This is a genomic window from Streptomyces sp. CLCI03 (assembly GCF_053615355.1).
The window spans coordinates 1,762,260-1,875,582 of sequence record NZ_CM132132.1; the positions used below are offsets into that span (position 1 = coordinate 1,762,260).

Below are 113,323 nucleotides of genomic sequence, written 5' to 3' on the forward strand. Positions count from 1 at the left end.
CGAACTGAAGACGCTGCTCGGCAACTTCCTCGGCTCCCGGCTGGACAAGGAGCAGGAGATGATCGAGTGGGGCAGGCGGCGTTCGGCCTCCGAGCAGGTGGACCGGATCAACGCCAACGGCGCCGCGATCATGCTCGGCAACGCCTGGGGCGACACCATCTTCCCGCCCGACCAGTACGCGAAGTTCTACGAGCGGCTGACCGGACCCAAGCGTCTGGAGTTCCGGCCCGGGGACCACGCCACCGCCGAGGGAACCGGCCTGCTCGGGCTGCCCAACGACACCTGGACCAACGCGCACCGCTGGTTCGACCGCTACCTCAAGGGCGAGCGCAACGGCGTCGACACCGAGGCCCCGGTACAGATCAAGTCCCGCAGCGACGGTGGCTACGAGGGCTACGCCGACTGGAAGTCGGTCGGCGCCGGCGGCACCGAGAAGCTCGCCCTCTCCGACAGCGAGCACCTCTTCGCCAATGTCGACTCCGGCGCCAACGGCGGCATCCTGCTCCTGTCCAGCGCCCTCGACCAGTTCGTCAAGGCGCCGCCGATCGCCTCCGTCCCGCTCCTGCCCCGGGCCTTCGCGGCCGTCTGGCAGTCGGAGCGCCACGACCGGACGCGCCGGATCCGCGGCACCGCGAAGCTGCACACCACGGTCACCCCCACCAAGGGTGACGGCACCTTCGTCGCGTACCTCTACGACGTCGGCCCGCTCGGCATCGGCAAGCTCGTCAGCAACGCCCCGTACACCTTCCACGGCAAGACCCCAGGCCAGGCCTTCGGGGTGGACCTGGAGCTGTTCTCCACCGCCTACGACGTCCCCGCGGGCCACCGGCTCGCCCTCGTCGTCGACACCGTCGACCCGCTGTACATCGAGCACAACCCGCTCGGCGCGCAGCTGACCTTCTCCTCGCCGCGCACCGACCCCAGCTATGTGTCGGTGCCGCTGCGCGAGCAGTGATCCACGGCCGGCGGTGCTCGGTGCCCGTGCCCGGTGCCGTCAGTGCTTGAGGATCTTGGAGAGGAAGTCCTTGGCCCGGTCGCTCTCCGGGGCGGTGAAGAACTGCTCCGGGGTGCGGTCCTCGATGATCTGTCCGTCGGCCATGAAGACCACGCGGTTCGCGGCGGAGCGGGCGAAGCCCATCTCGTGGGTGACCACGATCATGGTCATGCCCTCGCGGGCGAGCTGCCGCATGACCTCCAGCACCTCGTTGATCATCTCCGGGTCGAGTGCCGAGGTGGGCTCGTCGAAGAGCAGGGCCTTGGGGTTCATGGCGAGGGCGCGGGCGATCGCCACGCGCTGCTGCTGACCGCCGGAGAGCTGGGCCGGGAACTTCTCGGCCTGGTCGGCGAGGCCCACCCGCTCCAGGAGCTCCCGGGAGCGCCGGTCCGCCTCGCCCCGCTTGCGGCCGCGGACCTTGACCTGCGCGAGCGAGACATTGGCGAGCACGGTCTTGTGCGCGAACAGGTTGAAGGACTGGAAGACCATCCCCACCTCGGCGCGCAGCCGGGCCAGCTCCTTGCCCTCCGCGGGCAGCGCCTCCCCGTCGATCAGGATCGTGCCCGACTCGACGCTCTCCAGTCGGTTGATCGCCCGGCACAGGGTGGACTTCCCGGAACCGGAGGGGCCGATGACCACCACCACCTCCCCGCGGCCGACGGTGAGGTCGATGTCCCGCAGTACGTGCAGCGCACCGAAGTGCTTGTTGACGTCCCGCAGCTCGATCAACGGTTCGACGGCCATGTGCTGCCCTGCCCACTTGTCGGAGTCGTTCTCGAAGTCGTTCCCGGTCCCGGTCGCGATGCGTCGGGGCCGGCGCAAACTATCCAGGTACGGAAGGGCACTTCGCACGCGAGAGGGACCACGACACGCCGGAACGTCAGCCTTCGGAGGCTTCCGCGTAGGCCTGGCTGAGCTCGGGGGACCCCGTCATCGCCCAGGACACGCCCGACTCGATCACGTTCAGCTCCCGGCCCGAGGCCAGCCGGATCACCGGCCGGCCGTCGGGCCACACCAGCCAGGCGGTCCCCGGAACGGTCCGGATGATCACCGTCCCGAGATAGAAGCCGGCGTCGTTGCCGAGCCAGGGCACCGCCTCGGGATCCCGCCGCCAGCGCGGCATCAGCTGGTCCAGTGCCTCCAACGAGGCCTGACTCTCATCGAGTTCGAGCCCGGCCGCCCGTGCCTGGACGCGCAGCATCTCGCACTCCGAGAACAACTCGGCGACACCCTCGGGGTCGTCCGCGAGGGCGGCGGCGAGTCCCGCACCCTGTTCCGTTTCGCTTCGGTTCAGCCAGTTGCCCAGGAAAGGGATGTTCATACCGCCCAGCGTCGCACCAGGATCCGCCGCTGACCACAGGGCGCGCCTGGATCCGCCGGTCCGGACATCCTCAGACGCCGAGGTCCAGGTCCACGACGACGGGCGCGTGGTCGGACGCGCCCTTGCCCTTGCGCTCCTCGCGGTCGACGTAGGAGTCGGTGACGGCCTTCGTGAAGGCCTCGTTGCCGTAGACCAGGTCGATGCGCATGCCCTTGTTCTTGGGGAAGGCGAGCATCCGGTAGTCCCAGAAGGTGTAGGGACGGTCGTACTTCAGCGCGCGCGGGAACACGTCCGAGAGGCCGGCGGCGCGCAGCGCCTCCAGGGCGGCCCGCTCGGCGGGGGTGACATGGGTGAGGCCCGCGAAGACGGCCGGGTCGTAGACGTCCTCGTCGGTCGGGGCCACATTGAAGTCGCCGAGCACCGCGAAGGGGCGCGGACCGGCCGCGTCCTCGGCGACGGCCGTGGCCAGGGAGCGGAACCACTCCAGCTTGTAGCCGTAGTGGTCGTGCTCGACCTCGCGCCCGTTCGGCACGTACACCGACCAGACCCGGACCCCGCCGCAGGTGGCGGAGATCGCGCGGGGCTCCTGGACGCCCTCGTAGTCGGGCCCGCCGGGCAGTCCGAGGACCACGTCCTCCAGGCCGACCTTGGAGAGCAGGGCGACGCCGTTCCAGCGGCCGGTGGCGTTGACCGCCGATTCGTAGCCCAGCTCGCGCAGCTCGGCGTAGGGGAACTGCGCCTCCGAGCACTTGGTCTCCTGGATGCACAGGACATCCGTGCCGGAGCTCTCCAGCCAGGCCAGCAGGCGCGGCAGCCGGGCGGTGATGGAGTTGACGTTGAAGGTGGCGATACGCATACGCGCCAACCTACCGCCCGGCACCGACAGTCACAGTTCGGCGGAGTCCCCCGCGGTGAGTCGCCCGTGGTCGGTGCCCCCGAGGGCGCCCAGGACGTTGTCGTAGATCGGCCGGGCGATGTCGGCGAGGTAGGCGTCGTGGATGTCCAGGGCCCGGCGCGGCTTGACCTCGCGGAGGTAGTCGATGACCTCGGAGACCTTGTTCCAGGGGGCGTGCACCGGGACCATCAGGGTCTCGACGGGTACTCCGGGCACGGTCAGCGCGTCCCCGGGGTGGAAGAGGGAACCCTCCACGAGGTAGCCGACGTTCGTGACGCGCGGGATGTCCGGGTGGATCACCGCGTGCAGCTCCCCGTGCACCTGGACCTCGAACCCGGCCGCGGTGAAGGCGTCGCCGTGGCCGACGGTGTGCACCCGGCCCGGATAGGCGGGGGCGAGCTTCTCCGCGACGCTGCGCAGGGTCCACAGTTCGACCGCCGGATCGGCGTCGAGGGCGGCCCGCAGCCGGCCCTCCTCGAAGTGGTCGGGGTGTTCGTGCGTGACCAGCAGGGCGTCCGCCCCCAGGCCCGCGTCCGGTTCGCTGAAGGCGCCCGGGTCGATGACGAGCGTGCGCCCGTCCTTCTCCAACTGAACGCAGGAATGCAGCCGCTTGGTGAGCTTCATGATCCCAAGGCTAAGGGCTCGGGGGGCTCAGGGGGTGGTGGAGGAGACCACGTAGACCTTGGAGACCTTGGGGTCGGTGAGGTCGACGGTGATGTCGCGGGTGGGCCGCGGGTCGTCCTGTTCCAGGGTGGTGCCCCGCCACGGGGTCTTCGGCTTCCAGTCCCAGCCGGCGACCGAGGTGTCGTGGGCGGAGATCGAGACGCCGGGGGTCAGGTCCTCGCGGTCGATGCCGAGGGAGGACAGGAAGCCGTCCAGTTCCTGCGGGGTGACCGCGAACTGGACGTACAGCCGGCTGGTGCGCCAGTTGTTGGTCTCCAGGAACCCGACGCGCCAGGCCTTGTCCGGGACCGGGACCTCGTAGATGCTGCGCTGCACCTTGGAGGGCCAGCCGGGGCGCACCTGGGACGCGCCGACCTTGGCGGCCTTGTCGCGGCCGCTCTCGCGGCTCTGCTGGGTGGAGATCGCCAGGTAGCCCGCGGGTACGCCGACCAGCAGCAGGATGATGATCGCGGTGATCCAGCGGCGCTTGACGACGTGCCTGCGGTCCTCGGCGGTGGGCGTCGGGGCGCCTTCGGCGTCGGGGGCGGAGGCCTGGTGGGGCAGGGTGGGCGGGTTCACTGTGCGTCCTGGTCGTCGGGGCCGGGGGCGGCGGCGGGGTCGCGGCGACCCAGCTGCTGCGCGTAGCGCTCGTACCGCTCGTAGCGCTCGACCCGGCGGCGGGTGGCGCGGCGGAAGCGGCGGGCGACGAGCCGGGCGAGGTCGGCGGCGCCGACCATGCCCGCCTCGGGCCCGAGCTGGGCCTTGGCGATACGGGCCTCGGGGCGGTAGCCGCGACCGGTGAGGTGGCGGCGGAAGGCGTCCCGGGCCGGGCCGATCAGCAGGTCGTCGGCGGCGCTGACGCCGCCGCCGATGACGAAGCAGGAGGGGTCGAGGGCGGCGGCGAGGTTGGCGATGCCGACGCCCAGCCACTGGCCGATGTCCTGGAGCAGCTCGACGCACATGGCGTCGCCCTCCCGGGCCAGCTCGGTGATCAGCGGTCCGGTGATCTCGTGGACGTTGCCGCCGACCTTGGCGATGATGTTGTACGCGACCGGGGAGTCCGCGGCGGCCAGCTCGCGGGCCTCGCGGACCAGGGCGTTGCCGGAGCTGTACTGCTCCCAGCAGCCGCGGTTGCCGCAGGGGCAGCGGTGGCCACCGGGGACGACCTGCATGTGGCCGAATTCGCCCGCGACCCCGTACCGGCCGCGCTTGACCTGGCCGCCTTCGAGGATGGCCCCGCCGATGCCGGTGCCGAGCGTGATCATGACGAGGTGGTCCTCGCCGCGGCCGGCGCCGAAGCGCCATTCCGCCCAGGCGGCGGTATTGGCATCGTTGTCGACCATGACCGGGACCGCGAGCCGGGACTGGAGCGCGTCCCGCAGGGGCTCGTCGCGCCAGGCCAGGTGGGGTGCGAACAGCACGCGGGAGCGGTCGGCGTCGACCCAGCCGGCGGCGCCGATGCCGACCGCGTGGACGTCGTGCCGGTCGGAGAGGTCCAGCACCAGTTCGACGATGGTGTCCTCGACGACCTTGGGGCTCTTGGACTTGTCCGGGGTCTCCGTGCGGATCTTCTCCAGGATGATCCCGTCGGCGTCGACGACGCCGGCCATCACCTTGGTGCCGCCGATGTCGATGCCGACCGTGGGGACGCGCGGGGCCGTCAGGTGCGACCGGCGCTCCCGGGTCCCGATGGTCCGCAGGACGGTGCCTCGCGCCGACCCCCGGTGGGTGAGCGCGAAATCCCGGTACGTGCTCATCGAGTCGTGTCGTCCCTCTTGGGTGCGGTGGTTCGGGGGGTCCGGTCGGCGTCGTCGGCCGGGCCGCTCCGACCGGCTGCGCGGTCCGTCGCGGCCGTGGCGTGTGGGGCGCCTGCCCCCGATTCTGCCACTCGCTCCAGTTCGTGGCTCAGCTCGTCCAGCTCGGATCCGCCCGCCATCTGCCGGGTGAGCTCGTCGAGCGTGATCGAGTCGCGGGTGTGGCTGCCCGCCATGGTGCCCCGCTTGAGGAGCACGAAACGGTCCCCCACCAGGTACGCGTGGTGCGGGTTGTGGGTGATCAGGACCACGCCGAGGCCCGCGTCCCGGGCGGCCGCGACGTACTTGAGGACCACTCCGGACTGTTTCACGCCGAGGGCCGCGGTGGGCTCGTCGAGGACGAGGACCTTCGCCCCGAAGTACACGGCGCGGGCGATGGCCACGCACTGGCGTTCACCGCCGGACAGGGTGCCGATGGGCTGGTCCACGTCGCGCAGGTCGATGCCCATGCGCAGCAGCTCCGTGCGGGTGGTGCGGCGCATGAGGTCCACGTCGAGGCGGCGCAGGGGGCCGCGGCCCTTGGTGGGCTCGGAGCCGAGGAAGAAGTTCCGCCAGACGGGCATGAGCGGGACGACGGCGAGGTCCTGGTAGACGGTGGCGATGCCGTGGTCGAGGGCCGCGCGGGGGTTGGCGAGGACGGTCTCCTCCCCCTCGATCTCGAAGGTGCCGGCGTCGTGCCGGTGCAGCCCCGCGATGATCTTGATGAGGGTGGACTTGCCGGCGCCGTTGTCGCCGAGGACACAGGTGATCTCGCCCGCCGAGACCTCCAGGGAGACTCCTTGGAGGGCGCGGATGTTCCCGTAGAACTTGCTGACGTCGGTCAGCTTCACCAGGGCGGGGTCCGCCCCGGGCGCGGTCGTGGTGGTGCCCTTGTCGGTCGCGATCACTTGCTCGCCTCCGCCCGCTTGCGGACCCATGCGTTGAGCAGCGTGGCCAGCAGGAGCATCGCGCCGAGGAAGAACTTGAACCAGTCCGGGTTCCACTGGGCGTACACGATGCCGTTGCTGGTCATGCCGAAGATGAAGGCGCCGACCGCCGAGCCGATGGCTGAGCCGTAGCCGCCGGTCATCAGACAGCCGCCGATGACGGCCGCGATGATGTAGAGGAACTCGTTGCCGACGCCCTCGCCCGACTGGACCACGTCGAACGAGAAGAGGATGTGCTGTCCGGAGATCCAGGCGCACAGGGCGACGCCCATGTAGAGCCCGATCCGGGTCTTCACGACGGGCACGCCGGTGGCGCGGGCGGCGTCCGCCCCGCCGCCGACGGCGAAGATCCAGTTACCGGCGCGGGTGCGCAGCAGGATCCAGGTGGCGACGGCGACGATGGCGAACCACCACAGGATGGTGACCTTGAGGGTGACCGAGCCGATGTTCCACTGCGAGGCGAAGAGGGCGCGGGCGGAGGCGAAGCCCTCCATGTCGGCGATGGTCTTGGTGGAGACCGTGCCGGTGATCAGCTTGGTGAAGCCGAGGTTCAGGCCCGTCAGCATCAGGAAGGTGCCGAGCGTGATGATGAAGCTGGGCAGCTTCGTGCGGGTCAGCATGAACCCGTTGAAGAAGCCGATGGCCAGGGTGACCAGCAGGGACACGCCGACGCCGACCCAGACGTTCGCGGTCATCTGGTAGCTGAACATCGAGCTCACCAGCGCCGAGGTGGTGACCATGACACCCGCGGAGAGGTCGAACTCGCCGCCGATCATCAGCAGGGCCACGGGGGCGGCCATGATCCCGATGGTGGAGGCCGAGTACAGGACCGTGCTGAGGCTGGAGGCCTGGAGGAAGCTGGGGGCGGCGATGGAGAAGAAGACGAAGACGGCGACGGCGCCGACCACCGAGCCCAGCTCGGGGCGGGCGAGCAGCTTGCGCAGGGCCGAGGTGGGGGCGAGCCGTTCGTCGAGCCCGTCGGCCGGTGCGGTGGTGCTCATCGGCTGCCCCGCTTGATGTACTCCTCCAGCTTGGCGGCCTCGTCCGCGGTGACGATCTGCGGGCCGGTGAGGACCGGGCGGCCGCCGCCGAGCACGTTCGCGTTGTAGCGGTAGAGCCAGAGCAGGTCGATGGCCTCGTAGCCCTGGAGGTAGGGCTGCTGGTCGACGGCGAAGCCGAGGGCGCCGGACTTCAGGTCGCGGGCGACCGAGGCGTTGAGGTCGAAGGTGTCGACCTCGGCCTTGCTGCCGGCCGCGTCCTTGGCCTTGATCGCGGTGGGCGCGAAGGGGGCGCCCAGGGTGACGATCGCGTCGATGGACGGGTCGGCCTGGAGCTGTGCCTGGATCGCGGCCTGGACGGAGGGCATGTTGGTGCCCTCGACGTAGAGGTTCTCCATGGTGCCGGAGAAGGTCTTCTTCGCCCCGGCGCAGCGCTGCTCGTGGCCCACGTTGCCCTGCTCGTGCAGGACGCAGACGGCCCGCTTCCTGCCGCGCTCGTTCAGCTCGGTGCCGACGGCCTCGCCGGCGATCACCTCGTCCTGGCCGATGTGGGTCAGCGCCCCGTACTCGGCGGACTGGGCGGATCCGGAGTTGACCGTGATCACCGGGATGCCGGCCTTGGCGGCCTTGGCGAGGACGTCCTTGAGGGCCTCGGGCTTGGCCAGGCTGACGACGATCCCGTCGACCTTCTGGTCGATCGCGTTCTGCACGAACTGCGCCTGCTGCTGGGCCTGGTCGTCGTGGGCGTAGACGAAGTTGATGTTGTCCTTCGCCGCGGCCTCCTTGGCACCCTTCTGCACGATGTCCCAGAAGGTGTCGCCGTCGCCCGCGTGCGTGACCATCGCGAAGGTCCAGCGCGGCGTGGAGACGGCGGGTCGGCCCGCCTCGGCGGCCCGCGCGCGCTCCTCGGCGCGCTTGCCGCCCGTACTGCTGCAGCCCGCGAGCGAGGCCCCCAGTACCGCCGCGAGCACGGCGCCCACGACGCGTACCCCTGTCCGAACCCTAGCCACGTCGCCGCGCCCTTCCCTCGTCACCAATGCGGTCCGTCGTCGAGCCGGCCACCAATCCGGTCATTCCGGCTCCATTCCGGTCCAGCCGTTCAGTATCCGCCACAGTCGACCATGAAGGGTCATCGGGGCACGCCCGGCCAGGTTGACATGCGCGGGCGGATTGACAGGTTCCGCCGACAGGGTCAGGTTGAGTGCATGCGCATCGGCTTGATCGGAACGGGCCGGATCGGGTCCTTCCACGCGGCGGTACTCGCCCGCCACCCGGAGGCTGGCTCGCTCCTGCTCGCGGACGCCGACCCCGCGCGGGCGGCGCGCCTCGCCGACCGGCTCGGGGCCACCGCCGCGCCCTCCGTGGAGCAGGTCTTCACCTGGGGCGTCGACGCGGTGGTGGTGGCGTCGGCGACCGAGGCGCACGCGGATCTCGTCGTACGGGCGATCCGTGGTGGGCTGCCGGTGTTCTGCGAGAAGCCGCTGGCTCCCGACCTGAACCGGACCCTCGCGGCCCTGCGGGAGGTCACGGCCTCGGGCGGACTGCTCCAGGTGGGCTTCATGCGGCGCTTCGACGCGGGCTACGGCACGGCCCGGGAGCGGGTCCGTTCGGGCGCCCTGGGACGGCTGCACACCGTCCGGACGACGACGGGCGATCCGGCGCCGCCCGCGGCCGGGTACCTGGCGACCTCCGGCGGGCTGTACCGGGACTGCCTGGTGCACGACTTCGACATGATCCGCTGGGTGACCGGACGCGAGGTGGTCGAGGTGTACGCGGCCGGTTCGGACGCGGGTCCGGCCCTGTTCCGCGAGACGGGCGACATCGACACGGCGGCGGCCGTACTGACGCTGGACGACGGCACCCTGGTGACGGCCACCGGCACGCGGTGCAACGGCGCCGGGTACGACGTGCGGATGGAGCTGGCCGGGGAGCTCGACCAGGTCTCCGTCGGGCTGGACGACCGGACGCCGATCTCCTCCACCGAACCGCACGGCCCGCCCGCGGCGAGCAAGCCGTGGACGGGCTTCCTGGAACGGTTCGCCCCGGCCTACGAGGCCGAACTGGCGGCCTTCGTCCAGCTGGTGCGGGGCGAGGGGCCCAATCCGTGCGACGGCCGGGAGGCGCTGGCGGCGTTCCGGATCGCCGAGGCCTGCGAACTCTCGCGCCGCGAGCGGCGCCGGGTGCGGCTGGAGGAACTCCCGGACCTGCCGGCTCTGTAAGGGGGGCACCGGGCCACAGTACGGCGGGTGATCAGCGTCGGCTGCGGCGCTTTCCGGACACGCTCAGGGGGTCCCTGCGGCGGGGACCACGGCGCGGCGGCCCCAGGCGGTGCCGACGAGGACGAGGAGGGCCCCGGCCAGGCCCAGGGGGCCGAGGTGGTCGCCGCCGAGGGCGATGCCGGCGACGGCGGCCCACAGGGGTTCGGTGCCCAGCAGCAGGCTGACCCGGGAGGGCGAGGTGCGGCGTACGGCCCACATCTGCACGAAGAAGGCGAAGAGGGTGCAGAAGACGGAGAGGAAGACGAGCCCGGCCCATTCGGCGGGCCCGAAGCCGGCGGCGGCGGCCCAGGGGCTGTCGCCGGTGCCGGGCACGGCGGCCAGCAGGGCGAAGACGAGGACGGCGGCGCCGAGCTGCACGGTGGTCAGGGACAGCGAGTCGGCGTCCTGGACGGCCTCGACGCGGGCCATGAGCAGGACGTGCAGGGTCCGGGCGAGGGCGGCGCCGAGGATGAGCAGGTCGCCGGCGCTGGGCGCGGTGAAGCCGGCGCCCTGGGTGAGGAGCACCACCCCGGCGACGGAGACGGCGGCGGCGCCGAGGAAACCGGCGGACGGCGCCCGCTTCCTGACGGCCGCTTCGGCGAGCGGGGTGAAGATCATCGTCAGGCTGATGATCAGCCCGGCGTTGGTGGCGGAGGTGTGGACGACCCCGTAGGTCTCCAGGAGGAAGATCCCGCCGAGTACGAGGCCCAGCAGCCCGGCGCCGCGCAGTTGGGCGGGGCGCAGCGCGCGCAGCCGCGTCCAGCCGGCGACGACGAGTACGGGCAGGACCAGCGCGAACCGCAGCACGAGCACGGCGACGACGGTGTGGGTGGTGGTGATGCCCTTGGCCGCGAGGTAGCTGCCGCCCCAGACCACGGCGACGGCCAGCACGGGCAGATCGGCGAGCCAGGCGCGGGGGGAGCGGCGGGGGGCGGCTTCGAGGGCGGGCGAGATCACGGTCAACGAAGGTCTCCACGGCTCATCGGGGGTGGAGACGTCGGCGGCTCGCACGGGTGCGGGCACACCGTACCGGAGCCGATCATGCCGGGCGACCCCTTTCCGGGCCCGCGACCCCGGCCCCGTAGCATCGGCGACATGGCTGATCTCTACGCCCTGGACCTGGCGTTCGACCTGCTCGACACCACGCCCGACCACGTGCTCGCGGAGGTGCGGCGGCAGCTGACATCGCCGGACGGCCTCCTGGCGTCCCGGGGCCCGGCGTGGCGGGTCGGCGGCATGCTCGTCGGGGAGTTCGGGCCGGGCGTGCGCGGCGGCTGGGCCCTGACCTCCCGCCAGGAGATCCACGCGGAGCTGCTCCCCGACCTGGAGGACCTCCTGATGCTCCTGGCCCCCCACATCCGCCCGCCGGGCCCGGTCGGCCGGATCCGCTTCTACGAGCACGAGGCCCCGGACCTCCTGGTCCTGCGCGAGGGCCGCGTGGTCCAGCTGGCACTGGACCGGCGCTAGCCGAGCAGCGGCAGGGCCGGGAAGGTGTGGTCCTGCCAGATCAGCCGGGAGGCCTCCTCCGGGTAGGTGGTGAGGGCCGGCCGGGTGTCGAAGAGCTGCACGAGGCGCCGACCGCTGTCGTACGCGGGCCAGCCGGGGTCGCCGTGGGCGGCGAACGTCGTCCAGGCACGCCGCATGCGTGCGGACACCTCCTCCGCCTCCGGGAACGGCCGCTCGCCGATGAGCGCCGCGGGCAGACCGCGCTCCAGGTTGCCGAAGACCAGCGGCACGTCGAGGCCGTGGCAGGCGCCGAGGGCGCCGCCCATGCCCGGGGCGGGCCAGGTCAGCTCGTAGACGTGGGCACGGCCACCGGCGGCGGTCCGGGCCTCGGCGAGGTGCAGGGACGGCATGCGGAACAGCCAGTCGGAGCCGACCAGCTCGTACAGTTCGTCGGGTCCCGCGGTCGGGAAGGCCGCGCGGTAGCGGTCCGCGGCGTCCCGTCCCGGGCCGTAGGCGTGCAGGGCGGACTCCGCCTGTTCCTCGGTGATCCGGCCCAGCAGTCCGTCGAGCGCGGTGAGCAGCCGTGTCTCGTCGCGGGTGTGGCCGACGAGGAGGTCGACGTCCCGGCCGGCACCGTCCGCCAGGGCCTGCCACGGTGTGGTGGGCAGGATCTCGCCGTCGACGACGGGCGAGAAGGGGATCGCCCGGTGCGCGACCGGGCCCCAGCGGTCGGCCCACCGGTCCATCGCGGAGCCGACCCCGTCGGCAGCGGCGCACAGCCGGGCGGGATCGACCCCGGACAGGTCGGCCGACGTGGGCCGCAGGCCCAGCTCGGCGGCGCAGGCGGCGGCGATGTCGGCGGCGAGTTCGGGCGAGAAGTAGGTCGCCGGCACGCTCTGCGCGACGGCCCGGGCGAACAGCCCGGCCGCCCGCGGCATCGCGAGCAGCGCGGCGATCGACCCGGCCCCCGCCGACTGGCCGAAGACGGTGACGCGGTCCGGGTCGCCGCCGAAGGCCCGGATGTTGTCGCGCACCCATTCCAGGGCGGCGACCTGGTCCAGCAGGCCCCGGTTGGCGGGCGCGCCCTCGATCTGCCCGAACCCCTCCAGGCCGACCCGGTAGTTGAAGGTCACCACGACGACACCGCCGTCGCGCGCCAGGCGGCCGCCGTCGTACTCGGGAAGGCCCGACATGCCGATCGAGTAGGCGCCGCCCTGGATCCACACCATGACCGGCAGCTCGGCGTCCGGTCCCGGCTCGGGCGACCAGACGTTGACGGTGAGCCAGTCGTCGCCGGCCGCTTCCCGGGCCAGTACGTCCATGCCGAAGTGGCCGCCCTGCGGGGGCGGCGGACCGTACGACACCGCGGGCCGCACCCCGTCCCACGGCCGTGCGCGCCGCGGTGCGGCGAACCGCAGGGGGCCCACCGGTGGCTCGGCGAAGGGGATGCCGCGGAAGACCGCCACGCCGTCCTCGCGGGTGCCGCGCAGCGCCCCGCCGGCCGCACGGACGTGCGGGTGGGGCCCGGAGGCCTCGGATGCGACGTCGGTCATCACAGCTCCCTCGCTGGGCGGTCCGGACGTTGCGCATCATCCCGCCGCCGCCGGGCGCGCGCCGGCGATTTAGGCGGTCGGTCCGCCGCGGGATCGTCCGCGGGCCGCGAATCCGGCCCACGGCGCCAGGTGGCCCCTATGCGCCGACCGTGCCGAAGGCGGCCCGGCCCGTCGCCCGGTAGGTGTGGATGGCGGTGCCGGCCGGCGTCGTGCGGGAACCCGTCAGCTCGTAGGCGGTCGGCAGCCCGCCGGTGGGGAACAGCCTCCGCCCGGCGCCGAGGACCACGGGAAAGACCAGCAGGTTCACCTCGTCCACGAGGTCCCGGGCCAGCAGCCACTGGGCGAGCTGCCCGCTGCCGTGCACCTGGAACTCCCCGTCCAGCGTGTCCTTGACGCGTACGATCTCGCCCTGGAGGTGCTCCCCGTCGAGCACGGTGACCGGCCCCCAGGCCGGCTCGTCGAGGGTGGTCGAGGCCACGTACTTGGGCAGCCGGTTCAGGTTGGCGGGTACGGGGTCGGCGGGGTCGTCGTGCTCGGGCCAGTACGCGGCGAAGATCTCGTACGTCTTGCGCCCGAGCAGGAACGCCCCGGCCCGGGCGAACACCTCGGTGATGAACTCCCCCATCCCCTCGTCGACGAACGGCGCGACCCAGCCGCCGTAGTCGAACCCGCCGCTGGGGTCCTCCTCGGGCCCACCGGGTGCCTGCATCACGCCGTCCAGCGTCACGAAGGTGGTCAGGGTCAGCTTCCCCATGGCTCTGTGCTCCTCGCTCGGTGGTCCTTACGCGGATCCAGACTCCCGGAGCCGCCGGAACTCATCGCCGCGCCACGCGAGCCCCCCACCCGTTTCGTCAAGGCGACGGAGACCGGCTCTCCTCGCCGCCGGGGTCCCCCGGCGGAGGTGGGGAACGCCAGGTCGGATTCCGGCCGGCCAGGCTCCCTCCTGCGAAGTTTGATTGAAATCGCAACCAATCGAGCGGAGGACAGCATGGACAGCGACAGCACCGTGGCCCTGGTGACCGGTGGGAGCCGGGGGATCGGGGCGGCCGTGGCACTGCGGCTCGCCGAGGACGGGGCCGACGTCGCGATCACCTACGTGAGCGACGCGCGGGCCGCGGCGGAGGTCGTCGGGAAGGTGGAGGCGCTCGGGCGACGGGCCTTGGCCGTGCGGGCGGATGTCGGGAACCCGGTGGCCGCGGGTTCCGTGGTGGAGCGGGTCGTGGCGGAGTTCGGGCGGCTCGACGTCCTGGTGAACAACGCCGGCGTGGGGCTGCTCGGGCCACTGGCGGAGCTGGCACCGGCCGATGTGGAGCGGGTGCTCGCGGTCAACGTGCGCGGGGTGTTCCACACGACGCAGGCCGGGGCCGCGCACCTCGGGTCCGGCGGGCGGATCATCACGATCGGCAGCTGCATGACCCAGCGGGTGCCGGGTCCGGGCGGGACGCTCTACGCCATGAGCAAGTCGGCGCTGATCGGGCTGACCAAGGCCCTCGCCCGAGAGCTGGGCGGGCGCGGGATCACGGCGAACATCGTGCACCCGGGGCCGGTGGACACGGACATGAACCCGGCGGACGGACCCTACGCGGGGCCGCAGGCGGCGCTGACGGCCCTCGGGCGGTTCGGTGCGCCGCGGGAGGTGGCGGCGCTGGTGTCGTTCCTCGCGGGCGAGGAGGCGGCGTACGTGACGGGCGCGGAGTTCGCCGTCGACGGCGGGCACGCCGCGTAGCCCTCGGGCCGGGCGTGCGGGGCCCTCCGGCCGGGCGTGCGGGCGGATTCGGGGCGGCGCCCCCGACAGCGGGCCGGTGCGGGTCCGCTGCACGGGGCTCCGCCCGGACCCCGCGCCTCAAACGCCGGCGGGGCTGATTTCAGGCCCGGACGCCCGGCGGGGCTGATTTCGCGCCCGCGCCCCGGATGCCGGGAGCGGCGGAGCCCGCCCCGGGGGTGTCGGCCCTCGGGGCGGGCTCCGCGTGCTGCGCGACTAGCCGCCCAGTTCCTGGTGGCGGGCCGTCAGGGCCGCCGCGCCGGACTCCGTCAGGGAGCCGTACAGGCGCAGGCGGGAGAAGCCGCCGTCCGGGAAGATGTCGATCCGGACGTGCGTGCCGACCGCCGGGGCGTCCAGGACGAAGCGGTGGTTGGTGTCGGGCTGCAGGCGGGTGCGCGGCAGGAACTCCGTCCACTCGCCCTCCTCGCCGGTCTTGACCGACAGCGAGGCCCAGCCGGCCGAGTTGCCCTTGAGGTACGCGGTGTCGATCTCGACGGCGCGGATCTCGGACTCGGCGACGAGCTGGTAGCGGATCCAGTCGTTGCCGTTGTCGCGGCGGCGCGCGGTCTCCCAGCCGTCGTCCATCTTGCGGGAGCGGCCCGGGTTGATGGTGTTGGTCGGCGGGGAGTAGAAGCGGTTGGAGGCGTCCTGGACGGAGCCGCCGTTCTCCAGGGCCACCACGTCGAAGGAGCCGAGCGCGTCGAGCCACTTCGGGTCGGGCAGGACCTCGCCGTAGACGCGCAGGCGGGCGATGCCGCCGTCGGGGTGCTGGTTGACGCGCAGGTGGGTGAAGCGCTGCTCGGCGTCGACCTCGAAGCCGTTGGCCGCGTGGCCGCCGACCGGGGTGCGGGCGACGAGGGTCGTCCACTTCACGTCGTCGCCCTGGAGCTCCTCCGGGGTCGGCGCGAGGGCGCCCGCCCAGTTGGTGGCCTCCACGGAGACGGCCTGCGGCATGTTGCCGCGGAAGTGGGCGGTGTCGACCACGATGCCGCGGATGATGCCGGGGGCGCCCAGGCGTACGAGCGCCCAGTCGTGGTCCTCGGGGGTCGGCCAGGGCTGGGTGGCGGAGACGCCACGGCGGCGGCGGGTCTCCCAGCCGTCCATGACCTTGCCCTTGTGGCCGAAGTCCTCGGGGTCGAAGTGCGCGGCCTCGGAGATCAGCAGGTTCTCGCGCTGGGCGAAGAACTCGTCGTTGGCGGCGATGACACCGGCGCCCAGCTCACGGGCGGCGAGGTTCGCGTACTGGGTGAAGGGGAACTCCGCGGTGCGGTAGTCCGCGTACGGGTCGCCGCCTCCGTACGGGTTCGCGTTACCGGTGAAGGATTCGATCGCCACTTGTCAGTTCTGCCTTTCGAGGAGGAGGCCCGTGGGCTCGGTCGGGGTGCCGTGGTCGGCGATCCGCGCGCCACGCAGCCAGGTGGACTTCACGACGCCGTGCAGGGTCTTACCCGCGTACGCCGTGACCTGGTTGCGGTGGTGGAGTTCGGCCGGGTCCACAGTGAACGTTTCTTCAGGGGCCAGGACGGCGAAGTCGGCGTCGCGGCCGACCTCGATCGCGCCCTTCTGCGCCAGCCCGGCGAGGGCTGCCGGGGCGGCGGACATCCAGCGGACGACGTCCTCCAGGGTCCGGCCGCGGCGGCGCGCCTCGGTCCAGATGGCGGGAAGGCCCAGCTGGAGGGAGGAGATGCCGCCCCACGCGGTGGAGAAGTCGCTCGTCTTCAGGTCCGCGGTGGAGGGCGAGTGGTCGGAGACGATGCAGTCGATGGTGCCGTCGGCGAGCGCGTCCCACAGGAGGTCCTGGTTGGCGGCCTCGCGGATGGGCGGGCAGCACTTGAACTCGCTGGCGCCGTCCGGTACTTCCTCGGCGGTGAGGGTGAGGTAGTGCGGGCAGGACTCGACGGTGATCTGCACGCCCTCGGCCTTGGCGGCGGCGATCAGGGGCAGCGCGTCCGAGGAGGACAGGTGCAGGACGTGGACGCGGGCGTTCAGCCGCTTGGCCTGGGCGATGAGGTTGCCGATGGCGGTGTTCTCGGCGTCGCGCGGCCGGGAGGCGAGGAAGTCGGCGTACTTGGGGCCGGGGACGACGGGGGCGGCGTCGAGGTGGTGCGGGTCCTCGGCGTGCACGATGAGCAGGCCGCCGAAGCCGGTGATCTCGGCGAGGGAGGTGGCCAGCTGTTCCTGGTCGAGCTCGGGGAACTCGTCCACGCCCGAGGGCGACAGGAAGCACTTGAAGCCGTAGACGCCGGCGTCGTGCAGCGGGGCCAGGTCCTTGACGTTGTCCGGCAGGGCGCCGCCCCAGAAGCCGACGTCCACGTGCGCCTTGGCGCGGGCGACCTCCTGCTTGACGCGCAGGTTGTCGACCGTGGTGGTCGGCGGCAGGGAGTTGAGCGGCATGTCGAGGATCGTGGTGATGCCGCCGGCCGCCGCGGCGCGGGTGGCCGTCCAGAAGCCCTCCCACTCGGTGCGACCCGGGTCGTTGACGTGGACGTGGGTGTCGACCAGGCCGGGGAGCAGGACGTCGTCGCCGAAGTCCTCCAGCCGGGCTCCGGCCGGTACCTCGGCCTCGTAGGCCAGCACGGCCGCGATCTTCCCGCCGGCGACGGCCACCGATGCGGCGCGCGTCCCCTCGGGGGTGATGACGCGCGTCGAGCGCAGTACCAGTTCCACAGCCGCGTCGGCCATCGAACCTCCCCATCTACTTCCACAGAGCGAAATTCAACGTTCTGTTGACGGAGTCTTCCCGGCGATCGGTACCCAGTCAAGAGCGTCCGGACGGACCACCGACCCACCGGGACCGCAATTGGATGTTTCCACAGGATGGAATTAAGATTTCGCTATACAGAATGTAGCTATCACCACCGGCAACCGGGCGGATAACTTCCGGAGGACGTCCGCCACCAGGACAAACCCTCTCTGACCGGCGACGACGACCTCGACCCCAGCACTGGGACGGACGCCGACCGCCGGGTAGGCTGCTCCCTTGCCTGCCAGCACCGAAAGGACCGCGCCGTGCCGACGTCCAGCGCCAGCACCACCGACGCTTCCTCGAAGACCCCCGCCGCCGGCGGTGGCGTCCAGTCCCTCGAGCGCGCCTTCGACCTGCTCGAACGCATGGCCGATGCCGGGGGTGAGGTCGGCCTCAGCGAGCTCTCCGCCGCCAGCGGTCTGCCCCTGCCCACGATCCACCGCCTGATGCGCACGCTGGTGGCGTGCGGCTACGTACGCCAGCAGCCCAATCGACGGTACTCCCTCGGCCCCCGCCTGATCCGCCTCGGCGAGTCCGCGTCGCGCCTGCTCGGTACCTGGGCCCGCCCCTACCTCGCCCGCCTGGTGGAGGAGACCGGGGAGACGGCGAACATGGCCCTCCTCGACGGCGACGAGATCGTCTACGTCGCCCAGGTGCCCTCCAAGCACTCCATGCGCATGTTCACCGAGGTCGGCCGCCGGGTGCTGCCGCACTCCACCGGCGTGGGCAAGGCGCTCCTCGCCTACACCCCGGCCGACGAGGTACGGGCCCTGCTGGCCCGCACCGGTATGCCGGCGGCGACCGAGAAGACCATCACCACGCCCGAGGGCTTCCTCGACGCGTTGGAGCAGGTCCGCAAGGTGGGCTACGCGGTCGACGACAACGAGCAGGAGATAGGGGTCCGCTGCCTCGCCGTGTCGGTGCCGAACTCGCCGACCGCCGCCGCGATCTCCATCTCGGGTCCGGCGGGCCGGGTCACCGAGGCGGTGGCCGAGTCCTTCGTGCCGATCCTGCAGGGCGTGGCCGCCGAGCTCTCGGTGGCGCTGGCCAACCAGAGCCCCGCGTAGGTTCACGCGGTCCTACGGAAAGGCCCCGGCCGCCCCTCGCTCCGAGGGGCGGCCGGGGCCTTCGCGTATCCCTGTGTCCGGGTCCGCGTCCGTGTCCGGGTCCGTGTCCGCGCCGCTCAACGCGCCGGGGCGGCGGCGAGCGTCAGACCGCCGTCCGTCATCGTCGCCGTGCGGTCCATCCGCTCCAGATGGGTGTGGTCGTGCGTGACCAGCACCGTGGCCGTGGAGCGTTCCCGGGTCAGGGTGACCAGCAGGTCGAGCACGGCCGCGCCGCGCTCGTGGTCGAGCGCGCTCGTCGGCTCGTCGACCAGCAGCACCGCGGGCTCGTTCATCAGGGCGCGGGCTATGTTGATCCGCTGCCGCTGGCCGCCGGAGAGCTGGTGGGGGCGCTTGTCGGCCTTGTCGGCCAGCCCCACCGCGTCCAGCAGCTCCAGCGCCCGCCGGCGCACCGCGCGCGCGGGGCGGCCGGACAGGTGCGCCATGACCTGGAGCTGTTCGGCGGCGGTCAGCGAGGCCAGCAGGTTCGGCTGCTGGAAGACGATGCCGATCTTCTCCCGGCGCAGGGCCGACTTCTCGGCGGGGCCGAGCTCCGTGGTGTCCTGACCGGCGACGACGACCCGGCCGGAATCCGGGGTGACGAGGGTCGCGGCCACCGCGAGCAGGCTGGACTTGCCGGAGCCCGAGGGCCCGATGACCGCCGTCAGCGTACCGGCGGGCACCTCCAGGCCGACCGCGTCCAGGGCGGTGAGCCGGCTCTCGCCGTCGGGGTAGGTCAGCGTGACGTCGTGGACGAGGAGGGTCATCGGGCGCTCCCGAGGGCGGTCAGCGGGTCGACGGCGGTGATCCGCCGGATGGACAGGGCAGCGCCCAGCGCGCCGAGCAGGATCATGATCGCGGCGGGGACGAGCACCGTGGCGGCGTCGAGGACGAAGGGCACGGGGCCGCCGCTGATCAGCGCGCCGAAACCGGCGGCGAGCGCGGTGCCCAGCCCGGTACCGATGGCGAGCATCACGACGGCCTGGCCGAGGGCGTCCCTCAGCAGGTACGGGGTGGAGGCGCCCAGTGCCTTCAGGACGGCGATGTCCCCGCTGCGCTGGATCGTCCACACCGTGAAGAAGGCGCCTATGACCAGGGCGGAGATGGCGAAGAGGAAGCCGCGCATCAGCTGCAGCGAGCCGTTCTCGGCCTGGTACGAGCCTATGGCGCCCAGGGCCTCGTCCACGGTCTGCGCCTCGGTCCCGGCGGCCCGGTCCGCGGCGGCGAGATCCGCACCGGCGCCGGCGGAGACGGCGACGACGGTGGCGAGGGTGTCGATGGAGGTGCCGGGGTTGCCGACGCGCTGCCAGTCGTTGAGGTCCATCCAGACGACCGGGGTGTGGCTGTAGGCGGCGGTCCCGGACACGCCCGCCACGGTCAGTTCCAGCGGGCCGATCTTGAGCTTGGCCCCGGCGGTCAGGCCGCCCAGCTCCTTCGCGGCCTTCTCGGTGAGGACCACCTGGCCCTGGGTGAGGCCGGCGTCCCGTGGTGCGAGCCCCCCGGCGGGGTCCACCCCGAAGACCGAGACCGCGGCGGTGCGCTCACCCGAGACGGCGTTGGTGGTGCGGATGCCGAGCGGCTCGGCGGCCTTCACCCCGGGCCGAGCCCGCCAGGCCAGCCAGGCGGGCTCGGCCACCTGGGAGTTGGTGAAGGACACCTTCTGGTCCCCGGTGGGCGCGGCGAAGGCCAGGTGCGTGGCGGGCAGACCGGTGATGGCCGAGATGTTCTCCCGGGCCAGGCCGGAGGTGAGTCCGGACAGCAGTCCCACCAGCAGTGTGATGAGCAGCACGACCGACCCCATGAGGGCGAATCGGCCCTTGGCGAACCGTAGATCTCTCCATGCGACGAACATGTCCCCCACCTTGGTCTTCCGCGTGGACACAAGGCATCGCGCCACCGTAGTGATCCTCGTATCGAAGGGTGCGTCCGGACATCGAACTTTCGGTTGACCGGGGCCGGTCCGCCCCCACTTACGCTGGTTCGGACATGACTGCTCCCCTTTCCTCCGTCTCCCCCGCCACGCGTGCCCTGACGCCCGTGTCCAAGGTGCTGCGGCTGTGCCTGCACGCGCTGCTCCTCGGCCTGCTCGCGCTCGCCGCCGGGCGGGCCGTCACCGATCCCGCGGCCCGGGCCGGCTGGGTGATCGCCGCCTGCGCGGTGCTCGCCCTCGTCTACGCGGGCGGTGTTCGGGCCCCCGCCGTGCACAGCTCGCCGCGCGCCGGGGCGCTGTGGCTGGCCGGGCTCGGCGCGACCTGGGCGGCCCTGCTCGTGGTCTCCCCCGACGGGCTCTGGATCGCCTTCCCGCTGTACTTCCTGGAGCTGCACCTGCTGCGGCTGCGCTGGGGGGTCACGGCCGTCGCGGTGACCGCCTGCGCGGCCATCGGCGGGTTCGTCGCGCACAGCGGCGCGGCGACCCCCGGGGCCTTCCTCGGGCCGCTGCTGGGCGGGGCGGTGGCGGTGGCGACCGTGCTGGGCTACCAGGCGCTGTACCGCGAGAGCGAGCGCCGCCGGGAGCTGATCGAGGAGCTGATCACCACCCGGGCCGAGCTGGCCGCGGCCGAGCGGGGCGCCGGGATCCTGGCCGAGCGGGAGCGCCTCGCCCGGGAGATCCACGACACCCTCGCCCAGGGCCTGTCCTCCATCCAGTTGCTGCTGCGCGCGGCCGAGCGGGCGCTGCCGGCGCAGGCCCCGGCGCTGGAGCACATCGCCCGGGCGCGCGAGGCGGCCCAGGAGAACCTCGCCGAGGCCCGTCGTTTCGTTCGGGCCCTCACCCCGCCGGACCTGGAGCACGGGTCGTTGGCGGCCGCGCTGGAGCGGCTGTGCGCGGGGGTGCCGGGGCCGCACGTGCGGTTCTCGCTGAGCGGCACCCCACGGGTGCTGCCCACCCCGTACGAGGTGGCCCTGCTGCGGGTCGCCCAGTCGGCGCTGGCCAATGTGGTGCGGCACGCGCGGGCCGGGCGCGCCGAGATCACCCTGACCTTCATGGACGCCTCGGTGACCCTGGACATCGTCGACGACGGGCACGGCTTCGACCCGGCGTCGGTGTCTCCGGGCTCGGCGGGCTCCGGGGACGGCGGTTTCGGGCTGCCCGCGATGCGCTCGCGCGCCGAGACCCTGGGCGGGCTGTTCACCGTGGAGTCCGACCCCGGGCAGGGCACCGCCGTGGCCGTCACCCTGCCGCTGCCCCTCGAAAACCTCGAACACGCGGAACTTCCGGACGCCGTGGAGGCCCTGTGACCGTCCGTCTCCTGCTCGCCGACGACCACCCGGTGGTCCGGGCCGGGCTGCGCGCGGTGCTGGACACCGAACCGGACTTCGCGGTGGTGGCCGAGGCCGCGACCGCCGAGCGGGCGGTGGAGCTGGCCGCGCGTGAGCCGGTGGACGTGGTGCTGATGGACCTGCAGTTCGGTCCCGGTCCCGGTATGCACGGCTCCGAGGCGACGGCGCTGATCACCGCCCGCCCGGGCGCGCCCCGGGTGCTGGTGCTGACCACGTACGACACGGACGCGGACATCCTGGCGGCGGTGGAGGCGGGCGCCTCCGGTTACCTGCTCAAGGACGCCCCGCCGGAGGAGCTCGCGGCGGCCGTCCGGACGGCCGCGGCGGGCCAGTCGGCCCTGGCCCCGGCGGTGGCGCTGCGTCTGATGGACCGGATGCGGACCCCGGCGGAGGCGCTGACGAAGCGGGAGCTGGAGGTGCTGCAGCTGGTCGCGGACGGTCTGTCGAACCAGCAGATCTCCAAGCGGCTCTTCCTCAGCCAGGCCACCGTCAAGTCCCACCTGGTGCACATCTACGCCAAGCTCGGTGTCGACTCCCGCACCTCGGCGGTCGCGGCGGCCGCCACCCGTCGGCTGATCCGCACCCCGTAGCACCCGCCCCGGTGGGGGCTACGCCACCCAGTGCGGCCGCTCCACCGCCGGGGTCAGCGGCACGCCCTCGTGGAAGGCGCTCGCGAGGCGGCGGACGCCCTCGTCGAGCCGGTCGGCGGGGAGCGTGTACGGGATCCGGAGCCGGTGTTCGAAGGTGCCCGGGTCCACTCCGAAGCGGGCGCCGCGGCCGATGTGGACCCCGGCCGCGGCGGCCCGCTCGGACAGGGCTGAGCTGACCGGCTCGCCCAGGTCGACCCAGAGCGAGAGGCCGCCCGGTGGGACCTGCCAGGACCATTCCGGGGTGTACCGCTGGAGCGCCCGCACGAGGGCCTCGCGCCGGCTCCGGAGCTGCGCCAGCCGGTCGGGCAGGTCCCGGTCCATGGTGTCCAGCAGCGGGAGCGCGACCAGCTGGTCGAGCACGGAGCCGGTCATGTCGGCGGAGACCCGCACGGCCGTCAGCTCCGTGATCATCTTCGCGGAGGCCCGGATCCACCCCACCCGCAGCCCGCCCCAGTGCGTCTTGCTGAGCGAGCCGATGGTGATCACGTGGTCCGCGCCGCCGCGCGGGGCGAGGGAGGCCAGCGGCGCGGGGGCGGGCACGTCCAGCGCGATGTCGGCGATCGTCTCGTCGACGACCAGCCAGGCCCCGGTGGCACGGGTCGCCGCGAGCAGGCGCAGCCGCTGCTCCGGGGGCATGAGCGCGCCCGTCGGGTTGTGGAAATCGGGGATCACGTACGCCAGCCTGGGCACGGTCTGGCGCAGGGTGGACTCGGCTATCTCCAGGTCCCAGCCCGCGTCGGAGACGGCGATGGATCCGGTGCGCAGCCGTGCGTGGCGCAGGGCGTCGAGGGCGTTGGCGTAGGTCGGGTTCTCGGTGACGACCCGGTCCCCGGGTCGGCAGAGCAGGCTGACGACCAGCGAGAAGGCCTGTTGGGCGCCGGCCGTCACCAGGATCTGCTCGGGGCGTGTGGGGAGCCCGCGCCGGGTGAAGCGGTCGGCGACGGCGGTGCGGAGGTCGGGCAGGCCGAAGGGGTGGTAGCCGGGGTCCCGGGCGAGCCCGGGCAGCCGGGGCGCCGCCCAGGCGAAGGCGGCGGCGAGGCTGTCCTGCGGGGCGCCCATCGCGGCGATGGCGAGGTCGACGCCGGGGTCGCCGTCGGCGCTGTAGCCGCCGGCGCCGAGGAGGGCGTGGGCGCCGACGGGGCGGTGGCCGTCCGGGAGCTCGGTCCAGGTGCCGGAGCCGCGTCGGCTGCGGACGTAGCCGCTCTCGCGCAGCAGGTCGTAGGCGCCGGTGACGGTGGCCCGACTGGCGCCGACCGCCTCGGCGAGCTCGCGTTCGGCGGGCAGCCGTACGTGCAGTGCGATGCGGCCGTCGAGGATCAGCGTGCGGACGGCGTCGGCGAGCGCCCGGTAGCCGGGGCGGGCCAGGACGTCGGCGGGCAGCAGGGCCGCGAGCTGGCGGCTGCCGATGGTTCTGTCCGCTGTCTGGACCACTCGCCCGTTTGCCATGCCAACCTCCCCTGATTGGCTCTGACGGCCAGGCCAATCGAGGACCAGACTCGCCGTATTGGCCCTCGATTGGCAAGGAGATGGCGAGATGCTGACCGACCGTGACGAACGCGCGCTGCTGGCCGCCGCCGAGAACCGGATCGCCCGTCCGCTGCGGATCGGGGCCGCACTGGCCTCCGTACGGCGCACCCTGGCGCGGCGGTCACCCGCGCGCACGCAGGGGCGAGAATCGGTGGCATGTCATCCCACACACACTCCGATCCGCCCGTGATCCCGGGCTCCCCCGTGATCGCGGGCCTGCTCCTGGCGGCGGGCGGCGGCCGTCGGCTCGGTGGGCGACCCAAGGCGCTGCTCCCCTATCGCGGCCGTCCGCTGGTCGAGAACGCCGTACGGGTCCTGCGCGAGGCGGGCTGCGACCCGGTGCACGTGGTGCTCGGCGCCTCGGCGGCCGAGGTCCGCGAGCGCGCGGACCTGGCCGGCTGCGTGGTCGTGGACAACCCGGACTGGGCGCGGGGGATGGGTTCGTCCCTGCGGGTCGGCCTCACCTCCCTGGCCGCTACGGGCGCCGGCGCGGCCCTGGTCTCGCTGGTGGACCAGCCGGGGATCGGCCGGGCGGCCGTGGCCCGGGTGCTGGCGGCGTACCGCTCCCCCACGAGTCTGGTGGCGGCGGCGTACGACGGGGAGCGTGGGCATCCCGTGCTGTTCGGCGCGGAGCGCTGGGCGGACATCGCGGCGACGGCGACGGGCGACCAGGGGGCCCGGGTCCATCTGGCGCGCCACGCCGGAGAGCTCGTGCTGGTGGAGTGCTCCGACGTCGCGGAGGCCTTCGACATCGATACGCCGCCCGACCTGGCACGACTCCTCTGAGCACCGCGTGACGACAGTGGCACTGAGGGCCACCGGCAAGTGGAATCTGTCGACTCAGAGAATCTCGACATCAACAAACCATTGAACTTCCACCATGAGGAAATTACTATCCACTGGTCAGAAGCGCCCTGAACCCACAGACGGCGCCCGCGACCGTAGTTCGGAACTCTCCACACCCGACGGCACTGCGTGCCGTCTCGCGCGAGCATTCCCCGCGGCCGCCAGGCACCGCCGCTGAAGGAGTGACAGTTATGTCCGCACCAGCGCCGTCCCCGCTGGCCATCGTCGACGCCGAGCCCCTGCCCCGGCAGGACGAAGTCCTCACCGAAGCGGCCCTCGTCTTCGTGGCCGAGCTCCACCGGCGGTTCGCCCCGCGCCGTGCCGAGCTCCTCGCCCGTCGCGGTGAGCGCCGTGCCGAGATCGCCCGGACCTCCACCCTCGACTTCCTCCCGGACACCGCACAGGTCCGCGAGGGCGACTGGAAGGTGGCGCCGGCCCCGGCCGCGCTGAACGACCGTCGTGTGGAGATCACCGGTCCGACGGACCGCAAGATGACCATCAACGCCCTGAACTCGGGCGCCAAGGTCTGGCTCGCCGACTTCGAGGACGCCTCCGCTCCCACCTGGGAGAACGTCGTCCTCGGCCAGCTCAACCTGATCGACGCCTACGAGCGCCGCATCGACTTCACCGACCCGCGCACCGGCAAGGCGTACGCGCTGAAGCCCGCCGACCAGCTCGCCACCGTCGTCATGCGGCCGCGCGGCTGGCACCTGGAGGAGCGTCACCTGCGGTTCGAGGGCGGCCCGGCCTCCGGCTCGCTCGTGGACTTCGGCCTGTACTTCTTCCACAACGCGAAGCGCCTGATCGACCTCGGCAAGGGCCCGTACTTCTACCTGCCGAAGACGGAGTCGCACCTGGAGGCCCGCCTCTGGAACGAGATCTTCGTCTTCGCCCAGGACTACGTCGGCATCCCCCAGGGCACCGTCCGCGCGACCGTCCTGATCGAGACGATCACCGCCGCGTACGAGATGGAGGAGATCCTCTACGAGCTGCGCGACCACGCGGCGGGCCTGAACGCGGGCCGCTGGGACTACCTCTTCTCCATCGTCAAGAACTTCCGTGACGGCGGCGAGAAGTTCGTCCTGCCGGACCGCAACGCGGTGACGATGACCGCCCCGTTCATGCGGGCGTACACCGAACTGCTGGTCCGCACCTGCCACAAGCGCGGCGCGCACGCCATCGGCGGCATGGCGGCCTTCATCCCGTCCCGCAAGGACGCCGAGGTCAACAAGGTCGCGTTCGAGAAGGTCAAGGCCGACAAGGACCGCGAGGCCGGCGACGGCTTCGACGGCTCCTGGGTCGCCCACCCCGACCTGGTCCCGATCGCGATGGCCTCCTTCGACGCGGTGCTCGGCGAGAAGCCGAACCAGAAGGACCGACTGCGCGAGGACGTCTCGGTGGCCCCGGGCGAGCTCATCGCGATCGACTCCCTGGACGCGCGGCCGACGTACGAGGGCCTGCGCAACGCGGTCCAGGTCGGCATCCGTTACATCGAGGCCTGGCTGCGCGGCCTGGGGGCCGTCGGCATCTTCGGCCTGATGGAGGACGCGGCCACCGCCGAGATCTCGCGCTCGCAGATCTGGCAGTGGATCAACGCGGGGGTCGTCTTCGAGAACGGCGAGACGGCCACGGCCGAACTGACCCGCAAGATCGCCGCCGAGGAACTGGCCGCGATCCGCGCCGAGGTCGGCGAGGAAGCCTTCACGGCCGGCAAGTGGAAGCAGGCCCACGACCTCCTCCTCCAGGTCTCCCTGGACGCGGACTACGCGGACTTCCTCACCCTCCCCGCGTACGACCAGCTGGTCGGCTGATCCCCGGATTCGGCTGAAACGCACAGCGGTCGAAGCCTGCCGGCTCCGCCCCCGTCGCCTCACGGCGCGGGGGCGGAGCCGTTTGCGTTCCACAACAGGAGGAATCAGCTCCCGAACGACCGGTCGGTCGTTACTCGTTCGTAACTTGCTTGTACCTAGCGGTAACAAGTGGGCCCGTGTCACCTTTCCGATGCCACCGGCCGGCGGTACCCCCACTTCCCAGCCACGCGACGCAGTCGTCGCCGACTTCGGCGTGGCCGAACGCAGGAGTTCCGCAGTGATCGGATTCCGCAACGTCAGCAAGGACCGGGACCGCAGTCGGGTGCGACGACTCGCCGGAGCCGGAATGGTCGTGCCGCTCGCCGTCAGCGCACTGCTGGCCGGCGGAGCCGGAACCTCCGCCGCGAGCCCCGGGACCGGCCCCACCGCCGTGGTCTCCATGGGCGACAGCTACATCTCCGGCGAGGCCGGGCGCTGGAAGGGCAACAGCCTGACCAACAGCGGCAGTCGCAACGGGACCGACCGCGGCTGGGTCAGCGGCAGCACCTACGACCCCGCCCGGGTCTACGGGACCACCGCGGGCGGATGCCACCGCTCCGACTCGGCCGAGGTGCGCAGCGCCGGGGCGATCGCCGACGTCGCCGTGAACCTCGCGTGCTCCGGGGCGGTCTCGGACAACGTGTTCCGCTCCTCCAACGGCGGCGTCTCCTACAAGGGCGAGGCCCCCCAGGCCGATCAGCTCGCCGCGGTGGCCGCGAGCCACGACGTCAAGGTCATCGCCCTGTCCATCGGCGGCAACGACCTCGGCTTCGCCGACATCATCACGGACTGCGCGCTCGACTTCGTCCTGTGGAACTCGTACTGCTACGACGACCAGCAGGTCGGCGTCGACCAGAAGATCGACGCGGTCATGGGCAAGGTCGGCAAGTCCGTGGACGAGATCCGGGCCGTGATGCGCGCGGCCGGGTACGCCGACTCCTCGTACCGGATCGTGCTGCAGTCCTACCCGTCGCCGATCCCGCGCGGCGCGGAGAACCGGTACACGCAGAGCGACTGGAGCCGGCTCAACACCGGCGGGTGCCCCTTCTGGAACCGGGACTCCGACTGGGCGCGGGACTCGCTCGTGCCGCAGATCGCGAACCGGATCAAGGGCGTCGCGGCGGCCAAGGGCGTGCAGTTCCTGGACCTGCGGGACATGATGCAGGGCCGCGAGGTCTGTGCGAAGGCGAGCAAGCAGGTGACCTCCACGGCTGCGGCCTCGGCGAAGACGAGCGAGTGGGCGCGTTGGATCGACAACAACGAGTCGCAGGGGCTGATCCAGGAGTCCATGCACCCGAACTACTTCGGTCAGCTGGCCGCGGGGCGCTGCCTGGCCCTGGTCGTGGCTCAGCCGGCGAGCTCCGGCTTCAGCTGCAAGAACACCGCGGGCGGGGACCAGACGGGCATGTTCCTGACCCCGGCCTCCTAGACGGTCCGGGAGGCCCCACGTGCGGGCTCCACCGGGCGAGGCGGCGCCCGGTGGAGCCCACCCGGGCGCCCGTTCGGGTCAGTGGGACTGCGCGAGCGGCCCTTCGGCGCGAGTCTGGGGTGACGGACAGGGCGACGGACCGCGGGCCCGACGCGGCGCGCCGGATCCGGAAGGAGCGTGATCGGCGTGGCCCGGAACCGCCGCCTGATCCTGAGCACGCCGTCCGAGGTCTGGCGCCTGCTGGCCGACGGCCACCGCTACGGCGAGTGGGTCACGGGAACCCAAGAGGTCCTCGACGCGGATCCGCACTGGCCGCAGGTGGGGGCCCGGCTGAAGGTCCGGGTCGGCGCCGGCCCCCTCACCCTCGACGACACGTGCGTGGTCCGCAGGTGCGAACCGGAGCGCCGACTGGAACTGGAGGCGCGGGCGGAACCCTTCGGGGCGGCCCGCATCGCCATGCACCTGGCGCCCTGGGGCGAGAACACCCTCTTCACCCTCGACTGGCACCCCCTGCGGGGACCCGGCACCCGGATGCACGGACTGCCCGTGGACTACATCGTCGCCATCCGCAACGGCATGATGCTGACGAAGCTGGCCAGGATCGCGGTACGCGAGCACGCCGACGCACGCGTGTACTAGCCACCCCTAGTGCGTGTCGGGGCCGGTCAGCACGGAGAGGATGTTGCCCGCCGGGTCCTTGAACCAGGCGATGGTGGGCATGCCGTCCTCGCCGTGCACGATGCCTTTGGCGTCCGCGTCGAAGCCCTCGTAGCGCTCGAACGCGACACCGCGCGCGGTGAGCTCGTCGACGGCCCGTTCGACATCGTCCACGGGGAAGTTCAAGATCGTGTACGTCGCGGGGCGGTGGTCCTCCTTCGGGTAGACCATGACCGTGGTGCCGCCCGCGAGGTCCAGGCGGAGCAGGCCCATCTCCTCGTCCCGCGAGACGTTCAGGCCGAGCGTCGTGCCGTAGAACTCCCTGGCCTTGTCCAGGTCGTCGACGGCGAATCCGCTGAATGCCCTGCTGTTTGCGAACATGGCTGTTCCTTCGGTCCGGCTTCGGTCCGGGGCACCCCGCTTCCCATGGTCCCTCCCGGACGGCCGGGCGGCGATTCCGCGTCTCGCGGCCCCCGGAAAAGAGGGTGATCATCGGGTGGCCGGCTGACATGCTCGGGCGTATGGCAGCCCGTGACGCACGTCCCAGTCTCTACATCTCCGTCGACATCGAGGCCGACGGACCCATTCCCGGGCCGTATTCGATGATCAGCTTCGGGGCTTCGGTCGCGGGCCGCCAGGACGGCGCTTCGTATACGGCCGCCGATCCCGAACAGCTCACCTTCTACCGGGAACTGCGTCCGATCGGCGAGGAGTTCGTGCCCGAGGCGCTGGCCGTGAGCGGGCTGGACCGTGACCGCCTGGTACGGGAGGGCGCCGATCCGGCGGTGGCCATGGCCGAGTTCCGAGCCTGGGTACGGGAGGTGTCGGCGGGCGCGCAGCCGGTGATGTGCGGCTACCCGGCGTCCTACGACTGGACCTTCCTGTACTGGTATCTGATCCGGTTCGGCGGGGACAGCCCCTTCGGCCACTCCGGCTGCCTGGACATGAAGACCCTCTACGCGACGAAGGCGCGGGTGCCGCTGCGGGCCGCCGTGAAGGGCCGGATGCCGCGCGAACTGCTGTCGCGGCGCCGCCACACGCACCACGCGCTGGACGACGCGATCGAACAGGCCGAGCTGATGAGCAACTTGATGCTGTGGACTCCCCCGTCGCCCACCCCGTCCGCCGACCGGTCCCCGCGCGTCACGCACCTGTCGTGGGGCCGGATCGAGGCCGAGGGGCTGGCGCCCGGCAAGGACATGCGGCTGCATCCGGGCGGTGGCCGCCCGTGGGACTGGTCCGAGCACGGTACGCGGCACGATCCGGGCATCCAGCCGCAGGAGGTGCGTGAGCTCCTGGACCTCGGGGTGACGGCGGTGGTACTCGGCCAGGGCATGGAGAGCCGCCTCGGGGTGGTACCGGAGACACTGGAGGTGCTCCGGGCGGCCGGGGTCGAGGTGCACGTGGCGCCGACGCCCGAGGCCGTGGAGATCTACAACCGGCTGGCCCGGGGCGGGCGGGTCGGCGGGCTCTTCCACTCGACCTGCTGAGCGGGGTACGGACACAGACACGGCGGCGCGTACGCCACACCCGCAGTGGGTGGCGTACGCGCCGCCGTGTCGCCCGGACGGGGTCCGGGTCTCAGTGCACCGGTACCGGGTCGGGCGCGGCCCCCGAGGCCGCGCCCTTCCTGGCGCCGAGGTGGTTGAAGGCCAGGTTCAGCAGGATGGCCACCACGCACCCGGTGCTGATGCCGGAGTCGAGGACGACCAGCAGGTCCTTCGGGAAGGCGTGGTAGAACTCCGGCGCGGCGATCGGGATCAGGCCGATGCCGACGGAGGCGGCGACGATCAGGGCGTTCTCGCCCTTCTCCATGGCGGCCCCGGCCAGGGTCTGGATGCCGCTGGCCGCGACCGACCCGAAGAGGACGATGCCGGCGCCGCCGAGCACCGGCAGCGGGACCACGCCGATGACGGAGGCCGCCATCGGGCACAGGCCCAGCAGGATCAGGATCCCGCCGCCCGCCGCGACGACGAAGCGGCTGCGCACCTTGGTCATGGCGACCAGGCCGATGTTCTGGGCGAAGGCGCTGCACATGAAACCGCTGAACAGCGGGCTGATCGCGCTGCCGAGGGTGTCGGCGCGCAGACCGCCCTCGATCGTCTTCGCGTCCGCCGGACGGCCGACGATCTTGCCCAGCGCCAGGATGTCGGCGGTGGACTCGGTCATGCAGACCAACATGACGATGCACATCGAGATGATGGCCGCGACCTGGAACTGCGGGGCGCCGAAGTGGAAGGGCGTCGGAAAGCCCACCACCGAGGCGTTCTTGACGGCGTCGAAGCTGGTCATGCCGAGCGGGAGGGCGATGAGGGTGCCGGCGACGAGGCCGAGCAGGATGGATATCTGCTGGAGGAAGCCGCGCAGGAACTTGCGCATCAGCAGGACGATCACCAGGGTGACGGCGGCCATGCCGATGTTGCGCATGGAGCCGTAGTCGGTGGCGGTGCTGTTCCCGCCCTGCGACCAGTTGAAGGCGACGGGCAGGAGCGAGACGCCGATGAGGGTGATGACCGTACCCGTCACCACCGGCGGGAAGAAGCGGACGAGCTTGCCGAAGTAGGGGGCGGCGAAGAAGCCGACGACCCCGGCGACGATGATCGCGCCGAAGATGATCGGAAGGGCGTTCTCCCCCTCCCCCTTGCCGATGGCGATCATCGGGGTCACTCCGGCGAAGGAAACGCCGTTGACGAAGGGGAGTTTGGCGCCGATCTTCCAGAATCCGAGGGTCTGGAGAAGGGTGGCGAGGCCTGCGGTGAAGAGCGAGGCGCCCATCAGGAAGGCGGTCTCGGTCGCGGAGAGTCCGACGGCCGGGCCGACGATCATCGGCGGGGCCACGACGCCCGCGTACATGGCGGCAACGTGCTGCAGGCCGCTCGTGAACATCTTCAGTGGAGGCAGGGTCTCATCGACCGGATGCCTTTCCTCCGGTATCCCCGGTGTCCCCGGTTCCCCCGGTACTGCGACTGCGTCTTTGCGAAACCTGGGCGCCTGGGCCACGGCTTCCTCCGTTCGGTTGAACACGCCGGCAGGGACGTGGTGTCTTGGAGGTGGTGCGAAAGCGGGTGCGAGTCGAGCCTGTATGCGGTTGTGGTGGTGCGAATACTTGTCCCAAGGGGTGCGGAAACGAGTCGCCCGATCATCGGTTCCGCGCTGTGGTGCGGCTCAGGACCCCCGGCACGTGCCGGACCGGATCGTGAGCTGGAGGTGCCGCGGCGAGGGCGCGATACGCGCGCCGCGGGTCGGATGGTGACGAGTCACCGCCCCCGGGGCGCCTTCGGATCTCTCCTCCGGCGCTACCCGGGAACGGCTGCCCACGGACCCCGCTCGGGTCCGCGGCGCCGGCCGGGGGCCGTCCCCCCCGGCCGGACTCCGTGGGATCAGCCCTGCGCGGAGATCCGCGCGAGGCGCTGGGCCTCTGCCCGCGTGGACACCGCGATGGCGTCCTCGTCGGCGAAGAGGAGACGGTTGTTCTCGACGATCTGCTTGCCGCCCACGAACGACGCGGTGACCGGGGCCGCCGCACCGAAGACCAGCGCGGTGACCGGGTCGGCGATCGAGGAGTGCAGGAAGGTGTTCAGGTTCCACAGCACCAGGTCGGCGCACTTGCCGACCTCCAGCGAACCGATGTTGTCGGCGCGGCCGAGGACCTGGGCGCCACCGTAGGTACCGAGGCGCAGGGCCTGGCGCGCGTTCAGGGCGCGCTCGCGGTGGACCGGGTTCAGGCGGTTGATCAGCAGCGCGTTGCGCAGCTCGGTGTGCAGCTCACCGGACTCGTTGGAGGCGGTGCCGTCCACGCCGAGGCCGACCGGGACACCGGCGGCGAGCATGTCCGGGACGCGGGCGATGCCGGCGGCCAGACGGGCGTTGGAGGACGGGCAGTGCGCGACACCGGTCCTGGTACGGGCGAACGCGGCGATGTCGGAGTCGTTCATGTGGACGCTGTGCGCCATCCACACGTCCTCGCCGAGCCAGCCGGTCGACTCGAAGTAGTCCGTCGGGCCCATGCCGAAGAGTTCGTGGCAGAACTTCTCCTCCTCGACCGTCTCGCTGCCGTGCGTGTGCATGCGTACGCCGAGGCGGCGGGCCAGCTCGGCGCCCTGCTTCAGCAGTTCGGTGGAGACCGAGAAGGGGGAGCACGGGGCGACGGCGACCTGGGTCATCGAGTCGAACGAGGCGTCGTGGAACTTCTTGACGGTCGCCTCGGTGTCGGCGAGCGCGCCTTCGAGGGTCTCGACGGCGTGGTCCGGCGGCAGACCGCCGTCCTTCTCGCTGCGGTCCATCGAGCCGCGGGCGAGGGTGAAGCGGACACCCATCTCGGACGCGGCGCGGATGATCGAGCCGGACAGGTCGCCGGAGCCCTTGGGGAAGACGTAGTGGTGGTCCATCGCGGTGGTCACACCACCCTTGGCCATCGCGGCGAGGGAGCCCTGCGCGGCCGTGTACGTCATCTGCTCGTCGATGCGCGCCCACGTCGGGTACAGCGCGACGAGCCAGTTGAAGAGGTTGTGATCGGTGGCCAGACCACGCGTGATCCACTGGTAGAAGTGGTGGTGGGTGTTGACCAGACCGGGGGTCACGAGGTGCCCGGTGCCGTCGATACGGCGAACGACATTGTCGAGGTTCTCGGGGGCCTTGCCCGCGCCGATGAACTCGATCCTGTTGCCGGCGACGACCACGTGGCCCGAGGCGTACTCGGTGTCGTCGGCGTCGACGGTCGCGATCGCACAGTTCTCGATGACGATGCGCTCGACCGCGCTGTCATGGGCTGCCGATGCTGCCATGGGACATCCTCGTGCTTTCAGTGGCGGTGCGGGCACGGCAGGACCCAGGAGGTTTGAGTGCCGGAGCCGGGGGCCTTGACAGCTGACAGTACTGCCGCCCCGTGTGATACGTCCGGGTGCCGATTCAGCAAGCGTGGGGGTGTGTCGCGCGGTCCCGGGGCCACTGCGGGGCCCCGGGGCGCGCGTGCCGCGTCAGAGGTTGGTCATGTCCACGGGAATGCGGGCGTCGACGCCGTCCCGGAGAACGGTGGCCTCGATCAGACCGTAGGGACGGTCCGCGGCGAAGTACACCTCGTTGTCGTTCTTGAGGCCGAAGGGCTCCAGGTCGACGAGGAAGTGGTGCTTGTTCGGGAGCGAGAAGCGGACCTCGTCGATCTCCGAACGGTGGTTGATGATGCGCGAACCCATTTGGTACAGGGTCTGCTGCAGCGACAGGGAGTAGGTCTCCGCGAAGGCCTGCAGCATGTGCTTGCGGACCTCGGCGTAGGACTTCTCCCAGTTGGGCATCCGCTGCTCGTCGTCCGACCAGTTGAAGCGCCAGCGAGCCGATACCTGGGTGGCCAGGATGCGGTCGTAGGCCTCCTTCAGCGTCGTGTACTTGTCCTTCACGTAACCCCAGAACTCGGAGTTCGTGGAGTTCATGACGACGAGGTCCTTGAGGCCGGAGATGACCTCCCAGTTCGTGCCGTCGTACGTGATCTGGGTGACGCGGGTCTCCGCGCCCTGACGGACGAAGGAGTGGTTCACCTCGTCGGAGCCGATGAACTTGGAGTTGGCGTCCGAGGTGGCGATCCGGTCCCAGGCGTACTCCTCGATCCGGATGCGCGCGCGCTTGATCGGCTCCTGGCTGGTGACGAACCAGCGCGCCAGGTGGATGCCGAACTGCTCGGCGGACTCGATGCCGTATTCCTTGGCGAAGGCGTACACCGTGTTCTTGGTGGTGTCCGTCGGAAGGCAGTTGGCGTTCGAGCCGGAGTAGTGGACGTCGTCCATGTCGCCGGAGAGGGCGATCGAGACGTTCAGGTCCTTGATGTGGTGCGTGTCGCCGTCCCGCGTGATCTTGACGACGCGGTTCTCTGCTTTGCCGTACTGGTTCTGGCCCAGAATCGTGGCCATGCTAGCTCCCTCGGTAAACGGAGTAGCCGAACGGGTTGAGCAGCAGCGGTACGTGGTAATGCTCGCCCGGGTTCACCGCGAAGGTGATGGTGACCTCGGGGAAGAACGCACCGCTGTCCCTTACGCGGGGGGCGTCCTGCTGCGCCTCGGCTTGCTTCTTGAAGAAGTACGTCTCGGTCTCGAAATCGAGACGCACGTGAGTGGTGCCCTCCGGCAACGCCGGCAGGTCCTTGCAGCGCCCGTCCGCATCGGTGGCGGAGCCGCCCAGGGCCGCCCACTCGCCGTCGAGCCCCGTACGGGCCGACAGGGAGATGGCGACGCCCTCGGCGGGCTTGCCGATGCTGGTGTCCAGGATGTGCGTGGACACCGACGCGGTGGTCTCGGTGCTCATGGTCACGCTCCTTCTGCTTCTGCGCGTTCGACGAGACGGGTGAGGCGGATCTTGTTGATCTTGACGAGCTCGCTGCGGGCGATCTCCCGCTCCTGCTCCGGCGAGTTGTCGATCCGGACCTTGACCGCGTCACGCATGAACTCACCGGTCGCACCGGTGGCACAGATGAGGAAGACGTGGCCGAACTTGTCCTGGTAGGCCAGGTTCAGTTCGAGGAGCTCGTTCTTGAGCTCCTCCGAGGCGCCGGCCATGCCGCGCTGCTCGCGGGCGGAGGTCGGGTCCCCCGGCTTCGGCCGGCCGATCGGCGCGTGGCCTCCCATCGCTTCGCCCAGGTCGTCCGCGGTGAGCTCCGCCATGGCGGCTTCGTTCGCGGCGAACAGGGACTCTGCGGTGGTGAAGGGGCGCTGGGCGAGCATCTTGCTCCCCCACGCCGAACTGGCGCACACCTCGTGCAACTCGGCCGTGGCCGCGCTGTCGTCCAAGGTGTTGAACCGGGTGAGACCCGGGGTCGGACTCGAAGTCACGGTAGGCCTCCGTGGCCTGTTGTTGCTTTGACGGGCTGCGCATAGCTAACGCCCTCGACAACACGGCGTCAACACTTTGTTGAAACTTCCCGTACACAAAAGCCGCCGCCCGGGTGAATCGGGCGGCGGCTCGTCACCGCGAGTCAGCCTGCCTTCACTCCTGGCTGCTCTTACCGGCGCCCTTCGGGGCGTTCGAATCCCGGTTCAGATAGTTGTAGACGGTGAAGCGGCTGACGCCCAGGGCGCCCGCGACCGTTTCCACGCCGTGCCGCACGGAGAAGGCGCCCCGCGCCTCCAATATCCGCACGACGTCCTGCTTGGACTTCCGATCGAGCTGGGCCAACGGTACGCCGTACCGGCGCTCCAGGGCCGCCAGGATGTGATCCAGCGAGTCGGAGAGCTGCGGCAGGCGCACGGCCAGCAGGTCCTGACCCTCCCAGGTCAGCACGACGTCGTCGGGCTGCGCCAGGGCCGGATCCATCAGCTCGCCGCCCATGGCGTCCACCAGCGGCTTGACCGCGGTGACGAAGGGGTGGTCGCGGGGCTCGGTCATGACATCTCCTCCCCGATCACATTGACCTGGAGCGAGACACGCGTGGCGCCGGCCTCCAGGGAGTCGCGCAGCAGCGCCTCCACGGCGGCCAGCACCCGGTCGGCCTCGCCCTCGGCGGTGTTGCCGAACGGACCGACGTCCACCGCGTCCAGCTGGGCCTTCTGGATGACCTCGCGGGCCGCCACGGCATGGGCAGGAGCCTCTTCCAGATCGAAGGGCTCGGTCGTGAACTCCACTCTCAATCGCACGCCGTCAAGCTACCCGGGCGGGAAGGGGTGGCGCGACAGCACCTCCTCGGGGGGTGGCGGTCGGGCGACGGGCGGGGAGGACTTTCCGGGAGTCCGCACTTGACATCGACGCGAAACCCCATGCAATCTTCCATCAGACAGAAAATAACTTCCGCAATACGGAAGGAGCGCACACCCCTCATGGGATACACGGACCAGCGCTTCGATGTGAACCTGTCGATCCTCTTCACGGAACTCCCGCTCCTGGAGCGCCCCGCGGCCGCCGCCGCGGCGGGCTTCACGGCGGTCGAGCTGTGGTGGCCCTGGATCGAGACCCCCACCCCCGCACAGTCGGAGCTCGACGCCCTCAAGAAGGCTCTTGAGGACGCCGGCACCCAGCTGGTGGGACTGAACTTCTACGCCGGCCAGCTTCCGGGCCCGGACCGCGGTGCGGTCTCGGTACCCGGTGCGGAGTCGGAGCGCTTCAACGCCAACATCAACGTCGCCGCGGACTTCGCGGCCTCGGTGGGCTGCAAGGCGCTGAACGCCCTCTACGGCAACCGGGTCGAAGGCGTGGAGCCGGCCGTTCAGGACGAGCTCGCCCTGAAGAACCTGGTCGTGGCGGCCCAGGCCGCGGACCGCGTCGGCGCGATCCTCCTGATCGAGACCCTCAACAAGCCCGAGTCGCCGCTCTACCCCCTGGTGAGCGCGCCGGCCGGCATCGAGGTCGTGGACAAGGTGAACGAGGCCACCGGCCTCGGCAACGCCAAGTTCCTGCTCGACCTGTACCACCTGGCGATGAACGATGAGGACCTCTCCGAGGTCATCGAAAAGTACGCCGCCAAGACCGGGCACGTCCAGATCGCGGACAAGCCGGGACGCGGTGCCCCCGGCACCGGCGAGCTGCCCCTGGAGGAGCTGCTCGACCAGCTGAAGAAGGCCGGATACGAGGGCTACGTAGGCCTGGAGTACAAGGCCGCCGACGCTGCCGCCTCCTTCGCATGGCTGCCGGCCGAGGCCCGCGCCGCGAAGTAGTCGGACAAAGTCCGGGCGATCAGCCAGGCACTTCACGCACTTTTCGTACAAAGCATTAAGAGAAGGACCCTCATCATGAGCAACCTCCCCAAGATTGCCTGGATCGGCCTCGGAATCATGGGCTCCCCCATGGCCGAGAACCTCCTGAAGGCCGGCTACTCGGTCACCGGCTTCACCCTGGAGCAGGACAAGCTGGACCGTCTGGCCGCCGCCGGTGGCTCCGCGGCCGGCTCGATCGCCGAGGCCGTGGCGGACGCCGACGTCATCATCACGATGGTGCCCGCCTCCCCGCAGGTCGAGGCCATCTCCTACGGTGAGAACGGCATCCTGGAGAACGCGAAGTCCGGTGCGCTGATCATCGACATGTCGTCGATCACCCCGCAGACCTCGATCGACCTCGCGAAGAACGCCGCCGCCAAGGGCATCCGCGTCATCGACGCCCCGGTGTCCGGTGGCGAGGCCGGCGCCATCGAGGCCGTCCTGTCGATCATGGTGGGTGGCGAGCAGGCCGACTTCGACGCGGCCCTGCCGATCCTCGAAGCCCTCGGCAAGGTCATCGTCCTGTGCGGTCCGCACGGCTCCGGCCAGACGGTGAAGGCCGCCAACCAGCTCATCGTCGCGGTGAACATCCAGGCGTGCGCCGAGGCCGTCGTCTTCCTCGAGAAGTCCGGCGTGAACCTCACCGCCGCCCTGGACGTCCTCAACGGCGGTCTGGCCGGCTCCACGGTCCTGACCCGCAAGAAGGACAACTTCCTGAACCGCGACTTCAAGCCCGGTTTCCGGATCGACCTGCACCACAAGGACATGGGCATCGTCACGGACGCCGCCCGCAACGTCGGTGCGGCCCTCCCGGTCGGCGCGGTCGTCGCCCAGCTGGTCGCCTCGCTGCGCGCCCAGGGTGACGGCGGCCTGGACCACTCCGCCCTGCTCCGTGCGGTCGAGCGCCTCTCCGGCGCTCAGATCTGAGCACCTCCCCTCTCGCAGGGGACCTGAGTTTCCGGATGGCGTCGGTGCTGACACCTGTCCTGTCGCGCCCAAGTGCCGGCGCCGTCCGGATCACCACTCACACTTCAACTTCGTTCAACAAACTGTTGACGTTTAGTTCGTGCCGAAATTAGGCTGTTCCGCATGACGGAAGACGCTTTCCGTCAGCAGTTACCCCGTACGGAAGGTCACCATGTCGAAGCGCACGCTGACGACCGAGTCCGGCGCCCCGGTCGCCGACAATCAGAACTCCGCCACCGCCGGCGTCGGTGGCCCGCTCCTGGTCCAGGACCAGCAGCTCCTGGAGAAGCTCGCCCGCTTCAACCGTGAGCGCATCCCGGAGCGCGTGGTGCACGCCCGCGGCTCGGCCGCGTACGGCTACTTCGAGGTGACCGACGACGTCACCGCTTACACCAGCGCCGCGTTCCTGAACACGGTCGGCAAGAAGACCGAGACCTTCCTGCGCTTCTCCACCGTCGCCGACTCGCTCGGCGGCGCGGACGCGGTCCGCGACCCGCGCGGCTTCGCCCTCAAGTTCTACACCGAAGAGGGTAACTACGACCTCGTCGGCAACAACACCCCGGTGTTCTTCATCAAGGACCCGATCAAGTTCCCCGACTTCATCCACTCCCAGAAGCGCGACCCCTTCACGGGCAAGCAGGAGCCGGACAACGTCTGGGACTTCTGGGCGCACGCCCCCGAGGCGACGCACCAGATCACCTGGCTCATGGGTGACCGCGGTATCCCGGCGTCGTACCGTCACATGAACGGCTACGGCTCCCACACGTACCAGTGGACGAACGAGCAGGGCGAGGCCTTCTTCGTCAAGTACCACTTCAAGACGAACCAGGGCATCCGCAGCCTCTCGGGCGAGCAGGCCGCCGAGCTCGTCGGCAAGGACGCGAACTCGCACCAGACCGACCTGCTGCAGGCCATCGAGCGCGGTGTGAACCCCTCGTGGACCCTGTACGTGCAGATCATGCCCGCCGCCGAGGCCGCGGACTACCGCTTCAACCCGTTCGACCTCACCAAGGTGTGGCCGCACAGCGACTACCCGCTGCAGCGCGTGGGCCGCCTGGTCCTCGACCGCAACCCGGACAACGTCTTCGCCGAGGTCGAGCAGTCCGCCTTCTCCCCGAACAACTTCGTCCCGGGCATCACCGCCTCGCCGGACAAGATGCTCCAGGGCCGACTCTTCGCGTACGCCGACGCCCAGCGCTACCGCCTCGGTGTGAACCACACCCTGCTGCCGGTCAACGCCCCGAAGGCGACGAAGGCCGACAACTACGGCCGCGACGGTGTCATGGCGCTGCGCAACGGCTCGCGCCACGACAAGAACTACGAGCCCAACTCGTACCAGGGTCCGGCCGAGACCGGTCTGGCGCTGGGCGCCCCGAAGGCCGTCTCCGGCTACACGGGCACCCACGAGGCCCCGGCCCACACCAAGGACGACGACTTCTTCCAGGCCGGTGAGCTCTACCGCCTGATGTCGGAGGCCGAGAAGCAGCGTCTGGTGGCGAACATCGCCGGCGGCCTGTCGCAGGTCACCCTCGAAGACGTCATCGAGAAGAACCTGGCTCACTTCCACGCCGCCGACGCCGACTACGGCAAGCGCGTCGAGGAGGCCGTCCGCGCCCTGCGCGACGCCTGAGCCACCCAGATGTACCGGGGGCCTGACGGGAGGTCAGGCCCCGGGTGCTCAGCCCGACCCGTGGACCCGGATGAGGGGTGGTACACGGTGAGGGCAGGACGAGGACCGTGGCGAGCGAGCGAGCCAGTGCGGTGGTAATGGGTTCCGAGGCCCGTCTCTTGACCTGAGGGAGACGACGCCGGAGTTCTCGTCGCCCGCCCGCCACGGTCCCAGCCAATCCCGTCCTCTTCGTACAGGGGCTACGCACAGAGCCCCCTGCACGCGGAGGACCCCACCTCCCCACACACTCCGCCCGGCGGTGCGAACGTCCTGTCGCGCCAGCCTCGCACCGTCGGGCGGTAACAACCAGAGCGCCGAGTCACGGACGGTCCCGTGACTCGGCGCTTTGTCGTGTCGGCCCGGTCGTAGCCGCCCGGCCGTAGCGGCCCGCTACGGGCTTCCCGGTGGCACGAACGTGGGCCGCAGTGCGGCCGGCAGGTCGGACGTCCGGCCGAACACCAGGACGAGGTCCGGATTCACGAGGTCGTGTTCCGGCGTCGCGAGGAACCCCGCCGACAGCAGAAGCCTGATCAGCGCACCCTGCATGTGGAGAGCGATCGCCCCGGGCCGGCGGGCGGCCGGTGCGGCGCGGGGGCTTCCGGCGACGAGGGCGTCCAGGGCGGCCTCGGCCACGCCGGGGCCGCACCTCCATCCCACGGAGACAGCCGCCGAGCCCGTCTCGGCGTCGGCATCGATCATGACCACCGCACCCGACCCGTCCGGGCCGTCGGGGACGTCCTCGCGGAAAGCGGGCAGGCCGGCGGTGCGCAGGGCCAGGACGACCTGGTCGGCCAGTTCGCTCCGGACGGCGAGGACCTGGTCGCGGGCGCGCGGATATCCGAATTCGGTCATGTCTCCCCCTCATCAGGCGCGGTCAGCATCGCACGGGCGACGGGCCGGTCCCCTACCAGTCGATGTCGGCGCCGGGTTCGGTGTCCAGCGCCTCGCGGTCGAACAGCAGCATCCCGAGGAAGAACAGCCCTCCCAGGAGGAGCAGGCCGCCCACCACCACGACGGGGACCAGCGCCTCCCCCGGGGTCACGAGCACGAACAGCGCGAGCAGAGTCCGGACCAGCGCGCAGAGCGCGACCGGCAGCTCCATGCGTCCGAGGTCGAAGGCGCCCTCCCGACGGCCGAGGCGGCCGCGCACGGCCAGGTAGAGCACGATCGTGGCCCCGTAGATGAGGGCCGGCAGGATCGTCGACGCCGTGATCAGCTCCAGCAGCGCCGCACCGGGCAGCGCCACCATCAGGACGAACCCGAGCGCGAGGATCAGCAGGGTCGCCGGGACCGGTGTCTGCGTACGGGGGTTCACCCGCCGCAGCACCCGGTACCCGGGGAAGCGTGCGTCGCGCGACATCGCGTAGACGAGCCGCGAGCAGGAGACCATCACCACGATCCCGGCGCCGAAGAACGCGAACGAGATCGCGACCAGCAGCACCTTCTCGGCGGCCGGGCCCAGGTTCTCGCGCATGATCGCCGCGACCGGCGACCCGTCGGCGCTGATCCGCGGGACGTCCTCGAACGAGACGGTGAGCGCGATCAGGAAGAGCATGCCGAGGATTCCAGCGGCGACGACCGACCCCACGATCGCACGCGGGACGCTGCGGTGGGGGTCCTTGGCCTCCTCGGCCAGGTTCGCCGCGGAGTCGAAGCCCACGAGGGTGGCGAGACCCATGATCATCGCCAGCATCAGCCCGCCGCCGACCGCGAAGTAGTCGGGCGCGTGCGCGGCGACCCCGCGCGAGGTGAGGTTGCCCGTCGAACCGTCCCCCGTGACGGCCACGGCGACGAAGAGGGCGATCGCCACCACCACGACGAGCGCCACTTCCAGCCCCACCGCCGCCGAGTTGATCCAGCTGACCGGACGCGTCGAGGCGATGGCGACGACGGCTTGGACGATCAGCACCACCAACGTGATCACGCGCGCGGTGTCCTCGTTCTCGGTGATGCCGACGGGGGGCATGAACGCCTGGCTCGCCAGCGCGTTGTCGATCGCCGGCACGGCGATCGCCAGGTAGCAGAAGGTCAGCCAGCCGAACCACCAGCCGATTCTCGTGTTGGCCAACCGGGAGGCCCACTGGTAGGAGGAGCCGCTGAGCGGAATGCGGGCAGCGAACTGGGCGACCACCAGCGCCACCAAGGTCTGCCCCACCGCGGCGATCTCAGCCAGAGCCAGATGCCCACCGGCCCCGCGGTGCGGAGCACTTCGTCGTAGGTCCCGAAGACGCCGACCGCCACCGAGATGAAGGCGAACGAGATCGCGAACACCTGGAAGGAGCCCAGCGTGCGCTTCAGCTCCTGTCGGTACCCTCCGCGCTCGACGTCCGCGCCGTCACCACCCCCCTCGCTGCGGGCGCCGTCACGGCCGTCGCGCTGCCCGCCCTGCCCGCCCTGCCCGCCCTGCCCGCCCTGCCCGCCCCGTCCGTCCGCCGAAGCCCGCGTCACCCGGCTCACCTCACTCTCCCCCGGCCCTTCGCAGCGGCTGCGAGGGCCCGGCCAGTGTGCTGCGCCGGGCCGCTCCGCCCCGGCGGGTGGCTGCCGACGCACGCGGGCCGAGCCCCGAACGGACGCGCTGTACGGGGCCGGTGGCACCACACGGCTCCACCCGGCGGCGCGAACGTCCTGCCGCGCCGACCGCGCGCCGTCGGGCGGTGGTCAGCTCCTTCGGCAGCGGTCCTGGAGCTCGGAGATGACGGCCTTCTCGCGCGCGTTGACGGCACCGTCCACCGCGGCCACCCGGTCGGCCACGTCGAGGAGGTCGCTCACGTCCCCCGGCTCGGCGTCCAGGCGTCGCCACACCTCGGCGGGATCCACGTCGACGAGGTGGGCGAACTGTTCATCGACCACTTGGTGCCGGTCCCGGACCAGCCTCACCAGGTGCCGCATCAACAGCGCCTCGTCGTCGGCGATCTTCTGGTCCGCCGTGATGACGAGCCACGCGACCCACAGCATCAACTGCGGGTGCCGGCTCCGTCTGCTCAGGCCCTCGGCGAGTTCGACCACCCGCGCCTCGTTCCGGAAGACGGCTTGCGCGTGCCGCCCCGCGAGCAGCGTCGTATAGCGGTTCAACACCACCGCGAGGGGAACGCCGACCACGGGGATATCGATCTTGATGACGTTGCGCTGCAGGAGGAACTTGCCGACGACGGGGAGTCCCCTCGCGGCGCTCAGTACCGCCCCGGAGTAGAAGCGCTTGATCAGCGGCCGCACGAAGACCGGGATCGCCTTGACCACGCCCTCCCGGACCGCTTCACCGCCCTTGATCGTGAAGGCGACCCGGATGAGCTTCCACATGTCGTCCGGGTCGGACAGGTCGAGCGGGACCCGGTAGAGGACCGCGATGTCGTGGGCGAGGCGGAGCTGGAGCCGGGTGATGAACGCGACGTCGACCATCATGGTCGCGACGGCGGCCGGGACGGTCGCCGGCGAGGCGCCACCGAGGCTTCCGAGGGTGGCGGCGACGGCCGCCGTGTAGGCCCCGGCCGAGAGTCCGCCTTCGAGCGCGGCGTACCGGGCCGCCATCTTGATCCGCTGGTCGACGACGGCGTCCGAGGGTACGCCCTCGTACCGGTCCTGGAAGTACTGCCAGTTGACCCTGTCGGTGTAGGAGCTCAGGGCCTGGGCGAGCAGCTTGGTGAACCAGTTGCCCGACTTGATGTCGTCCGCACTCAGCCCTTTGATGAACTCCCGCAACTCGGCCCGCTCGTGCTCGACGGCCTCCCGATCGGCATCGTCGCCACTGGCGTCGACGGCATCCGTCAGGGTTTCGGTCATGGCGGGTCCTCCCGGGCTGATCAGCGTCCGTTCAGGTTGTCAGGTTTTGCACAACACCGCTGCCGTCTCGGCACGATGACCCGGTGTTCGGCGGGCCGCCCGATTCTCGTGCGGCGGAAGCCCACGCCTCGCACTGCGGAGCGGCCCCCTGGTTGAATGGCCGGACGGATCTTCAGGCGTTCCGCGCCCTGCTGACGGACGAGGGCAGGAGCCTGCTGGCGGCCCTACAGGAGGCCGGCCCGGGCGGGGAACGCGAGTCCGCGGCCACGGCCGCCCTGCGACAGGGCCGGCCCGCCGTGTTGGTGGCGGCGGCCGAGGAACAGGTGCGGTTGCGGGGGCTGGCCGCCGCGACGTTCGGGGAGTTCGCCCTGCGGATGTTCCACACCCCCGATCTCGTCGAGCTCTCCTCCCCCCTGGCCGTGTCCGATTACAAGCTGGACCGCGTCCTGGACGAGATGGGCGTCGTGCTGATCGACGCGATGTGCCTGGACAGCGGCGCCGACACCCTCGTGCTCAGCTGGTCGCACCACACGCCGGCCGTCGACGCCGATCCGCTGACCATGGAGATCGCCGGCGGGCCCCTCGACGACGACGGCGCCCTCCTCACCTCCGACGAGCTGTGGCACACACCGTTCGCGACGGCGTACGAGGTCACGGGGGTGCCGACGCGCGCGCCCGAGCCGGACGCGTCGGTGGAGTTCGTCGTCGCCGGGGCGGACGGCCCCATGACGCTGATCGCCGTGCCCGTACCCGTCCGGTTCCCGCAGGCGCCCTGAGGGCTTCGTAGGCGCCCCGGACCGCGTAGGGAATCACGCGAACGGCCCCCGCCCCTCCGGAAGGAGGAACGGGGGCCGCGTCGTTCCGGCGCTGTCGCGGATCAGACCTGCAGGGCCTTGATCGCGGTCGGGGCGTGGCCCGGCTCGGTCGCGAGCTCTTCGAACTCGGTGACGTCGCTCATGTCGACCGTCTTGCTCATCGCGATGTTGGTGATGCGCTCCAGGATGGCCTCGACGACGACCGGGACCTGGAACTCCTGGGCCAGCTTCTTGGCCTCCTCGAAGGCCTCGCCCAGCTTGTCCGGGTCGGTGACGCGGATGGCCTTGACGCCCAGGCCCTCGGCGACCTTGACGTGGTCGACACCGTAGACACCCAGCTCGGGGGTGTTGATGTTCTCGAATTCGAGGTTGACCTCGAAGTTGATGCCGAGGCCACCCTGCGCCTGCCGGATCAGACCCAGGTAGGCGTTGTTCACGAGGACGTGGACGTAGGGGACCTTGTGCTGGGCGGCGACCGCCAGCTCCTCGATCATGAACTGGAAGTCGTAGTCGCCGGACAGCGCGACGATCGGGGTCTCCGGCTCCGCGGTGGCGGCACCGATCGCGGCCGGGATGGTCCAGCCGAGGGGGCCGGCCTGGCCGCAGTTGATCCAGTTGCGCGGGCGGTAGACGTGCAGGAACTGCGCCGCCGCGATCTGGGAGAGGCCGATGGTGGTGACGTAGCGGGTCTCGGGACCGAACGCCTTGTTCATCTCCTCGTAGACGCGCTGCGGCTTCAGGGGGATGTTGTCGAAGTGCGTACGGCGCTGCAGGGTCGCCTTGCGGTCCTGCGCCGAGGCGGTCCAGGCGGAGAAGTCCGGCAGCTTGCCCTCGGCCTTGAGCTCCTTGGCGATCTCGATGAAGAGCTCCAGCGCGGCCTTGGCATCGGAGGCGATGCCGAAGTCCGGGGCGAAGATCTTGCCGAGCTGGGTGGGCTCGATGTCGACGTGGACGAACTTGCGGCCCTTGGTGTAGGCGTCCAGGTTGTAACCGGTGTGACGGTTGGCCCAGCGGTTGCCGATGCCGAAGACGAAGTCCGACTCCAGGAAGGTCGCGTTGCCGTAGCGGTGCGCGGTCTGCACACCGACCATGCCGGCGGCCAGCTCGTGGTCGTCCGGGATGGTGCCCCAGCCCATGAGGGTGGAGATGACGGGGACGTTCACCAGCTCGGCGAACTCGACCAGCAGGTCGGAGGCGTCGGCGTTGATGATGCCGCCACCGGCGACGATCAGCGGGCGCTCGGACTCCAGCAGGAACTGCAGGGCCTTCGCGGCCTGGGCGCGGGTGGCCTGCGGCTTGTAGACCGGCAGCGGGGAGTAGGTCTCCGGGTCGAACTCGATCTCGGTCAGCTGGACGTCGATCGGGAGGTCGATCAGGACCGGGCCCGGTCGGCCGGAGCGCATCAGGTGGAAGGCCTCCTGGAACACGCCCGGGACCTGCGCGGCCTCCAGGACGGTCGTGGCCTTCTTGGTGACCGGCTTGGCGATCGAGGCGATGTCGACGGCCTGGAAGTCCTCCTTGTGGAGCTTCGAGACCGGGGCCTGACCGGTGATGCAGAGGATCGGGATCGAGTCCGCGATCGCCGAGTACAGGCCGGTGATCATGTCCGTGCCGGCCGGGCCCGAAGTACCGATGCAGACACCGATGTTGCCCGCCTTGGCACGCGTGTAGCCCTCGGCCATGTGCGAAGCGCCCTCGACGTGGCGGGCGAGGGTGTGCGCGATGCCGCCCACGTTCTTGAGCTCGCGGTAGAACGGGTTGATCGCAGCACCGGGGACGCCGAACGCTTGTTCGACACCCTCGAGCTTGAGGATCTCCACTGCAGCGGCGGCGGCTGTCATACGAGGCATCGAGTTCTCCTGCGGGTCTGGCGGTCAGGCTTTTCCGTAATCCGGAAGTTTTGTTCTGCTATACGGAACAAGCTAAGCGGCGACTCCTGCGACGTCAAGGCGGTACGGGGCCCCGGAAGGCACCAAAAGCCGCAAGTCGGTCGCCGACTTGTACAAATCACTGATCCGTCGACGGGAAACCCCCGGAAAAGGCGTGCGGCCTCCCCCGACCGTCGCCGGTGGTGGAGCATGGACCTACGCACAGCGACGGAGGGGGTCCAGGTCTCATGGCGGAAGCGGTACCGGTGCGCTGCCCGGCGTGCCTGCGCGAGAACGGCTACACCGCCCCGGTCTTCCCCTGCGCGTGCGGAAGCCCGGTCCATCCCCCGCTGGACCTGTCGGCGCCACCGATTCCGCTGACCCACCGGACGTGGTCGGACACCTGGGTGACGGTGCGCTGCACGACCTGCGGGCGGGAGAGCGAGTGGCCGCATCCCGAGCTGGGCTGCGGCTCGTGCGGGACGGTGGTTCTCATTCCGGTGCATCCGCCGGAGGGGACGGGGACCCCGGTCGGTCCGGCCGGCGCGTCCCCGGCGACCGCCCGGCGGCCGGATCCGGACAGCATCGGGCCCGGGCGGGTGGACGGTCCGGCGGGCGGGCACGCGGGCGGAGCCGGCGGAGCCGCCGATGGGCGCCCGGCGCACATTCCGCCGCCGCCGGCCCCACCGGTGCCGCGCCCCGCGTTCCGGCCGGTGACCATCCGTACGGCCCGCGACGCGGTGGCCACGGCCGCGCTGTACCTGCGCTGGCTCGGCTTCCGGGACGTGCGGCAGCCCGACGGACGTCCGCTTCCCGCGGCGACCGTGGACCTGCGGGCTCCGGGCCTGGTCGCCCAGGTGGACCCGACCACGGCGCCGGCCGGGCTGCGGGCGGTGGAGTGCGTCTGGCTGAACGGGCTCACGGCCTCCGCGACCAGCGTCTACTTCGCGCTCGCGGGCTACACGGAGGATGCCCGGGCCCGCGCGGACGATCTCGGGATACCGCTCTTCGTCATGGATCTGACGGGCATGCCGCAGCCGGTCAACGACCCGGCGGACGCGCTGGTCGGCCCGGACGCGTAGGGCGCCCCGGAACGGGAGGACCCGGCGGGATCGGCAAGCTACCCCCTAAGCTCGTAGGCATTGCCTACTTCCTGCCCAGGAGAGCCCGATGAGCCTGTACGACATCCCGCTGACCACCCTGTCCGACGAGCCCACCAGCCTGGCCGCCCACAAGGGCAAGGCGATCCTGCTGGTGAACACCGCCTCGCAGTGCGGTCTCACCCCGCAGTACTCGGGACTGGCCCGCCTGCAGTTCGCGTACGAGGCGAAGGGCTTCACGGTCATCGGCGTGCCCTGCAACCAGTTCGGTGAGCAGGAGCCGGGCAGCGCCGAGGACATCCAGACCTTCTGCGCGGCCGGTTTCGGCGTCACCTTCCCGATGCTGGAGAAGTCCGAGGTCAACGGCGAGAACCGGCACCCGCTCTACGAGGAGCTGGTGAAGACCCCGGACGCGGAGGGCACGGCCGGGGACATCCAGTGGAACTTCGAGAAGTTCCTGATCTCCCCCGCCGGCGAGGTCGTGGCGCGCTTCCGCCCGCGCACCGAGCCCGAGGCGCCCGAGGTCATCGCCGCGATCGAGGCGCACCTGCCCGCGTAACGCCATGCGGGGAGGCGGGTCGGCCGTCCCCCCGTACGGGCTGTCGCGCGCGGCAGCCCGTACTCCTGGGTGGCCCGGCCCCTTCAGTTCAGGTCGGCCTCGTCGTACTCCCCGGCCGACCCGGCCGCGGTGAGCTCCCGCAGCTCCACCCGGCGGATCTTGCCGGACACGGTCTTGGGGAGTTCGGCGAACTCGATGCGGCGGATCCGCTTGTACGGGGACAGCACCGCGCGGGAGTGCTCGAACAACACCCGGGCCGTCTCCGGACCGGGCTCCCAGCCTCCCGCGAGGGTGACGTACGCCTTCGGGACCGCGAGCCGCAGCGCGTCCGGGGCCGGGACGACGGCGGCTTCGGCCACCGCCTCGTGCTCCAGCAGGGCGCTCTCCAGCTCGAACGGGCTGATCTTGTAGTCCGAGGCCTTGAAGACGTCGTCGGAGCGCCCGACGTAGGTGAGGTATCCGTCGGCGTCGCGCGCGGCGATGTCACCGGTGCGGTAGAGCCCGTCGGCCATGGCCTCGGCCGTGCGCTCGGGGTCGTCGCGGTAGCCGGTCGTCACCCCGGCGGGCCGGGTGCGCAGGTCCACGCAGAGTTCCCCCTCGTCCGCGGACTCCTTGCCCGTGACCGGGTCCAGCAGGACGATCTCGTAGCCGGGCGCCGGCCGGCCCATGGAGCCGGGCTTGACGGGTACGCCGGGGAAGTTCCCGACCTGGAGGGTGGTCTCGGTCTGGCCGAAGCCGTCACGGATGGTGACGCCCCAGGCCGCGCGGACCCGCTCGATGACCTCCGGATTGAGCGGCTCCCCGGCGGCGACGGCCTCGCGCGGGGGCCGGGCCAGCTTGGTGAGGTCCGACTGGATCAGCATCCGCCACACGGTGGGCGGGGCGCAGAAGGTGGTCACGCCGTGCCGGTCCATCTCGGCCATCAGCCGCTCGGCGTCGAAGCGGGTGTAGTTGTGGACGAAAACGGTCGCTCCGGCGTTCCACGGGGCGAAGAGGTTGGACCAGGCGTGCTTGGCCCAGCCGGGCGAGGCGATGTTGAGGTGGACGTCGCCGGGGCGCAGCCCGAGCCAGTACATGGTGGAGAGGTGCCCGATGGGGTACGAGGCGTGCGTGTGCTCGACGAGCTTGGGGCGGTCGGTGGTGCCGGAGGTGAAGTACAGCATCAGCGGGTCGGTGGCGAGGGTTTCGCCGTCCGGCGTGAAGTCGCCTTCGGCGGCCGCCGTGTCCGCCAGTCGCAGCCACCCGTCGGGGACCTGGTCCCCGACGGCGATCCGGGTGTAGTCGCCCGGCACCTCGTCGAACTTGGCCGTGTCCAGGTCCCGCGCGATGACATGGCGCACCTGGCCGCGCTCGACCCGGTCGCGCAGGTCGGCCGGGCCCAGCAGCGGGGTGGCGGGGATGACGACGGCGCGCAGTTTCATGGCGCCGAGCATCACCTCCCACAGCTCGCGCTGGTTGCCGAGCATGACCAGGATCCGGTCGCCGGGCGCGACGCCCTGCCCGCGGAGCCAGTTGGCGGCGGCGCCGGACCGTACGGCGAGCTCCGCGAAGCTGAGGCTCTGGCTGGTGCCGTCCTCCTCGACGATGCGCAGGGCGTCGGCGTCGTTCCCGGCGGCGATGTGGTCGAACCAGTCCAGGGCCCAGTTGAAACGGTGGGGGCGGGGCCAGGTGAATCCGGCGTGGGCGGCCTCGTAGTCGCCGCGGCGTTCCAGTAGGAAGTCCCGCGCGGCCAGGAATCGGGCGGTGGCGTCGTCCTGCGTGCTCTCGGTCGTCATGACGGGCATCGTGCCGCCTTCGGTGTACGGACCACCAGTGCGGCGTCAGCCGCGAGTTGACGACGCGGGACCATCCGGGACCGCACGGGGCGGGTGTCGTAGGGAGCGGGTGCCGTAAGGGGCGGGGTGCCGTAAGGGGCGGGGTGCCGTGTGTCAGGGCTTGATCGCTCCGAACCGTACGGACACCCCACCGGGGCCATCGGCCCCACCAACCCCACCGGACTCGGCCAATCCCTCCACCATCAACTCCCCCTCGGCGACGATCTCCTCCTCGGCCGCCTTCGGGACCTGGCCGAAGAGCTCGACGGTGAGGGCCCGCCCCTCCAGCTTCCACAGGCCGGCGAGGAACCCGTCCACGAGCAGGGTGCAGTGGGCCTGGTTCCCCGTCCACGTGCGCCCCTTGATCTCCGGGGCGACCACGCGGGTGCGGTCGGCGTGCGACAGCAGGAGGTTGTCGAACTCCGGGAGGAAGCGCGGCGGGGCCGGGGTGTCCGCGTCGGGGCGGGGGGCGTCGGGGAGGTCGAAGAGTTCCACGCCGTTCTCGTCCTGAAGAACAAGAAGAACCGGGCGCAGCCGCTCGAAGGCCTCGCGCAGCCGGGTCAGTCCGGCCCAGGTCTGCATGTCCTTGACGGAAGCGGGTCCGAAGGCGGCGAGGTAACGCAGTACGACATCGTCCACGGGCTGCGCGGTGCCGGCGGGCTTCCCGAGCCAGTTCTCGACGGTGGTGAGTCGGACCTGGCCGCTGCGGCCCCAGACGCCCCGCGGGGTGACCTGCACGAGCGGCAGCCGGCAGCGGGCGGCGACGGACAGGGACTGCGGGTCGGCGTCGGGCCATTCCTGGAGCAGTTCCTCTCGGATCTCGCCCATGGTGCGCGGCTCGCTCTCGACGAAGGCGCGGGCGCGCTCGGCGAGGTGGTCCAGATCGACTCCGGTGAGCCCCTTGCGGAAGTAGGTGACCTCGCGATCGCGGGCGGGCTGGACGAGGGGCCTGAGGGTCAGGGCGTCGTGGGCGGTGTGCGTGTGGATCGTCGACCGCATGGTGACCATCCGGACGACCTGGCGGGATTCCATGAGCCCGGCCAGCTCGGCGGGCCGGAAGTCGGCGAGCCGGGCGTGCAGCTGGAAGTAGGGCGGCTTCACGTTCTGCGCCTGCAGCCCGAGCAGGTGCGCGACGGCGTCCCCGGCGGACATCTCGGCGCGGCTGAGCAGCAACTGGCGGGCGAGCGTGGCACGGTTCAGAGCGCGGGTGTCGAGTACGGGGTGTGTCGTCCTGGAAGCCATGGCAGCAAACTAGCCCTCTTTGCGGACAGATCCGGTCCGCAACCACGATCCGAAGTGGGCCGAAAACCCCCCTGCTCGGCCCCGACCGCCCCTTTCTCCCCTATATCCTGCCCCTTGCCCGTAAACATACGTTGGACCGGGAGCTGACCTGCGATGTCGGAGCGTCCAGACCGCCGCCCCTCCCCGTCCGCCGCGAAGCGCGCGGGGTGGCGGCGCCCCGCCGACCCGACCGGCGCCACCCCTCCGGCAGGACCGCCGACCGGCCCGCAGCCCGCACCGGCGGCCCCCGCTCCCCCGAACCACCGCAGCGTGATCGACTCGGCCGTCTACCGCGACGGCCGCCGGATCGCCTCCCCCACCAGCCTCGCCGACACCTTCCGGCAGCTGCGCGAGGAGCCCGAGGGGATGGCCTGGATCGGGCTGCACCGCCCGACCCAGCCCGAACTGCACTCGCTGGCCGCCGAGTTCAACCTCCATGAACTCGCCGTCGAGGACGCGCTGGAAGCCCACCAGCGCCCCAAGCTGGAACGCTACGGCGACACCCTCTTCGTCGTCCTGCGCGCCGCCCGCTACCTCGACGCGCAGGAGGAGGTCGACTTCGCCGAGCTCCACATCTTCGTCGGCCCGGACTTCCTGATCACGGTCCGCCACGGCGGCGCCCCGGACCTCTCCGCGGTCCGCCGCCGGATGGAGGGCAACCCGGAACTCCTGTCCCTCGGCCCGGAGGCGGCCCTGTACGCCATCCTCGACGCGGTGGTCGACGGCTACGCCCCGGTCGTCGAGGGCGTCCAGACCGACATCGACGAGATCGAGACGGAGGTCTTCCGCGGCGACCCGGCGGTCTCCCGCCGCATCTACGAACTCTCCCGCGAGATGGTCGAGTTCCAACGCGCCACCCGCCCCCTGGTCGGCATGCTCCACGGCCTGATGGCGGGCTTCGCGAAGTACGGCACGGACGAGGAACTCCAGCGCTACCTCCGCGACGTGGCGGACCACGTGACGCACACGAGCGAGCGCGTCGACGGCTTCCGCCAGGCCCTCACGGAGATCCTGACGGTCAACGCCACCCTGGTCTCCCAACAACAGAACGCCGAGATGCGCGCCTTGGCCGAAGCGGGCTTCGAGCAGAACGAGGAGATCAAGAAGATCTCCTCCTGGGCCGCCATTCTCTTTGCACCCACACTCGTGGGAACCATCTACGGCATGAACTTCAAGGACATGCCGGAACTGGAGTGGGCCGCGGGGTACCCCTTCGCGATCCTGCTGATGGCAGTGATCTGCGTCAGCCTGTACGTCATCTTCAAGAAGCGCGACTGGCTGTAACGACCCACCTCACACGCTTGATCAACTTAGCGCAAGCGAACTTTGGACAACGCCCCCAGAGGCCCCGTGGGGAGAATCTGGGGAGAATGTGCGGCAGAGGGTGAACCGGGCACAGAAACCGCACCTCGCCGGGAGCAGCGCCCAGCACCGTCGCCCTGAATTCGACGCGACCATATATGCGCACGGCACGCTGCTTCGCGGTGCTACAGGGAGGACACCCTGCTGCCCGCCATGGCGAAGGGCGCGGCCGAGTCGGGCCGCCCGGTGCCCCGCATGGTCACCGTCGTGCACGCCGCCGTCGACCGCCCCGGGCGCCACGCCTACCGGCTCGCCTTCGCGGCCGCCCACGTCCACCTCGCCGGGCCGCACTACTGCGACATGCTGCGCCGCGCCGGCCTGCGCGTCCACCACAGCCGCCCGGGGCTCGGCGCCCGCGCCCTGGTCGATTCCGGAGTCTTCCTCTACGGCACGCCCGGGCACATCGCCGCACAGCTGGCCGAATTCGATCGGGCGGGGGTGGACGAAGTTGTCGTCAACGTCGCGGGAGTGTATTCCGAGCATGGCCGACCGGACGCCGTACGGGACCTCCAGGAGATCCTCGCGGCCTGCCGGGAGGCGACGAACTGACCCAGGAACGGGTGCGGAAGGCCGGGGCACGCCCGCGTGCCGCCCTCCCGTACGCGGTGAGGAGAGGCAAGACGGTGCCCGACGACATCGCCCGGTGGCTGAACGAGCACGCCAACCCCTTGAGCACCCTGGCCCCCGGCGCGCCGATGGAGGACCTGAGGCCCCTGGGCGAGGCCCTGCGGGAGACACGGATCGTCGGTCTGGGGGAATCGACCCACGGCACGGGCGAGTTCTTCCGGCTGAAGCACCGCATCGTGGAGTTCCTGGTCCGTGAGGAGGGGTTCACCGCCCTCGCCATGGAGGCCAGCCAGTCCGCCGCCCGCGCGCTCGACGGGTACGTCCGGTACGGCACGGGCTCCCCCGAACGGCTTGTCGCCAGGCTGGGCTTCTGGACCTGGCGCACCCGCGAGATGGTCGACCTCGTCGAGTGGCTGCGCGCCCACAACCGCGACCTGCACGAAGAGCGCCGGGTCCGCTTCGTGGGAACCGACCCCCAGCTCTGCGCCGACTCGGTCGAGGCCGTCGCCGCCTTTCTGCTCCGGGCTGCGCCCGATCAGGCCGGGCGCGTCAGCGCCCTGGACGTCCTGGCCCGGGCCCGCCCGGGCTCGCTTCCGGACCCGGACAAGGCCCTGATGCGACGCGCCGAGGAGATCGCCCGCCTCGTCGCGGACCACGCCGAGCGGCCGGGTCCCGGCGACGACGCCGGCGAGGCTCTGGAACACGCGCGGATCCTCGTCCGCGCCGCCGACCTGGTGACGCGGCCCTTCGCAGCCTCGGCCGGCGAGGACGGCGTGCTCGCCGCGCGTGACCGCTACATGGCCGAGGCCGTCGCACGGCTCGTGGACGACGACCCTGGTGCGCGCGTCATGGTCTGGGCACACAACGGGCACATCGCGAAGGGCACGTACGGGGACCAGGTGCCGGCCCTCGGCAGCAGGCTCCGCGAACGGTACGGCGACGCCTACTACGCGCTGGCCCTCCTCTTCGGCAAGGGGTCCTTCCTGGCCCGCCGCGGCAACGACCTCCAGCGCCCGCCGGTCCGACACCGCATCGGCGCCGGCCTCCGCTCACTGGAGGCCAGACTCACGCACGCCCTGCCCGGCGACTACTACGCGGACCTCCGCGCCGCGAGTTCCCCCACCGGCACCGCGCCCTGGCTGCACGCCCCGCACGCGCAGCGCAGCTTCGGCGCCAACGTCCAACGGTTCCTCTACCGCTTGAACACCGCCCCGCTCGTCCCGGCCGAGGACTATGACGGCATCGCGTTCGTAGCACGCTCGACCTGCTCCCACCTGCTGCCCCCGGCGGAGGACTGAGGTTCTCTCACGGCCACAGGTCGAGCGCGGCGTTCAGAGTGAGCTGCCACATCGGTTCGGCACCGGTGCCGAATGCCGCGGCGAGCCCGTACCCCACGGACGCGTCGTACGGGTCCCTGGCACGCTCGGACTCGCTCGCCGCCTCCCAGTCGGCCGACACGCGCCCGTCGCCGCTCGATGTGAAGACGCCGAGCAGCCGCTCGTCCCGCAGCAGCCGGCTGGTGCCGAGGGAGTCCGGAACCAGCAGATAGCTGCACTCCCGCGCCCTTGAGACGACCTCGACCCGGTACGAGCGCCGGGTCAGGAACCCCTTGGACGGCCGCAGGGTCTCCTCTGCACCGTCGACGAGCAGAGTCAGGTGCTCGGGGTCGCGCGTCCCGATCGGCACATGGCTCTCCGGCACGGTGTGCGGGGCCCGCCGGATCTCGACCGGCGGCAGACCGTCCCCGCTCACGCCCAGCGTCCCGCCCTCATGGTCGAGTTCGATCCGGACCGCGCCGAAGAGCGGATCGTCGGCGGGCTCGTACGCGTACGGATTCATCGGGACCCTTGCCTCCTGTTCATCCTGGTGATCGTCTTCCCCCAGTCTCGTCCGGACGCGGTGGGCCGGTTCCCTTTCCGGCCAGAGGCGGGCCCGTGGGCGACGGCCACCGGCTCCCGCCTCGCTGCCACTACGTCGCGTAGCCGGTCACGCCAGGCGCTTCGCGGTCCCGACCAGCGGCGATCCGTCTTCAGAGGCAGCCGCGGCTGGGGAGAATCCGGGGAGAACGAAGCCTCGTTGGGGAGCGGCTGGGGAGGATCGACCGTACAAACTGGCAGCACGGTGAAAGAGGCGGAAAGGCCAATCGTCGCAGGTCGAACCGTCTGTTCGGGCGATTTCCGCAGGTCAGCGGTGTGAGGGTGACGACTTCAAGAAGATCTCCGCCTGGGCCGCCATCCTCTTCGCCCCCACCCTGGTCGGCACGATCTACGGCATGAACTTCGAGACCATGCCTGAGTTGGGTTGGAGCTTCGGATACCCCCTTGCGATCTGCCTCATGGGGATGGTTTGCATCAGTTTGTACGTGATTTTCAAGCGGCGGGACTGGCTCTGAGCCCCTCGTATCCCGCTCAGTCGCACTTCGCACTTCGCTCTCGCGACACTCACAGGACGGCCCAGAAGCGGCCGTGGGGGGTCCCTGGGGAGAATGCATGCGGGTGATCTCCTCACCTTGCCTCAGACCGGCCCCTGACCAGGCCTTTTGTGACACTGACAGACCCTGGGGGGAATGTGGGGAGAATCGACTGGCAGCCAGCTGGTGCCTCGCGTCCGCCGCAACGGGCCCGTCCGAGTGCGCGTGGCTGCGGCCGGGAACTGCTGGCGGCCGAGCACGGCCGGACCAGACAGAGGCGACGGCAGGACTGAAAGCAATCGCCGCAGTCAGCCACGACCCCCGTACGCCGCTCGCCTCGATCAAGGTCTCGCGGTCGGGGCGATAGCGGGCAGAGTGGCTCCGAATTGCCCGAGTCTGTCTCCAGGTGCCGCAGGGGTGCTCCGGGTGGCTGGCCTTGCGGATCCCCGGCCGCCCGCTGGACGAGGACCCGGGGCGCGAGTGTGCCTCCGGTGGTCCCGTCCAGGACGGAGTACGGGATGCCAGACGTACTGCCCGGAGCACAGCAGGCGCAGTGCCCGAGTCCGACGTTTCAGAGCCGCGGCGCCTGTGCGGGGCCGTGCTCTACGGCGGGGCCCCGAAGCCTTCTCGGCTACCTCACCGAGGTGCCCCGCCGGCCCCAACCTGGAATCCTCCAAGCGGTAGCCGGACCTGGTGATGCGCCTCGTGGCTGTAGGTCCGCATACCAGTCACGATGTACACCTCGGATTCGGGCACATCACACGGCGGCGGAGTGCAGAGTCGCCTTCCCCACTACCTCGATCCCTGTGCGCTCGCCGGGGCGTGCGGCGGCAGGGGTGGGGACTCGGACGTCGATGGGCTGGTCAAGGCCGTCCACCGCAACCGTGACCATGGCGTCGTGGCCGTAGAAGCGGACGTCAGTCACCGTGCCACGGGCTTCGGCCCCATCCGGGTCGGTCAGTCGGAGCTGCTCAGGCCGGAGCAGCACCACGCCGTCGCGGACCCCGCGGGACCGATCCGTCAGCGGGATACGGCCGAGCGCGGTGGCCGCCGCGCCTTGGTCCGCGGTGCCGGTGACGAGGACCGCGTCACCGACGAATGCGGCCACCCAAGGGTCCGCGGGACGGCTGTACACCTCGTGCGGCGTGGCGCACTGGGCCACGCGGCCGTCCCGGACGACGGCGACGAGGTCGGCCGTGGAGAGGGCTTCCTGCTGGTCGTGGGTGACGAGCAGGGCGGTGGCTCCGGTGGCGCGCAGGGCTGCGCGCACGTCGGCCCGTACGCCGGCGCGCAGGGCGGCGTCGAGGGCGTTGAACGGCTCGTCGAGGAGGACCAGGGCGGGCTGCGGTGCCAGAGCCCGGGCCAGGGCGATGCGCTGCTGCTGGCCGCCGGACAGCTCGTGCGGCATGCGGTCGCCGTAGCCGGCCAGTCCGACGAGTTCGAGCATCTCTTCCGTGCGCCGGTGCCGGGTGGACCGGTCGAGGGTGGTCAGGCCGAAGGCGACGTTGCGGGCCACGCTCAGGTGCGGGAAGAGCGCGCCCTCCTGGGGCACGATGCCAATGCGGCGGCGTTCGGGCGGAAGGTGGACCCCGGGGCCGCTGAGCGCGCGTCCGTCGAGGGTGACGGTGCCCGCGTCGGCGCGCAGGAAGCCCGCGATGATGCGCAGCAGCGTGGTCTTGCCGCAGCCCGAGGGACCGAGGACCGCGGTCAGCGCGCCGCCGGGGACCGTGAGGTCGAGGCCGTCGAGGACCGGCGCCGCACCGGGGCCGTACGCCTTGGCCAGTCCGGCGATCTGCAGGTCGGTCATGTGCGGTGCCTTCCGAGGAGATAAGACGGGATGGCGGCCAGCAGGATCAGCGCAGCGGCGTAGGGCGCGGCGGCGGCGAAGGATCCGGTGCCGGTCTCCGTCCACAGGCGGGTGGCCAGGGTGTCCATTCCCGTGGGGCGCAGCAGGAGGGTGGCGGGGAGTTCCTTCATGCACACGACGAAGGTGAGCGCGGCTCCGGCGGCGACCCCGGGGGCGGCCAGCGGCACGGTCACCTCGCGCAGCACGCGCAGCGGGGAGCGGCCCAGCGAGCGGGCCACGTCCTCCAGGACGGGCGGGGACTGGAGCACGGCCGCGCGGGTCCCCGCGACGGCGACGGGCAGGAAGAGCACGGCGTACGCGCAGACCAGCAGCGGGAGTTCCTGGTAGACCGGTTCGGCGTAGCGGACCGCGAAGAAGACCAGGGACAGGGCCACCGTGATGCCCGGAAGCGCGTGCCCGGCGTAGGCCGACTGCTCCAGCAGTCGGGCGGTCCGGCCGCGGTACCGCGCGGCGATCACTCCGACCGGGAGGGCGAGCAGGGTGGTGAGCGCGGCTCCCGCGGCGGCGACGCCGAGGGTGGTGGCGGCGGTGTCGAGGAGCGTGGCCGGGTCCCAGGTCGCGGAGTTGCCGACGGCCAGCCAGTACCCGAGCGTCGCCAGCGGGGTGAGGACGGCGACGCCCGTGACCGCCGCGCACCAGGCCAGCGCGGGCACCCGCCAGCGGCCCAGCGCGGCGGGAACGGCGGGGCGGGCGGTGCCGCCGCCCGTTCTCGCGTGGCCGGCCCGGCCGCGGGTCCGCGCCTCGGCGGCGACCAGGGCGATCGTCATCACCACGAGGACGATGCTGAGGGCGGCGGCCGGGGTGCGGTCGAAGCTGGCCCGGTAGGAGGTGTAGATGCCGCGCGTGAAGGTGTCGTACCGCATCAGCGACACGGCGCCGAAGTCGGAGAACACGTACAGCGCCACGAGGACCGCCCCGCCGGCGGCGGCGGGCCGCACCTGCGGCAGCGTCACCCGCAGGAACGTCTTGAGCGGGCCGTGGCCGAGGGAGCGGGCTACCTCCCCCTGCGCCGGGTCGGTGCCGCGCAGGGCGGCGGTGACGGGCAGGTAGACGTACGGGAAGCTCACCGACGTCAGCGCGAGGGCCGACCCGGTGAAGCCGGCCAGCTCCGGGAAGGCGGACAGCCAGGCGAAGGCGGCGACGTAGCTCGGCACGGCCAGCGGCAGGGTCACCAGCACGGACCAGGCCCGGGCGCCGGGCAGGTCGGTGCGTACGGTCAGCCAAGCCAGGGAGACGCCCAGGACCAGGCAGGCCGAGACGACCACGACGGCCAGTCCGAGGCTGCGGCCTAGCAGTTGGGCGGTGCGCTCGTCGGCGATGACGTCCCAGGCGAAGGCCGGGCCGCGCTCCAGGGAGCGGACGGCGAGGTATCCGAGGGGCAGCAGGGCGAACACCGCGGCGACGGCCGCGGGAGCGAGCAGGATGACGGGAGGCCGGCGGCCGGCACGCCACCGCCCGCTCCGCGCGGTGGCGCCGTCCGGGCGGTGGGCAGTGGCGGGATCCGTCGGCGTGACGGGATCCGTGGAGGGCATGAGGGTCAGACCATCCCGGCTTCTTGGAGCATCTTCAGGGTCTCCTGAAGCGATTCCAGCTTCCCGAGGTCGATCTTCGGTGCGCCCAGGGAGGCCAGCGGCGGAAGGCCCTTGACCGTGCTGGTCACGCCCGAGGCCAGCGGGTACTCCTTGGTGTCCTCGGCGAAGTACTTCTGCGCCTTCTCCGAGAGCAGGAAGTCGACGGCCTTCTGGGCGACCGGCGCCTGGTCGGTTCCCTTGACGATGGCGACACCGGCGGTGTTGACGAGGCCACCCGCGTCACCACCGGGGAGGAAGTGGATCTTCGCCTTGACCTTCGCCTCGCCCTTCTCGGCGACCTGCTCGTACCAGTAGTAGTGGTTGACCAGCCCGAGCGAGACCTCGCCCTTGCCGACCGCCTCCAGCACCTTGAGGTTGTTGTCGTACACCTTCGGCTCGTTGGCCTTCAGGCCCTTCAACCAGGTGCGGGTGGCGTCGTCGCCCTCCAGGACGCGCATGCCGGTGACGAAGGCCTGGAAGGAGGCGTTCGTCGGGACGTAGCCGACCTTCCCCTTCCACTCCGGCTTGACCAGATCGTGAACGGTGTCCGGGACCTTGGAGACCTGTCCCGGGTTGTACGCGAGGACGCGGACCCGCCCGGAGGTGCCCACCCAGTCGCCCGCGCCGCCGCGGAAGCCGGGGTCCACCTTGTCGAGGGACGCCTGCGGAAGCTTCTCCAGCATGCCCTTGGTGGACAGGGCCCCGAGGGCGCCGGCGTCCTGGGAGAAGAACAGCCCGGCCTTGGTCTTGCCGCCCTCTTCCTGGATCTGGGCGGCGAGTTCGGCGCTCTCGCCGTAGCGGACGGCGACCGTGGTGCCGACGGCCTTCTCCAGCTCGTCCAGGAGCGGCTTGACCAGCTTCTCGTTGCGGCCCGAGTAGATGACGAGCCCTGCGTCGTCCTCGTCGACGCCGCAGCCTGCAACGGCGGGGAGGAGGAGTGCCGCCGCGAAGAGCGCGGTCAGGCGTCGGACCAAGGGGCGTCGCATGGGAAGCCTTCCTGCAAGGGCAGCGGAGAACCGGGTAATGCCCCATAAGTAAGGTAAAGCTAACCTAAAGGTCAAGGGTGATGCACGCAACAGTTCGACCGCGCCCACCCATCGGCGGAGCCGACCCTACCGCTTATTTTTCTATGGATCTTCCATGAGTCATCTGTGACTTTCCTGTGACTATCCGGTGAGGTAAGGCATTCCTAAAATGCGCCCGTGACAGTCCTTCCCGACCTACTCCCAGGCACCGCGTCCGTCCCGTTCGCCCTCGGCCTCGCCGCCCACGGCGACCGGACCGCCGTCATCACGGCCGACGGCACGGTCAGCTATGCCGAGTTGGCCGTACGAGTGGACAGGACGGCCCGCCGCCTCGGCCGGGAACGCCGCCTGGTCCTGCTGGTCGGTACCAACACCGTCGACGCCATCGTCGTCCACCTCGCCGCCCTCGCGGCCGGGCACCCCGTCCTCCTGGTACCGGGCGACCACCCCGAAGCCGTCCAGTCCTTGATCGACGCGTACGACCCGGACGTCGTGGCCCGCCCCGAGGGCGAGGACATGCTGCTCGACGAGCGGCGCGAGGTCTCGGCACACGACCTGCACCCGGACCTCGCCCTGCTGCTCAGCACCTCGGGCTCGACCGGATCACCGAAGCTCGTCCGGCTGTCGCACGAGAACCTCCAGACCAACGCGGAGTCCATCGCCCAGTACCTGGACATCCGGGACACCGACCGCGCCGCGACCACCCTGCCCCTGCACTACTGCTACGGCCTGTCCGTCGTGCACAGCCACCTCCTGCGCGGCGCCGGACTGATCCTGACCGACCTGTCGGTCGCCGACACCTGCTTCTGGGAGCTCTTCAAAGCCGCGCGAGGGACGGCCCTCGCCGGGGTTCCCTACACCTTCGACCTGCTCGACCGGGTCGGCTTCGCCGCCATGGAACTGCCCCACCTGCGCTACGTCACCCAGGCGGGCGGGCGCCTGGCACCCGACCAGGTCCGCCGCTACGCCGCACTCGGCCGCGCAGCCGGCTGGAAGCTCTTCGTGATGTACGGCCAGACCGAGGCGACGGCCCGCATGGCCTACCTGCCGCCGCACCTCGCGGAATCCCGCCCCGAGGCGGCAGGGATCCCCATCCCCGGCGGCTCCTTCCGCCTTCGGCCGCTACTCGACAGCGCCGACGGCCCTGACTGCACCGATGGCACCGATGGCACCGATGGCACCGATGGCACCGACGACGACACCGGCGAACTGGTCTACTCGGGCCCCAACGTCATGCTCGGCTATGCCCGTTCCCCGGGCGACCTCGCGCTGGGCCGGACCGTGCACGAACTCCGCACCGGCGACATCGCGCGCCGCTCGCCCGACGGGCTGTACGAGATCGTCGGCCGGAGCAGCCGGTTCGCGAAGATCCTCGGCCTGCGCATCGACCCCGGGCAGGTCGAGGCGATGCTCGCCCGGCACGGCGTCAGCGCCCTGTGCACCGGCGACGACGAGGCACTGCGCATCGCGGCCGTCGGCGGCCACGACCGGGACGCCCGCCGGATAGCCCGGCGCGTGGCCCGCGACTGCAGTCTGCCGGCCCGCGCCGTCCATGTCCGCGTCCTGGCCACCCTCCCCCGCCTCCCCTCGGGCAAGCCCGACTACCGGGCCGTGCGCAACCTGACCCGTCAGGCGCCCGACAGCACCACTGACACCACCACCCGCCCCGCGGCCACGCCGGACGGCGCCCCCGAACCCCTACACCTGCTCTACGCACGGGTCCTCGACCGCTCGGACGTGACGGACGACAGCTCCTTCGTCAGCCTGGGCGGCGATTCGCTCTCGTACGTGGAGATGTCGATCCAGCTCGAAGAGCGGCTCGGTCACCTGCCGGCCGGCTGGCACACGACACCGATCCGGGACCTCAGGCCGCCCGAGCACGCGGACACCTCCCGCAGGCGGACCCTGGAGACGAGCGTCGCGCTCCGCGCCCTGGCCATCTTCTGCATCGTCGGCTCGCACATCCAGGTGTTCGGCATCAAGGGCGGGGCGCACATCCTGCTCGCGGTCGCCGGATACAACTTCGCCCGCTTCCAGCTCACTTCTGCCGAACGGCGCGTACGCGTACGCCGGGGCTGGACCAGCCTCGCCCGCGTCGCGCTGCCGAGCATGGCCTGGATCGGCCTGATCCTGCTCCTCAACGACGACTACACGCTCGCCAATCTCTTCCTGCTCGACAGCGTCATGGGCCCCGCCGGCCTCAAGACCGGTATGCACTTCTGGTTCATCGAGGCCCTCGTCTACATCCTGATCGCCGCCGTCGGCCTCCTGGGCCTGCCCGCAGCCGACCGGGCGGAGCGCCGGTTCCCGTACGCCCTGCCCCTGGCCCTCGCCGGCCTGGGACTCCTCACCCGGTACGACCTCGTCGGGCTGCCGGAGCGCGAGCACATCCCCGACGCCGTCACCGTCTTCTGGCTGTTCGCCCTCGGCTGGGCCGCCGCCAAGGCCGCCACCGTGCGACAGCGCCTCCTGGTCACCCTCGCGGCCCTGGCCACCGTGCCGGGCTTCTTCCCCGGCGACCCCGGGCGCGAGGCGATTGTCGTCGCCGGATTCGTGCTCCTGGTGTGGGTGCCCAGCCTCCCCAGCTGGGAGCGCCTGAACCAACTGGCCGGCCTCCTCGCGACCAGCTCCCTGTACATCTACCTGACCCACTGGCAAATCTTCCCGCTCATCGACGGGTTCTCCCGGCACCTGGCGTTCTTGGCCTCGCTCCTCTTCGGCATCGCCTACGCGGCCGGCGCCGCCCGCCTGATGCGAGGACTGTCGGCACGCAGAGGGGCTCGCGCCTCGGCGGATTCCTGACCCGCGGAGCGACTGGTCGGTTGGGCCGCTCGCCGGCGCTGTTGTGGTGCACAAGGGGTGGCTCCCGCAGGGATCACGGTCCCAGCCAGCCAGCGGCAATACGCCGCCGGGGACTGCCTCTGCTGGGGGGAATCTGGGGGGAATGAGGCCTCGCTGGGGGGGGCGGCTGGGGAGAATCGGCTGCATGAACGGGCAGCAGGATGAAAGACTCGGAAACGTCGATCACTCCAGGTCAGACCACTCGTGCAGCCGATTTACGCAGGTCAGCGGTGTGAGGGTGACGACTTCAAGAAGATCTCCGCCTGGGCCGCCATCCTCTTCGCCCCCACCCTGGTCGGCACGATCTACGGCATGAACTTCGAGGACATGCCGGAGCTGAAGTGGGCAGGCGGCTACCCCTTCGCGATCCTGCTGATGGCAGTGGTCTGCGTCAGCCTGTACGTCATCTTCAAGAAGCGCGACTGGCTGTAGACCGTGCATCCGCACCCTTGATCGACCTGGCTCTTGCGAACACCTGAAAGCGGCCCGTAGCGCGTCGATGTCCGGGCACATCGCCGCGCAGCCGGCCGAATACGCTCGGGCGGGGGTGGAGGAAGTTGTCGTCGGCGTCGCGGGAGTGTATTCCGGGCAGGGCCGACCGGACGCCGAACGGGACCTTCAGGAGATCCTCGCGGCCTGCCGGGAAGCGACCAACTGGCCCATGAACGGGTGCGGGAGGCCGGGGCGCGACCGTGGGCCGCCTCCCGCACGTGGTGAGGAGAGGCAAGACGGTGCCCGACGACATCGCCCGATGGCTGAACGAGCACGCCAACCCCCTGAGCACCCTGACCCCGGGCGCGCCGGTGGAGGATCTGAAGCCCCTGGGCGAGGCACTGCGGGAGACACGGATCGTCGGTCTGGGCGAATCCACGCACGGTACGGCCGAGTTCTTCCGGCTGAAGCACCGCATCGTGGAGTTCCTGGTCCGTGAGGAGGGGTTCACCACCCTGGCCATGGAGGCCAGTCAGTCCGCCGCCCGCGCGCTCGACGCGTACGTCCGGTACGGCGTGGGCTCCCCCGAACGGCTTGTCGCCAGGCTGGGCTTCTGGACCTGGCGCACCCGCGAGATGGTCGACCTCGTCGAGTGGCTGCGCGCCCACAACCGCGACCTGCCGGAAGGACGCCGGATCCGCTTCGTGGGAACCGACCCCCAGCTCTGCGCCGACTCGGTCGAGGCCGTCGCCGCCTTTCTGCTCCGGGCTGCGCCCGATCAGGCCGGACGCGTCGGCGACGTGGGCGTACTGGCGCGGGCCCGCCCGGGCTCGCTTCCGGACCCGGACAAGGCCCTGATGCGGCGCGCCGAGGAGGTCGCGCGCCTCGTCGCGGACCACGTCGAACGGTCGGGTCCCGGCGACGACGCCGAAGAGGTGCTGGAACACGCGCGGATCCTGGTCCGCGCCGCCGACCTGGTGACCCTGCCCTTGGCAGCCTCGGCCGGCGAGGACGGCGTGTACGCCGCGCGTGACCGCTACATGGCCGAGGCCGTCGCACGGCTCGTGGACGACGACCCTGGTCCGCGCGTCATGGTCTGGGCACACAACGGGCACATCGCGAAGGGCACGTACGGGGACCAGGTGCCGGCCCTCGGCAGCAGACTCCGCGAACGGTACGGCGACGCCTACTACGCGCTGGCCCTCCTCTTCGGCAAGGGCTCCTTCCTGGCCCGCCGCGGCACCGACCTCCGGCGCCCGCCGATCCGCCACCGCATCGGCACCGGCATGCGCTCCCTGGAGGCCAGACTCACGCACGCGGTACCCGGCGACTTCTACGCGGACCTCCGCGCCGCCGGTTCCGCCGCCGACGCCGCGTCCTGGCTTCACGCCCCGCACGCGCAGCGCAGCTTCGGCGCCAACGTCCAACCCTTCCTGTACCGCTTGAACACCGCACCGCTCGTCCCCGCCGAGGACTACGACGGCATCGCCTTCGTCGCCCGCTCGACCTGCTCCCACCTGCTGCCCCCGGTGGAGGACCGAGGTTCGCTCACGGGGTGAGGTGCTCGGGGTCGCGCGTCCCGATCGGCACATGGCTCTCCGGCACGGTGTGCGGGGCCCGCCGGATCTCGACCGGCGGCAGACCGTCCCCGCGCACGTCCAGCGCCCCGGCCTCGTGGTCGAGTTCGATCCGGACCGCGCCGAAGAGCGGATCGTCGGCGGGCACGTAGGCGTACGGATTCATCGGGACCCTTGCCTCCTGCTCATCCTGGTGATCGTCTTCCCCCGGTCTCGTCCGGACGTGCGGGGCCGCCTCCCTTTCCGGCCGGCGGCAGTCCTGTGGGCGGGGGCGGCGCAGCCGCTTGACGTCGAGGGCGTCCGGGCGCGAGTCGTCGCGCCGCCGCGCCCCCACGGTCGCGAGCATGCCCTCCCAAGGCTTCGAGGACATGCCGGAACTCAAGTGGGTAGGCGGGCACCCGATGCGCCGGGTACGCGGAACCCCAGGGCGCTCGACGCCGCCTCGGAGACGGCGCGCAGGGTCGGCAGGTCTTCAGCAGGCATCGAGAATCCGTGGCCGCCGGCATGCTCGACGAATTCCGCCGGAAGTGCGAGGTTGTACCGCTCGATGTAAGCGGCGAGGTCCACGCGCCAGACGAAACGGCCGTCGGACAGCAGCGACGATCCGCCGGGCACGCGGAAGGTGCCCTCGATGACATCGATCGTCGACTCCATGATGTCGAAGATCGGGTGTCCGGAGTCGAGGTATCGCTTGACCTCAGCCTTCGGGTAGGGCGTCCGATCCCGCACCTTGTCCTCGATGGGTTCGCGGAACACGGCAGCGTTCTCCGGGTCCATCTCCCGGTAGAAACCGATCATTTCCATTCGGGTCGTATTCCTTCCGACACGGGGAGGACCATCCTCCGGCAACCGTCCTTGTCGACGGGTTTCCTCGGGAGAGGATGATGCGATCGCCGTGAGGCGGTGGTCGGCGTCCTGAAAGCCGTTCGTTCGCTTGCGCCTTGGGCTTCACCGATGGCAACGGTCCTTCGCTCGCCGCGGACACATCGCGCCGACCGGCGTGAACGCGATGAGCACGCCCGCTTCGAGGCATGTTGTGGGCCGGTCATGGAGGCCGCCGGCCCGCCCCGCACCGGGCGTCCACTGAAGATCTTTACCGACGCATCGCCCTCGCATACGGTGATGGCCATGCTGCCTGCCGTGGACACAGACGAACAGTGGGACACCGTCATCCCGGACGACGAAGCACTCCGGCCCGGCGTGGAAGACCTCTGTGCCCGTCTCGGTTTCGCCGATGTCCGGCCCGTTAGGTACGCCGACGGCTCGGAACCGGTCTACGCGCTCGGTGACCGGCACGTCCTCAAGCTCTTTCCGCGCATGTGGGTCGAGGACGCGCTCACCGAGCACCGGGTTCTGGAGTACCTCCAGGGACGTCTGCCGATCCCCGTACCGGAATTGGTGGAGTTCGGGGAGTACGAGAACGGGTGGCGCTACGTCCTGATGTCCCAGCTTCCCGGGGAAGGCCTCGCGAAGGCCTGGCCGCGGATTCCGGAAGCCGAGCGCGACCGCATCGCCACCGAGGTCGGGGAAGCCCTGGCCGTCCTGCACTCGCTCGACCCCGCGCCCCTCACCGATGTCCTGGGGCCCGAGAACTGGGACACCGCCCTGGCGGAGCGCCGCGCCCGAGCCGTCGGGCGACAGCGCGAACGGAACCTGCCGGAGCGATGGTTGGAGCAGATCCCGGACTTCCTGGATTCCGTCCCGCTCGCCACGGACCGGCCCCGCTCCCTGCTGCACACCGAGGTCATGCGGCAGCACCTGATCGTCGATCCCGACGACTGGCGGCTGACCGGACTCATCGACTTCGAACCGGCCATGATCGGCGATCGTGCCTACGACTTCGTCGGCGTCGGCCTGTACGTGTCCTGCGGCGACCCCCGCCTGCTGGGACGGGTCATGAAGGCCTACGGACACGCATTCGACCCGCGCGAACTCCTCGCGCACACCCTGCTCCACGTCTACAGCAACCTGCCGCGGTACTTCGAAGACCTGCCCGAACCGCCCGAGCCCACCCTCGACTCGCTCGCCGAGGCGTGGTTCGGCACCGAGTGACCGCACGACACCTGCCCTCCCCGGCCGCCGTCCCTCCCTCCGCGCCGCCTAGCCGTCCTCGGCGGTCCTGATCTGTTCGAGCACCGCTGTGTAGCGGGATCGTCTGTCGGGGCGGGCGTGGACGGCGGCGTGGGTGAGCGGGGGGATCGCCCGCTCGCCCAGGTCGACGAGCCCCTGGGCCGCCGTCCTGCGGACGACGGGATGGGAGTGCTCCAGCAGTCCGGTCAATGCGGGGAGCGCGGGCGCCCAATTCGCGTGACAGAGGGTCCGGATCGCCGTGAGCACCAGGTCCGGTCGGGGGTCGTGCAGCAGGATCGCGGTGTGGTGCAGGTAGGTCTGCCGGTCCAGCACGGCCCGCGAGGTCCGATGGGCGTGGAGGCGGACCTTGGGCTTGGGATGACGCAGCAGTTCGCCGATCAGGTCCCGCAGTCGGGGGTCCTGATCGGGGTCGGGGCCGCGGTGTCCCTCGACCAGTCGCGCGAGCGCTCGGCGTACCCGCACCGGGTCACCGGTACGGGCCTGGTCCAACAGCTGCTGCCGGGACGGGGGCTGCGACGCCCGGGTCGCCGCGGCCGGTGCGGGGTCGCGGAGGCTCGCCAGCGCCGCGGCGTCCTGCCGTGCGGCGTCGTCCGGGCGACGCAGCGGGCCCTCGACGAGGAGCAGCGAGTCCGCGAGGTCGTCACGGCCTTCGGCGCGCAGTCGGTGGCGGATCCGCGTCAGCGCCGGGGTGCGCAGCAGGGGGCGTCCGCGGAGCAGGTCGAGGAAGCCCCAGGCGCCGGCGTCGAGCCGCTCGCCCAGGTGCTCCGCCACCACGTCGGAGGGGACCAGGCCCAGTGTCCGCCCGGCGGCGGAACGGGCGGGCGCCGGCTCGTGTTCCCACCATTCCAGCAGGAGCGGGACCAGCGGTTCCAGGTCGCGCGGGTCGAGCCGGCTCGCCACGAGGGCGACCCGGTCGCGCAGGATGTCGTCCGCGCGGAGTTCCGTCTCGCCGATGGCGTCCAGTGTGCGGGCCAGGTCGGCGCCGACGGGTATGTCGATGTGGCCTCGTAGGAACGCCCGGAGCACGGGAAGCCTGGCCTCGGGCTCGGGCCACTTCAGGAGGGCCCGGGCCGCGGTGTGCCGGTGCTCCGCTTCGGGTGCCCGCACCATGGCGAGCAGGCGTTCCCGCTGTGCGGTCGAACGAGGCTGGTCGAGGTCGGCGACGCGCACGCTCCGCGGCGCCCGCGCAAGCCCCTGCCGCTGCGCCCGCGTGGTTTCGGCGATGGTCCAGGGGGGTGCGTCGAGCGGCTGGATGTCCGTCATCCAGTCGACGAGGGCGGGTCGGACCTCGGGGGCGGCGCCGGCGTACACATCGATCAGTGCGGCGAGCCGGTCCCGGGAGCCCGGGACGCCCTCGTGCGGGGTGCGGAGTTGCCGGAATCGTTCCAGGGCGCTCGGCGTGCGTACGGCCGCGTCCAGCGCGACCCGCCACGCCTGGGCCTCGGCGGGCGGGGGTGGCGCAGGGGGCCCCGGGGCGGCGAACGCCTCGCGCAGCACAGCGGTCTCGGCCTGCCAGGGATCGGCGCCGCGGCGGGCCGAAGCGAGTGCCTGTTCCAGGTCGGCCCGGACCGGCACCGCGCCCAGGGCGCGGAGCAGTGTCGGTACGGAGCGGCTCGCGGGGCCGGGGGGCAGCGCGCGTACCGCGTCGACGACCGCCGGTTTCAGAGCCGCCGGCAGGGTAGGCGCGACCGCTTCGAGTACCGCGACGAGGTCGTGCCGGTCTCCGTCCGAGGCCTCGGCGAGCGTGTCGAGGAGCAGCCCCGTGCACCGGGCGAAGGCCGTCAGTTCCTCGGTCGTCCAGGGTCCGGGGCACAGGCGCAGGACGAGGCCCAGGACGCGGGTTCGGGCGTCGGGTTCGGAGTCCGCCAACCGGAGCCAGTCCGGCAGCATGGGCCGCAGCACCCGCAACCGCGCGGGGTGCGTCCGCTGATGGCGTTCGGCCACGCGGAGCGCGACCGACGGGTTCCAGCCCCGCGTCGTGAGCGACCTCACCTCCGGGTCGTCCTCGATGTCCGCCGCCGGCTCCGGCGCGGCGGGCGGGGTGATGCCGTGCGCGTGCAGGGCCGCGGTCAGCTGCTCGATCGTCCCGGAAGCGAGGCGGACCCGGCCGGCCGCCACCAGGGCGAGCAGGGTCGGTGCGACCCGTGCCGCCTGGTCGTCCAGGGCGAGGACGGAGCGCGCCGACAGGGTGCGGTCGAGGCCCACCAGCAGCAGTTCCCGGGCGCGGTCGTCCTCGCTGTGTTCGGCGGCGGCGAGGACGGTCGCCGGGTACGCCTCGCCGAGGATGGCGCGCAGTGCCGCGACGAGCGAGCCGCGCAGCCCTGGATTGTGGTGGCGCCCGAGCCACAGGAGCAGTGCCGGTACGGTCGTGGGCGTCCCCACGCGGACCAGCACGTCGGCGGCGGTCTTCTTGATGTTCATGTTCGGATGGTCGAGACAGGCGGCGATCGCGGTGGAGGCCCAGCGGGCCCGCGCGTGGCCGAGTGCGAGCAGCGCCTGCCGGACGGTCTGGATGTCGTCGGCGGTGGTCAGTGCGATCAAGGTGGCCGACAACGCCTGCGCGTCGTCCCCGGTGGCGTCGCGGGCGAGCAACGCGATCACGTGCTTGCGTACGTGCCGGTCGCGGTCCCGCAGCAGGCGGTGCACCCGCATCCGGGTACGCGCGTACGGGGCCCGGAGCAGGAGTTCGAGCAGGATCGCCCGCTCGCCGCTCGACAGTCCGGGCCGGTCCAGCAGATCCAGGCCCATGGTCGCGACGAGTACGTCTCCGGCCTCGCGTGCGGTCGCCGCGTCGAGGAGGCAGGACGGCCTGATCCGTCTCCGCTCGTGGAGCCGACGGCCCAGGTCGCGCACGGCGTCGAGGACCTCCGGGGGCACCACCGGTTCCCCGCCCGGTCGGCCGCCTTCGCCGCGCGGGGCGGCTCCGCCCGGTTCCCAGGACGCGGCGAGCTCGGCCACGATGCGCCGGAGCAGGTCCGCGATGACCGGCAGCGTGCCGGCGCCGCCGTGGGCGGCCAGTCGGCACAAGGCCGCGACCGGCCGGTTCGGGTCCAGGTGGGAACCGAGCAGGGCCAGTTCCCGTTCGTCCGGGCCACCGAGGTCCGCCGCGATGCGGGTCGGCAGGTCGGTGGGATCGAGACGGACGAGAAGGGCACGTCGTTGTGCCGGATCGTGGGTCAGATGCCACAGCACGTCGAGGGCGTGGTGGCGTACCGCGCGCAGGTGCGGTGCGATCACGCCCATGCTCTCCGCCGTGGCGAGACCGAGTCCTTCGCTCAGCGCTGTCGTGGTCCGGTGCCCGCCGATGGCCTCCAGGGCCTCCAGGGCCGCCGCCGGACGGGAGGGCAGGAGAGCGAGCACGGCGTCCTCGGCATCCGTGTGGCGCAGGGCGCGGATCGCGTCGAGAAACGGTCCCGGCCGGGCGGTCGACGGGAGGAGTCGGGTGATCGTGTCCCCGATCGGCAGCTCCTGCGCCCCCTGCTCGGCCAGGGCGACCAGCAGCGCGAGCCGCCGCGGCCAGCTCGGATCGTCCACGTCCGTATCCACCAGCGCCCGGAACATCACCTGTCGGGAGGTGAACAGGATCGTCGCGATCTCGTGGGGTGGGATCGAGTGATCGGCCAACGCGAGGCCGATGACGGTGGGGACGTGCGCCGCGTCGGGGAAGTGCCCGCGTCGGTGGAGGCCGCGCAGGCATGCCACGGCCGGCGCACCGAACAGCAGCGGGTCCCGTGCGGCGACGGTCGTCAAGGCGCCGATGTCACCGCGGTCCGCGAGGTCGCCGAGCAGTTCCATCCCGCGCCGCCGAAGGCCCGGTGGCAGATCGGGATCGTCGACGACCTGGCGCAGCAGGTCGCGGTGCCCGTGGTGGGCGGCGGCCGTGATCGCGGCTTCGGCGACCTCGGGCCGTGCGAGCACCGGGTCCGCGGCGAGCAGCGGGGACAGTCGCGCCGCCGGCAGCGGGTCCAGCGCCGCCCAGGGCTCGGCGAGTTCACGCACCGCGGCAGCGACGACGGCTGCGCTGTCGACACCGAGCAGGCCGACCGCGCACGCGCGGACCCGTGCGGGAGCCAGCAGGCCGGCGTGCAACCCCTGCCGGGCCAGCCGCAGCGCCGCGGCCTGCAGGACCGGATCGCCGCTGTCCGCCAGCTCGTTCACGAGGTGGTCGGGCCGGTGCGCGCGGGTGACGGTCATTCCCCGCACGGCCTGGTAGAGCGGTTCGCCGGGTCGCTCCGTCCGGATCACCGTCGGCTCGTTGAGGATCTCGGCGCGCAGCCAGGCGATCCGCACGCCGGCCGGCAGGTCGACGGTGCGCCACGACGGCCGGCGGAGCCCTCGGCGGTACGGCCCGAGTCGTTCGTGGAGCCGTGCCAGGACGAGCGCCTCCTCCGGCGGTCCCTGTACCACCACCGGCAGCAGCCTCGCGAGTTCGGCCGTATCGGTGTCGTCGCCCGTACGGCCCGAGGTGACGCGCTCGTCGAGGAGGGCCAGTCCCAGACGCCGTACGCGGGAATCGTCGTGCCGGACGAGGGGGCCGAGGACGGCCGGCGGGCAGTTCCGCGCGTCGAGACGGTCGGTCAACCAAGCGACATCGGCTCGGCGCAGCGCATCGTGGAAGTCCTGGTCCGCCGGCGTGATCATCGTCGGATGCTAACGGGGTCGTTCCCCGCCCCACCAACGGGATTCGCCCGAGGCGACGCGCACCGCGTCGGTGCGCCGGCCGCGTCGCCTCCCGCCCGACCCGCCCCCGGCCGGTGCCCGGCTCGAAATGGCCATTCGGCTTGAATCGGTGACGGCGTCCGGTCGATCATTGCCCGTATGACTACCGTATCCGCGGCGCTCGACGTCTCCTGCCTGCCCGATTACGCGCACAACTGGGCCCTGGTGGATGTCGAGACCTCCGGACTGATCGCACGGCGCGACCGGGTCCTCTCGATCGCGGTGCTGACCTTCGGGCCGGACGGTGCGCCGACCGGGGACTTCACCACCCTGGTGAACCCGGGCTGCGATCCGGGCCCCGTGCACGTCCACGGGCTCACCGCGGAACGGCTGCGGGACGCTCCCACCTTCGACCAGGTCGCGGAGCAGATCGGCGCGCTCCTTCAGGACCGGGTCCTGGTGGCCCACAACGCGCAGTTCGACTACGACTTCCTGGCCCACGAGTTCGCCCGCGCCGGGCTCCACCTGCCCGTCACCCAGCGCCTGTGCACCCTGGCCCTGAACCGGCGGGTGGAGCCGCCCACCGCCGACCTCAGCCTGGCCTCCCTGGCCGCCCACTACGGCGTACCTCAGACCAGGGCCCATGACGCGCTCGACGACACCCGTGTCCTCGCGGGGATCTTCCGCGCCTCGCTCGCCGAGGCCGTACGGCTGGACCTGCAGCTCCCCCTGGTGCCCTGCCCGCCTCGGCAGGACCCGCGGTTCGCACCGAAGCTGCCGAAGGCCCCGTGCGCGTACCGGAACCCGGGCCCGCTGAAGCCCGGCGATCCGCTCGTCCAGGGGATGAAGATCGCCGTGACGGGTGAGACGGAGATCGCCCGGATCGAGCTCGTCGCCCGGTCGGTCGCGAGCGGCCTGAACGTGATGACGTCGGTCAGCCGTCACACCAGCGTCCTCGTCACGAACGACGCGAACGCGCTCTCCGCGAAGGCCCGACGGGCGGTGGCCGAGGGGGTCACCGTCCTCGACGAGCACGCGTTCCTCGCGCTGCTGGCGGACGTACGTCCCGGAACGCCCCACGAGAAGCACGCGCCGGAGGTTCCCGTCGCCGCGCAGCCTCCCGCCACGGCTGCGGCTACGGCTACGGCCCCGGTGCCCCGACAGGCCGTGCCCAGGCAGGCCGAGCCCCGGCCCGCCCCGAAGCCGTTCGGGCGGCGCCGGGTCCTGGTGCTGGGCGGCACCCACGAGGAGGCGGCCGCCTCCCGGGCCCGTGTCGTGGAGATGGGCGGGGCCGCCGCGATCAACCTGTCGGCGAGCGTCACCGACATCGTGCTCCTGCCCGGCGGTGAGAGCGATCGCCGCATGGCTCGCGTCACCTCCCTGGGGCTACCGGTCCACGACCCCGCGTGGCTCGGGACGCCGGCCCCCGAGCCGGTGGACTCCCCCCTCGGAGCCGGCGCGTCGACGACCGAGGTCCTCCCGCGCGGCGGAGTCCTCGACCTCCCGGCCCTGCCCACCGCCGGCCGCTGGCACCTCGTTGCCTCCTGGGCGCGGCGGACGGACTGCGAGATCGACGTGGTCGCCTTCGTCCTCGACGAGGACGAACAGGTCTCCTGTGACGAGGACTTCGTCTTCTACGGCGCGCCCGAAAGCCCGGACGGAGCCGTTCGGCTCCTGTGCGACGGCCCGACCGAGCAGAGCATCACCATCGACCTCGCCACGCTGCCCCCTGCCGCCCGTAGGATCGCCATCGCCGCCGCCATCGACGGTACGGCCACGTTCGGGAACGTCGGGGCGGTCCAGATCAGCCTCACCCCCGGCAGTGACGCGCAGGCCACCGCGCAGGCCACCCTCGACGGCACCACCAGCGAACGGACCCTGCTGCTCGCCGAGATCTACCGTCGGGGCGCGCAGTGGCGCTTCCGCGCCGTCGGGCAGGGCTACGACCACGGTCTCGAAGCACTCGTGCGCGGGTACGGGATCGAGGTCGCGTAGCGCCGGGGCGGTCCGGCGTTTGGCTCGAACTGCTCGGTCGGTCGGCCGGGATCCGGCCGGGTCGGCCCTCAGCAGTTCGGGACCCAGGCGTGGGAGCGCGGCCGGACGGTGCCGCTCAGGTTGGTCCTCGTCCCCACCTTCACGCAGCCCAGCAGCTCCTGCTGGGCCGCCCGGCCGAAGTAGACGACGTCGACCTTGGACGCCCCCTCGGTGAGGTCGAACCCGTTGTTGAAGACGGAACGGGGCGCGGTGCGGGCCGTCCACGGGCAGGGGGCCGGGCCCTCGATCCAGTCGGCGCCGCCGTCGACCCAGGAGCACATCTCGCCGCGGCCGTCCTCCTGCGAGAAGAAGCAGACCGCTCCGCGCCAGCACCGGTCGTACCCCGATGCCCCGGTGGTGTCACCGAGGTGGAACAGGCCCGAGGCCCAGAGGGCGCCCAGGCCGGCGAGCGCCGCCGTGCCGGCCGCGATCAGCGCGCGGCCCCGCCGCCGGGGTGGTGGGGGAACCGGTGGGGCCGGTGGGGGAACGGATGGGGCCGGTGGGGCGGGTGAGGAGATTGTGGGTACCTGCTCGGCCGCCGCCTTCACCCTCCGGAGCAGCGACGCGGCGGTGTGCGCGGCCCGGTCCTCGTGTCTTCGGGCCAGGCAGTCGCGGACGATGTCCCGCCAGTGCTCCGGCAGTTCCGGGGACAGGCGCAGTTCCTCCGCTCCCCTGGCGTAGCGCAGCGCGGCGTCCCGGCGGGCGGCGGGCGTGCCGCCGGGCAGCGGCAGCGCCCCGGTCAGGACGACGTGGGCGAGGACCCCGAAGGCCCAGACGTCGGCCGACGGGCGGATCTTCGTACCGCGTTCGCCGACTTCCGACCAGAGCAGGTCGGGCGGGGTGTAGTCGGGCGTGGCGAAGGCCGGGGAGTAGGCGTGGGTGCCTTCCAGCTCGGCGGCCATGTTGAAGTCGCCCAGCCGCGCCGTGCCGTCGGCCATCAGCAGTACGTTGCCGGGCTTGAGGTCGCCGTGCACCCAGCCGGCCCCGTGCAGTTGGTCGAGCCCCTCGCAGATCTGGGCGAGCAGGGCCGGTCCGGTCCGCGGCACGCCGTCGGCCAGCAGGGAGTCCAGGGAGCCCGCCGCCTCCTCCAGGACGAGGACGGTGGCGCCGTCGAGTTCGGGCCGGCCGGGGTCGTCGACCGTGAGCACCTCGTACAGCCGGATCAGCCGGGGTGTGCGCACCCGGCGCAGTACTTCGGTCTCGCGCTCGGCGAGTTCGCGCAGGTGCCGTAACTGACGGGGGGTGCGGGTACCGGTCGGCAGGACCTTGAGGGCGGCCCGGCCGGGCAGCGCCGGCTCGGGTTCGGCGCGCAGGGCGGCGTACACGCTGCCGAAGGCGCCGGCTCCCAGCAGGTGCCCGACCACCCAGGGGCCGACCCGGTAGCCGGCCGGGACGGTGAGTGCGCCGGGGTGCCCGGCTCTCCCGGTCAGCGGGCGGTACCGGTCGGGGCGGCCGGTAGCGCCGCCAGGTCCTGCTCGCGGACGAGGTCGAAGCGCAGGGCCAGCGAGACCAGGGTCTCCTTCTTGCCGACCAGCCGTGGTCCCGGATCCACGGTGTCGGGGCCGGGCTTGAGGCGCAGTTTGACCGCGAGGTAGTCGATGTTCCACTGCACGGCGGCGCGGTTGGCCGCGGCCCAGGACGGTCTCAGCCGTTCGACCACCTGCTCGACGGTGGGCAGGGGCGCGTGCGGTGCGCCGCGCAACCTGGGCTCGCAGAGGGCGGTGAGGACCAGGAAGTACCGGCTGGAGCGGTCGAGCGGGAAGGGGACGACGGTCGGCTCCCCGTCGGGCTCGCCGGGGGCGTCCCGGTCGGCGTAGTCGTGGCGCGGCGCCCAGACGTCCAGGGTGAGCAGTTCGGAGCCGGCGGGCAGGACGAGCCGGGCGAATTCGAAGGGGACCGGTGCGTCCAGCCGGCCGGGGCCCACCTTGATGTGCTCGCCGGCGCCCTCCGGGTTCTCGACCACGTACGTCGCCGAGCGGGAGAAGTTGCTGAGCGACCAGTACGTCGCGGTGGCGCCGATCTCCCCCGCCGAACGCGAGACGCCGGCGTGCGGGACCCGCAGGGTGTGCGGGCCGCCCCCGCCCGCCCGGGCGCCGTACGGGTGGGGGGCGGGCTCACGGCCGAACCGGAGGGTCTGCCCCGGTGCCAGGCGGATCTGTGCGGTCGGGGACATGGTGGGCCCCGGAACCACGATGATGCTGTTCACGCTGCTTCCTTCCCCGGAGGTGCAGGGGAAGGCTAGCCGGCGGAATCAATCATTCCCACAACAATGGCTTGTCTTCAGCACTCCCCGCGCCACTGGAAACGGTCGATCGTCCGGCCCCCGGCGGGGAGGTTCCCGCGTCCCTCGTCCCAGCCGCGGTGCAGGCAGGCGCTGCCGCCCTCCCGGAAGTACACCTGGACGTGGTCGTAACCCGGCTGCGGTGTGCCGTTGTTGAAGAAGGAGCGGCGCAGTCCGCACGTGCTCCGGGGCTCGTCGACGGCGGACCGGCAGACGGTACCGGTGCCGTCGGCCCCCGAGTAGAAGCAGACGTGGCCGGGCGGGCAGTCCTGCCAGGCCGGGGGCGGGGTGCCGGCGCAGTTGCGGCTGGTGACGCTCGGCCACTCCTTCGCGGTTCCCGAGTACTCGATCCCGTCGAAGTGGGCCGGGACGCGGTGGCTCTCGTCGGTGAAGTCGCCGGAGGCGAGGTAGCGCTGCTCGTAGTGCAGGTGGGACCACTGGGAGGCGCCCGTGGTACCGATCCGGCCGATCCGCGTGGACGGCTGGACGGGGTCGCCCTTCTTGACGTAGGTCGCCGGGTCGTCCTTCAGGTGGTAGTAGGCCGTGAACCAGCCGTTGCCGTGGTTGATCTGGAGGGTGTTGCCCGAGCCGTTCGTCCAGTACGTGGCGGACACCGTGCCGGCGGCGGACGCCAGGACGGGCAGGGCGTCGGAGCCGGTGTTGCCCTCCACCACCATGTCGAGCGCGGGGTCGTGGCCCCAGGTGTTGAGCTGCCAGGTGGTCCCGCACGGGAACGGCAGCTGGAACGGCGGCTTCGCCGCCACGGAGGCGGCGGCGGGGGCGGCGGCGCCGGCCGCGGCCGCGGCCGGCGCGGGCGTACCTGCCCACACCAGTCCCGCCCAGCACATCAGCACCACCGCCCACAGCCTGCTGTTCGGATACCGCAGCACGTCTTCCCCTCCCGGCCCCTCGGACGGCGCCCGGACGGGCGGTCTCCCGCGTCATGCTGGGGTCGGGGGCCGCACCGCGCCACCTCGTAGCTACGAGGATGGGGTGCGGGCGACGGGCTGCTACCGCCGGCCGGCCGAAAGGAACGGCACGGCCTACGGCTCGATGAGCCCGACCCGGATCGCGTACCGGGTCAGCTCCAGCCGGTCGCGCATCCCCAGCTTCTGGAGCAGGTTGGCCCGGTGGCGCTCCACCGTCTTGGCGCTGATGACCAGGAGGTCACCGATCTCCTTCGAGGAGTGGCCCTCCGCGACGAGCTTGAGGATCTCCTCCTCGCGCTCGGTGATGGCCCGGGCGGGCAACGGGTCGCCCTGGCGGGCCCGGTCGAGGTAGTTGCGGATGAGGGTGGTCTCGGCCCCGGGATAGATGAACGGCTCGTCCCGGATCGCCGCCCGGCACGCCTCGACCAGGTCGCGGTCGGCGACCGACTTGGGGACGTAGCCCGCGGCCCCGGCCTTGAGCGCCTCGAAGAAGTACTGCTCGTTGTCGTACATGGTCAGGATGAGGATGCGCAGCTCCGGCCGCAGCCGGGAGAGTTCCCGGGCGGCCTGCAGTCCGGTCATCCGGGGCATCGCCACGTCGAGGACGGCGAGGTCCACCTCCCCGGTACGGGCCAGGGCGACGGCCTCCGCTCCGTCCCCGGCCTCGGCGACCACCGTCAGGTCCGGCTCGGCGTCGAGGATGAGCCGGACCCCGCGCCGTACGAGGGCGTGGTCGTCGGCGAGCAGGACACGGGTCGGCGGACGCTCGGCATCGGTCAAGGGGTGTCCTCCGTGCTCGCGGCGGCGGCCGTGGTGACGGGCGGTACGTCCAGCCGGACGGCGGTGCCGCCCCGCGGGCCGCTCCCGATGGCGAGGTCGGCGCCGATCAGCAGGGCCCGTTCCCGCATGCCCTGGATCCCCGCGCCCTCGCCGACGGCGCCGATGCCCCGGCCGTTGTCGCGGACCAGGAGCCGGACCGCCCCGTCGGGTCGCCCCGACAGGTGCACCTCGACCTCGCTCGCGCCCGCGTGCCGGGCGGCGTTGGTCAGGGCCTCCTGGGCGACCCGGTAGACGACGAGTTCGGCCGCCTCGTCCAGCGGGGGCACATGGGGGCCGATGACGTGCCGCACGGTCAGCGAGCCGCTGGTGAACTCGGCCGTCAGCGCGCGTACGGCACTGTGCAGCCCGAGTTCCTCCAGGACTCCCGGGCGCAGCCTGCGGGCGATGCGGCGGATCTCGTCCAGGCTGGTGCGGGTCGTCTCCTGCACCTGGCGGAGTTCCTCCCGCAAGGGGGCCGGGGCGCGGTCGGCGGCGTGCTTGAGCTGGAGCAGGACCGCGGTGAGGGTCTGGCCGACCTCGTCGTGCAGTTCCTGGGCGATGCGCCGCCGTTCGGCTTCCTGGGCGGAGAGGGCGCGGGCGCTGCTGCCGGCCCGTTCGGCCTCCAGGCGGCCCAGCATGGCGTTGAAGGAGGTGGTCAGCTCGGCCACTTCGGCGGGGCCCTCCACCTGTGCCCGGCCGCCGGGGCGCAGCAGGTCGACGGCGCTCATCGCGCGGGTCAGCCGGCCGAGCGGTGCCAGGCCGATCCGGAGCAGGGCGGCGTTGGCGACGAGCATGGCGGCCAGCCCGGCGAGCAGCACCACGGCCTCGCCGAAGAGGACCGGGGTGGAGACGGTGACCGGGCCGAGCAGCAGCAGGACGGCGGTGACGAGGACGGCCGCGTTGAGCAGGAAGATCCGCCAGTACAGCGACACGGGCGTCCTTCCTCTCGCTCCGAGGTCCGCCGCTCCGGCGGACCGCTCGCTTCCACTATCCCCGTCGATGCGTTCACGCACCTGCGGTGACCTGCGGTGGGACCGGTGTCCCCGCCTCAGCCTGTCGTGCGGCGGGGGCCTTGTCCATCCGTGCCGACACCCATATCCGGCCCCTTGCACGAGATGGCACGATGAGCCCGCGCGGCAGCCGGAACCCGTCTTCCGTGGGCCGCGCCGCACCACCGTCGAACACGAGGCAAGGGGGGACAGAGCTGTGCCTGCTCCACGGATGAGCACCACGCCACTGCCCGGCATCGGGGTCCAGTACGACCTCACCACCCGCGAGCACCGCCACCTGTCGGTGATCGCCCACCGCGACGGGACCCGTACGGTGAACATCTACCGCGCGGACGATCCCGACGCGTGCGCCCAGTCCCTGCACCTGACCGGGGCGGAGACCGCCTCGCTGATCGACGCCCTGATGCCGGCCCACCACAGCCCCAACGTGCTGCACACCACCGACCTCGGGTTGGTCGCCGAGCGCATCGAGCTGTCCGCGCACTCGCACTGGAACGGCCGGCTGCTGGGCGAGACCCGGATGCGGACGGAGACCGGCGTCTCCATCGTGGCGGTCCTGCGCCGGGCCGAGGCCCGCCCCTCCCCCGCGCCCGACTTCCGGCTCGCGGGCGGGGACACGCTCATCGTGATCGGCACCCGCGAGGGCGTCGACGCGGCCGCCTCCATACTCGGACGGGAGTGATCGCCTGTGCACTCCGCCGTCTTCCTGATCGAGTTCGGTGCCATCATCCTGGGCCTGGGTCTGCTGGGCAGGCTCGCCGGCCGCTTCCGTTTCTCCCCGATACCCCTGTACCTGCTGGCGGGTCTCGCCTTCGGCACGGGTGGACTGCTGCCCATGGGCGCGAGCGAGGAGTTCGTGGCCATCGGCGCCGAGATCGGCGTCATCCTGCTGCTGCTGATGCTGGGTCTGGAGTACACGGCCACCGACCTGGTCTCCAACCTCAAGACCCAGTACCCGGCCGGGCTGGTCGACTTCACCCTCAACGCCGTACCGGGCGCGATCGCCGCGCTGCTGATGGGCTGGGGGCCGGTGGCCGCCGTGGTCCTGGCGGGGGTCACCTGGATCTCCTCCTCGGGCGTCATCGCCAAGGTGATGGGTGACCTCGGGCGGCTCGGCAACCGCGAGACCCCGGTCGTCCTCAGCGTGCTGGTCCTGGAAGACCTGGCCATGGCCGTCTACCTGCCGATCGTCACCGCGCTGCTGGCCGGGGTCGGTCTCGCGGCGGGCAGCCTGACCCTGGCGATCGCCCTCGGGGTGGCGGGCGCGGTGCTGTTCGTCGCCGTCCGCTACGGCCGGGTCATCTCCCGCTTCGTCTCCAGCGACGACCCGGAGAAGCTGCTCCTCGTGGTCCTCGGCCTGACCCTGCTGGTGGCGGGCATCGCCCAGCAGTTGCAGGTCTCCGCCGCGGTCGGCGCGTTCCTGGTCGGCATCGCCCTGTCCGGTGAGGTGGCCGAGGGTACGCACACGCTGCTCAGCCCGCTCCGGGACCTGTTCGCCGCCGTGTTCTTCGTCTTCTTCGGCCTGCACACCGACCCGGCGAGCATTCCGCCCGTCCTGCTGCCGGCGCTCGCGCTGGCCCTGGTCACCGCCTGCACGAAGATCGCCACCGGGTACTGGGCCGCGAAGCGGGCCGGGGTCGGGGTCAAGGGCCGTTGGCGGGCCGGGGGCACGCTCGTCGCGCGCGGCGAGTTCTCGATCGTCATCGCCGGTCTCGCCGTCACCGCCGGCATCGAACCGGCCCTCGGGCCGCTGGCCACCGCCTACGTGCTCATCCTCGTGGTGATCGGGCCGCTCACCGCCCGCTACACCGAGCCCTTGGCCGCGTGGTTCAGGCAGCGGCGTGCGGTGCGCGCCCCGCTGCTCCCCGCCGTGCCCTCCCCCGCCAGGTCCCCGGAGAGCGCCGCGGAGCCGGCTCCCGACCAGGATCCGGCCGGGCGACCGTAGCGGCTGGGTCCCGCCGATCAGGGCGGGGCCATCGGCTTCGCCCGGCGGTGCGTACGGGGCTCCGCGCCCAGCCGGTTGACCGCCAGGGCGGCCACGACCAGGCCGGCCGCCAGGACGAGCCCGTTGGGCAGGGTTGCCCCGGCCACCGCGGCCCAGACCCCCAGGGCCACGGCCAGCCAGGCGCCGGCCCGGCGGTACGCGCGCCGGCGGGGCCGGGGCCCGGCCGGGGCTTTCGGACCGGTGGTCCTCGTGTCGTGGGATGCCGGCATGGCCCCGCTCCTTTCCGTGGGCCGGGCGAGGGCGAGGGTGCGGGTGCGGATGCGCTGCCGAGGGCACGAGCCGCTCCGCGTCGACGCCGTCGAGACGCAGGGGGTGTTCGTCGTCCGGGGCAGGTCCGCGAAGCGGCGGCGGGCACCGTGGCTCCGCGGGCCCTGCGGTCCGTGGGCCTGCGGTCCGTGGGCTCCGTAGGTCCCCGGGCGCTGTGGGTCCGCGGGCCGCTGCGGGTCCGCGGGCGCTGCGGGTCCGCGGGGCGCCTTCCGGCTCCCGGCGCCGACCGGAAGGGGACTTCGCGGAGACCCTCAGCATCGCCCGCCCGGCCGGCCCCGCACATCGGGGCCGGCACCCATCTTGCGCACCGGTCAGCAGATGCGCGGCAGCTGCTCCCCGATCGGCAGGTCGACCACGCGGGTGCCGCCGAGGGCGGTGCGGGCCACGACCAGGCCCGGGTGCGCGTCGACGGCCTCGCCGATCACCGCCGCGTGCCGGCCCAGCGGATGGGCGCGCATGGCGTCGAGGACGGCGTCGGCGTGCTCGCGGGGCACGAAGGCGACCAGCTTGCCCTCGTTGGCCACGTAGAGCGGGTCGAGTCCGAGGATCGCGCAGGCGTTCGCGACGGCCGCCGGGACCGGGACACGGCCTTCCTGGATCACGACGCCGGTGCCCGAGGCGGCCGCGATCTCGTTGAGGGAGGCCGCCAGCCCGCCCCGGGTGGGGTCGCGCAGGACGTGCAGGTCGGGGGTGACCGCGAGCATGCTCCGCACGAGGCCGCCCAGATCCGCGCAGTCGCTGCGGATGTCCACGCCGAATTCCAGCCCCTCGCGGACGCTCATGATCGCCACGCCGTGGAGGCCGATCTCGCCGCTGACGATGACGACGTCACCGGGGACGACACGCTGCGGGCGCAGGTCCACCCCGTCGGGGATGATCCCGATGCCCGCCGTGTTGAGGTAGATGCCGTCCCCGCGACCCGCCTCCACGACCTTGGTGTCGCCGGTGGCCACCTCCACGCCCGCGGCCCGCGCGGCCGCGCCCATGGCCTCGGCCACGCGCGCCACCACCGACATCTCGACGCCCTCCTCCAGGATGAACCCGCAGGACAGGTACGCCGCTCGGGCGCCGCTCATGGCGAGGTCGTTGACGGTGCCGTTGACCGCGAGGTCGCCGATGCAGCCGCCGGGGAAGAACAGCGGCCGCACCACGTACGAGTCGGTGGAGAAGGCCAGCCGGACCCCGCCCAGGGAGACGGCCGCGGAGTCCCCGAGCTGGGCCAGGACGTCGCCGCCGAAGGCGGGGGCGAACAGGTGCTGGACCAGCTCGGCGGAGAGCGCGCCGCCGCCGCCGTGGCCCATCACCACGCGGGGGCGGTCGCGCAGCGGGGCCGGGCAGGTCCAGCCGGTGATGTCGAGTGCGGTGTCAGACAACGGGGCTCGCCTCCAGCGGGGCGCTCGCTGCGGTCGGGGCGGTCACCGCGGGGTTCGCGGCGTTCGCGGCCTTGGCCGCGGGCACGGTGCCCAGCTCCAGCCGCCGGTAGAGGTAGTACGCGGCGCAGGCGCCCTCGCTGGAGACCATGGTGGCGCCGAGCGGGCTGCGCGGGGTGCACAGCGTGCCGAAGGCCTCGCACTCGTGCGGTTTCAGCAGCCCTTGGAGCACCTCGCCGCTGCGACACTCGGCCGGCTCCAGCGTGTTGATCCCGGTGACGGAGAAGCGGTGTTCGGCGTCGAAGTCCCGGTAGCGCTCCGACAGCCGCCAGCCGCTGTCGGGGATGACGCCGATGCCCCGCCAGGCCCGGTCGGTGACCTCGAAGACGTCCTCCAGCATGGCGAGGGCGGCCGGGTTGCCCTCAGGGCGTACGGCGCGCGCGTAGGCGTTGTCGACGGTGTGCTCGCCGCGCTCCAGCTGCCGCACGGCCCGGCGTACGCCCTCCAGGATGTCCAGCGGTTCGAAGCCCGTCACCACGATCGGGACCCGGTGGCGCGCGGCCAGTTCGGGATACTCGCGCACGCCCATCACGCTGCACACGTGCCCGGCGGCCAGGAAGCCCTGGACCCGGCAGCTCGGCGACCGCATGATCGCCTCGATCGCCGGGGGCACCCGCACGTGGGAGACCAGCAGGCTGAAGTTGGGGATGCCCAGCTTCTTCGCCTGGTGGACCGTCATGGCGTTGGGCGGCGCCGTGGTCTCGAAGCCGATGCCGAAGAAGACGACCTGGCGCTTCGGGTTCTGCTGGGCGATCCGCAGGGCGTCGAGCGGGGAGTAGACGACGCGTACGTCGCCGCCCTCGCTGCGCACCTGGAACAGGTCGCGACCGGTCCCGGGCACCCGGAGCATGTCCCCGAAGGAACAGAAGATCACGTCGGGGCGGGAGGCGATCTCCAGCGCCTTGTCGATGACCTCCAGCGGGGTGACGCACACCGGACAGCCCGGTCCGTGAATCAACTCGACCTGCTCCGGCAGCAGTTGATCGATGCCGTGCCGGATGATGGTGTGGGTCTGGCCGCCGCAGACCTCCATCAGGGCCCACGGCCGGGTCACGGTGGCATGGATGTCGTCGAGCAGCCGACGGGCGAGGTCGGGGTCCTGGAACTCCTCGATGTACTTCACGGTCGGCCTTCCTCCTGCGGTGCGGCGTGGGCGGGCGCCGCCTCGGACGCGGGCCCTGGTTCGAGGTCGGGGTCGTCGGTGAAGGGCCAGGGGTCGCCGCCGACCGCGGCGGCCTGCTCCCACGGGTCTCCGAACTCCTCCTGGAGCATGCCGAGCTGCGCGAAGAGTTCGAGGGTCTGCTTGGCCGACTCCTCGTCGAGGCGCTGGAGGGCGAAGCCCACGTGGACGATGGCGTACTCGCCCACCTGGAGGTCGGGCAGGTACTCCAGGCACACCTCCTTCTGCACACCGCCGAAGTCGACGGTGGCCATGCGGGTGCCGTCCTTCTCCCCGATGTCGAGCACTCTGCCGGGCACCGCCAGGCACATGGGTCTCTCCTTGCTGTGGGTGTGTCAGGGTCCCTGTCAGGGGCCGTGTCAGGGGCCGTGTCAGGGCGTGTCTCAGGGCATGTGCTGTGCGGCGGCCACCATGAGCTGGCCGAGGGACAGCCCGCCGTCGTTCGGGGGGATCCGGCCGTGCCGCAGGACGGTGAAGCCGGCCGCGCGCAGTCGGCGGGCGCATTCCGTCGAGAGCAGGGTGTTGGCGAAGACCCCGCCGGTCAGGGCGACGGTGTCCAGGCCGTGCCGCTCGCGCGCGTGTGCGCAGAGCGTGGCGACGAGGGCGGCGACGGAGTTGTGGAACCGGGCGGCGATCAGTGCCGGGTCCGTGCCTGCGCGTACGTCGGCCACCACGGCGGCGAGCACGGGCGCCGGATCGGCGGTGACCGGCCCGCCGTCGGGGTCGGGCGCCGCGCGGAGGTCGAAGGCGTAGCCGGGTCCGGGATCGGCTTCGGGCGCACCCAGGGCGGCGCCCTCCAGCTCGATCGCGGCCTGCGCCTCGTAGCCGGCCAGGTGGCAGATGCCGGCCAGGGAGGAGACGGCGTCGAAGAGGCGGCCCATGCTGGAGGTCGGGACGCAGTTCAGCCCGCGTTCCAACTGCCGCTCCAGCAGCTGGATCTCCCCCGGCGGGCAGGCGGCCACGCAGGGCAGGTCCGGGCTCCGGTCGATGCCCGCGGCCCGCAGGTGGGACAGTGCCATCCGGTACGGGCGGTGCACGGCCGCGTCGCCGCCCGGCAGCGGGACGTAGGCGAGGTGGGCGAACCGGGTGAATCCGGCGTAGTCGGCGAGGAGGACCTCGCCGCCCCAGACGGCTCCGTCGTCGCCGTAGCCGGTGCCGTCGAAGGCGACCCCGATGACCGGGCGGCCCCCGTCCAGACCGTGCTCCGCGAGGGCGGAGGCGATATGGGCGTGGTGGTGCTGGACGCGGACGAGCGGGCGGGCGCCCGCGGCGCGCTCCGCCCACCGGGTCGAACGGTAGCCGGGGTGCCGGTCTGCGGCGAGGAGCACCGGGGCGACGCCGGTGATGGACTCCAGCTGCCGCTCGGCGCCTTCGAGGGCGTACCGGGTGGCGAGGTCGTCCATGTCGCCGATGTGGGCGGACAGCCAGGCCTGGCGCCCTTCGCCGAGGCAGAAGGTGTTCTTCAGGTCCCCGCCCGCGGCGAGGCTCGCGGGGACGGGCACCGGCAGGGTCAGCGGCAGCGGGGCGTACCCGCGCGAGCGCCGTACGGTCAGCGGCTCGCCGTCGCACACCCGCACCACGGAGTCGTCGCACGGCACGTGGATGGGGCGGTCGTGGGTGAGCCAGCCGTCGGCGAGGTCGGCGAGCCGCTCCAGGGCCTCGTCGTCGGTGACGATCGGCTCCCCGGAGAGGTTCCCGCTGGTCATGACGAGCAGCCGGGGACCGGGGGGATCCCCGGGCAGGCCGAGCAGCAGGTGGTGGACGGGGGTGTACGGGAGCATCACGCCGAGGTCGGGACAGCCGGGGGCGACGCCCTCCGGGCCGTGGGTACCGGCGCGGCGGCGCAGCAGCACGACGGGCCGTACGCCGCCGGTGAGCAGGGCCCGTTCCTCGGGGCCGATGTGCGCGAACCGCTCGACGTCGGCGAGGTCCCGGGCCATCAGGGCGAAGGGTTTGTCCCCGCGCGCCTTGCGCCGGCGCAACTCGGCCACCGCGCCCGCGTCGGTGGCGTCGCAGGCCAGGTGGTAGCCGCCCAGGCCCTTGACGGCGAGGATCGCCCCGGCCACCAGGAGGCGTCGGGCCCCGGCCACCGGGTCGGCTCCGGCGCGCTCGCGGGGCGGACGGCCGGTGAGCAGCCTGAGGCGGGGGCCGCAGGCCGGGCAGGCGACGGGCTGGGCGTGGAAGCGGCGGTCGGCCGGGTCCCCGTACTCGCGGGCGCAGTCGGGGCACATGGGGAAGGGAGCCATGGTGGTGTGGGAGCGGTCGTACGGCAGCCCGGTGACGATGGTGAAGCGCGGCCCGCAGTGGGTGCAGGTGATGAAGGGGTGCCGATGGCGCCGGTCGGCCGGGTCGGCCAGTTCGGCGAGGCAGTCGGCACAGGTGGCGACGTCCGGGGAGACGAGGGTGCGGGCGGGGCCGCCGGTCCGGGAGGCGATGATGGTGAATCCGGTGCCGCCCGCGACGGGCACCTCCCAGTGGTCGACGGCGTCGACGACGGCCAGTGGGGGCGCGTCCGCGGCGAGCCGTTCGCAGAACCGCACCACCGCCGCCGGGGCGCCCTCGACCTCGGCGACGACGCCCTCGGGGGTGTTGGTCACGTGCCCGGCCAGGCCCAGCCCGGTCGCGCGGGTGTAGACGTAGGGCCGGAAGCCGACGCCTTGGACCACGCCCCGGACGGTGATCCGGCGCCGCTGCACCGCCTCCATCAGCGGGTCTGCGCGACCGTGTGGACGTGCGGGTGCTCGTGCTCGTGATCGTGGCCGCCCTCGTCGTGGCCGTGGTCGTGGTCACGCTCGTGCTCGTGGTCGTGGTCGTGGTCGTGTCCGTGCTCGTGGCTGTGGCCGTGCTGCTGACGGGCCATCACCGGTGTGTGCGTCCCCGCGCCCGACCCGGCCGCCAGGGCCCGGTCGAGCAGGACGCCCAGGCCGTCGCCCGCGCGCGCCGAGGTGAGGACGATCTCCACACCGGGATTGACCTGCTCGACGTTGGCGCGGAAGGCGGCCTCGTCGAATTCGACGGCCCGCGCGATGTCGGTCTTGGTGACCACCACCAGCTGGGCCAGCCCGAAGGCGGTCGGGTACTTCAGCGGCTTGTCCTCGCCCTCGGTCACCGAGGCGAGCACCACCCGCAGCGATTCCCCGAGGTCGTATCCGGCCGGGCAGACCAGGTTGCCCACGTTCTCCACGAAGAGCAGCCGGGTGTCCTCGGGCAGCCAGCCGTCCAGGTGCCGGCCGAGCATCGCGGCCTCCAGGTGGCACAGCCCGTCGGTGAGGACCTGCTTGACCGGTACGCCCGAACGGGCCAGTCGTACCGCGTCGTTCTCGGTGGCCAGGTCGGCCGTCAGCGCGGCCACGGCCACGCCCCGCTCCCGCGCGAGGAGCAGTTCGCGCTCCAGCAGCGCCGTCTTGCCGCTGCCGGGGCTGGAGAGCAGATTGACCACCGTCGTTCCGCGGGCGGTGAGTTCGGTGCGCAGGACCTGGGCGGCGACGTCGTTCTTGGCGAGTACCGCCTGCCGTAGATCGACCACTCGGCACATGGTTCAGGCCTCCTCGGGAATCGGTTCGCGGGTACGGGCACCGGCGGGGCCGTCTTCCCAGCGCACGCTGAGGATCTCCAGCTCACGGCCCGACAGCAGTTCCACCTCGGTGGCCCTGCCGCATCCGGGACAGCACAGCTCGGGGGGCATGCCCACCGCCCAGGTGTCGGGGCAGGAGCCGCAGCGGGCGCGGGCCTCCACCGACTCCGTGACGAGTGCGGCGCCTTCGAGGACCGTTCCGGCGCAGGCCAGTTCGAAACAGAAGGCCAGCGCGTCGGGCACCACGCCCGCCAGCTCACCGACCCGCAGCCGTACGGAGGTGACGGCCTGCGCGCCACCCGCCCGGGCCGCCTCTTCCACCTGGCCCACGACGGCCATGGCGATCGACATCTCGTGCATCGGACTCCGTCCTGCCGGGGCTCATTGAACCGGCGGGACGGGGTCCGTGCGGTCGGGCACGCCGGTGCGCGGCACGCCCCGTACGCCATTCGGGCGCCCGCGCCGGCGGCCGCGCCCGCGGCGGTGTCACATCCGGCGCATGCGCAGGTAGCGGCGGATGTCGGGGAGGACCTGCAGCAGGACGGCGGTGAGGGCGGCGACCGCGGCCCCGCCGATGAAGGCCTTCTTCATGGATGTCTCCTCAGTTCGCGGCGAGGCCGGTCGGTTCCGTCCGCGGCCGGTCGGTTTCGTCGTGGAGCCGGCCGTGGACCAGGTCCAAGGCCGTGCGTACGGCCTCCGGTACGGCGGCGGCCACGGGTGCGCTCAGTCCGATGCCCTCCTCGACAGCGGCCGGTTCGCAGCCGAGGACGAGGGTGCGCCGGGGCGGGGTGGCGCCGGTCCCGGCGCACAGGGTGTCCAGCAGGGCGAGGACGGCGTCGGGGGACATCTGGTGGCCGTCGAGGGCGGGTGGCGGCGGTGCCTCGGCGCCGGCCGGGCCGGTGCTCGCGCAGCCGTCCGCCTCGATGAGGTAGAGCGTGCCCGGCTCGCCGCCGCGTGCGGTGGCGTCGACCAGCAGGAGCGTGTCGTAGCCGTCGAGGAGCTGGTAGGCGAGGTGGACGCCGCGCACACCGAAGTCCACCACCTCGACCCCGTCGGGCAGCGGGTGCTCGGCCAGCGCCCGTACGGTCTCGACGCCGAAGCCGTCGTCGCCGAGGAAGACGTTGCCGATGCCCGCGATCAGGACCCGGTCGCTCACGCGTCCTCCAGGGGGGTGACCTCGTCGGGCTGGAAGTAGAGGAACCTGCCCTGTTCCCGCCGGATGTCCGCGCCCGGGTCGTCCTCCACGGTGACGGCGAGGTGCACTCCCCCGTCGACGTCGTGCAGGACGGCCTCGACCAGCGCGGTACGGCCCTGGACGAACAGGTCCTGGGCGTCGGTGCGCCGTAGCCCGGGGCGCAGCCGGACGCGGCTGCCGGGGCCGACCGAGGCTCCGTCGATCGTGATCCGGTCGCGGGCCGGGTCGGCGGTGTCCGCCCGGGCCGGGTCCCACCAGGGGGTGTCGGGCCGGAACACCACGTCCTCGGAGGGGAGTTCGGCGATGAGCGGCGGCTGCTCGGGTCCGGTGACCTCGCGCAGGGCGCGTACGGCGCCGTGCAGTCGCTCCAGCACCTCGGGCGGCATCGACTCGGCGAGGTCGATCACGGCGGCCGCCCGGGCGTCGGTGCCGCGGGCCTCGCGCTTCTCCTGCTCGGTCAGGGCGGCCGTGCGCAGGGCGAGGATCTCGTCGATCTCGGTGGCGTCGTACATGGCGCCGACGCTCTCGGGGGCGATGGCGGGATGGTCCTCCAGGATGATCGGGGAGGACAGGACCACGTCGGCGCGGCCGGGCTCGCCCGCGAGCACCGGCCAGGTGTGCCGGTTCTCGCAGGCGGCGACGGCCTGCCTGGCCCATTCGGGCGGGTCGGTCATCGAGAGGAAGGATCCGGCGTCCAGGCCCAGCAGCAGGTGGGCGGCGACCAGCGAGTGCGGCAGGGCGGCCTCGCGGTCGACGGGGCCCGCTCCGGGGGGCGGGGTCCACGGGCTGGTGTTCTCCACCACCGCCCGGAGCCTCAGTACCCGGTAGGCGCCGGGGAGTTCGGTGGCGCGCAGCCTCAGCACGCCCTCGATCTCCTCGGTACGGCGTACCAGGCGGCCCACGGTGTGCCCGTCGGCGTCCTGGACGGGCTCGGTGTCCACGCGGGCGGGGCGGTGGAAGGGGAAGGTGACGCCGTCCTCGCCCAGCAGCTCGGCGACGGGGACGCTCACCTCGACCCGTTCCTCGGTGCCCTCGTCCCAGGGCACGAGGACCCGGTCGGTCAGGTGCAGTTCGGTGACCTCGGTGAAACCGGCGTCGTCCGTGGCCTGTTCGACCGTACGGCGCTGCGCGTGCAGGAAGCGCAGTTCCAGGGCGAGGGTCGCCGCGCCCCGCGGTTCCATCAGGATCTCGGTCTGCTGGAAGACGTGCTCCTCGTGCGCGCGGCCCCAGGCCGGGGGCACGAGGACACCGAACTGCCAGCGCAGCCGGTTCTTCGCGGCCGAGGCCCGGTAGGGGTAGAGCACGTACCCCTCCAGCAGGACCGCGTCGGCCACCTGCCGGGCGACCGCGAAGCGGGAGGGGGAGTCGGAGTGGGGGGTGGTGGTCGTGGTCACGGGGCCGCCCTCTCGGTGAGGCGCGGCAGGATCGCGCCCAGCCGGACGGGACCCGAGGCGTCCGGCGGCCGCGGCGGGCCGGCGGCGTCGAGCAGGGCCCGTACGGTCGCCTCCCAGGAGGCGAGGGCGTGGCGGGAGCGGAAGGCGAGCAGCTCGTCCATGGTGTCGCGGGGCAGCCGGAGCCAGCCGCAGCCGGGGAAGTGCTGTTCGACCATCTCGCGCCACACGGCCACGGGCATCCGGTACGCGGCTTCGCGGTCCCAGGGCACCGGTTCGACGCGGAAGCCGGCGTCGCCGGTGAAGGCGGTGCCGGAGAACAGCATCAGCAGCGGCACCTCGCCCTCCGCCAGGGCTTCGAAGTACCGGGTGGCGGCGATGTCCATGTCGTAGGTGCAGGGCACGACCAGGTCGGTCTCGGTCTCGCCGGTGAAGCTCGGGACCATGACGGAGACCTGGGCGAACTGCACGGGCTGGAGGGTGTTGCCCCAGCGGGAGCGCTCGCCGAAGAGGTCCGCGAGCCCTTCCGCCTCGGCGGGGCCGTAGCCGCGCCGGGCGGGTTCGATGCGGATCTGGCAGCGCAGGGCGATGGCGTGCACCGGGGCGCCGCCGGCCGCGGTGATCCGCAGCCGGAAGACGAGGGTGGGGCCGGCGGCGTACGGGTCGGCGCGTACCCCGGTGCAGGTGAAGGCGAATTCCGTCATCGGATCCCGTCCTCGTCGGCCGCCGGGGGCAGGGCCTTGGCCCGTCGTTCCACCTGTTCGAAGAAGGTCTTCAGCGCGGCCCGGGCCTCCGCCCCGCCGTCGAAGCCCTGCCACAGCAGCCGCATCCGCCCCACCAGCTCGTAGCAGATGTCGATCGGCACCAGGTAGCAGTCGGTACGGCCTTCCGACCGCCGCAGCAGCAGCGCCTCGACGTCGGGTTCGAGGAGCGTGGACAGTCGGCCGCTGCCGAGTACGGACTGCCAGGTCTCGGGGTCGAGTTCGCTCTCGGTGGCGCCGGCCGGGCTCGGGTAGAGGGCGACCAGCCGGTCGAGGGCGGCGTTGCGGAGGAAGAACGCGACGCCGACCGGGATCTGGAGGAGTTCCCACGCGCCGTCGTCGAGCCGGTGGGCGGGGTCGGTGAGGTAGCGGTCCGGTACGGCCCGCAGCCGGCCGGTGCCCGCGCCCGGCCGGTCGAACAGCAGGGCGCAGGCGGTGCAGGCGCAGATCAGCGCGCGCTGTTCGGTCTGCACCAGGTGGCGGTGCTCCTGGGGCACGGCGACCCCGCACAGTTCGCAGGTCTCGGGCCGGGGCGGGCGCGGGCCCGCGAACCGGCGCAGCCCGCGCGGGGCGCGCGGGCCGTCGTGCAGAAGCCCGGGCCCGCTCACGGCACCCGCGCCGGGCTCGGGGGCCGGGTGCCGATCTGCAGGAGGGCGGGGGCGGGGGCCGCGGCGGGCTCCTGCTCCACGCCGGTCACCTCGGGGGCGAAGCAGGCCAGGGTGTCCTCCAGGGTCCGCCCGGCGTCGCGTCCGCCGCCGGCGCCCGAACCGCAGCCGCAGCCGGTGGAGGCGGCGGCGGGGCGCAGTCGCAGGACGCCGGTGTCCGCGTCGAAGCCCAGCAGTTCCAGCGGTTCGCCGTGGGCGGCGAGGGCGCGGTCGATGCGGGTGTGCACGTCCTCGGGGTGCAGGCCGTGCAGGGAGAGCAGGCTCGCCACGAGTTCGTCGCCGTAGACCGGCTCCAGCGGGCCGTCCCCGACCTTCTCGACGATCCGGGCGAGCCCGGCGCCGTAGAAGTCCATGAGGACGCGCACCAGTTCCTCGGCCGCCGCGCAGGCCGCCCGGTCTCCGGTGGCGGCGAGCCGGTCGAGGACCTCCTCGACCCGGCGCCCGGCCTCGGGGCCGTCGATCGCGGCCCTCATCCGCCCAGTCCGCTCAGACCGGTGGGCACGTGCATCGTCTTGACCGTCTTGCCGCCGCCGACGTACATGTGGACTCCGCAGGGCAGACAGGGGTCGAAGCTGCGGACCGCGCGCATGATGTCGATGCCCTTGAAGTTCTCCGGGGTGTTCTCCTCGAAGATCGGGGTGTTCTGCACGGCGTCCTCGTACGGCCCGGGGGTGCCGAAGGTGTCGCGGGTGCTGGCGTTCCACGGGGTCGGCGGGTACGGGTGGTAGTTGGCGATCTTCCCGTCGCGGATCACCATGTGGTGCGAGAGCACGCCGCGTACGGCCTCGGTGAAGCCGACGCCGAGTCCCTCGTCCGGGACCTCGAACTTCTCCCAGGTCTGGGTGCGCCCGGCGCGGACCTCGGCGAGGCCCTTCTCGGCGCAGTGCAGGGCGATGGCGGCCGCGTAGGCCTGGAAGTAGGTGCGCGCGCGGTTGCGTTCCAGCGCGTTGCTCCACTTCGGGATCTTCCACTCGAAGCGGGTCTCGGGCTTGGTCATCGTGCGCGGCAGGGTGATCACGACGCTGTTGCCGGTGGCCTGCACGTAGTCGGTGTGGACCAGGCCCGACAGGGCGGTGGACCACAGGCGGGCGATGGGGCCGCCGCCGGTGTCCAGGGCCAGGTGGTCCTTGCCGTCGAACCAGCGGGGGGACATGACCCAGCTGTACTTGTCGTCGAAGTTGCGCTTCTGCGGGGCCGGGATGGTGTGCTGGTTCCACGGGTGGCGCGGGTCGACCGGGTTGCCGAGCGGGTCGTGGGTGACGAACTGCTCCTGGCCCTGCCAGTCGTCGTAGTACGAGCTGCCGAGCAGGATGCGGATGCCGAGGTTGATCTCGGTGAGGTCGTTGGTGACCAGCTTGCCGTCCACCACCACGCCCGGGGTGACGAACATCTTCCGTCCCCAGTCGGTCATGTTGGCGTACGTGAAGTCGCAGTACTCGGGGTCGTTGAGGGCGCCCCAGCAGCCGAGGAGGACGCGCCGGCGGCCGACCTCCTCGTAGCCGGGCAGGGCCTCGTAGAAGAAGTCGAACAGGTCGTCGTGGAGCGGGACGACCTTCTTCATGAACTCGCAGTACCGCATGAGGCGGCTCATGTAGTCCGTGAAGAGCTGGACGGAGGCGATGGTGCCGACGCCGCCCGGGTAGAGGGTGGAGGGGTGCACGTGGCGGCCCTCCATCAGGCAGAACATCTCGCGCGTGTAGCGGGAGACCTGGAGCGCCTCGCGGTAGAACTCGCCCTCGATGGGGTTGAGGGAGCGCATGATGTCGGCGATGGTCCTGTAGCCGTGCTCGCCGGCGTGCGGGGCGGGGGTGCGCTCGGCGAGCTCCAGGACGCCCGGGTTGGTCTCGCGGACCATCTTCTCGCAGTAGTCGACCCCGACCAGGTTCTCCTGGAAGATGTTGTGGTCGAACATGTACTCCGCCGACTCGCCCAGGTTGATGATCCACTCGGCGAGGTGGGGCGGCTTCACCCCGTAGGCCATGTTCTGCGCGTACACGGAGCAGGTGGCGTGGTTGTCACCGCAGATGCCGCAGATGCGGCTGGTGATGAAGTGCGCGTCGCGGGGGTCCTTGCCGCGCATGAAGACGCTGTAGCCGCGGAAGACCGACGAGGTGCTGTAGCACTCCGCGACCCGCTTCTGCTTGAAGTCGATCTTCGTGTGGATGCCGAGACTGCCCACGATCCGGGTGATCGGATCCCAGGCCATCTCCACCAGGCCGCTGCCGTCTGCGGCCGCCTTCGTCTTCGGTGTCATCGTTTCTGCCGTGACCCTTCTTCGGTGCGGAGAGCTGGAGTTGGGGGGTGCTTCCGTGGGATTCCGGGCCCGTCACCAGGGCGGGCGGTAGCCCGTGGTCAGGGCGCGGCCGGTCTGCCTCCACCTCGGTTCCTCGTCCACGGTGTGGGCGGTGACCGAGCGGAGCCTGCGGATCAGCGCGCCGTACGCGCCGCTCGCGCGGGTGGAGACCTTGGCACCGGGAGGTTCGTCCATGAACGGCATGAACTTGTCGGGGAAGCCGGGCATCGTGCAGGCGATGCAGATGCCGCCGACGTTGGGACAGCCGCCGATGCCGTTCATCCAGCCGCGCTTGGGAACGTTGCACTTGACGACGGGGCCCCAGCAGCCGAGCTTGACCAGGCAGAGCGGGGAGTCGTAGGTCTCGGCGAACTCGCCCTGCTCGTAGTAGCCGCCGCGGTCGCAGCCCTCGTGGACGGTGGCCCCGAAGAGCCAGGTCGGGCGCAGCTTGTCGTCGAGGGGGATCATCGGGGCGGAGCCGGCCGCCTGGTAGAGCAGGTAGGTCAGGGTCTCCGAGAAGTTGTCCGGCTGGATCGGGCAACCCGGGACGCACACGATCGGGATACCGGCCTTCGAGGTCCAGTCCCAGCCCAGGTAGTCGGGCACGCCCATGGCACCGGTCGGGTTGCCCTCCATCGCGTGGATACCGCCGTAGGTGGCGCAGGTACCGATGGCCACGACGGCGAGGGCCTTGGGGGCGAGGCGGTCGATCCACTCGCTGGTGGTGATGGGCTGACCGGTCTCCGGGTCGTCGCCGAAGCCGCACCAGTAGCCCTCGGGCTTGATCTTCTCGTTCGGGATCGATCCCTCGACCACCAGGACGAAGGGATCGATCTCGCCCCGCTCGCCCTTGAAGAACCACTCGATGAAGGTGTCGGCGCCGCCGACCGGGCCGCATTCGAAGTCGATCAGCGGCCAGTGCACGGCGATCTTCGGCAGACCGGGCAGTACACCGGTCACGATCTCCTCGATGCTCGGCTGCATCGCCGCCGTCAGGGACACGGAGTCGCCGTCGCAGCTCAGACCCGCGTTGATCCAGAGGATGTGGATCAGCGGGTCCTCGACCGATTCCTTAGTCGCAGTGGCCATGGGACGGCTCCTCGGGGAGGTGATCGGGAAGGGGTGGGGAGGCGGCCTGCCTCACCCACACCTTTCTTGCTAACAGCAGTCCGGCCCGGGCGCCGCGTCAGGTGCGGCCAGTCCAGTGACACCGCGCGGCCTGACGGCCGACCCGCTCAGATGGAGCGGAGTGGCGGTCGGGCGTTCCTTGCGGACGAAGGCGCGGCGCAGGGCGTGGTAGGGGGCGTCGGGATCGAAGAAGGTCGCGTGCATCAGGGCCAGCTCGGCCCGGCGGTGGTCGGCCAGCGGCCGCTGCGCCTCGTCGCGTTCGCGCGCGGCCTTCTTCCCGGCGATCCGGGCGGCGGTGGCGGGGAGGGCGGCGAGGCGGGCCGCGAGGCGCTCCGTCTCGCGGGGGAAGTCCCCGGGCGTGCAGGGGACCGTACGGTCGACCAGTCCGAGCCCGTGGGCGGTGGCGGCGCTCAATGGGAGGGCCTCGGTGGTGAGGCGGTCCGCGAGTGCGGGGCCGACGCGGCGCGGCAGGATGTACGTCCAGTACTCGGATCCGTGCAGGCCCATCAGGCGGTAGTGCGGGTTCAGGACGACGCCCGCGCGGCACCAGACCTCGTCGGCGGCGAGGGCGAGCATGGCGCCGCCGGCGGCGGCGTTGCCGCCGAGCGCGCTGACGACGAGCCGGTCGGTGGTGGTCAGCACCGCCTCGACCAGGTCGTTCATGGCGTTGATGTTGGCCCAGGACTCCTCGGCCGGGTCGGCCGCGGCCTCGATGACGCCGAGGTGGATGCCGTTGGAGAAGAAATCACGGCCGCCGCCGAGGACGAGGACGGTGGTGGGGCGGGTCCGGGCGGTCCGGTAGGCGTCCAGCAGCCGGCGGCAGTGCGCGGTGCTCATCGCGCCGCCGGGGAACGAGAACGACAGGAAGCCGACCTGCCCTTCCTCGTGGTAGCCGATGTCGGACCAGGTGCGGTGGTGGGGGCCGGCCTCCGCCGGGGCGGGGACCTCGGGCAGCGGGGGCAGCCGGTCCGCGAGCGCGAGCGTGGCGGGCAGCTTGAGGGGGGCCGGCCCTCCGGGCAGGCGGCGGGCACGCAGCTCCCGGATCCAGACGGCCCCGTCGGCGGTGGCCCGGCAGAGCGCCCCGGCCCGGGTCGCCAGCAACTCGCCGGGGCGGCCCCGCAGGTGCTCCTCGCGGTGCCCGCCGTGCAGGTACCAGGCGCCGCCGAGCAGATCGTCGTCGCGTACGCCGGGCTGCGAATCGGCGGCGCGCAGCGCGCGCAGGACGTCCTCGGTGGTGTCGCTCCCCCAGTCGATCCGGCGGTCCTCCTGGCGCAGCGGCGGGCGGGCGTGGCCGCTCGTCTGGGGCCGCGGGGTGTAGGTACCGGAGGCGAACCGTTCCACCGCGAGCAGGACCGCCTCCAGCGCCGCGTCGGCGATCTCACCGCGGTAGAGGTCGCTCTTGCCGACCGGCGGCACCGGGCACGCGACGCTCGCCCACACGTCGCCCGCGTCCATCTCGGCGTTGGCCTGCAGAACCGTCACGCCCCACCGGGACTCGCCGTCCTGGACGGCCCGGTCGAGGGAGGAGGGACCGCGGTCGCCGACCGGTCCCGGGTGGACGACCAGGCAGGTGTGGGCCGCCCAGACCTCCTCGGGGATGGCGGTGCGCAGCATCGGGGCGAGCACGAGGTCGGGGCGGTGGCCGCGTACGGCGTCGGCCAGGGAGGATCCGGGCAGGGCGAGTTCGACCGCGACGCGGTGGCCGTGGTCGCGCAGCTCGGCGTGGACGCGCTGCGTGAGGCTGTTGAACGCGCTCGCGAGGAGCAGGACGTACAAGGGATCTCCCAGCGGCGGCCCGGCGCCGCGCGCGGCGGTGCCCGGCCTGGTCGGCGGCCCGTGGCCGGAAGATGACCGGCCGCCTGAGATGGTCGGGGAGATCCGGGCGCCCGCGGCCGAGGCAGCGCGGGGGCGTCACTCGAAAGCGCCTCTTCGGGCGTCCGCTCGGCCCTGGGGTCGCCCGCCGGGCTGCTTCTTCCCTTGCCCTCGTGGAGTGCGACCGACGGGTCGTCGAACGCGGAGAGAGGCCGGCGGGCTGTTCATCGGAGCGGCCACGGTGAGGACGCGTCTCCTGCGGGTCTTCGCGAAGCTCGACGTCAGCGACCGCAGGTGCGCCAGGGTCGTGGCGATGACCTACGGGCTGCTCCGACAGGCGCCTGGGGGTGTCCGGAAGCCCTGGCAGAATCACCGTGTGGATCTTTCCAAGGGATTGGCCGACTGGACCGACTGGGACGGCGCCGCCTTCGTGGTGGGCCGTTCGCTCGGGATTTTCCCCAAGGACGAGACGTTCACCCAGGTCAAGGGGGTGTTCTGGACGGACAACCCGCTGGGGAACGCCCTGCACGAGGTGCTGCTCCGATTGACGGCGGCGGGAGTGCTGGAGCGTCGGGAGGAGCCGGACGACATCCAGTTCCGATGGCTCGGCCGATGCCGGGAGACGGCCTAGTAGTGCTTTGTTAGGTGGTGTCGTAGGGCTGCCATGGCACGGTTTGCTGGCAGGTGGGGCAGGTGCCGGTCCAGGTGGCGATGAGGTGTTGGAGGAGGTCCAGGGCCTGGTAGAGGGTCAGGCCCTGGCAGGGGCTTTTGGGTTCCTCCGTTGTTCGGTCAGGAACAGGTGGGCGGCGGTGACGAGGGTGACGTGCCGGTGCCAGCCGGTGAACGAGCGGCCCTCGAAGTGGTCCAGGCCCAGAGCGGTCTTCAGCTCGCGGTAGTCGTGCTCGATGCGCCAGCGGGCTTTCGCCAGGCGGACGAGGTCCTTGGCGGGGATGTCGGCGGGCAGGTTCGAGACCCAGTACTTCACCGGTTCGGCCTCGCCTTCAGGCCACTGCGCGATCAGCCAGGTCAGCGGGATCGTGCCGTCCTCTGTCGGTCGGGGACGGCGGCCGGCGAGACGGATCCGCAGGAACACGAAGTGCGAGCTCATCGCCGCTTTCGAGCCCTTGCGCCAGGACAGGGTCCGGCCGCTGCCGCGGCCTGCGGCCAGCACGTGCTCGCGTAGGGAGACCGGGCGGGTGCGGTAGCGGGGCAGCGGCCGGGGGCCCAGGCCGCCGTAGGCCGGCTGGTGGGGTTCGGCGTCCTCGCCGTGGGCGGTCATCTCGGCTTTGACCTGCAGCACGTAGGCCCGGCCACGGTCCTCCAGGCCGCGGCGGAAGTCGGCGTTGGCACCGTATCCGGTGTCCGCGACCAGGACGGCGGGCCGCAGACCGGTGGCGTCGAGTTCGTCGAGCATGTCCAGGGCGAGCTGCCACTTGGCCCGGTGGTGGACGGTGTCGGGGATCCGGCAGGCCCGCCTGCGGGCCTCGGCGTCGGGGCCGTCCCAGGCGGCGGGCAGGAACAGCCGCCAGGACAACGGGCACGAGGCGGTGTCGGAGGCGGCATGGACGCTGACGCCGATCTGGCAGTTGCCGACCTTCCCCAGGGTGCCCGAGTACTGCCGGGCCACCCCCGCGGACGCCCTGCCGTCCTTGGGGAAACCGGTGTCGTCCACCACCCACACCTGCGGCCGCACCGCCGCCACCGCCCGCCATGCCAGACGGGCCCGGACGTCCTCGACCGGCCAGGTCGAGGACGTCATGAACTGCTGCAACCGCTGGTGATCGACACCGAGCCGGTCTGCCATCGGCTGCATCGACTTCCGTCGGCCCTCCAGCAACAGGCCCCGCAGATACAAGGCGCCCTTCTCACGCTGGTCCCGCCGCACCAGCGGCGCGAAGACCTCGGACGCGAACTCCTCCAACCGACCCCGCACCGCCGCAAGCTCCCCAGCCCTCATACAGCCAGCGAACTACCAGACACCCACCGCGACAAGACCAGCTAACAAAGCACTACTAGGGCCCGTCTTTCGGATCAGGCCGGGTCAGCCCGCGGCGTCTGGTGCCGTGCGTCGCAAGGCCGAGGAGGGCGTCCATGCGGAGCATCGACGACCGACGAGAACGCGGCGATGTGCGGTGCCAGGCGTCGCGGGCCCGGCATGATCCGAAAGACAGGCCCTAGTCGCCGTCCTCGATTCCGATGGACTCGGCCAGGTTCTTGTGGGCCCGGCCCGTCTCGCCCTGGCGTTCGCCCTGTTCCAGGAGAACGGCGGCGATCGCGTCGAGTTTGCGTTGGATCGCGTGCTCGGCCCGGCGTTCGGAGTTCTTCAGCAGGGCCAGGAGCAGCAGGGCGACCGCGCCCATCGCGTCGCCGAACAGGTGCTGCCAGCTCGTGTCCAGGTGGGCGAGGTGGGCGGCGACGAAGGCGGCCACCAGCAGGACGCAGAACACCGAGAAGGCGGGCGAGCTGGTGAAGTTCGAGGCCAGCTCCGCCAGCTTCTCGAATGGTCCGAGCCGCCCCTGGCCGCCCTTCTTCGCGGGATGTTCGAAGGCCATGGTGTGCACGTGCCCGCTCCGGCCGCACCCCATCCCCTCCAGGCCGGTCAAGCACCCGACCGGCCCAGATCGGGGGATGACCGTACGGTCACCTGTCCCCCTGGCTTCGAGGGTCACGCCCGGACCGGTGCCCACAGGCTGACGCTCCACACGTCCCCGTGCCCCGCGTGGTAGCCCCGCTCCTCCTCCTCGTCGTCCACGACGATCACCGAGACGTTCGACGCGGCCGCCCGGTACTCCAGGAAGCCGCCCTGGTCGCCGACCGTCAGTTCCGGGGCTCCGGGGACGCGTCCGAGTTCCTCGCGCACGTCCGCCCAGGCGACGTGGCGGGGGAACTCGACCCCCATGGTCCGGGCCCATGCCTTCGCCATGTCCTGGCCGGACGCGAGCCGGTGCAGCTCGATGGAGCCGCCGGACATCACCCACTCGTCGCCGGGGTTGAAGGAGAACTCGACGAATCCGTAGTCGCGGCGCAGCGACTCGCCCTCCTCGTCGACCACGTCGACGAAGCGGTGGCGGATCGCCCGGTCGACCTCGCCGAGGGTGGAGCCGATGCCGATCCCGTGCAGGCGGCCGGTCCTGAGGAACGAGGCGAGGAATGCGATGCCGGTCACGGCCGGTTCTCCGATGTGTCGTCGCCGCCCCACGCGAAGGCGTAGGGGTCGGCTCCGCCTACGTACGCGCAGGCGATTCCGGTGTCGGGCAGGTCGAATTCCGCGCGCAGCCACCCGTCCATGGCGAGGCCGGCCACCTCCGGCCGGTAGTCGGTCAGCGGGAAGTCGAGGGAGACGATCTCAAGGTGCGCGCCCTCCGGGCACCTGGCGCCCAGCTCCTCGGCACGCAGCGCCACGACGAAGGAGAGCCAGGCCAGGTCTTCCCGGTGGAGGCTCGCCTCCGGCAGCAGCAGACGGACTCCTCGGTGGATCACCACGGAGGAAGTCGCCGCTTCGCCCGGTGGCAGGGCGCGGGCCGAAAGGTCTGCGGCCAGTCCGCCGAGCGGGCTCCTGAACCGATATCTGAACGTTCGCATCATTGCACTCATCTGACGAGCTCTCCGGACCGCGGGGTTCCACGTCGGTTCTCCCCGCTCATTGTCGCGGCAGGCCGACGGGGCCCGGGATCGGAAACCGTTGAATGTGCTCCGCGCAGTGCGCAGGATGGCCCTGAGCGAGGGAGGTCCGTCATCGCGTCCGTCGAAGTGACCACCGAGACCGTGCGCGCCGAGGACGGGGCCACGGTCCACGTCCGGTTCCACCGCACGCCCGACGACCCGTCGGCGCCGGTGCTGGTGTGCATGCCCGCCATGGGGACCCGGGCCGTCTCCTACACACCCCTGGCGGAGGCCCTCGTGGAGGCGGGGTTCCAGGTGGTCCTCGGGGAGCTGCGGGGGCAGGGCACGAGTTCGGTCCAGGTGCGGCGCGGAGTGCGTTACGGCTACCACGAGATGGTGGCGTACGACTACCCGGCGCTGTTCCGGGCGGTCGCCGCCGCGTTCCCCGGGGCGCCGCGCCTCCTGCTCGGGCACAGCCTCGGTGGGCAGCTCGGCACGCTCTACCTCAGCCAGGAGCCGCACATGGCCGCGGGCGCGGTCCTGGTGGGCGTCCCGTCCTGCCACTACCGCGGCTGGCCCTTCCCGCGGAATCTGGGGATGCTCGCCGGGTTCCAGTTCGCGGCCGTCTTCGCCGCGGTGTACGGGTACTTCCCCGGCCGCCGGCTGGGGGTCCTGGGGAACGACTCCGCGCAGGTCCTGCGGGACATGGCCACCCAGGTCCGGACCGGCCGCTACGACGTGCCGTCCTCGCCGGTGGACTTCGAGCCCTGGCTGGCCGGGATGGAACTGCCGGTGCTGGCGGTGGCCATCGAGGGCGACGCCATGGCGCCGCCCGGCGGGGTGCGCGGGCTGTGCGACAAGCTCACGAGCGCGCGGGTGACGTACGCGGAGCTGGTGCTCCCCGAAGGTGCGCCGGGCGGCCCGCACTACGGCTGGATCCGTGACAACGCCGCGCTCGTCGAGCGGGTACGGGCCTTCGTGGACCGGGCCTGACGTCCTCCGCGGCCGAGGGTGTCAGCGGAGGAGGGCCGGGGAGGAGGCTCCGGGGGCCAGCAGCCGCGGGGCGCCGCCGCCGTCCGCGGGGACGGTCCACAGGTCCGTGCTGTCGGCGGCGCCGTCGGTGGGCAGGCCGTAGGCGAGGGTCCGGTCGTCCAGCCAGGCGGCCTGGTCGTCCACGCTGCGCTTCTCGGTGAGCGCGTGCTCGCGCAGTGTCCCGAGGTCCATCACGTGCTCGCGCCAGAGCGAGGCCCCGGCCCGGACCCGCTTCTTGTACGCGATGCGCGTCTCGTCCGGGGACAGGGAGGGGCATTCGACGTTCTTGGCGAGGGTCTTGACGCTGCGCCCCGAGATCGAGCCCTTGACCAGGTGGGTCTCGCCGCCGGTGGAGACGGTGGCGTAGAAGGTGTCGTCGTCCTTGGAGAAGGTGACCCCCCAGAAGTTCACGTCCTGCGCGCGGTGCTCCCGGCCGTCCATGTCGATGGCGAACTCCTCCAGATTCGCCTCCAGCTTCCAGGTGCGGGTGTCCACGATCGCGGTACGGGTGGAGAAGAACGCGGCGCCGTAGGACTCGCCGGAGACGAAGACGGTCCAGGCGGCGAACCGGCCGCTGGGTGAGACCCGGGCCCGGCTGGGCGTTCCCGCGAGGGGGAAGCTGCGCAGCGTGCGCAGTTCGGAGTCGACGATCAGGGCCGTGTTGTCCTGGGCGAGCGCGCCCGGCGTGGAGCGCAGGCACACGCCCGTACCGGCGGCGGCGTAGAAGCGGCGGCAGTCGAGTTCGGAGGCCGTGCGTCCGGAGTCGGGTGCGTCGGCCGGGACGGAGGCGAGGGCCCCGCGGTGCGGACCCTGCCCGCCGTTGAGGAAGGTCAGGGAGCCGGGGCGGTCGAGGGTGACGGTCCCGGCGGTGACCGTCGGGCCGCCCGCGGACGGTTTGTCGTCGCGGGAGGCGGAGCGCAGCACCAGCGTGGTGGCGAGGCCTCCCAGCAGCAGCACCGCCACCGCGAGGACGAGCAGGCGACGGGACGGGGACAGCGTCATCTGGGGGGCCTCACGGGCTTCGGGTCGGTCGGATCGGGGCGAGTCGGTTCGGGTCGGATCGGTTCGGGTCGGATCGGTTCTCATCCGGTGTCCTGCGGCGCCGACGGGCGCAGGACGAAGCCGGCGACGGCCGCGCAGCACAGCAGGCCGGCCGCGGCGGCGGCCAGGGCCGGGCCCGTACCCCACAGGGTCCAGGCCGCGCCGAAGGCGAGCGAGCAACCGAAGCGGGCCAGTGCCTGGCCGGTGCCGACCAGGGCCATGCCGGTGGCCCGCAGTTCCCCGGGGACTGTGGCGGCGACGGCGGCGGGCAGCACGCCGTCGGTGGCGGCGTAGAACATGCCGTGCAGCGCGAGGACGAGGAACGGCAGTGCGGGCCAGGCGGGAGCCCAGAGCAGCAGTGCGTAGCCGGCCAACAGGAGGGCGTGCCCGGTGAGGAAGACGGTGCGCCGGCCGATCCGGTCGGCGAGTGCCCCGGCGGGCACGGCGAGCAGCAGGAACACGGCGGCGGTGCCCAGCGGCATGAGCGGGAACCACTGGTCGCCGATACCGGTGCGGCGTTGCAGGAGCAGGTAGACGAAGGCGTCGCTGACGGTGGTCAGGCCCAGCAGGACGGCGCAGATGGCCAGGTTGCGCAGCCGGGGCAGGCGCAGCAGGCCGAGCGCGTCGCGCAGCCGTACGGGGGCCGGCCGGTCCGCGTCACGGGCCGTGGCGGCGGTGGCCTTCGCCGAAGCGGCCTTCACCGAGGCGGCCTTCACCGAGGCGGCGGGCGGGGTGGGCCCCGGGTCGCCGCCGGACGGGACGAAGAGCATGAGCACCACGACACCGAGTACGGCGACGCAGGCGCTGACGCCGAAGACGGCGTCGTAGCCGTCGACCGTCAGGCTCAGGATGAGGAAGGCGGCGAGCGGCCCGAGCAGCGCCCCGGTGGTGTCCATGGCCCGGTGCACACCGAAGGCGCGCCCTTGTAACTCGGGTGGTGTGGAGAGGGAGATGAGCGCGTCGCGCGGGGCGGTGCGCAGTCCCTTGCCGGTGCGTTCCAGGGTGAGGACCACGCTGATCGGGCCCAGGCTGTGGGCGAACAGGAGCAGCGGTTTGCACAGGGCCGACAGGCCGTAGCCGATGCCGGCGATCAGCTTGTGGTTGCGGACCCGGTCGGCGAGGTGGCCGCCGGTCAGCTGCACGAGTGCGCTGACCCCGTTGTAGACGCCGTCGAGCGCCCCGAAGCCGAGGGGGCTCAGGCCCAACCCGGCGATCAGGTACAGGGGCAGCACGGCGGTGACCATCTCCGAGGAGATGTCGGTGATCATGCTGACCGCGCCCAGGGCGAGGACGGTCGAGGCGACCGCGGGTGCCCGGACGGGTCCCCGGTCCGGAGCGGTCTTCGCGCCCTCCGGCGCGGGCGCGGAACGGTCCGCGAGGTACATGCTCAAGAGCTCCCGATGCCGACGGACTTGAGTGCACTCGAACGTGCGAGTGGAACCCTAATGGTTGTACGGGCCAACGGTGGGGCGTTCGACCGGATGTGGCCGTTCGCCCCGCCACCGACCCGGGCCGGGGTGGAATGGGTGGAGCGGGTGCGGGGAGGGAGGGTCAGCCCTGCCGGCTGCTCTCGTCCCGCAGCCAGGTGGAGAAGTCCTGGTCCCGGATGGCCTTGCGGGAGCCCCGGCGGGCGGCGAGCGCGGCCACCACGAACACCACCACCCCCGGCAGCAGCGCCGGCCGGGCCCACAGCAGGGCGCGCAGATCCGCCGTGCCCGTCCGCGCGGTCTGCTCGGACACCGGCTCCGGCGCCCGCTCCGGCGCCCGCTCCGACACCGACACCGGCTCCGGCGCCTCGGCCCGCCGCGCCGCCTGGTAGCGCTCGAATTCGGCCGAGGAGGTCGCCGCCCGGACCCGCCGCCGGATCAGGTCGGACCAGGTGCGCGGCGGGCGGACGACCACCCGGGCCGCCTCGACCACGCGCCGCTCCCCCGGTCCGAAGGCGAGGGACGCGGCCAGGTCGTCGGCCATCAGCGGGGGCAGCGCGGCGAGCCGCGCGTGCCCCGGCCCGGTCACGGCGATGACGCCCCGGCCGAACAGCCCCTCACGGACTGCGGGCAGCCGCTGCCACACCCGGTAGTACGCCCGCACCGGCCAGGCACAGCCGGCCAGCGGGATGTCCCGGCCCGGGGCGGCGGCGAGCAGCTCCGGGTTCCGTTCGAGGGCGCCCACCAGGGCCAGTACGTCGGCGGCCCCGATGACGACGTCGGCGTCCACGTACAGCCGGGGGAAGCCCTTCGCGTGCTCGTCGCCGACCCGAAGTGCCCGATGTTTGGAGGGGGTCGGGATCTCGACCACGCGTACGCGGGCGCCGCGCCCGGCCGCCACGCGGGCGGTGTCGTCCGTACAGCCGTTGCACACCACGACGATGTCGGGCCCGGACACCGAGGTGTCGGCCAGGAGCGCGTCGAGGAGCCGGCCGATGACCCGGCCTTCGTTGTGGGCCGGTATCACGATGCTGGTCACCCGGGCAGTATGCATGGTCGAACACCCGCGCCAGGCGATTACGTCAACTCTGCCCGGGGGTACGCCCGGTGGACTAGATTGAGCGGCGCCGACCGGATTCGGCACGCTTCGGCGACGCCGATGTCCGGCACCTGGCGAAGGCGGTAGGCGGTACGGGTTCGGCTGCTTGTGGGGAACAGGCGGTCGGGCCGGGGGGCGAAGCACTCGAATCACGTAGGGCATCGGTTGTGGGGGGCCATCACCGTTGAGCAGGTCACGCACGGGACGCGCGGGCGTCCGGGCTGCCGTCGACGGCATTTCCCTCCCTCACACGCGTCCCGGCCATGAGTTGGCGACACGCCGTCCGGCGTGCGCGGAAGGAAGGGAAACGCCGTGAAGGACACCGCGAAGGACGCGGGGCAGGGCGCGGGTCAGGACGCGGGCGTCACCGGCAAGGGGTCCGCCCCCTTAGGTGTCGCCGTGGTCGGCGCGGGCTACTGGGGCCCCAATCTCGTCCGCAACTTCCAGTCCAGTGACCGGTTCCGGCTGCGCTGGCTCTGCGATCTGAACGTGGACCGGGCCCGGCAGGTGCTCGGCGCGTACTCCACGGTCCAGGCCACCGGCGACTACGAGGCGGTCCTCGCCGACCCGGAGGTCGACGCGGTCGCCGTGGCCACCCCGGCGGGCACGCACCTCGACGTGGCGCTGGCCGCGCTGCGCGCCGGCAAGCACGTCCTCGTGGAGAAGCCCCTGGCGGCCACGTACGAGGACGGGCTGCGGCTGGTGAACGAGGCCGAGGAGCGCGGTCTCACGCTGATGTGCGACCACACGTACTGCTACACCCCCGCGGTGGGCCGGATCCGCGAGATGGTCCGCTCGGGCGAACTCGGTGAGATCCACTACGTGGACTCGGTACGGATCAACCTGGGGCTCGTCCAGAAGGACATCGACGTCCTGTGGGACCTGGCCCCCCACGACCTCTCCGTCCTGGACTTCATCCTCCCGGACCATGTGCAGCCCGTCGCCGTCGCCGCGCACGGAGCCGATCCCATCGGAGCCGGCCAGTCCTGCGTGGCCTATCTGACGCTCCAGCTGAACACCGGCGCGATCGCCCATGTGCACGTCAACTGGCTCTCCCCGACCAAGGTGCGCACCACCATGGTCGGCGGCTCCAAGCGCACCCTGGTGTGGGACGACCTCAACCCGACCCAGCGCGTCGCGGTGTTCGACCGCGGGGTGGACCTGAGCGCCCCGCAGGAGATCGACGCGGACGAGCGCCGGGACATGCTCGTCTCCTACCGGACCGGCGACATGGTGGCGCCCGCGATCGGCGAGAAGGAGGCCCTGCGCAGCATGGTCGAGGAGTTCGCCGCGTCCATCACGACGGGACGGCCGCCGCTGACGGACGGCCGGGCGGGACTGAAGGTGCTGGACATCCTCGAAGCCGCCTCCCGGAGCCTGGAGTTCCGTGGAGCGGTCGTCGGACTGCGCACCGGGCGTTGACCCTCCGTCATCCGATCACTCGCAAGACCACGACAGAACATTCAGTGGGGGGCAGGACGTTGAGCAGCGTACGAGGCAAGAGGATTCTGGTCACCGGAGGGTCGGGCACGATCGGCTCGCACCTGGTGGACCTGCTGGTGGACAACGGGGCACGTGAGGTCGTCGTGCTCGACAACTTCGTGCGGGGGCGGACCGCCAACCTGGCTCGCTCCCTGCCGAGCGGGGTGGTGGAGGTCGTCGAGGGCGACATCCGCGACGTGGCCACGGTACGGAAGGCGACCGAGGGCGCCGAGCTGGTCTTCCACCTCGCCGCCATCCGGATCACCCAGTGCGCGGAGGACCCGCGGCTGGCGAACGAGGTCATGGTGGACGGCACCTTCAACGTGCTGGAGGCGGCCGCGGCCGCCGGGGTGGGCAAGGTGATCGCCTCGTCCTCGGCCTCGGTGTACGGCCTGGCCGAGGAGTTCCCGACCACCGAGCGCCACCACCCGTACAACAACGACACCTTCTACGGCGCGGCGAAGGCCTTCAACGAGGGGGTGCTGCGCAGCTTCCACTCCATGTACGGGCTGGACTACGTGGCCCTGCGCTACTTCAACGTGTACGGCCCCCGGATGGACATCCACGGCCTCTACACCGAGGTGCTGATCCGTTGGATGGAGCGGATCGCCTCGGGCGAGCCGCCGCTGATCCTCGGCGACGGCCTGCAGACCATGGACTTCGTCGACGTCCGGGACATCGCGCGCGCCAACCTGCTGGCCGCCGAGTCGGACCTGACCGACGAGGTGTTCAACGTCGCGAGCGGCACGGAGACCAGCCTGCTCCAGCTCGCGAACGGCCTGTTGGAGGCGATGGGCGCCGAGGGTCTGGTGCCCGAGCACGGGCCGGCCCGCGCCGTGAACGGCGTCACCCGGCGGCTCGCGGACACCTCGGGGGCGGCGGAGCGGCTCGGCTTCACCGCCGAGATCGACCTGCGCACCGGCCTGCGGGACCTGGTGCGGTGGTGGCGGGCCGAGCGCGCCGCCGACGCTGCCGCGGCTGCCACCGAGGCGGGCCGATGAGCACCCCGGACGCCGCTCCCGCCGCCGTCCCGGACGCCGCTCCCGTCTCCGCCCCCGCCCGGATCCCGGTGATGGTGCCGTGGCTGGGCGAGGAGGAGGCCAAGGCCGCCGCCGACGCGGTGCTCTCCGGCTGGGTGGCCCAAGGACCGCGGGTCGCCGAGTTCGAGCGGGCCTTCGCCGAGCGGGTGGGCGCCGAGCACGGCATCGCGGTGAGCTCGTGCACCACCGCCCTGCACCTGGCCCTGATCGCGCTGGACCTCGGACCCGACGACGAGGTGATCGTCCCCTCGCTGTCCTTCATCGCCACGGCCAACGCCGTGCGCTACGTGGGCGCCCGACCGGTGTTCGCGGACGTCGAGGAGGCCACCGGCAACCTCACCCCGGCCACCGTGGACGCGGTGCGCACGCCGAGGACCAAGGCGGTGATCGCCGTCCACCAGGGCGGGGTGCCCGCGGACGTGCACGCGCTGCGCGCGGTGTGCGCCGACTGGGACGTGGCCCTGGTGGAGGACGCCGCCTGCGGCATCGGCGCGACGGTCGGCGGCAAGTCGGTGGGCCACGGCGCGCTGCTCGCCGCCTGGTCCTTCCACCCCCGCAAGGTGATCACCACCGGCGAGGGCGGCATGCTCACCACGGACGACGCGCGATGGGCGGAGCGGCTGCGCCGGCTGCGCGAGCACGGCATGAACGTGTCCGCCGCGCAGCGCCACGCCAGCAGCAAGCCGGTCGTCGAGAGCTACCTGGAGGTCGGCTACAACTACCGGATGACCGACATCCAGGCCGCGGTCGGCCTGGTGCAGCTCGGCAAGCTGGACGAGATCGTGGCCCGACGGCGCGCCCTCGCGGCCCGGTACACGGAGCTGCTGAGCCCGATCCCGGGGCTGCGCCCGCTCCGGGACCCCGGTCACGGCCAGGGCAACTTCCAGTCGTACTGGGTTCTGCCGGCCGAGGACTTCCCCGTCGGCCGGGACGAGCTGCTCGCGGCGCTCGCCGAGGCCGGGATCTCGGCCCGGCGCGGGATCATGGCCTCGCACCTGGAGCCCGCGTACGCCGGCCACGGCGCGGCGCCGCTGCCGGTCACCGAGCGGATCAGCCGCGACTCCCTCATCCTGCCGCTGTTCCACACGATGACGCGGGAGCAGCAGGACCGGGTGGTGGCGGTGCTGCGCGAACAGGCGGGCGGATGAGCGGCCCGCCGCCGCGGACCGAGGATCTGCTGATCGTCGGGGCGGGCGGGTTCGCCCGCGAGACCGCCCAGGCGGTACGGGACGCGGCCGCCGCGGCGGCCGCGTCCGGCCGGGCTCCGCGCTGGCGGCTGCTCGGGCACCTCGACGACGATCCGGGGCTGCACGGCAAGGAGGTCGACGGGGTGCCGGTGCTGGGCGCCGGCCACCTCGTGCACGAACTGCCCGCGGCCCGGGTGGTGGTCTGCGTGGGCAGTCCGCGTGACTACGCCGTGCGGGCCCGGCTGGTACGGCGCCTGGGGCTGCCCGGGAGCCGGTACGCGACGGTGGTCCACCCGACGGCGGTGGTCTCGGGGTCCTCGCTGCTCGGCGCGGGCTCGGTGCTGCTCGCGCACTGCGTGCTGACGGCCGCCGTCCGGCTCGGGTCCCACGTGGCGGTGATGCCGCACGTGGTGCTCACCCACGACGACCGGGTCGGGGACTTCGCCACGCTCGCCTCGGGCGTCCGCCTCGGCGGCGGGGTGCGGCTGGGGCGCGGGGCGTACGTGGGCGCGGGAGCGCTGGTGCGCGAGGGCACGTCCGTCGGCGCCTGGTCGCTGACCGGGATGGGAAGCACGGTTCTGGCCGATGTGCCGCCCGGTGAGGTGTGGGCCGGAAGCCCCGCCCGCCGGCTGCGCGCGGCGGGGGGCCCGGCGCTCGACGAGCTGCGGGCCTATGGCGAGGAGAAGGCCGGCCGGTGGCCGGAGACACGGATGGGGAGCACAGTCGTATGAACCAGATACCGCTCGTCGACCTGAAGGCGGCGCACGCCGAGGTCGCCGAGGAGTTACGGGCAGGCTTCGACCGTGTGCTCGCCGACACCGCTTTCATCGGCGGTGCGGAGGTCCGCGATTTCGAGCGTGAGTACGCCGACTTCGCGGGGGTCGGGCACTGCGTGGGGGTCGCCAACGGCACCGACGCCCTCGAACTCGCCCTGCGCGTGAGCGGGGTGGGGGTCGGCGACGAGGTGGTGCTGCCCGCGAACACCTTCATCGCCACCGCGGGCGCCGTCGCCCGCATCGGTGCCCGGCCGGTGCTGGTGGACTGCCTCCCCGACACCCTGCTGATGGATCCGCGGGCCGCTCTGGAGGCCGTCGGCAAGGACACCCGCGCGGTGGTCCCCGTCCACCTCTACGGGCAGTGCGCGGACACCGAGGCGCTGGCGGCGGGCCTGCCGGCGCACGTGAGGATCGTCGAGGACGCCGCGCAGAGCCAGGGCGCGACCCGCGACGGCCGCTCCCCCGGCAGCGGGGGCATCGCGGCGACCAGTTTCTACCCGGGCAAGAACCTCGGCGCGTACGGCGACGCGGGCGCGGTGGTGACCGACGACGAGGAGAGCGCGGACCTGGTCCGGGCCCTCGCCAACCACGGGGGCATCGCCAAGTACCGCCACGACGTGGCCGGGTTCAACAGCCGCCTCGACGGTCTGCAGGCCGTGGTGCTGCGGGCCAAACTGGCCCGGCTCGCCGAGGGGAACGCGGCCCGCCGGGCCGCCGCCGCCCGCTACGACGAGCTGCTGGGCGACCTCGCCGCCGGCGGCCGCCTCACCCTGCCGGTCACGGACGCGGCCAATGTCCACGTGTGGCACCTGTACGTCGTCCGGGTGGCCGGAGCGGACCGCGACGCCGTCGTCGGGAAGCTCAACGCGGAGGGCATCGGCGCGGGTGTGCACTACCCGGCGCCGGTCCACCTGACGCCGGCCTTCGCCCATCTCGGGCACTCCCGAGGCGATTTCCCGCACGCCGAACAGGCGGCGGACCGGATGCTCTCGCTCCCCCTCTTCCCGCAGATCACCGCGGCCCAGCAGCAGCGGGTCGCGGAAACCCTCCGCAACGCCCTGCGCTGACCCCACGCGCTCACGCAAACAATGAGGTCCAGATGAACAAACGGACAAGGTTGCTCCGTTACGGTCTCTTCACCGTGATCGCGGCCTTGATGGCCACGGTCCTGCCACCGGCGGCGGTGGCCGGTGCGGTCGATCCCTGCGGTCCCACCACGAACGCCGTCGTGTGCGAGAACTCCAAGCCCGGCACACCGATGGAGGACTGGTTCGCACCCAGCGCGTACGGCGACATCAAGGGTTTCCCGGCCCAGACGAGCGTCCAGGCCGGCGAGACCGTGCAGTTCAAGATCCAGTCACCGACGTCGTACAAGGTCTCGGTCTACCGCCTCGGCCACTACGGCGGCAGCGGGGCGCGCCTGATGTCGACCCCGGCACAGGCGGCCCAGACCTATCCGGCGAACTTCGCGCCGGGCGGCAATCCGGCGACCTGCGCCAAGAAGGCCGCCACCGGGTTGGTCGACTGCGGGAACTGGCCCGTCACCGCGACGTGGACCGTACCGGCCGACGCCGTGTCCGGGCTCTACGTCGTCAACTTCGACCAGGCGGACGGCAACGGTGTGATGCCGTACCCGTTCGTCGTCCGCAACGACTCCAGCCACTCCGACATCGTCGTGCAGACCAGTGACCAGACCTGGCAGGCGTACAACAACTACGGCGGCCAGGACCTGTACGACGGCGGCGGCCCCGCCCCGGACGGACGGGCGTACGAGGTCAGCTACAACCGGCCGATGGACATCGGCGGGGACAACGGGATCTACGGGTCCGAGTTCCAGATGATCGCCTGGCTGGAGCGCAACGGCTACGACGTGAGCTACATGTCCGGGATCGACATGTCGGTCCGCGGCGGGACCCTGCTGCAGAACCACAAGGTCTTCCTGTCGTCCGGGCACGACGAGTACTGGACCCAGGAGCAGTTCACGAACGCGCTGAACGCGCGCCGGGCCGGGGTCCACCAGACGTACTTCAGCGGTAACGAGGTCTTCTGGAAGACCCGACTGGCGCCGAGCATCGACGGCGCGAACACCGCCAACCGGACACTGGTCTCGTACAAGGAGACCAAGCTGTCCTTCCCGCAGCCGAACGGCATCCCCGACCCGAGCGGGATCTGGACGGGCACCTTCATGGACCCGGCCAGCGCCACGAACGGCCGCCCCTTCCAGCCGCAGAACCAGCTGACCGGCTCGATGTTCAGCGTCAACGGCTACCGCAGCGACGCGATCACCGTGCCGGGCACCTTCGCCAAGCAGCGGCTGTGGCGCAACACCACGGTCGCGAACCTCACCCCCTCGCAGACCGCCACGTTCCCCACCGGCACGCTCGGCTACGAGTGGGACAGCGACGTGGAGAACGCCAGCAGGCCCGCCGGGCAGATCACGATGTCCTCCACCACGGTGGACATCGAGGACGGCAAGCTCCTCAAGGACTACGGCAACACCTACGGCAACGGCACCGCCACGCACAGCCTGGTGGCCTTCCGCGACCAGACCTCGCACGCGCTGGTGTTCGGCGCGGGCACGGTCCAGTGGTCCTGGGGCCTGACCAACATGCCGACCGGCAACCCCGACGACACGGTGGTCACCGCGGACAAGCGGATGCAGCAGGCCACGGTGAACGTCTTCGCCGACATGGGTGTGCAGCCCCGGTCCCTGCAGAGCGACCTGGTCGCCTCCACCGCCTCCACGGACACCGTGGGCCCGGGCGTGACGGTGACCAGCCCGGCGGCGAACGCGACCGTACCGGCGCTGCGGCCCGTGACCATCACGGGCACGTCCGCCGACACCGGCGGCGGCGTGGTCGCCCGGGTGGAGGTGTCGACCGACGGCGGCACCACCTGGAAGGCGACCACGGGCCTGGCGTCCTGGAGCTACAAGTGGACCCCGACCGTCCCGGGCGCGGCGCAGATCAAGGTGCGCGCCGTGGACGACAGCGTCAACATCGGCGCCACCACCACGGTGCCGCTGACGGTCGGACCCCAGCAGTGCCCCTGCACGGTGTGGCCCGCCGCGGCCGTGCCGGGCACCGTCAACGCCGGTGACGGCAGCGCCGTCGAGCTCGGCGTGAAGATCCGTTCCTCGGTGGCCGGTTCGATCACCGGCGTGCGCTTCTACAAGTCCCCCGCCAACACCGGTACCCACACGGGCAGCCTCTGGAGCAGCACCGGCCAGCGCCTGGCCACGGGTACCTTCACCAACGAGACGGCCTCCGGCTGGCAGCAGCTGAACTTCGCCACGCCGGTCCCGGTCAAGGCGAACACCACCTACGTCGCCTCCTACTTCGCCCCGCACGGCGGCTACTCCTTCGACAACACCTTCGCCGCGAGCGACGCGGGCCTGGCCCCGCTCACCGCGCTGAGGAGCGGCACCGACGGCGGCAACGGCGTCTACCGCTACAGCGGCACGGGCGGTTTCCCGTCCACCGCCGCTTCCGGCAGCAACTACTGGGTGGACGCGGTCCTGGACACCGCGACCGCCAGTACCACCCCGCCCACCGTCACCGCCACCTCGCCGCAGTCCGCGGCGACCGGCACCCAGATCACGGCGGCCATGACGGCCACCTTCAGCAACGCCGTCGACGCGGACACGCTGGTGTTCTCCGTGAAGGACTCCGGCGGCGCCACCGTCCCGGGCACCAAGGTGCTGGGCGCGTCCAACAGCGCGACCTTCACCCCGTCCTCCGAGCTGGCCCTGAACTCCACCTACACGGCGTCCGTCCAGGCCTCCGACCTGTGGGGCAACACGATGGCCGCCCCGGTCACGTGGAACTTCACGACCAGCGCGAGCCCGCCGACGGTCAACTGCCCGTGCACCCTGTGGAACGGCGCCGCGACGCCGAGCACGGCCAACGTGGGTGACGACGCCAACTCCGTGGAACTGGGCACCCGTTTCCAGTCCGCGGTGAACGGCTACATCACCGGCGTCACCTTCTACAAGGGCCCCGGCAACACCGGTACGCACACCGGCAGCCTGTGGTCGGCCTCCGGCACCCTGCTCGCCACCGGCACTTTCGGCAGCGAGACCCTGACGGGCTGGCAGCAGCTGCAGTTCGCCACCCCGGTCCCGATCACGGCGGGCACCACGTACGTGGCCTCCTACCACGCGCCGAACGGCAACTACTCGGTGGACGGCGGCTACTTCACCGGCGCTCACCGCTCCTATCCGCTG

102 protein-coding genes and 2 pseudogenes (2 of these 104 only partly in view) are annotated in these 113,323 nt (G+C 71.9%); 38 read left to right on the forward strand and 66 right to left on the reverse strand.

The features are described 5' to 3' along the window. Positions 1-955, forward strand: partial view of a CocE/NonD family hydrolase gene (locus ACWG52_RS08050; RefSeq protein WP_389814200.1) — the 3' portion only. The gene continues 632 nt to the left of window position 1, outside the view; the window shows 955 of its 1,587 coding nt (coding positions 633-1,587); the start codon falls outside the window, past its left edge; it ends in the stop codon at positions 953-955. Between the two features lie 39 nt (positions 956-994). On the opposite strand, the gene ACWG52_RS08055 is transcribed toward ACWG52_RS08050, so the two are convergent. From ACWG52_RS08055 to ACWG52_RS08095, 9 genes are all read right to left on the reverse strand, one after another. Beyond that, the gene (locus ACWG52_RS08055; protein ID WP_453129052.1) at positions 995-1,738 is read right to left on the reverse strand and encodes an amino acid ABC transporter ATP-binding protein; all 744 of its coding nucleotides are present in this window, start codon (positions 1,736-1,738) and stop codon (positions 995-997) included. A 136-nt stretch (positions 1,739-1,874) separates the two neighbouring features. Next, positions 1,875-2,315 carry a DUF6278 family protein gene (locus ACWG52_RS08060; RefSeq protein WP_389814197.1) on the reverse strand — a complete coding sequence of 147 codons (441 nt, stop codon included), beginning with the start codon at positions 2,313-2,315 and terminating at the stop codon, positions 1,875-1,877. A 70-nt stretch (positions 2,316-2,385) separates the two neighbouring features. Continuing rightward, positions 2,386-3,171 (reverse strand): exodeoxyribonuclease III, encoded by a 786-nt coding sequence (locus ACWG52_RS08065; protein ID WP_161288355.1) that lies wholly within the window; start codon positions 3,169-3,171, stop codon positions 2,386-2,388. Positions 3,172-3,201: 30 nt separating this feature from the next. Next, entirely contained in the window at positions 3,202-3,834 is a 633-nt protein-coding gene (locus tag ACWG52_RS08070; protein ID WP_033218164.1) for an MBL fold metallo-hydrolase, read from the reverse strand. 27 nt (positions 3,835-3,861) lie between these two features. After that, entirely contained in the window at positions 3,862-4,452 is a 591-nt protein-coding gene (locus tag ACWG52_RS08075) for a hypothetical protein (RefSeq protein WP_389814191.1), read from the reverse strand. Continuing rightward, positions 4,449-5,630 carry an ROK family glucokinase gene (locus ACWG52_RS08080; protein ID WP_033218160.1) on the reverse strand — a complete coding sequence of 394 codons (1,182 nt, stop codon included), beginning with the start codon at positions 5,628-5,630 and terminating at the stop codon, positions 4,449-4,451. Before ACWG52_RS08080 ends, ACWG52_RS08075 begins: the two co-directional genes overlap by 4 nt. Then, positions 5,627-6,604: an ATP-binding cassette domain-containing protein gene (locus ACWG52_RS08085; protein ID WP_389814188.1), complete on the reverse strand. Its 978-nt coding sequence runs from the start codon at positions 6,602-6,604 to the stop codon at positions 5,627-5,629. The genes ACWG52_RS08080 and ACWG52_RS08085 overlap by 4 nt, the downstream gene beginning before the upstream one ends. Beyond that, positions 6,571-7,614, reverse strand: coding sequence for an ABC transporter permease (locus ACWG52_RS08090; protein WP_161295871.1), 1,044 nt, complete (start codon positions 7,612-7,614; stop codon positions 6,571-6,573). The genes ACWG52_RS08085 and ACWG52_RS08090 overlap by 34 nt, the downstream gene beginning before the upstream one ends. Further along, positions 7,611-8,621 carry a substrate-binding domain-containing protein gene (locus ACWG52_RS08095; protein WP_453128305.1) on the reverse strand — a complete coding sequence of 337 codons (1,011 nt, stop codon included), beginning with the start codon at positions 8,619-8,621 and terminating at the stop codon, positions 7,611-7,613. Before ACWG52_RS08095 ends, ACWG52_RS08090 begins: the two co-directional genes overlap by 4 nt. Positions 8,622-8,816: 195 nt before the next feature. Here ACWG52_RS08095 and ACWG52_RS08100 point away from each other — a divergent pair, with 195 nt between their 5' ends. After that, positions 8,817-9,830, forward strand: coding sequence for a Gfo/Idh/MocA family protein (locus ACWG52_RS08100; RefSeq protein ID WP_390136948.1), 1,014 nt, complete (start codon positions 8,817-8,819; stop codon positions 9,828-9,830). A 63-nt stretch (positions 9,831-9,893) separates the two neighbouring features. Here the strand turns inward: ACWG52_RS08100 and ACWG52_RS08105 are convergent, their stop codons facing one another. Next, a complete protein-coding gene (locus tag ACWG52_RS08105) occupies positions 9,894-10,832 on the reverse strand; it encodes a DMT family transporter (protein ID WP_389814177.1) in 939 nt (312 codons plus the stop codon). Positions 10,833-10,964: 132 nt separating this feature from the next. On the opposite strand from ACWG52_RS08105, the gene ACWG52_RS08110 reads away from it, so the two are divergent. Beyond that, positions 10,965-11,336, forward strand: coding sequence for a hypothetical protein (locus ACWG52_RS08110; protein ID WP_389814174.1), 372 nt, complete (start codon positions 10,965-10,967; stop codon positions 11,334-11,336). On the opposite strand, the gene ACWG52_RS08115 is transcribed toward ACWG52_RS08110, so the two are convergent. Continuing rightward, positions 11,333-12,868 (reverse strand): carboxylesterase/lipase family protein, encoded by a 1,536-nt coding sequence (locus ACWG52_RS08115; protein ID WP_390136952.1) that lies wholly within the window; start codon positions 12,866-12,868, stop codon positions 11,333-11,335. The genes ACWG52_RS08110 and ACWG52_RS08115 overlap by 4 nt on opposite strands. A 136-nt stretch (positions 12,869-13,004) precedes the next feature. Next, positions 13,005-13,622: a dihydrofolate reductase family protein gene (locus ACWG52_RS08120; RefSeq protein WP_389814168.1), complete on the reverse strand. Its 618-nt coding sequence runs from the start codon at positions 13,620-13,622 to the stop codon at positions 13,005-13,007. A 234-nt stretch (positions 13,623-13,856) separates the two neighbouring features. Between ACWG52_RS08120 and ACWG52_RS08125 the strand changes: the two genes are divergently transcribed. Beyond that, the gene (locus ACWG52_RS08125) at positions 13,857-14,594 is read left to right on the forward strand and encodes a 3-oxoacyl-ACP reductase family protein (protein WP_453128309.1); all 738 of its coding nucleotides are present in this window, start codon (positions 13,857-13,859) and stop codon (positions 14,592-14,594) included. A 252-nt stretch (positions 14,595-14,846) separates the two neighbouring features. On the opposite strand, the gene alc is transcribed toward ACWG52_RS08125, so the two are convergent. After that, the gene (gene alc, locus ACWG52_RS08130; protein ID WP_389814162.1) at positions 14,847-15,965 is read right to left on the reverse strand and encodes an allantoicase; all 1,119 of its coding nucleotides are present in this window, start codon (positions 15,963-15,965) and stop codon (positions 14,847-14,849) included. Positions 15,966-15,968: 3 nt separating this feature from the next. Continuing rightward, on the reverse strand, positions 15,969-17,312 hold the full coding sequence (gene allB / locus ACWG52_RS08135) for an allantoinase AllB (RefSeq protein ID WP_389814159.1): 1,344 nt from the start codon (positions 17,310-17,312) through the stop codon (positions 15,969-15,971). Positions 17,313-17,639: 327 nt separating this feature from the next. Here allB and ACWG52_RS08140 point away from each other — a divergent pair, with 327 nt between their 5' ends. Next, the gene (locus ACWG52_RS08140) at positions 17,640-18,443 is read left to right on the forward strand and encodes an IclR family transcriptional regulator (RefSeq protein WP_030714724.1); all 804 of its coding nucleotides are present in this window, start codon (positions 17,640-17,642) and stop codon (positions 18,441-18,443) included. A gap of 116 nt (positions 18,444-18,559) precedes the next feature. Here the strand turns inward: ACWG52_RS08140 and ACWG52_RS08145 are convergent, their stop codons facing one another. Together ACWG52_RS08145 and ACWG52_RS08150 are read right to left on the reverse strand one after the other, a co-directional pair. Continuing rightward, the gene (locus ACWG52_RS08145) at positions 18,560-19,246 is read right to left on the reverse strand and encodes an ABC transporter ATP-binding protein (protein WP_389814155.1); all 687 of its coding nucleotides are present in this window, start codon (positions 19,244-19,246) and stop codon (positions 18,560-18,562) included. Further along, a complete protein-coding gene (locus ACWG52_RS08150) occupies positions 19,243-20,331 on the reverse strand; it encodes an ABC transporter permease (protein WP_390136954.1) in 1,089 nt (362 codons plus the stop codon). The genes ACWG52_RS08145 and ACWG52_RS08150 overlap by 4 nt, the downstream gene beginning before the upstream one ends. 134 nt (positions 20,332-20,465) lie before the next feature. On the opposite strand from ACWG52_RS08150, the gene ACWG52_RS08155 reads away from it, so the two are divergent. Further along, positions 20,466-21,716 carry a sensor histidine kinase gene (locus ACWG52_RS08155; protein WP_453128312.1) on the forward strand — a complete coding sequence of 417 codons (1,251 nt, stop codon included), beginning with the start codon at positions 20,466-20,468 and terminating at the stop codon, positions 21,714-21,716. Then, positions 21,713-22,348 carry a response regulator gene (locus tag ACWG52_RS08160; protein WP_161295889.1) on the forward strand — a complete coding sequence of 212 codons (636 nt, stop codon included), beginning with the start codon at positions 21,713-21,715 and terminating at the stop codon, positions 22,346-22,348. Before ACWG52_RS08155 ends, ACWG52_RS08160 begins: the two co-directional genes overlap by 4 nt. A gap of 18 nt (positions 22,349-22,366) precedes the next feature. On the opposite strand, the gene yczR is transcribed toward ACWG52_RS08160, so the two are convergent. After that, positions 22,367-23,854 (reverse strand): MocR-like transcription factor YczR, encoded by a 1,488-nt coding sequence (yczR, locus tag ACWG52_RS08165; protein ID WP_390136959.1) that lies wholly within the window; start codon positions 23,852-23,854, stop codon positions 22,367-22,369. An 88-nt stretch (positions 23,855-23,942) separates the two neighbouring features. Between yczR and ACWG52_RS08170 the strand changes: the two genes are divergently transcribed. The 5 genes from ACWG52_RS08170 to ACWG52_RS08190 all read left to right on the forward strand — a co-directional run bounded on the left by ACWG52_RS08170 (position 23,943) and on the right by ACWG52_RS08190 (position 28,699). Then, positions 23,943-24,125, forward strand: a complete 183-nt coding sequence (locus ACWG52_RS08170) for a hypothetical protein (protein ID WP_161295895.1) — start codon at positions 23,943-23,945, stop codon at positions 24,123-24,125. Beyond that, a complete protein-coding gene (locus ACWG52_RS08175) occupies positions 24,092-24,721 on the forward strand; it encodes a nucleotidyltransferase family protein (RefSeq protein ID WP_389814142.1) in 630 nt (209 codons plus the stop codon). Before ACWG52_RS08170 ends, ACWG52_RS08175 begins: the two co-directional genes overlap by 34 nt. A 251-nt stretch (positions 24,722-24,972) precedes the next feature. Next, on the forward strand, positions 24,973-26,592 hold the full coding sequence (gene aceB, locus ACWG52_RS08180; protein ID WP_389814139.1) for a malate synthase A: 1,620 nt from the start codon (positions 24,973-24,975) through the stop codon (positions 26,590-26,592). 346 nt (positions 26,593-26,938) lie between these two features. After that, positions 26,939-28,060 (forward strand): GDSL-type esterase/lipase family protein, encoded by a 1,122-nt coding sequence (locus tag ACWG52_RS08185; protein ID WP_389814248.1) that lies wholly within the window; start codon positions 26,939-26,941, stop codon positions 28,058-28,060. Between the two features lie 186 nt (positions 28,061-28,246). Beyond that, positions 28,247-28,699 (forward strand): SRPBCC family protein, encoded by a 453-nt coding sequence (locus ACWG52_RS08190; protein ID WP_453128316.1) that lies wholly within the window; start codon positions 28,247-28,249, stop codon positions 28,697-28,699. Between the two features lie 6 nt (positions 28,700-28,705). Here ACWG52_RS08190 and ACWG52_RS08195 read toward each other — a convergent pair whose 3' ends face one another. Then, the gene (locus ACWG52_RS08195) at positions 28,706-29,098 is read right to left on the reverse strand and encodes a VOC family protein (RefSeq protein WP_389814135.1); all 393 of its coding nucleotides are present in this window, start codon (positions 29,096-29,098) and stop codon (positions 28,706-28,708) included. A gap of 140 nt (positions 29,099-29,238) precedes the next feature. Here ACWG52_RS08195 and ACWG52_RS08200 point away from each other — a divergent pair, with 140 nt between their 5' ends. Then, complete coding sequence (locus ACWG52_RS08200) at positions 29,239-30,207, forward strand: MTH938/NDUFAF3 family protein (protein ID WP_389814132.1); 969 nt, start codon at positions 29,239-29,241, stop codon at positions 30,205-30,207. Between the two features lie 91 nt (positions 30,208-30,298). Here the strand turns inward: ACWG52_RS08200 and ACWG52_RS08205 are convergent, their stop codons facing one another. From ACWG52_RS08205 to ACWG52_RS08235, 7 genes are all read right to left on the reverse strand, one after another. Continuing rightward, entirely contained in the window at positions 30,299-31,717 is a 1,419-nt protein-coding gene (locus ACWG52_RS08205; protein ID WP_390137174.1) for a nucleobase:cation symporter-2 family protein, read from the reverse strand. A 380-nt stretch (positions 31,718-32,097) separates the two neighbouring features. Next, positions 32,098-33,501: an 8-oxoguanine deaminase gene (locus tag ACWG52_RS08210; protein ID WP_390136966.1), complete on the reverse strand. Its 1,404-nt coding sequence runs from the start codon at positions 33,499-33,501 to the stop codon at positions 32,098-32,100. 192 nt (positions 33,502-33,693) lie between these two features. Continuing rightward, entirely contained in the window at positions 33,694-34,617 is a 924-nt protein-coding gene (pucL, locus tag ACWG52_RS08215; protein WP_033218115.1) for a factor-independent urate hydroxylase, read from the reverse strand. Position 34,618: 1 nt separating this feature from the next. Then, positions 34,619-35,008, reverse strand: a complete 390-nt coding sequence (gene uraH / locus ACWG52_RS08220) for a hydroxyisourate hydrolase (RefSeq protein WP_033218114.1) — start codon at positions 35,006-35,008, stop codon at positions 34,619-34,621. A gap of 2 nt (positions 35,009-35,010) precedes the next feature. Next, the gene (uraD, locus tag ACWG52_RS08225) at positions 35,011-35,532 is read right to left on the reverse strand and encodes a 2-oxo-4-hydroxy-4-carboxy-5-ureidoimidazoline decarboxylase (RefSeq protein WP_453128320.1); all 522 of its coding nucleotides are present in this window, start codon (positions 35,530-35,532) and stop codon (positions 35,011-35,013) included. 154 nt (positions 35,533-35,686) lie between these two features. Continuing rightward, the gene (locus tag ACWG52_RS08230) at positions 35,687-36,085 is read right to left on the reverse strand and encodes a helix-turn-helix domain-containing protein (RefSeq protein ID WP_030008878.1); all 399 of its coding nucleotides are present in this window, start codon (positions 36,083-36,085) and stop codon (positions 35,687-35,689) included. Continuing rightward, the gene (locus ACWG52_RS08235; protein WP_078851107.1) at positions 36,082-36,333 is read right to left on the reverse strand and encodes a thiamine-binding protein; all 252 of its coding nucleotides are present in this window, start codon (positions 36,331-36,333) and stop codon (positions 36,082-36,084) included. The genes ACWG52_RS08230 and ACWG52_RS08235 overlap by 4 nt, the downstream gene beginning before the upstream one ends. Before the next feature lie 180 nt (positions 36,334-36,513). Between ACWG52_RS08235 and ACWG52_RS08240 the strand changes: the two genes are divergently transcribed. From ACWG52_RS08240 to ACWG52_RS08250, 3 genes are all read left to right on the forward strand, one after another. Further along, the gene (locus ACWG52_RS08240) at positions 36,514-37,347 is read left to right on the forward strand and encodes a TIM barrel protein (protein ID WP_030765360.1); all 834 of its coding nucleotides are present in this window, start codon (positions 36,514-36,516) and stop codon (positions 37,345-37,347) included. A gap of 75 nt (positions 37,348-37,422) precedes the next feature. Beyond that, the gene (locus ACWG52_RS08245; RefSeq protein ID WP_389814121.1) at positions 37,423-38,313 is read left to right on the forward strand and encodes a 2-hydroxy-3-oxopropionate reductase; all 891 of its coding nucleotides are present in this window, start codon (positions 37,423-37,425) and stop codon (positions 38,311-38,313) included. A gap of 211 nt (positions 38,314-38,524) precedes the next feature. Further along, entirely contained in the window at positions 38,525-39,982 is a 1,458-nt protein-coding gene (locus ACWG52_RS08250) for a catalase (RefSeq protein ID WP_030390353.1), read from the forward strand. 429 nt (positions 39,983-40,411) lie between these two features. On the opposite strand, the gene ACWG52_RS08255 is transcribed toward ACWG52_RS08250, so the two are convergent. From ACWG52_RS08255 to ACWG52_RS08265, 3 genes are all read right to left on the reverse strand, one after another. Further along, the gene (locus ACWG52_RS08255; RefSeq protein WP_389814117.1) at positions 40,412-40,873 is read right to left on the reverse strand and encodes a hypothetical protein; all 462 of its coding nucleotides are present in this window, start codon (positions 40,871-40,873) and stop codon (positions 40,412-40,414) included. Positions 40,874-40,925: 52 nt separating this feature from the next. Beyond that, the gene (locus ACWG52_RS08260) at positions 40,926-42,176 is read right to left on the reverse strand and encodes an APC family permease (protein WP_389814114.1); all 1,251 of its coding nucleotides are present in this window, start codon (positions 42,174-42,176) and stop codon (positions 40,926-40,928) included. 503 nt (positions 42,177-42,679) lie between these two features. Next, on the reverse strand, positions 42,680-43,798 hold the full coding sequence (locus ACWG52_RS08265; protein ID WP_453128324.1) for a hypothetical protein: 1,119 nt from the start codon (positions 43,796-43,798) through the stop codon (positions 42,680-42,682). Positions 43,799-43,950: 152 nt separating this feature from the next. Between ACWG52_RS08265 and ACWG52_RS08270 the strand changes: the two genes are divergently transcribed. After that, a complete protein-coding gene (locus tag ACWG52_RS08270; RefSeq protein ID WP_389814108.1) occupies positions 43,951-44,574 on the forward strand; it encodes a hypothetical protein in 624 nt (207 codons plus the stop codon). A 101-nt stretch (positions 44,575-44,675) separates the two neighbouring features. Here the strand turns inward: ACWG52_RS08270 and gcl are convergent, their stop codons facing one another. Next, the gene (gene gcl, locus ACWG52_RS08275; RefSeq protein ID WP_033218096.1) at positions 44,676-46,463 is read right to left on the reverse strand and encodes a glyoxylate carboligase; all 1,788 of its coding nucleotides are present in this window, start codon (positions 46,461-46,463) and stop codon (positions 44,676-44,678) included. Between the two features lie 266 nt (positions 46,464-46,729). Between gcl and ACWG52_RS08280 the strand changes: the two genes are divergently transcribed. Both ACWG52_RS08280 and ACWG52_RS08285 read left to right on the forward strand, forming a co-directional pair. After that, positions 46,730-47,563, forward strand: coding sequence for a hypothetical protein (locus ACWG52_RS08280; protein ID WP_389814105.1), 834 nt, complete (start codon positions 46,730-46,732; stop codon positions 47,561-47,563). 88 nt (positions 47,564-47,651) lie between these two features. Then, the gene (locus ACWG52_RS08285) at positions 47,652-48,140 is read left to right on the forward strand and encodes a glutathione peroxidase (protein WP_266353820.1); all 489 of its coding nucleotides are present in this window, start codon (positions 47,652-47,654) and stop codon (positions 48,138-48,140) included. Between the two features lie 83 nt (positions 48,141-48,223). On the opposite strand, the gene ACWG52_RS08290 is transcribed toward ACWG52_RS08285, so the two are convergent. Both ACWG52_RS08290 and ACWG52_RS08295 read right to left on the reverse strand, forming a co-directional pair. Continuing rightward, positions 48,224-49,915: an AMP-binding protein gene (locus tag ACWG52_RS08290; RefSeq protein WP_390169260.1), complete on the reverse strand. Its 1,692-nt coding sequence runs from the start codon at positions 49,913-49,915 to the stop codon at positions 48,224-48,226. Positions 49,916-50,068: 153 nt separating this feature from the next. Then, the gene (locus ACWG52_RS08295) at positions 50,069-51,196 is read right to left on the reverse strand and encodes a winged helix DNA-binding domain-containing protein (RefSeq protein WP_453128327.1); all 1,128 of its coding nucleotides are present in this window, start codon (positions 51,194-51,196) and stop codon (positions 50,069-50,071) included. 153 nt (positions 51,197-51,349) lie between these two features. Here ACWG52_RS08295 and ACWG52_RS08300 point away from each other — a divergent pair, with 153 nt between their 5' ends. The 3 genes from ACWG52_RS08300 to ACWG52_RS08310 all read left to right on the forward strand — a co-directional run bounded on the left by ACWG52_RS08300 (position 51,350) and on the right by ACWG52_RS08310 (position 54,462). Then, positions 51,350-52,519: a magnesium and cobalt transport protein CorA gene (locus tag ACWG52_RS08300; RefSeq protein WP_453128330.1), complete on the forward strand. Its 1,170-nt coding sequence runs from the start codon at positions 51,350-51,352 to the stop codon at positions 52,517-52,519. A 231-nt stretch (positions 52,520-52,750) separates the two neighbouring features. Further along, positions 52,751-53,146, forward strand: a complete 396-nt coding sequence (locus ACWG52_RS08305) for a hypothetical protein (protein WP_390169257.1) — start codon at positions 52,751-52,753, stop codon at positions 53,144-53,146. A 74-nt stretch (positions 53,147-53,220) separates the two neighbouring features. Continuing rightward, the gene (locus ACWG52_RS08310; RefSeq protein WP_453128332.1) at positions 53,221-54,462 is read left to right on the forward strand and encodes an erythromycin esterase family protein; all 1,242 of its coding nucleotides are present in this window, start codon (positions 53,221-53,223) and stop codon (positions 54,460-54,462) included. 7 nt (positions 54,463-54,469) lie between these two features. Here the strand turns inward: ACWG52_RS08310 and ACWG52_RS08315 are convergent, their stop codons facing one another. After that, a complete protein-coding gene (locus tag ACWG52_RS08315; RefSeq protein WP_453128334.1) occupies positions 54,470-55,003 on the reverse strand; it encodes a hypothetical protein in 534 nt (177 codons plus the stop codon). 367 nt (positions 55,004-55,370) lie between these two features. Between ACWG52_RS08315 and ACWG52_RS08320 the strand changes: the two are divergent. Continuing rightward, a pseudogene (locus tag ACWG52_RS08320) lies at positions 55,371-55,556 on the forward strand (CorA family divalent cation transporter); the annotation flags it as partial. Between the two features lie 775 nt (positions 55,557-56,331). Here ACWG52_RS08320 and ACWG52_RS08325 read toward each other — a convergent pair. From ACWG52_RS08325 to ACWG52_RS08335, 3 genes are read right to left on the reverse strand one after another with little or no spacing between them, the layout of a single operon-like run. Further along, the gene (locus ACWG52_RS08325; protein WP_389814093.1) at positions 56,332-57,381 is read right to left on the reverse strand and encodes an ABC transporter ATP-binding protein; all 1,050 of its coding nucleotides are present in this window, start codon (positions 57,379-57,381) and stop codon (positions 56,332-56,334) included. Continuing rightward, the gene (locus ACWG52_RS08330) at positions 57,378-58,973 is read right to left on the reverse strand and encodes an ABC transporter permease (RefSeq protein ID WP_453128337.1); all 1,596 of its coding nucleotides are present in this window, start codon (positions 58,971-58,973) and stop codon (positions 57,378-57,380) included. Before ACWG52_RS08330 ends, ACWG52_RS08325 begins: the two co-directional genes overlap by 4 nt. 5 nt (positions 58,974-58,978) lie before the next feature. Continuing rightward, a complete protein-coding gene (locus ACWG52_RS08335; RefSeq protein WP_389814087.1) occupies positions 58,979-59,998 on the reverse strand; it encodes an iron ABC transporter substrate-binding protein in 1,020 nt (339 codons plus the stop codon). Positions 59,999-60,214: 216 nt separating this feature from the next. On the opposite strand from ACWG52_RS08335, the gene ACWG52_RS08340 reads away from it, so the two are divergent. From ACWG52_RS08340 to ACWG52_RS08350, 3 genes and pseudogenes are all read left to right on the forward strand, one after another. Then, a complete protein-coding gene (locus tag ACWG52_RS08340; protein WP_453128339.1) occupies positions 60,215-62,839 on the forward strand; it encodes an AMP-binding protein in 2,625 nt (874 codons plus the stop codon). Positions 62,840-63,124: 285 nt separating this feature from the next. Further along, positions 63,125-63,310 (forward strand): annotated as a pseudogene (locus ACWG52_RS08345) (CorA family divalent cation transporter); the annotation flags it as partial. A gap of 299 nt (positions 63,311-63,609) precedes the next feature. Beyond that, a complete protein-coding gene (locus ACWG52_RS08350) occupies positions 63,610-64,869 on the forward strand; it encodes an erythromycin esterase family protein (RefSeq protein WP_453128340.1) in 1,260 nt (419 codons plus the stop codon). On the opposite strand, the gene ACWG52_RS08355 is transcribed toward ACWG52_RS08350, so the two are convergent. Together ACWG52_RS08355 and ACWG52_RS08360 are read right to left on the reverse strand one after the other, a co-directional pair. Next, the gene (locus tag ACWG52_RS08355) at positions 64,859-65,257 is read right to left on the reverse strand and encodes a hypothetical protein (protein WP_390169253.1); all 399 of its coding nucleotides are present in this window, start codon (positions 65,255-65,257) and stop codon (positions 64,859-64,861) included. The genes ACWG52_RS08350 and ACWG52_RS08355 overlap by 11 nt on opposite strands. Positions 65,258-65,265: 8 nt before the next feature. Continuing rightward, positions 65,266-65,664 (reverse strand): hypothetical protein, encoded by a 399-nt coding sequence (locus ACWG52_RS08360; RefSeq protein ID WP_389814071.1) that lies wholly within the window; start codon positions 65,662-65,664, stop codon positions 65,266-65,268. A gap of 351 nt (positions 65,665-66,015) precedes the next feature. On the opposite strand from ACWG52_RS08360, the gene ACWG52_RS08365 reads away from it, so the two are divergent. Further along, entirely contained in the window at positions 66,016-66,939 is a 924-nt protein-coding gene (locus ACWG52_RS08365; protein WP_389814068.1) for a phosphotransferase family protein, read from the forward strand. Between the two features lie 48 nt (positions 66,940-66,987). Here the strand turns inward: ACWG52_RS08365 and ACWG52_RS08370 are convergent, their stop codons facing one another. After that, positions 66,988-71,619: a HEAT repeat domain-containing protein gene (locus ACWG52_RS08370; protein ID WP_453128342.1), complete on the reverse strand. Its 4,632-nt coding sequence runs from the start codon at positions 71,617-71,619 to the stop codon at positions 66,988-66,990. A gap of 177 nt (positions 71,620-71,796) precedes the next feature. Here ACWG52_RS08370 and ACWG52_RS08375 point away from each other — a divergent pair, with 177 nt between their 5' ends. Further along, entirely contained in the window at positions 71,797-73,632 is a 1,836-nt protein-coding gene (locus ACWG52_RS08375) for a TerD family protein (RefSeq protein WP_389814060.1), read from the forward strand. A 68-nt stretch (positions 73,633-73,700) separates the two neighbouring features. On the opposite strand, the gene ACWG52_RS08380 is transcribed toward ACWG52_RS08375, so the two are convergent. From ACWG52_RS08380 to ACWG52_RS08400, 5 genes are all read right to left on the reverse strand, one after another. After that, on the reverse strand, positions 73,701-75,101 hold the full coding sequence (locus ACWG52_RS08380) for a serine/threonine-protein kinase (RefSeq protein WP_389814242.1): 1,401 nt from the start codon (positions 75,099-75,101) through the stop codon (positions 73,701-73,703). Further along, positions 75,098-75,877 carry an FHA domain-containing protein gene (locus ACWG52_RS08385; protein WP_389814057.1) on the reverse strand — a complete coding sequence of 260 codons (780 nt, stop codon included), beginning with the start codon at positions 75,875-75,877 and terminating at the stop codon, positions 75,098-75,100. The genes ACWG52_RS08380 and ACWG52_RS08385 overlap by 4 nt, the downstream gene beginning before the upstream one ends. A 74-nt stretch (positions 75,878-75,951) precedes the next feature. After that, positions 75,952-76,842 carry a peptidoglycan DD-metalloendopeptidase family protein gene (locus tag ACWG52_RS08390; RefSeq protein WP_390137064.1) on the reverse strand — a complete coding sequence of 297 codons (891 nt, stop codon included), beginning with the start codon at positions 76,840-76,842 and terminating at the stop codon, positions 75,952-75,954. 153 nt (positions 76,843-76,995) lie between these two features. Beyond that, a complete protein-coding gene (locus ACWG52_RS08395; RefSeq protein WP_389814051.1) occupies positions 76,996-77,661 on the reverse strand; it encodes a response regulator in 666 nt (221 codons plus the stop codon). Next, a complete protein-coding gene (locus ACWG52_RS08400; RefSeq protein ID WP_389814048.1) occupies positions 77,658-78,632 on the reverse strand; it encodes a HAMP domain-containing sensor histidine kinase in 975 nt (324 codons plus the stop codon). The genes ACWG52_RS08395 and ACWG52_RS08400 overlap by 4 nt, the downstream gene beginning before the upstream one ends. 289 nt (positions 78,633-78,921) lie before the next feature. Here ACWG52_RS08400 and ACWG52_RS08405 point away from each other — a divergent pair, with 289 nt between their 5' ends. Then, on the forward strand, positions 78,922-79,392 hold the full coding sequence (locus ACWG52_RS08405) for a TrkA C-terminal domain-containing protein (RefSeq protein WP_030388404.1): 471 nt from the start codon (positions 78,922-78,924) through the stop codon (positions 79,390-79,392). A 6-nt stretch (positions 79,393-79,398) separates the two neighbouring features. After that, on the forward strand, positions 79,399-80,655 hold the full coding sequence (locus ACWG52_RS08410; RefSeq protein WP_389814044.1) for a cation:proton antiporter: 1,257 nt from the start codon (positions 79,399-79,401) through the stop codon (positions 80,653-80,655). Positions 80,656-80,672: 17 nt separating this feature from the next. On the opposite strand, the gene ACWG52_RS08415 is transcribed toward ACWG52_RS08410, so the two are convergent. The 16 genes from ACWG52_RS08415 to ACWG52_RS08490 form a co-directional block, all read right to left on the reverse strand. Next, the gene (locus ACWG52_RS08415) at positions 80,673-80,924 is read right to left on the reverse strand and encodes a DUF3325 family protein (RefSeq protein ID WP_161292112.1); all 252 of its coding nucleotides are present in this window, start codon (positions 80,922-80,924) and stop codon (positions 80,673-80,675) included. Between the two features lie 369 nt (positions 80,925-81,293). Further along, the gene (gene hypE / locus ACWG52_RS08420; RefSeq protein WP_389814041.1) at positions 81,294-82,355 is read right to left on the reverse strand and encodes a hydrogenase expression/formation protein HypE; all 1,062 of its coding nucleotides are present in this window, start codon (positions 82,353-82,355) and stop codon (positions 81,294-81,296) included. Continuing rightward, positions 82,348-83,535, reverse strand: coding sequence for a hydrogenase formation protein HypD (gene hypD, locus ACWG52_RS08425; RefSeq protein WP_453128345.1), 1,188 nt, complete (start codon positions 83,533-83,535; stop codon positions 82,348-82,350). Before hypD ends, hypE begins: the two co-directional genes overlap by 8 nt. Next, positions 83,532-83,903, reverse strand: coding sequence for a HypC/HybG/HupF family hydrogenase formation chaperone (locus tag ACWG52_RS08430; protein WP_453128346.1), 372 nt, complete (start codon positions 83,901-83,903; stop codon positions 83,532-83,534). Before ACWG52_RS08430 ends, hypD begins: the two co-directional genes overlap by 4 nt. A 72-nt stretch (positions 83,904-83,975) precedes the next feature. Continuing rightward, the gene (gene hypF, locus ACWG52_RS08435; RefSeq protein ID WP_453128347.1) at positions 83,976-86,297 is read right to left on the reverse strand and encodes a carbamoyltransferase HypF; all 2,322 of its coding nucleotides are present in this window, start codon (positions 86,295-86,297) and stop codon (positions 83,976-83,978) included. Further along, positions 86,297-87,127 (reverse strand): hydrogenase nickel incorporation protein HypB, encoded by an 831-nt coding sequence (gene hypB / locus ACWG52_RS08440; protein ID WP_389814030.1) that lies wholly within the window; start codon positions 87,125-87,127, stop codon positions 86,297-86,299. Before hypB ends, hypF begins: the two co-directional genes overlap by 1 nt. Positions 87,128-87,130: 3 nt before the next feature. Beyond that, the gene (locus ACWG52_RS08445) at positions 87,131-87,526 is read right to left on the reverse strand and encodes a hydrogenase maturation nickel metallochaperone HypA/HybF (protein WP_389814028.1); all 396 of its coding nucleotides are present in this window, start codon (positions 87,524-87,526) and stop codon (positions 87,131-87,133) included. Between the two features lie 126 nt (positions 87,527-87,652). Then, positions 87,653-87,757, reverse strand: a complete 105-nt coding sequence (locus ACWG52_RS08450; RefSeq protein ID WP_389814025.1) for a DUF6893 family small protein — start codon at positions 87,755-87,757, stop codon at positions 87,653-87,655. Between the two features lie 10 nt (positions 87,758-87,767). Beyond that, on the reverse strand, positions 87,768-88,322 hold the full coding sequence (locus ACWG52_RS08455) for a hydrogenase maturation protease (protein ID WP_389814022.1): 555 nt from the start codon (positions 88,320-88,322) through the stop codon (positions 87,768-87,770). Further along, the gene (locus ACWG52_RS08460) at positions 88,319-89,755 is read right to left on the reverse strand and encodes a hypothetical protein (RefSeq protein ID WP_389814019.1); all 1,437 of its coding nucleotides are present in this window, start codon (positions 89,753-89,755) and stop codon (positions 88,319-88,321) included. Before ACWG52_RS08460 ends, ACWG52_RS08455 begins: the two co-directional genes overlap by 4 nt. Continuing rightward, positions 89,752-90,456 (reverse strand): DUF6084 family protein, encoded by a 705-nt coding sequence (locus tag ACWG52_RS08465; RefSeq protein WP_389814016.1) that lies wholly within the window; start codon positions 90,454-90,456, stop codon positions 89,752-89,754. Before ACWG52_RS08465 ends, ACWG52_RS08460 begins: the two co-directional genes overlap by 4 nt. Continuing rightward, entirely contained in the window at positions 90,453-91,121 is a 669-nt protein-coding gene (locus ACWG52_RS08470; RefSeq protein ID WP_389814014.1) for a DUF5947 family protein, read from the reverse strand. The genes ACWG52_RS08465 and ACWG52_RS08470 overlap by 4 nt, the downstream gene beginning before the upstream one ends. Continuing rightward, entirely contained in the window at positions 91,118-91,651 is a 534-nt protein-coding gene (locus tag ACWG52_RS08475; protein ID WP_453128349.1) for a hypothetical protein, read from the reverse strand. Before ACWG52_RS08475 ends, ACWG52_RS08470 begins: the two co-directional genes overlap by 4 nt. Then, positions 91,648-93,432, reverse strand: a complete 1,785-nt coding sequence (locus tag ACWG52_RS08480; protein ID WP_033218053.1) for a nickel-dependent hydrogenase large subunit — start codon at positions 93,430-93,432, stop codon at positions 91,648-91,650. The genes ACWG52_RS08475 and ACWG52_RS08480 overlap by 4 nt, the downstream gene beginning before the upstream one ends. A 72-nt stretch (positions 93,433-93,504) precedes the next feature. After that, positions 93,505-94,560 carry an NADH-quinone oxidoreductase subunit B family protein gene (locus tag ACWG52_RS08485; protein WP_390137069.1) on the reverse strand — a complete coding sequence of 352 codons (1,056 nt, stop codon included), beginning with the start codon at positions 94,558-94,560 and terminating at the stop codon, positions 93,505-93,507. Between the two features lie 69 nt (positions 94,561-94,629). Further along, positions 94,630-96,375: a hydrogenase maturation protein gene (locus ACWG52_RS08490; RefSeq protein WP_453128350.1), complete on the reverse strand. Its 1,746-nt coding sequence runs from the start codon at positions 96,373-96,375 to the stop codon at positions 94,630-94,632. Between the two features lie 412 nt (positions 96,376-96,787). Between ACWG52_RS08490 and ACWG52_RS08495 the strand changes: the two genes are divergently transcribed. Then, positions 96,788-97,042: a hypothetical protein gene (locus ACWG52_RS08495; RefSeq protein ID WP_389814005.1), complete on the forward strand. Its 255-nt coding sequence runs from the start codon at positions 96,788-96,790 to the stop codon at positions 97,040-97,042. Between the two features lie 117 nt (positions 97,043-97,159). Here the strand turns inward: ACWG52_RS08495 and ACWG52_RS08500 are convergent, their stop codons facing one another. The 4 genes from ACWG52_RS08500 to ACWG52_RS08515 form a co-directional block, all read right to left on the reverse strand. Further along, positions 97,160-98,368 (reverse strand): IS701 family transposase, encoded by a 1,209-nt coding sequence (locus ACWG52_RS08500; protein WP_389818454.1) that lies wholly within the window; start codon positions 98,366-98,368, stop codon positions 97,160-97,162. A 217-nt stretch (positions 98,369-98,585) separates the two neighbouring features. Next, positions 98,586-98,963: a hypothetical protein gene (locus ACWG52_RS08505; RefSeq protein ID WP_389814003.1), complete on the reverse strand. Its 378-nt coding sequence runs from the start codon at positions 98,961-98,963 to the stop codon at positions 98,586-98,588. A gap of 113 nt (positions 98,964-99,076) precedes the next feature. Beyond that, entirely contained in the window at positions 99,077-99,577 is a 501-nt protein-coding gene (locus tag ACWG52_RS08510; RefSeq protein WP_389814001.1) for a hypothetical protein, read from the reverse strand. Continuing rightward, positions 99,574-99,894 carry a hypothetical protein gene (locus tag ACWG52_RS08515; protein WP_389813998.1) on the reverse strand — a complete coding sequence of 107 codons (321 nt, stop codon included), beginning with the start codon at positions 99,892-99,894 and terminating at the stop codon, positions 99,574-99,576. The genes ACWG52_RS08510 and ACWG52_RS08515 overlap by 4 nt, the downstream gene beginning before the upstream one ends. 267 nt (positions 99,895-100,161) lie before the next feature. Between ACWG52_RS08515 and ACWG52_RS08520 the strand changes: the two genes are divergently transcribed. Then, a complete protein-coding gene (locus ACWG52_RS08520; RefSeq protein WP_389813995.1) occupies positions 100,162-101,007 on the forward strand; it encodes an alpha/beta hydrolase family protein in 846 nt (281 codons plus the stop codon). Between the two features lie 21 nt (positions 101,008-101,028). Here the strand turns inward: ACWG52_RS08520 and ACWG52_RS08525 are convergent, their stop codons facing one another. The 3 genes from ACWG52_RS08525 to ACWG52_RS08535 form a co-directional block, all read right to left on the reverse strand. Continuing rightward, entirely contained in the window at positions 101,029-102,048 is a 1,020-nt protein-coding gene (locus tag ACWG52_RS08525) for a TolB family protein (protein WP_389813991.1), read from the reverse strand. Between the two features lie 80 nt (positions 102,049-102,128). After that, positions 102,129-103,472 (reverse strand): MFS transporter, encoded by a 1,344-nt coding sequence (locus ACWG52_RS08530; RefSeq protein ID WP_390168408.1) that lies wholly within the window; start codon positions 103,470-103,472, stop codon positions 102,129-102,131. Positions 103,473-103,638: 166 nt separating this feature from the next. Further along, positions 103,639-104,553, reverse strand: a complete 915-nt coding sequence (locus tag ACWG52_RS08535) for a glycosyltransferase (RefSeq protein WP_453128353.1) — start codon at positions 104,551-104,553, stop codon at positions 103,639-103,641. Positions 104,554-104,925: 372 nt separating this feature from the next. Here ACWG52_RS08535 and ACWG52_RS08540 point away from each other — a divergent pair, with 372 nt between their 5' ends. The 6 genes in view from ACWG52_RS08540 to ACWG52_RS08565 are tightly spaced (at most 59 nt apart) and all read left to right on the forward strand, a layout consistent with a single transcriptional unit that may run on beyond the window. Next, positions 104,926-106,035 (forward strand): Gfo/Idh/MocA family protein, encoded by a 1,110-nt coding sequence (locus ACWG52_RS08540; RefSeq protein ID WP_453128354.1) that lies wholly within the window; start codon positions 104,926-104,928, stop codon positions 106,033-106,035. 59 nt (positions 106,036-106,094) lie between these two features. Then, positions 106,095-107,096, forward strand: coding sequence for an NAD-dependent epimerase/dehydratase family protein (locus ACWG52_RS08545; RefSeq protein WP_389813980.1), 1,002 nt, complete (start codon positions 106,095-106,097; stop codon positions 107,094-107,096). Beyond that, positions 107,093-108,283, forward strand: a complete 1,191-nt coding sequence (locus ACWG52_RS08550) for a DegT/DnrJ/EryC1/StrS family aminotransferase (protein ID WP_390137074.1) — start codon at positions 107,093-107,095, stop codon at positions 108,281-108,283. The genes ACWG52_RS08545 and ACWG52_RS08550 overlap by 4 nt, the downstream gene beginning before the upstream one ends. Next, the gene (locus ACWG52_RS08555; protein WP_453128355.1) at positions 108,280-109,053 is read left to right on the forward strand and encodes a NeuD/PglB/VioB family sugar acetyltransferase; all 774 of its coding nucleotides are present in this window, start codon (positions 108,280-108,282) and stop codon (positions 109,051-109,053) included. Before ACWG52_RS08550 ends, ACWG52_RS08555 begins: the two co-directional genes overlap by 4 nt. Next, positions 109,050-110,165, forward strand: coding sequence for a DegT/DnrJ/EryC1/StrS family aminotransferase (locus tag ACWG52_RS08560; RefSeq protein WP_389813972.1), 1,116 nt, complete (start codon positions 109,050-109,052; stop codon positions 110,163-110,165). Before ACWG52_RS08555 ends, ACWG52_RS08560 begins: the two co-directional genes overlap by 4 nt. A gap of 32 nt (positions 110,166-110,197) precedes the next feature. Then, positions 110,198-113,323, forward strand: the 5' portion of a protein-coding gene (locus tag ACWG52_RS08565; protein ID WP_390137079.1) for a DUF4082 domain-containing protein. Its footprint extends 174 nt past the window's final position; only the first 3,126 of its 3,300 coding nucleotides appear in the window; its start codon is at positions 110,198-110,200; its stop codon lies off the right edge, out of view.

Bases quoted from the DNA above. Each gene is read 5' to 3' on its own strand.
- ACWG52_RS08055 (WP_453129052.1), bottom strand. From the start codon at position 1,738: ATGGCCGTCGAACCGTTGATCGAGCTGCGGGACGTCAACAAGCACTTC.
- ACWG52_RS08060 (WP_389814197.1), bottom strand. From the start codon at position 2,315: ATGAACATCCCTTTCCTGGGCAACTGGCTGAACCGAAGCGAAACGGAA.
- ACWG52_RS08065 (WP_161288355.1), bottom strand. From the start codon at position 3,171: ATGCGTATCGCCACCTTCAACGTCAACTCCATCACCGCCCGGCTGCCG.
- ACWG52_RS08070 (WP_033218164.1), bottom strand. From the start codon at position 3,834: ATGAAGCTCACCAAGCGGCTGCATTCCTGCGTTCAGTTGGAGAAGGAC.
- ACWG52_RS08080 (WP_033218160.1), bottom strand. From the start codon at position 5,630: ATGAGCACGTACCGGGATTTCGCGCTCACCCACCGGGGGTCGGCGCGA.
- ACWG52_RS08085 (WP_389814188.1), bottom strand. From the start codon at position 6,604: ATGGGTCCGCAAGCGGGCGGAGGCGAGCAAGTGATCGCGACCGACAAG.
- ACWG52_RS08090 (WP_161295871.1), bottom strand. From the start codon at position 7,614: ATGAGCACCACCGCACCGGCCGACGGGCTCGACGAACGGCTCGCCCCC.
- ACWG52_RS08100 (WP_390136948.1), top strand. From the start codon at position 8,817: ATGCGCATCGGCTTGATCGGAACGGGCCGGATCGGGTCCTTCCACGCG.
- ACWG52_RS08110 (WP_389814174.1), top strand. From the start codon at position 10,965: ATGGCTGATCTCTACGCCCTGGACCTGGCGTTCGACCTGCTCGACACC.
- ACWG52_RS08115 (WP_390136952.1), bottom strand. From the start codon at position 12,868: ATGACCGACGTCGCATCCGAGGCCTCCGGGCCCCACCCGCACGTCCGT.
- ACWG52_RS08120 (WP_389814168.1), bottom strand. From the start codon at position 13,622: ATGGGGAAGCTGACCCTGACCACCTTCGTGACGCTGGACGGCGTGATG.
- ACWG52_RS08125 (WP_453128309.1), top strand. From the start codon at position 13,857: ATGGACAGCGACAGCACCGTGGCCCTGGTGACCGGTGGGAGCCGGGGG.
- allB (WP_389814159.1), bottom strand. From the start codon at position 17,312: ATGGCCGACGCGGCTGTGGAACTGGTACTGCGCTCGACGCGCGTCATC.
- ACWG52_RS08145 (WP_389814155.1), bottom strand. From the start codon at position 19,246: ATGACCCTCCTCGTCCACGACGTCACGCTGACCTACCCCGACGGCGAG.
- ACWG52_RS08150 (WP_390136954.1), bottom strand. From the start codon at position 20,331: ATGTTCGTCGCATGGAGAGATCTACGGTTCGCCAAGGGCCGATTCGCC.
- ACWG52_RS08155 (WP_453128312.1), top strand. From the start codon at position 20,466: ATGACTGCTCCCCTTTCCTCCGTCTCCCCCGCCACGCGTGCCCTGACG.
- yczR (WP_390136959.1), bottom strand. From the start codon at position 23,854: ATGGCAAACGGGCGAGTGGTCCAGACAGCGGACAGAACCATCGGCAGC.
- ACWG52_RS08170 (WP_161295895.1), top strand. From the start codon at position 23,943: ATGCTGACCGACCGTGACGAACGCGCGCTGCTGGCCGCCGCCGAGAAC.
- ACWG52_RS08175 (WP_389814142.1), top strand. From the start codon at position 24,092: ATGTCATCCCACACACACTCCGATCCGCCCGTGATCCCGGGCTCCCCC.
- aceB (WP_389814139.1), top strand. From the start codon at position 24,973: ATGTCCGCACCAGCGCCGTCCCCGCTGGCCATCGTCGACGCCGAGCCC.
- ACWG52_RS08185 (WP_389814248.1), top strand. From the start codon at position 26,939: ATGGTCGTGCCGCTCGCCGTCAGCGCACTGCTGGCCGGCGGAGCCGGA.
- ACWG52_RS08195 (WP_389814135.1), bottom strand. From the start codon at position 29,098: ATGTTCGCAAACAGCAGGGCATTCAGCGGATTCGCCGTCGACGACCTG.
- ACWG52_RS08200 (WP_389814132.1), top strand. From the start codon at position 29,239: ATGGCAGCCCGTGACGCACGTCCCAGTCTCTACATCTCCGTCGACATC.
- ACWG52_RS08210 (WP_390136966.1), bottom strand. From the start codon at position 33,501: ATGGCAGCATCGGCAGCCCATGACAGCGCGGTCGAGCGCATCGTCATC.
- pucL (WP_033218115.1), bottom strand. From the start codon at position 34,617: ATGGCCACGATTCTGGGCCAGAACCAGTACGGCAAAGCAGAGAACCGC.
- uraH (WP_033218114.1), bottom strand. From the start codon at position 35,008: ATGAGCACCGAGACCACCGCGTCGGTGTCCACGCACATCCTGGACACC.
- ACWG52_RS08230 (WP_030008878.1), bottom strand. From the start codon at position 36,085: ATGACCGAGCCCCGCGACCACCCCTTCGTCACCGCGGTCAAGCCGCTG.
- ACWG52_RS08240 (WP_030765360.1), top strand. From the start codon at position 36,514: ATGGGATACACGGACCAGCGCTTCGATGTGAACCTGTCGATCCTCTTC.
- ACWG52_RS08245 (WP_389814121.1), top strand. From the start codon at position 37,423: ATGAGCAACCTCCCCAAGATTGCCTGGATCGGCCTCGGAATCATGGGC.
- ACWG52_RS08250 (WP_030390353.1), top strand. From the start codon at position 38,525: ATGTCGAAGCGCACGCTGACGACCGAGTCCGGCGCCCCGGTCGCCGAC.
- ACWG52_RS08255 (WP_389814117.1), bottom strand. From the start codon at position 40,873: ATGACCGAATTCGGATATCCGCGCGCCCGCGACCAGGTCCTCGCCGTC.
- ACWG52_RS08265 (WP_453128324.1), bottom strand. From the start codon at position 43,798: ATGACCGAAACCCTGACGGATGCCGTCGACGCCAGTGGCGACGATGCC.
- gcl (WP_033218096.1), bottom strand. From the start codon at position 46,463: ATGCCTCGTATGACAGCCGCCGCCGCTGCAGTGGAGATCCTCAAGCTC.
- ACWG52_RS08280 (WP_389814105.1), top strand. From the start codon at position 46,730: ATGGCGGAAGCGGTACCGGTGCGCTGCCCGGCGTGCCTGCGCGAGAAC.
- ACWG52_RS08285 (WP_266353820.1), top strand. From the start codon at position 47,652: ATGAGCCTGTACGACATCCCGCTGACCACCCTGTCCGACGAGCCCACC.
- ACWG52_RS08290 (WP_390169260.1), bottom strand. From the start codon at position 49,915: ATGACGACCGAGAGCACGCAGGACGACGCCACCGCCCGATTCCTGGCC.
- ACWG52_RS08295 (WP_453128327.1), bottom strand. From the start codon at position 51,196: ATGGCTTCCAGGACGACACACCCCGTACTCGACACCCGCGCTCTGAAC.
- ACWG52_RS08300 (WP_453128330.1), top strand. From the start codon at position 51,350: ATGTCGGAGCGTCCAGACCGCCGCCCCTCCCCGTCCGCCGCGAAGCGC.
- ACWG52_RS08305 (WP_390169257.1), top strand. From the start codon at position 52,751: ATGGCGAAGGGCGCGGCCGAGTCGGGCCGCCCGGTGCCCCGCATGGTC.
- ACWG52_RS08315 (WP_453128334.1), bottom strand. From the start codon at position 55,003: ATGAATCCGTACGCGTACGAGCCCGCCGACGATCCGCTCTTCGGCGCG.
- ACWG52_RS08325 (WP_389814093.1), bottom strand. From the start codon at position 57,381: ATGACCGACCTGCAGATCGCCGGACTGGCCAAGGCGTACGGCCCCGGT.
- ACWG52_RS08330 (WP_453128337.1), bottom strand. From the start codon at position 58,973: ATGCCCTCCACGGATCCCGTCACGCCGACGGATCCCGCCACTGCCCAC.
- ACWG52_RS08335 (WP_389814087.1), bottom strand. From the start codon at position 59,998: ATGCGACGCCCCTTGGTCCGACGCCTGACCGCGCTCTTCGCGGCGGCA.
- ACWG52_RS08355 (WP_390169253.1), bottom strand. From the start codon at position 65,257: ATGTCCTCGAAGCCTTGGGAGGGCATGCTCGCGACCGTGGGGGCGCGG.
- ACWG52_RS08360 (WP_389814071.1), bottom strand. From the start codon at position 65,664: ATGGACCCGGAGAACGCTGCCGTGTTCCGCGAACCCATCGAGGACAAG.
- ACWG52_RS08365 (WP_389814068.1), top strand. From the start codon at position 66,016: ATGCTGCCTGCCGTGGACACAGACGAACAGTGGGACACCGTCATCCCG.
- ACWG52_RS08370 (WP_453128342.1), bottom strand. From the start codon at position 71,619: ATGATCACGCCGGCGGACCAGGACTTCCACGATGCGCTGCGCCGAGCC.
- ACWG52_RS08375 (WP_389814060.1), top strand. From the start codon at position 71,797: ATGACTACCGTATCCGCGGCGCTCGACGTCTCCTGCCTGCCCGATTAC.
- ACWG52_RS08405 (WP_030388404.1), top strand. From the start codon at position 78,922: ATGAGCACCACGCCACTGCCCGGCATCGGGGTCCAGTACGACCTCACC.
- ACWG52_RS08415 (WP_161292112.1), bottom strand. From the start codon at position 80,924: ATGCCGGCATCCCACGACACGAGGACCACCGGTCCGAAAGCCCCGGCC.
- ACWG52_RS08430 (WP_453128346.1), bottom strand. From the start codon at position 83,903: ATGTGCCTGGCGGTGCCCGGCAGAGTGCTCGACATCGGGGAGAAGGAC.
- hypF (WP_453128347.1), bottom strand. From the start codon at position 86,297: ATGGAGGCGGTGCAGCGGCGCCGGATCACCGTCCGGGGCGTGGTCCAA.
- hypB (WP_389814030.1), bottom strand. From the start codon at position 87,127: ATGTGCCGAGTGGTCGATCTACGGCAGGCGGTACTCGCCAAGAACGAC.
- ACWG52_RS08445 (WP_389814028.1), bottom strand. From the start codon at position 87,526: ATGCACGAGATGTCGATCGCCATGGCCGTCGTGGGCCAGGTGGAAGAG.
- ACWG52_RS08450 (WP_389814025.1), bottom strand. From the start codon at position 87,757: ATGAAGAAGGCCTTCATCGGCGGGGCCGCGGTCGCCGCCCTCACCGCC.
- ACWG52_RS08465 (WP_389814016.1), bottom strand. From the start codon at position 90,456: ATGACGGAATTCGCCTTCACCTGCACCGGGGTACGCGCCGACCCGTAC.
- ACWG52_RS08475 (WP_453128349.1), bottom strand. From the start codon at position 91,651: ATGAGGGCCGCGATCGACGGCCCCGAGGCCGGGCGCCGGGTCGAGGAG.
- ACWG52_RS08480 (WP_033218053.1), bottom strand. From the start codon at position 93,432: ATGACACCGAAGACGAAGGCGGCCGCAGACGGCAGCGGCCTGGTGGAG.
- ACWG52_RS08485 (WP_390137069.1), bottom strand. From the start codon at position 94,560: ATGGCCACTGCGACTAAGGAATCGGTCGAGGACCCGCTGATCCACATC.
- ACWG52_RS08500 (WP_389818454.1), bottom strand. From the start codon at position 98,368: ATGAGGGCTGGGGAGCTTGCGGCGGTGCGGGGTCGGTTGGAGGAGTTC.
- ACWG52_RS08505 (WP_389814003.1), bottom strand. From the start codon at position 98,963: ATGGCCTTCGAACATCCCGCGAAGAAGGGCGGCCAGGGGCGGCTCGGA.
- ACWG52_RS08525 (WP_389813991.1), bottom strand. From the start codon at position 102,048: ATGACGCTGTCCCCGTCCCGTCGCCTGCTCGTCCTCGCGGTGGCGGTG.
- ACWG52_RS08530 (WP_390168408.1), bottom strand. From the start codon at position 103,472: ATGTACCTCGCGGACCGTTCCGCGCCCGCGCCGGAGGGCGCGAAGACC.
- ACWG52_RS08550 (WP_390137074.1), top strand. From the start codon at position 107,093: ATGAGCACCCCGGACGCCGCTCCCGCCGCCGTCCCGGACGCCGCTCCC.
- ACWG52_RS08555 (WP_453128355.1), top strand. From the start codon at position 108,280: ATGAGCGGCCCGCCGCCGCGGACCGAGGATCTGCTGATCGTCGGGGCG.
- ACWG52_RS08560 (WP_389813972.1), top strand. From the start codon at position 109,050: ATGAACCAGATACCGCTCGTCGACCTGAAGGCGGCGCACGCCGAGGTC.